The sequence below is a fragment of the Pseudomonas frederiksbergensis genome, assembly GCF_003732665.1.
Classification (GTDB): Bacteria; Pseudomonadota; Gammaproteobacteria; order Pseudomonadales; family Pseudomonadaceae; genus Aquipseudomonas; species Aquipseudomonas frederiksbergensis_G.
In genome coordinates, this window is the sequence record NZ_MOBP01000007.1 from 1 (window position 1) to 81,274 (window position 81,274).

At 59.5% G+C, this 81,274-nt stretch carries 58 protein-coding genes; 29 read left to right on the top strand and 29 right to left on the bottom strand.

Annotation, left to right across the window (positions count from 1 at the left end; translation table 11 throughout):
* Window positions 1–96: 96 nt before the first annotated feature.
* On the bottom strand, window positions 97–1,395 hold the full coding sequence (locus BK665_RS13850; protein WP_123406345.1) for a mechanosensitive ion channel family protein: 1,299 nt from the start codon (window positions 1,393–1,395) through the stop codon (window positions 97–99).
* Window positions 1,396–1,588: 193 nt separating this feature from the next.
* On the opposite strand from BK665_RS13850, the gene BK665_RS13855 reads away from it, so the two are divergent.
* A complete protein-coding gene (locus BK665_RS13855) occupies window positions 1,589–2,935 on the top strand; it encodes a DEAD/DEAH box helicase (protein WP_123406347.1) in 1,347 nt (448 codons plus the stop codon).
* A gap of 62 nt (window positions 2,936–2,997) precedes the next feature.
* Here the strand turns inward: BK665_RS13855 and BK665_RS13860 are convergent, their stop codons facing one another.
* From BK665_RS13860 to BK665_RS13870, 3 genes are all read right to left on the bottom strand, one after another.
* Entirely contained in the window at window positions 2,998–3,597 is a 600-nt protein-coding gene (locus BK665_RS13860) for a hypothetical protein (RefSeq protein WP_123406349.1), read from the bottom strand.
* A gap of 12 nt (window positions 3,598–3,609) precedes the next feature.
* Complete coding sequence (locus BK665_RS13865) at window positions 3,610–4,194, bottom strand: papain-like cysteine protease family protein (protein ID WP_123406351.1); 585 nt, start codon at window positions 4,192–4,194, stop codon at window positions 3,610–3,612.
* 252 nt (window positions 4,195–4,446) lie between these two features.
* A complete protein-coding gene (locus tag BK665_RS13870; RefSeq protein WP_123406353.1) occupies window positions 4,447–4,722 on the bottom strand; it encodes a hypothetical protein in 276 nt (91 codons plus the stop codon).
* A 222-nt stretch (window positions 4,723–4,944) separates the two neighbouring features.
* On the opposite strand from BK665_RS13870, the gene BK665_RS13875 reads away from it, so the two are divergent.
* The 10 genes from BK665_RS13875 (at window position 4,945) to BK665_RS13925 (ending at window position 26,329) form a co-directional block, all read left to right on the top strand.
* A complete protein-coding gene (locus BK665_RS13875) occupies window positions 4,945–6,651 on the top strand; it encodes a ShlB/FhaC/HecB family hemolysin secretion/activation protein (RefSeq protein ID WP_123406355.1) in 1,707 nt (568 codons plus the stop codon).
* A gap of 24 nt (window positions 6,652–6,675) precedes the next feature.
* Window positions 6,676–21,543 carry a hemagglutinin repeat-containing protein gene (locus BK665_RS13880; RefSeq protein WP_123406357.1) on the top strand — a complete coding sequence of 4,956 codons (14,868 nt, stop codon included), beginning with the start codon at window positions 6,676–6,678 and terminating at the stop codon, window positions 21,541–21,543.
* Between the two features lie 2 nt (window positions 21,544–21,545).
* Window positions 21,546–22,010 carry a hypothetical protein gene (locus BK665_RS13885; protein WP_123406360.1) on the top strand — a complete coding sequence of 155 codons (465 nt, stop codon included), beginning with the start codon at window positions 21,546–21,548 and terminating at the stop codon, window positions 22,008–22,010.
* A gap of 361 nt (window positions 22,011–22,371) precedes the next feature.
* Window positions 22,372–22,683: a hypothetical protein gene (locus BK665_RS13890; RefSeq protein WP_123406362.1), complete on the top strand. Its 312-nt coding sequence runs from the start codon at window positions 22,372–22,374 to the stop codon at window positions 22,681–22,683.
* Between the two features lie 122 nt (window positions 22,684–22,805).
* The gene (locus tag BK665_RS13895; protein ID WP_446033151.1) at window positions 22,806–23,138 is read left to right on the top strand and encodes a TreTu family toxin; all 333 of its coding nucleotides are present in this window, start codon (window positions 22,806–22,808) and stop codon (window positions 23,136–23,138) included.
* An 8-nt stretch (window positions 23,139–23,146) separates the two neighbouring features.
* Window positions 23,147–23,434, top strand: coding sequence for a hypothetical protein (locus tag BK665_RS13900; RefSeq protein WP_123406366.1), 288 nt, complete (start codon window positions 23,147–23,149; stop codon window positions 23,432–23,434).
* Window positions 23,435–23,675: 241 nt separating this feature from the next.
* Window positions 23,676–24,008, top strand: coding sequence for a hypothetical protein (locus tag BK665_RS34285; protein ID WP_148053223.1), 333 nt, complete (start codon window positions 23,676–23,678; stop codon window positions 24,006–24,008).
* On the top strand, window positions 24,005–24,571 hold the full coding sequence (locus BK665_RS13910) for a hypothetical protein (RefSeq protein ID WP_148053224.1): 567 nt from the start codon (window positions 24,005–24,007) through the stop codon (window positions 24,569–24,571). Before BK665_RS34285 ends, BK665_RS13910 begins: the two co-directional genes overlap by 4 nt.
* Before the next feature lie 540 nt (window positions 24,572–25,111).
* On the top strand, window positions 25,112–25,657 hold the full coding sequence (locus BK665_RS13920) for an immunity 42 family protein (RefSeq protein ID WP_123406374.1): 546 nt from the start codon (window positions 25,112–25,114) through the stop codon (window positions 25,655–25,657).
* A 111-nt stretch (window positions 25,658–25,768) separates the two neighbouring features.
* The gene (locus BK665_RS13925; protein ID WP_123406377.1) at window positions 25,769–26,329 is read left to right on the top strand and encodes a hypothetical protein; all 561 of its coding nucleotides are present in this window, start codon (window positions 25,769–25,771) and stop codon (window positions 26,327–26,329) included.
* 60 nt (window positions 26,330–26,389) lie between these two features.
* On the opposite strand, the gene BK665_RS13930 is transcribed toward BK665_RS13925, so the two are convergent.
* On the bottom strand, window positions 26,390–26,662 hold the full coding sequence (locus BK665_RS13930; protein ID WP_123406379.1) for a hypothetical protein: 273 nt from the start codon (window positions 26,660–26,662) through the stop codon (window positions 26,390–26,392).
* Window positions 26,663–27,155: 493 nt separating this feature from the next.
* Here BK665_RS13930 and BK665_RS13935 point away from each other — a divergent pair, with 493 nt between their 5' ends.
* The gene (locus tag BK665_RS13935; RefSeq protein ID WP_123406381.1) at window positions 27,156–28,061 is read left to right on the top strand and encodes a LysR family transcriptional regulator; all 906 of its coding nucleotides are present in this window, start codon (window positions 27,156–27,158) and stop codon (window positions 28,059–28,061) included.
* 107 nt (window positions 28,062–28,168) lie between these two features.
* On the opposite strand, the gene BK665_RS13945 is transcribed toward BK665_RS13935, so the two are convergent.
* Window positions 28,169–28,903, bottom strand: coding sequence for a DUF899 domain-containing protein (locus BK665_RS13945; RefSeq protein ID WP_123406383.1), 735 nt, complete (start codon window positions 28,901–28,903; stop codon window positions 28,169–28,171).
* Between the two features lie 175 nt (window positions 28,904–29,078).
* On the opposite strand from BK665_RS13945, the gene BK665_RS13950 reads away from it, so the two are divergent.
* Window positions 29,079–29,468, top strand: coding sequence for a transcriptional regulator (locus tag BK665_RS13950; RefSeq protein ID WP_123406384.1), 390 nt, complete (start codon window positions 29,079–29,081; stop codon window positions 29,466–29,468).
* A 124-nt stretch (window positions 29,469–29,592) separates the two neighbouring features.
* On the opposite strand, the gene BK665_RS13955 is transcribed toward BK665_RS13950, so the two are convergent.
* The 3 genes from BK665_RS13955 to BK665_RS13965 all read right to left on the bottom strand — a co-directional run bounded on the left by BK665_RS13955 (window position 29,593) and on the right by BK665_RS13965 (window position 31,657).
* The gene (locus BK665_RS13955) at window positions 29,593–30,462 is read right to left on the bottom strand and encodes a DUF6279 family lipoprotein (protein WP_123406386.1); all 870 of its coding nucleotides are present in this window, start codon (window positions 30,460–30,462) and stop codon (window positions 29,593–29,595) included.
* A 79-nt stretch (window positions 30,463–30,541) separates the two neighbouring features.
* On the bottom strand, window positions 30,542–31,261 hold the full coding sequence (locus BK665_RS13960; RefSeq protein WP_123406388.1) for a TorF family putative porin: 720 nt from the start codon (window positions 31,259–31,261) through the stop codon (window positions 30,542–30,544).
* Between the two features lie 207 nt (window positions 31,262–31,468).
* Window positions 31,469–31,657, bottom strand: coding sequence for a PFL_1563 family small protein (locus BK665_RS13965; RefSeq protein ID WP_017337097.1), 189 nt, complete (start codon window positions 31,655–31,657; stop codon window positions 31,469–31,471).
* A gap of 351 nt (window positions 31,658–32,008) precedes the next feature.
* On the opposite strand from BK665_RS13965, the gene BK665_RS13970 reads away from it, so the two are divergent.
* The 4 genes from BK665_RS13970 to BK665_RS13990 all read left to right on the top strand — a co-directional run bounded on the left by BK665_RS13970 (window position 32,009) and on the right by BK665_RS13990 (window position 36,281).
* The gene (locus BK665_RS13970; protein ID WP_123406390.1) at window positions 32,009–32,845 is read left to right on the top strand and encodes a CvfB family protein; all 837 of its coding nucleotides are present in this window, start codon (window positions 32,009–32,011) and stop codon (window positions 32,843–32,845) included.
* Window positions 32,846–32,891: 46 nt separating this feature from the next.
* A complete protein-coding gene (locus tag BK665_RS13975; RefSeq protein WP_123406392.1) occupies window positions 32,892–33,284 on the top strand; it encodes a DUF2177 family protein in 393 nt (130 codons plus the stop codon).
* 363 nt (window positions 33,285–33,647) lie between these two features.
* On the top strand, window positions 33,648–35,090 hold the full coding sequence (locus BK665_RS13980; RefSeq protein WP_123406394.1) for an NCS1 family nucleobase:cation symporter-1: 1,443 nt from the start codon (window positions 33,648–33,650) through the stop codon (window positions 35,088–35,090).
* A 258-nt stretch (window positions 35,091–35,348) separates the two neighbouring features.
* A complete protein-coding gene (locus tag BK665_RS13990) occupies window positions 35,349–36,281 on the top strand; it encodes a DMT family transporter (protein ID WP_123406398.1) in 933 nt (310 codons plus the stop codon).
* Here BK665_RS13990 and BK665_RS13995 read toward each other — a convergent pair.
* The gene (locus BK665_RS13995; RefSeq protein WP_123406400.1) at window positions 36,226–37,404 is read right to left on the bottom strand and encodes an MFS transporter; all 1,179 of its coding nucleotides are present in this window, start codon (window positions 37,402–37,404) and stop codon (window positions 36,226–36,228) included. The two genes, BK665_RS13990 and BK665_RS13995, sit on opposite strands and share 56 nt — an antisense overlap.
* Before the next feature lie 103 nt (window positions 37,405–37,507).
* Between BK665_RS13995 and ptrR the strand changes: the two genes are divergently transcribed.
* Window positions 37,508–38,401, top strand: a complete 894-nt coding sequence (gene ptrR, locus BK665_RS14000; RefSeq protein ID WP_123406402.1) for a putrescine utilization regulator PtrR — start codon at window positions 37,508–37,510, stop codon at window positions 38,399–38,401.
* A gap of 138 nt (window positions 38,402–38,539) precedes the next feature.
* Complete coding sequence (locus BK665_RS34805) at window positions 38,540–38,668, top strand: PA1414 family protein (RefSeq protein ID WP_003184145.1); 129 nt, start codon at window positions 38,540–38,542, stop codon at window positions 38,666–38,668.
* Window positions 38,669–38,878: 210 nt separating this feature from the next.
* Here BK665_RS34805 and BK665_RS14005 read toward each other — a convergent pair whose 3' ends face one another.
* From BK665_RS14005 to speB, 6 genes are all read right to left on the bottom strand, one after another.
* On the bottom strand, window positions 38,879–39,130 hold the full coding sequence (locus BK665_RS14005; protein WP_123406404.1) for an acyl carrier protein: 252 nt from the start codon (window positions 39,128–39,130) through the stop codon (window positions 38,879–38,881).
* Between the two features lie 54 nt (window positions 39,131–39,184).
* On the bottom strand, window positions 39,185–39,910 hold the full coding sequence (locus tag BK665_RS14010) for an MBL fold metallo-hydrolase (RefSeq protein ID WP_123406406.1): 726 nt from the start codon (window positions 39,908–39,910) through the stop codon (window positions 39,185–39,187).
* Window positions 39,911–39,995: 85 nt separating this feature from the next.
* Window positions 39,996–41,375, bottom strand: coding sequence for a sodium:solute symporter family protein (locus tag BK665_RS14015; RefSeq protein WP_123406407.1), 1,380 nt, complete (start codon window positions 41,373–41,375; stop codon window positions 39,996–39,998).
* Between the two features lie 163 nt (window positions 41,376–41,538).
* Window positions 41,539–43,056: a purine-cytosine permease family protein gene (locus BK665_RS14020; protein WP_123406409.1), complete on the bottom strand. Its 1,518-nt coding sequence runs from the start codon at window positions 43,054–43,056 to the stop codon at window positions 41,539–41,541.
* 54 nt (window positions 43,057–43,110) lie between these two features.
* Window positions 43,111–43,518 carry a YybH family protein gene (locus BK665_RS14025; protein WP_123406411.1) on the bottom strand — a complete coding sequence of 136 codons (408 nt, stop codon included), beginning with the start codon at window positions 43,516–43,518 and terminating at the stop codon, window positions 43,111–43,113.
* A gap of 9 nt (window positions 43,519–43,527) precedes the next feature.
* Window positions 43,528–44,478: an agmatinase gene (gene speB, locus BK665_RS14030; RefSeq protein ID WP_123406413.1), complete on the bottom strand. Its 951-nt coding sequence runs from the start codon at window positions 44,476–44,478 to the stop codon at window positions 43,528–43,530.
* Window positions 44,479–44,807: 329 nt separating this feature from the next.
* Here speB and BK665_RS14040 point away from each other — a divergent pair, with 329 nt between their 5' ends.
* Together BK665_RS14040 and BK665_RS14045 are read left to right on the top strand one after the other, a co-directional pair.
* Window positions 44,808–45,701 carry a LysR family transcriptional regulator gene (locus BK665_RS14040; RefSeq protein WP_008013540.1) on the top strand — a complete coding sequence of 298 codons (894 nt, stop codon included), beginning with the start codon at window positions 44,808–44,810 and terminating at the stop codon, window positions 45,699–45,701.
* A 4-nt stretch (window positions 45,702–45,705) separates the two neighbouring features.
* Window positions 45,706–46,302: a tRNA-uridine aminocarboxypropyltransferase gene (locus BK665_RS14045; protein WP_123406415.1), complete on the top strand. Its 597-nt coding sequence runs from the start codon at window positions 45,706–45,708 to the stop codon at window positions 46,300–46,302.
* Window positions 46,303–46,422: 120 nt separating this feature from the next.
* Here the strand turns inward: BK665_RS14045 and BK665_RS14050 are convergent, their stop codons facing one another.
* The 3 genes from BK665_RS14050 to BK665_RS14060 all read right to left on the bottom strand — a co-directional run bounded on the left by BK665_RS14050 (window position 46,423) and on the right by BK665_RS14060 (window position 51,447).
* Window positions 46,423–47,790: an HlyD family type I secretion periplasmic adaptor subunit gene (locus tag BK665_RS14050; protein WP_123406416.1), complete on the bottom strand. Its 1,368-nt coding sequence runs from the start codon at window positions 47,788–47,790 to the stop codon at window positions 46,423–46,425.
* A 9-nt stretch (window positions 47,791–47,799) separates the two neighbouring features.
* The gene (locus BK665_RS14055; RefSeq protein ID WP_123406418.1) at window positions 47,800–49,959 is read right to left on the bottom strand and encodes a type I secretion system permease/ATPase; all 2,160 of its coding nucleotides are present in this window, start codon (window positions 49,957–49,959) and stop codon (window positions 47,800–47,802) included.
* A 129-nt stretch (window positions 49,960–50,088) separates the two neighbouring features.
* Complete coding sequence (locus tag BK665_RS14060; protein ID WP_123406420.1) at window positions 50,089–51,447, bottom strand: TolC family outer membrane protein; 1,359 nt, start codon at window positions 51,445–51,447, stop codon at window positions 50,089–50,091.
* Between the two features lie 591 nt (window positions 51,448–52,038).
* On the opposite strand from BK665_RS14060, the gene BK665_RS14070 reads away from it, so the two are divergent.
* Entirely contained in the window at window positions 52,039–61,389 is a 9,351-nt protein-coding gene (locus BK665_RS14070) for a retention module-containing protein (protein WP_123406424.1), read from the top strand.
* A gap of 874 nt (window positions 61,390–62,263) precedes the next feature.
* Here BK665_RS14070 and lapD read toward each other — a convergent pair.
* The 4 genes from lapD to BK665_RS14105 all read right to left on the bottom strand — a co-directional run bounded on the left by lapD (window position 62,264) and on the right by BK665_RS14105 (window position 66,097).
* Entirely contained in the window at window positions 62,264–64,204 is a 1,941-nt protein-coding gene (gene lapD, locus BK665_RS14090; RefSeq protein WP_123406428.1) for a cyclic di-GMP receptor LapD, read from the bottom strand.
* A 21-nt stretch (window positions 64,205–64,225) separates the two neighbouring features.
* The gene (gene lapG, locus BK665_RS14095) at window positions 64,226–64,930 is read right to left on the bottom strand and encodes a cysteine protease LapG (protein ID WP_123406430.1); all 705 of its coding nucleotides are present in this window, start codon (window positions 64,928–64,930) and stop codon (window positions 64,226–64,228) included.
* A gap of 173 nt (window positions 64,931–65,103) precedes the next feature.
* A complete protein-coding gene (locus BK665_RS14100) occupies window positions 65,104–65,499 on the bottom strand; it encodes a YbaN family protein (protein ID WP_123406432.1) in 396 nt (131 codons plus the stop codon).
* 10 nt (window positions 65,500–65,509) lie between these two features.
* Complete coding sequence (locus BK665_RS14105) at window positions 65,510–66,097, bottom strand: UPF0149 family protein (RefSeq protein WP_030130067.1); 588 nt, start codon at window positions 66,095–66,097, stop codon at window positions 65,510–65,512.
* 391 nt (window positions 66,098–66,488) lie between these two features.
* Here BK665_RS14105 and recQ point away from each other — a divergent pair, with 391 nt between their 5' ends.
* The 3 genes from recQ to BK665_RS14120 all read left to right on the top strand — a co-directional run bounded on the left by recQ (window position 66,489) and on the right by BK665_RS14120 (window position 71,050).
* Window positions 66,489–68,615, top strand: a complete 2,127-nt coding sequence (gene recQ / locus BK665_RS14110) for a DNA helicase RecQ (RefSeq protein ID WP_054049185.1) — start codon at window positions 66,489–66,491, stop codon at window positions 68,613–68,615.
* Between the two features lie 119 nt (window positions 68,616–68,734).
* A complete protein-coding gene (locus BK665_RS14115) occupies window positions 68,735–69,169 on the top strand; it encodes a MarR family transcriptional regulator (RefSeq protein WP_123406434.1) in 435 nt (144 codons plus the stop codon).
* Between the two features lie 129 nt (window positions 69,170–69,298).
* Entirely contained in the window at window positions 69,299–71,050 is a 1,752-nt protein-coding gene (locus BK665_RS14120) for a motility hub landmark protein FimV (protein WP_123406436.1), read from the top strand.
* 129 nt (window positions 71,051–71,179) lie between these two features.
* On the opposite strand, the gene BK665_RS14125 is transcribed toward BK665_RS14120, so the two are convergent.
* Window positions 71,180–73,369, bottom strand: coding sequence for a patatin-like phospholipase family protein (locus tag BK665_RS14125; protein WP_123406438.1), 2,190 nt, complete (start codon window positions 73,367–73,369; stop codon window positions 71,180–71,182).
* A gap of 72 nt (window positions 73,370–73,441) precedes the next feature.
* Between BK665_RS14125 and BK665_RS14130 the strand changes: the two genes are divergently transcribed.
* Window positions 73,442–73,729 (top strand): Rdx family protein, encoded by a 288-nt coding sequence (locus tag BK665_RS14130; protein ID WP_054049193.1) that lies wholly within the window; start codon window positions 73,442–73,444, stop codon window positions 73,727–73,729.
* Here BK665_RS14130 and BK665_RS14135 read toward each other — a convergent pair.
* Together BK665_RS14135 and BK665_RS14140 are read right to left on the bottom strand one after the other, a co-directional pair.
* Window positions 73,723–74,613 carry a DMT family transporter gene (locus BK665_RS14135; RefSeq protein ID WP_123406441.1) on the bottom strand — a complete coding sequence of 297 codons (891 nt, stop codon included), beginning with the start codon at window positions 74,611–74,613 and terminating at the stop codon, window positions 73,723–73,725. The genes BK665_RS14130 and BK665_RS14135 overlap by 7 nt on opposite strands.
* Window positions 74,614–74,838: 225 nt before the next feature.
* Window positions 74,839–75,603: a helix-turn-helix transcriptional regulator gene (locus BK665_RS14140; protein WP_123406442.1), complete on the bottom strand. Its 765-nt coding sequence runs from the start codon at window positions 75,601–75,603 to the stop codon at window positions 74,839–74,841.
* 127 nt (window positions 75,604–75,730) lie between these two features.
* On the opposite strand from BK665_RS14140, the gene BK665_RS14145 reads away from it, so the two are divergent.
* Window positions 75,731–76,546 carry a UDP-2,3-diacylglucosamine diphosphatase gene (locus BK665_RS14145; RefSeq protein WP_095051704.1) on the top strand — a complete coding sequence of 272 codons (816 nt, stop codon included), beginning with the start codon at window positions 75,731–75,733 and terminating at the stop codon, window positions 76,544–76,546.
* A gap of 131 nt (window positions 76,547–76,677) precedes the next feature.
* Here the strand turns inward: BK665_RS14145 and BK665_RS14150 are convergent, their stop codons facing one another.
* Both BK665_RS14150 and BK665_RS14155 read right to left on the bottom strand, forming a co-directional pair.
* Entirely contained in the window at window positions 76,678–77,268 is a 591-nt protein-coding gene (locus tag BK665_RS14150) for an HD domain-containing protein (RefSeq protein WP_123406445.1), read from the bottom strand.
* A gap of 97 nt (window positions 77,269–77,365) precedes the next feature.
* Entirely contained in the window at window positions 77,366–77,677 is a 312-nt protein-coding gene (locus tag BK665_RS14155) for an Mpo1-like protein (protein ID WP_123406447.1), read from the bottom strand.
* Between the two features lie 160 nt (window positions 77,678–77,837).
* Here BK665_RS14155 and BK665_RS14160 point away from each other — a divergent pair, with 160 nt between their 5' ends.
* Window positions 77,838–78,899, top strand: a complete 1,062-nt coding sequence (locus tag BK665_RS14160; protein WP_221179252.1) for an AraC family transcriptional regulator — start codon at window positions 77,838–77,840, stop codon at window positions 78,897–78,899.
* Here the strand turns inward: BK665_RS14160 and BK665_RS14165 are convergent.
* Window positions 78,856–80,310, bottom strand: coding sequence for a TrkH family potassium uptake protein (locus BK665_RS14165; protein WP_123406450.1), 1,455 nt, complete (start codon window positions 80,308–80,310; stop codon window positions 78,856–78,858). The two genes, BK665_RS14160 and BK665_RS14165, sit on opposite strands and share 44 nt — an antisense overlap.
* 121 nt (window positions 80,311–80,431) lie before the next feature.
* Between BK665_RS14165 and BK665_RS14170 the strand changes: the two genes are divergently transcribed.
* The gene (locus tag BK665_RS14170; protein WP_123406452.1) at window positions 80,432–80,998 is read left to right on the top strand and encodes a nitroreductase family protein; all 567 of its coding nucleotides are present in this window, start codon (window positions 80,432–80,434) and stop codon (window positions 80,996–80,998) included.
* Window positions 80,999–81,274 lie beyond the last annotated feature (276 nt).

An 81,274-nucleotide genomic window follows, 5' to 3' on the forward strand; every position in this document is an offset into this window, starting at 1 on the left:
AGGCTTGCCCGCGAAGGCGGAGTGTCATTCAACATTAATGTCGACTGACACTCCGCCTTCGCGGGCAAGCCTCGCTCCTACAGGGGATTTGTGGGGTTACATGATGTGTTTTTCTGGCTCAGGAATGTGGCTCGCGCCGAGCACCGCCGGAAACAACCCCGAGCGCAAGTCCCCGCCACTCGGCTGCTGATACAGGCTCAAGCCAAATTCCGGCAGCACCGCCAGCAGGTAATCGAAAATATCGCCCTGGATCCGCTCGTAATCGGCCCACGCGGTGGTGCGGGTGAAGCAGTAGATTTCCAGCGGGATGCCCTGGGCGGTGGTCTGCATCTGGCGGACCATGCAGGTCATGTTCGGCTGGATCTCCGGGTGGCTTTTCAGATAGGCCAATGCATAGGCGCGGAAGGTGCCGATGTTGGTCATGCGCCGGCGGTTGGCCGACATCGCCGCGACGTTGCCCTGGGCTTCATTCCAGGCCTTGAGTTCGGCCTGCTTGCGGCCGATGTAGTCGGTCAGCAGGTGCACTTGGGCCAGTTTCGCCTCTTCGTCATCGCGCACAAAGCGCACGCCGCTGGCGTCGATGAACAGGCTGCGCTTGATCCGGCGTCCACCGGATTGCTGCATGCCACGCCAGTTCTTGAACGACTCGGACATCAGGCGCCAGGTTGGGATCGACACGATCGTCTTGTCGAAATTCTGCACCTTGACCGTGTGCAGGGTGATGTCCACCACGTCACCGTCGGCGCCGACTTGCGGCATTTCGATCCAGTCACCGACCCGCAGCATGTCGTTGCTGGTGAGTTGCACACTGGCGACGAACGACAGCAGCGTGTCCTTGTAGACCAACAGAATCACCGCCGACATGGCACCAAGACCCGACAGCAGCAACAGCGGCGAGCGGTCGATCAACGTGGCGACGATGATGATCGTGCCCAGCACGTACAAGACCATTTTCGTCAGTTGCACGTAGCCTTTGATCGAGCGCGTGCGGGCGTGTTCGGTGCGGGCGTAGATGTCCAGCAGGGCACTGAGCAGGGCGCTGGCTGCCAATAGAAGGAACAGAATGGTGAATGACAGCGCGACGTTGCCGAGGAAGATTCGGCTGGTTTTGCTCAGTTCCGGCACCAGGTACAGGCCGAACTGGATCACCAGCGACGGTGTCATTTGCGCCAGCCGATGGAAGACCTTGTTGTGCCGCAAGTCGTTGACCCAGTGCAGCGCCGGTTGGCGGCCGAGCATTTTGGTCGCGTGCAGAATGAGGTAGCGCGCCACTCGTCCGAGGACCAGCGCCACGACTAATAGCAGGATCAGCGCCAGGCTGGAATGCAGGAGCGGGTGCTGGTCGAGGGCGCCCCAAAGGTCTTGGGCATTGAGCCAGAGCTGTTTGATATCCATGGGCGAAAACGATTCTTCTGTAGGTTGCGTCGGGGCGATTAGAGCATTTAAGACGCTGCGGATGACGTTTGGAGACATTTCAGGCAACAAAAAAGCCACTGTTTACTGTCGTTTGCATAAAGAAACTCGGCCTCGGCGCTCGAAACCGTTACCCTATGCAGCTGTTTTTTTGTATTTCTTCGAGGTAGCACCCGTGTTTTCCCAATTCGCCCTGCACGAACGCCTGCTCAAAGCCGTGGCCGAGCTTAAATTTGTCGAGCCAACGCCTGTGCAAGCAGCGGCTATTCCGCTGGCGCTCCAAGGGCGTGACCTGCGGGTGACTGCGCAAACCGGCAGCGGCAAAACCGCTGCTTTCGTTTTGCCGATCCTCAACCGTCTGATCGGCCCGGCCAAAGTCCGCGTCAGCATCAAGACCCTGATCCTGCTGCCAACCCGCGAGTTGGCCCAGCAGACCATCAAGGAAGTCGAGCGCTTCGCCCAGTACACGTTCATCAAGTCCGGCCTGATCACTGGCGGTGAAGACTTCAAGGTCCAGGCCGCCATGCTGCGCAAGGTGCCGGACATCCTGATCGGTACGCCGGGCCGGATGATCGAGCAACTGAACGCCGGCAACCTCGACTTGAAAGAAGTCGAAGTGCTGGTGCTCGACGAAGCCGACCGCATGCTCGATATGGGTTTTGCCGAAGACGTGCAGCGTCTGGTGGCAGAGTGCACCAACCGCCAGCAGACCATGCTGTTCTCCGCCACCACCGGTGGTTCGGGCTTGCGCGACATGGTGGCCAAGGTCCTGAACAACCCCGAGCACTTGCAGCTCAACAACGTCAGCGACCTGAACGCGACCACCCGTCAGCAGATCATCACCGCTGACCACAACCAGCACAAAGAACAGATCGTGAACTGGCTGCTGGCCAACGAGACCTACCAGAAGGCCATCGTGTTCACCAACACCCGGGCCATGGCCGACCGTATCTACGGCCGTCTGGTGGCGCAGGAATACAAAGCGTTCGTGCTGCACGGTGACAAGGACCAGAAGGACCGCAAACTGGCGATCGACCGCCTGAAGCAGGGCGGCGTGAAAATCCTCGTGGCCACCGACGTTGCCGCTCGCGGCCTCGACGTGGAAGGCCTGGACCTGGTGATCAACTTCGACATGCCACGCAGCGGCGACGAATACGTGCACCGTATCGGTCGTACCGGGCGTGCCGGCAACGATGGCCTGGCCATCTCGCTGATCTGCCACGGCGACTGGAACCTGATGTCGAGCGTCGAGCGCTACCTCAAGCAGAGCTTCGAGCGTCGCACCATCAAGGAAGTCAAAGGCACCTACGGCGGACCGAAAAAGGTCAAGGCCTCGGGCAAAGCCGTTGGCGTGAAGAAGAAAAAAGTCGACGCCAAAGGCGACAAGAAGAAAACCGGCGCCAAGGCACCGACCAAACGCAAAATCGCCAACCGCCCGAAGACCGACGCCCTGTCGCTGGTCAGCAAGGACGGCATGGCGCCGCTCAAGCGCCGCAAGCCGGAAGCGCCGGCTGCTGAATAAAGCCGTGTAGCGACCAATAAAAAACCCGGACAGTGTCCGGGTTTTTTTATGTCCAGGGTTTGTCAGCTCCCCAACAGCCCACTGGTGTCCGCATCAAAGCGTTGCTTGGCCTGATTCGCCGCCGGTTTCAGCAACGCGAGTAGTGCCGCTTCGCTGTACACCTGAGTCACCGCCAATTCCTTGGGAGTCGGCTCAATCGGGATCAGCACGTCTTCACCGTCGGCATGCAGCCAGATTGCGACCAGGTGAATGGCCGAGACAAACAGCACCCGCAGTTCCGCGGTTTTACCCTGCAATTGCGGCGACTGTTCCGCCAGTTTCAGCGCCCCGACCGTCGCGGCGGCCATGGCCCCGTGGTTCAGCGAGGAGAACTCGACATGACCACGGACGTCGGCCAGTTGCGCATCGGCAATCGTCACGCCATCGGAAAACACCAGGTAATGCCAATCGCCGAGCTTGGCGTCCTTCAGGCCTTTGCCCTGGCTCACGTCCTCCAGACTGAGCGAGTAACCGCGATAGGCTTCGCTGAGGCTGATCTTGTTGGCCGTGGCGTTGGCAAATTGCCGATTAATGCCGAAGCCCTGGGTTTGCAGCGCGGCTTGCAGGGCCGGGCGCAAGGTCTGTACGCCGTTGGAAGGCGCCTTTGGATAAGTCAGTTGCATGATGTCGCCCTCCTAGTTTTTCACGGTGAAATAAGTGTTGGTCCAGTTGCCGCCGCCGTTGTACGAACCGGGGAACGAGTTCAACGCGCGGGTCGAGTAACCGTAGATGGAATCCGCGATCAACACGTAGTTGCCGTTGGTGCCATAGATCGCCAGGAAGTGCGCACCGCCGCCGTACCAGGCGCAACGCAGGCAGACCGGTCGGCCCATGTTGATCTGGTTCTGGATGGCCGACATCTGCAGCGAACCCTGATTCATGCCGTTGAAACTGCGGGTGATGCGCAGGGCGGTATCCAGGTAGCCATACACGTTGCACGGCCCCGGCTGATTGCAGCAGTTGCGGTCCAGCGCAGCAGTGGCCACACCGCATTGGGTCCAGGACCCGGTGCCGTAATAGTTGCCGACCGAGGCGGAAGCCGCTGCCCAGCACCAGTTGGTCTGGGTTTGTTTCTGCATTGTGAAGTTGAGGCTGGCGGCGGCCAATGCGTTGACCTGTGCCGAGGCTTCGATCTCGACCAAGTGAGGGTCAAGCAGATGACTTGCCAGGCACCTTGGCAGTGTTTCGCCGGTGAATTGCGTTGCTTCAGTGGTTAACATTTTTCAATCCTCCATGAGTGAAAACTAGCGTCCAGCTAGTAGGTGTGTAGCGGTGTTGCCGAGCGATCGGCGTATGCGTTTTGCCATGTTTGATGGCCGCTTCGATCCGGGCTCGAGGTAACCTTAGGTGTGGATATGCGTTTGTGCAAATAATTAAATGCACTAATGCAAACTCCAGGTCGAAAGGTCACAACCTTCGGCGGCTTCTAAAGATGCAGGCGTGCCGAAGGCTGCGGTCCTTTGATCTTGCCCTTAACCCTCAGCCTTCTTATCCGCCGCGTCCAACTCCTTCAACCGCTGATCAATCAACTGGCACTTGTCTGGCAAATCCGCGCTGGCCGTGCCCAGATCCATCTTCTGCAACTCATCGTTGATCTCCTTGGCCTTCTTCGGATTCTGCTCGGTGAGCTTGGCCACTTCCTTGGCCAATTGCTCGCGCTTGAAGGTGGCTTCTTCAGGTGTGCAAGCCCACGCGGGGAGGGCGCAGGCGAGGGTGGCGGCGAGGGTCAGTTTCAGCAGGGTTTTCATGAGTCAGGCCTCGGTTTCCGTGTCGAGCGGTTAATCGGTTGAGACTGTGTAGGGATGAAAGTTCACCCGGTGTGACCAAGGCCAAATTCTTGAGCCACTGCTGTAGACACTACCGTTCGTCGACTTTTTATCGCGGAGATAGCCATTAATTGACGTCAGAATAGTGGCTATATAGTATCGCGCCACTATTGTGCTATCACCTTCCAATTCAAGGGAATGAACATGTACCCACCCGCCCTCGTGGCGAGGTTGTGCCTGGCTTTGCTGTGCCTTTCTCCGCTAAATCCTGCTTACGCTGCCCCCACTCCTGGTGATACCGACCTGATCCGTGAACGCCAGGATCGGCTCATCGACGAGCAACGCCGTCGGCTCGAAGAGCTCAAGGACTTGCCGGGCAAGGAAGCCAAGCCAACGCCGCCGCAGACCCCCGTTGATACCCGTTGCTTCGCGATCAAGGACATCGAACTCAGCGGCGCGGACAGTCTCTCTGAAGGCGAGAAAGCGCGACTGCTCAAGCCGTTTATCGACCAGTGCCTGGGCGTCACGCAGCTCAACGAACTGCTTAAGGTCATCACCGACCATTACCTGGAAAAAGGCCTGGTCACCAGCCGTGCCTACTTGCCGCAGCAGGACTTGTCCACCGGGCACCTGAAGGTGTTGGTGGTCGAGGGCAAGCTGGAAGGGTTGAAAGGCGCCGATGGCAGCAAGCTGTCGGATCGTGAGTTGGCCATGGCATTTCCGGGTAAGGCTGGGGAGTTGGTCAACCTGCGGGAAATCGAGCAAATGGTCGATCAGTTGAACCGCTTGCCGTCGAATCAGGCGCAGATGGAATTGTCCCCGGGCAAGAACGTTGGTGGCAGTGAAGTGTTGGTCAAGAACACCCCGCAAACGCCCTGGCGTGCTGGCTTGTCCCGCAGCAACGAAGGCCAGCGCAGCACCGGCGAGCAGCAGTGGGGCACCACGTTTGATTGGGATAGCCCACTGGGTTTGGCGGATCAGTTGAATCTGCGCGGCGGTCACGATGCGATGACCGATCACCAGCACACGTCGAACAACGCGATGCTCAACTACAACCTGCCCTGGGGTTGGTGGAACTTCACCTACACCTACAGCCAGAGCGAATACCGCTCGCAGGCGCAATCCAACGGCTTCGATTTCAAGCAGACCGGCGACAGCGAAAACCATCAGTTGCGCGTCGAGCGGGTGATCCATCGCGATGCCGTGAGCAAGACCTCCCTCAGCACCGGTCTGTCGCACCTGCGCACCAACAACTTCATCGAAGACAGCAAGCTGGCGCTGAGCAGCAATCGCATCAGCGAAGCGCAATTGGGTTTCAACCACGGTCGGCGGATCGGTGGTGCGTTCGTCAACCTTGACCTGGGTATGCAGCAAGGCATCGGCCTGCTGGACGCCCAGGGCAACGGGCATCCGGGCCCCGGCGAGCCAGACGCACGCTACCGCAAATACACCGCCACCGTGAGTTACCTGCAACCGTTCAAGGTGTGGGGCGAGTCGTTCAGTTTCAGCAGCCTGATGACCGGCCAGCACAGCGAAGATGTGCTGTTCAGCCCGCAACGCACCAGCCTCGGCGGGCAATCGTCGATTCGTGGTTACAAGGATCAATCCTTGTCCGGCGACAGCGGCGGCTATTGGCGCAATGAGCTGCGCTGGAGCCGTCCGGTCAGCCTCGAATGGCTGCGCCCGGTGTTCGCCGAATACGGCACCAGCCTCGGTTACGACCAGGGCGTGATCAGCGCCAATCGCTACAACGGCGATCAGCACGGGCGTTTGTCCAGCAACTCGGTGGAGCTGTTCGCCCGTGGCCAGCACCTGGCCGCCAGCGTGACGTTTGCCCATTCCCTGGAACGCCCGGATGCACTGAGCGAGCGCGAAGCGCCGATCTATTTCCGCCTGGATTTCTTTCTTTAATTACGCCTTTTCGAGACCTCCGACATGGACGTTCGCCAATACGCCTTCCTCGCGCGCCAGCCTTCTGCGGTCGTGAAAACCCGCGAGCACTTCTGGGGCATGCCCAAGCGCGGGTTGGCGTTCCTGCTGGCCAACGTCATGTTCTGGCAGCCGATGTGGGCCCAGGCCGAAGGGATTGTGGTGGCCAACCCGGCGACCGGTCTGGGGCAGGCCGGCAACGGTGTGCCGATCGTCAACATCGCCACGCCTAACGGCACTGGCCTGTCGCATAACCAGTTCCACGACTACAACGTCGGCACCCAGGGTGTGATCCTCAACAACGTCAATGCTCAGACCGGCACGACGCAATTGGGCGGGATCATTGTTGGTAACCCCAACCTGATCAACCGGGCTGCGGCGCAAACCATTCTCAACGAAGTGGTCGGCGGGAGCCCGAGCCAGTTGCGCGGCTACACCGAAGTGGCGGGGCAGTCGGCCCGCGTGATCGTCGCCAACCCGTATGGCATCAGTTGCAACGGTTGCGGCTTCATCAACACCCCGCGCGTCACTCTGACCACCGGCAAGCCAGTGCTGGATGGTGCAGGTCGGCTGGAGCGCTTTCAGGTCGATCAGGGCAGCGTCTCCATCGATGGCGCCGGGCTTAACGCCAACAACGTCGACCGCTTCGAAATCATCACCCGCAGCGCGAAGATCAACGCCCAGATCCAGGCCAACAACCTGACCATCGTCGCCGGTCGCAACGACGTCAACGCTGACAACCTCAGCGCCACCGCCCGCGCCGACGACGGCAGCGTCAAACCGGAACTGGCGATCGACTCTTCAGCCTTGGGCGGCATGTACGCCGGGGCGATCAAACTGGTCGGAACCGAGGCCGGGGTCGGGGTCAAACTGGCCGGCAACATGGCGGCCAGCGGTGGCGATATTCAGCTCGACGTCAACGGTCAACTGAGCATGGCCCAGACCGCCGCCAGCGGCGCGGTCAATGTGAATGCCGCCAGCCTCAACGCCACCGGGCCGGTGTATGCCGGCACCCGCGTTGCGGTCACCACCTCGGGTGATCTCAACGTTCAACAGAACCTCGCGGCACGGGATGGCATCAGCCTTTCCAGCGGCGGGCAGATGAGCAATCAGGCGCTGATCGAAGCCGGCGTCAACGCCGATAACAGCCGCAACACCACGGGCGATATCAGTGTCACGGCACAGAACCTCAACAACACCGGCAGCCTGATCGCCAGCCGTAATCTGTCGATCAATACGACACAGACCCTGACCAACCAGGGCGGCACATTGAACGGCCAGAGCGGCGCACAAATTACCGCCGCAACCTTGGATAACCGCCAGAAAGGTCGGGTGCTGAGCCAGGGCAATCTAGCCGTCACCGCCAATCAGTTGTTGAACGCCCAGGGTGGCTTGATCACCAGTGTCGGCAATCTCGATGTCAATGCCGGGAGCCTGATCAACAGCGGCGGCGAGCTGTCCAGTTCGGCCGTCAGCACGCTGCGGGTCGCGTCGCTGGATAACGTAGCGGGTTTGATTGGTGCCGGGCAGAGCCTGAGCATCAGCGCCAGTGGCCTGTTGAACAACCAGGGTGGGCGCGTGCTGGCCCAGCGCGATTTGCAGATCAGCGCCGGTGCGCTGGATAACAGCCAGCAAGGTTCGGTGGTCAGCCAGGGCACATTGGGCCTGAACGTGGCGGGCACGCTGGACAACCGTCAGCAAGGCAAAGTGCTCAGTGCAGGCGCGCTCACCGCGCAAATTGCCGGGCAACTGCTCAATCAGGCCGGGCTGTTCAATGCGGGCGGCGACCTGCTCCTGACCGCGCCAACGCTGGATAACCGCAACGGTGAAATCTCCACCCTGGGCAATCTGACGTTGAACGGCAGCCAGGCGGACAACAGCGGCAACGGCCGACTGTTGGCGAACGGCGACGTAACTCTGACCCTCGATACCCTGAAGAATCAGCTCAAGGGTGTGATCTCCGGGCAGCGCGACGTGCAACTCAACGCCACGCAACTGGACAACAGCGGCGCCGGCAGCGTGTACGCCAAGCGCAATCTCGGCCTGACCCTGGCCAATCAACTGAACAACACCCAAGGCACGTTGCGCGGCGACGGCACCCTCACCGTGCGCAGCGGCAGCCTGGGCAACAATGGCGGCAATGTTTCCAGCCTCGGCAACTTGACCGTCAACAGTGACGGCGCCATTGCCAATCAGGGCGGTGCGTTGCTCACCGACGCCGGCCTGACGCTGACCAGCGGCAGCCTGGACAACAGCCAGCAAGGTCGCATCGCCGGTAAAGGCGTGGTGCTCAAGACAGGTGCTTTTGCCAACCAACAGGGCGGCCGACTGACGAGTACCGGCACCCTTCAGCTCACCGCCAGTCAAGTGGACAACAGCCTCGCCGGGCGTATCGCCAGCGCCATGGCATTGACCGCGACCGTTACCGGTCTCGACCAGCATGCTGGCGGTCAATTGTTCAGCAACACGGATGTCAGCCTGGACCTGAGCCACGGTCACCTGAATAACCGTGGCGGTCTGATCACCGCCCCGGGCCAGTTGCTGTTGAAAAACCTCAACACCGTCGACAACACGGGCGGTGAAATCTCCAGCGCCCATGCTTTCACGCTGGCCGCGCAAAACCTCGACAACACCGATGGCAAACTGGTCAGCGGTCAAGCGCTGACGGTACGCATCGATCAGGCGCTGGCCAACGTCCGGGGTTTGATCTCCGGCACCGGCGTGGATCTGCGCGCTGCCAGCCTCGACAACACCGACGCCAGCCTCAGCAGCGATGCCGATCTGAACCTGCAAGTGAGTGGCGCACTGCTTAATCAGAACGGCGAGTTGACCAGCGCCGGCAACAGCACGATCAACGCCATGAGCCTGGGCAACGCCGGCGGCCAGGTGATGGCCGACAAGCGCCTGAGCCTGGCCATCAGCGGCGCCGTGGATAATCAGGCCGGTACGCTGGGGGCTGGACAAGGCTTGAGCCTCAACGCCGGGAGCCTCGATAACCGTCAGGCCGGCAGTCTGGTGACTGACGGCAACCTCGACGTTTCCCTCGCCGGGTTGCTGGACAACCAGGGCGGCGGCAGCGTGCAGGCCAAAGGCTTGATGAACATCCAGAGCCAGAGCCTGGACAACCGCGGTGGTCGTCTTTCGGGTCTGAATCTGCTGACCCTGCGCACGACCACGGCGGACAACCGTGGCGGCGTCATTCGCGCCGACAAGGACCTGCAACTCTTCGTCGATCAGCTGGACAACCGCCAGCAAGGGTTACTCAGCAGCAAGGCCGGCATCGGTTTTACCGGCCAGCGCCTGGATAACCAGGGCGGCTTGCTCAGCGCCGTGGGCCTGGTGCAACTGCAAGCCGGCGTGGTGCTCAACAACACCGGGCGCATCGCCAGCCAGAGCGACCTGATCGCCAACATCGACGCATTCACCCAGCAAGATGGCGAGCTGGTTGCCCAGGGTACTTTGACCCTCACCGGTACGTCGCTGGATAACAGCCACGGCGGTTTGGTAGCGGCTACAAAAGCGCTGAAACTCAATGTCGGCAATATCGACAACCGTGCTGGCGAGATCTCCAGCCAGGTCGATATCGGCATCAACGGCCAGCAACTGGACAACAGTGACGGCGGCAAAGTACTGGCCGGCACCGCATTGGGCCTGGCTGTCGCACACCTGATCAATCAAAACAAAGGCCTGCTGTTCGGCAACACACTGCGTCTCGACGGCACCCGCCTGGACAATGCCGGTGGCACGATTGCCGGGCAGAATGACCTCGCCGTCAACCTGACCGGCGATCTCGACAACAGTGCCGGCCTGCTCAGTAGCGAAGGCACCCTGACGGTCAACGCCGCCAGCCTGAACAACGCGCAAGGCAGCCTGTCCAGCGCGACCGCGCTTAACGTTGTCACCACGGGCGCGCTGAATAACCAGGGCGGTTCGATCACCACGAATACCGGGCTGACCCTTAACAGCGCCAGCTTCGATAACCGCAACAAAGGTTTGCTGTCCGGCAAAGGTGCGACCCGTGTCACCACCGGTGATTTCGACAACAGTCACGGCGGGCGCCTGACCAGTGCCAACACCCTCGACCTGACCGCTGGCCAAGTCACCAACCAGGACACTGGCCGCATTGCCAGTGCCATGGCGTTGACCGCTGCGGTCAACGGCCTCGATCAACAGGGCGGCGAGCTGTTCAGCAACACGTCAGTAAGCCTCGACCTGAACCACGGCCAGTTGAATAACCAGGGTGGCTTGATCAATTCCCCCGGCGCGTTGTTGCTGAAAAACCTCAACGGCGTCGCCAACCAGAACGGCGAAATCTCCAGCGCCCAAGCGTTCACCCTCGATGCGCGCACGCTCGACAACAGCGGCGGCAAGCTGCTCAGCAATCAGGCCCTGACCCTGCGCCTGGCGCAGGCGATGACCAACATCAAGGGCATCATTTCCGCCGCCGCGCTGGATGCCCACAGCGCCAGCCTGGACAACACCGACGGCATGCTCAGCAGCCGCGACAGCCTGAATCTGGTCGTCGACAACGCCTTCAGCAACCACAACGGTACGTTGATCGCCGACGGCAATTTGCTCCTCAGCGCCGCGACGACGGACAACAGTCTCGGCCAGATCGCCGGCAAAAAAGACATCACGGCCAACATCGGCAACTTGCAACAACAGGGCGGGCAACTGGTCGCCCAAGGCAATCTGAGCCTGACCGGCAATAGCCTGGACAACCGCTTGAATGGCCTGGTCGGCGCGACGGGCGCACTGGACATCAAGGTTGGCAGCATCGACAACCGGGGTGGCGAGCTCTCCACTCAAGGCGACTTGAGCCTGGTCGGCCAACAACTGGACAACAGTGACAGCGGCAGAATCCTTGCCCAAAACACCCTGGCGCTGACGGTCGATCAAATCCTCAATCGCACCAAAGGTCGGCTCTCGGGCAAGACCGGTCTGAACGTCACGGGCACCGCACTGGATAACACCAGCGGCATCTTGCGCAGCGAGCAGAACATCGACGTTGGCCTGGTCGGTACGCTGGAGAACAGCCTCGGTCTGTTCAGCAGTGAAGGCACACAAAACGTTCGCGTGGGTCTGCTGTTCAACGCCGGTGGCAGCTTGTCCAGCGGGGGCGATTTAAGCATCACCAGCGTCGGCACGATCAGCAACCAGGGTGGGCGACTGGTCACCGATGCCAACCTCAACCTGCAGAGCGGCAGCCTCGATAACCGGCTGCAAGGCACCATCAGCGGCATGGGCGCTGTCAGCGTCATCACCGGTGCATTTGACAACAGCCATACCGGCAAACTGAACAGCGGCAGCACCCTGAACCTGAAAGCAGGCGCCGTCACCAACCAGGATATGGGCCAGATCGGCAGCACCGGCGCCTTGACGGCAAACGTCAGCAGCCTGGATCAGCAGGGTGGTCGGTTGTTCAGTAATGCCAGCCTCAATCTGGACCTCAATAGTGGCCTGTTGAACAACCAGGGCGGTGTGATCAATGCACCGATTCTGGTGCTGAAAAACCTGACGGATGTCCTCAACCAGAACGGCGAAATTTCCAGCGCTCAAGCCTTCACCCTGGCAGCAAACAACCTCGACAACAGCAACAGCGGCAAGCTGCTGAGTAATCAGAGCATCACCCTGCGAATCGCTCAGGCGCTGAATAACGTCAAGGGCGTCATCGCCGCCGCCAGCCTCGACGCCAACGCCAGCACGCTGGATAACAGTGGCGGCACCCTCAACAGCCGTGGCGACCTCAAGCTGGGCGTCAATGGTTTGTTGACCAACAAAAGCGACGGCCTGATCAATGCGACACAGGCGTTGAACATCGACTCTGCCAATCTCGATAACCACAACGGTCAGATACTCGGCGGCACAGCGCTGACGATCAACACGACAGCGCTGGACAACAGCGCCAATGGCCTGATCAAGAGCAGCCTGGGTGCTTTGAGCCTGAGCGCCAATAGCCTGGATTCGAGCAATGGTGGCGAGGTATCGGCCAAAGGTGCTATCGACCTGAAGCTGAATGCATTGACCCAGAACGGCGGCCGCTTGTTGAGCGATGCCGGTATCACGCTTGATTTGAACGGCGGTGATCTGAGCAACAACAACGGCTTGATCACCACCCAAGGGCCACTGACCATCAGTCGCTTGCGTGACCTGAACAACCGCGTCGGCGAAGTCTCCAGCAACCAGAGCTTTACCCTGGCCGGGCGCACCTTCGATAACAGCGGTGGCAAGCTGATCAGCAGCAATTTGCTGAGCCTGAACGCCGGCAATCTGCTCAACCAGAACGGTTTGCTCTCCGGCTGGCAGGGCCTGGATGTCAACGCTGGCAGCCTCGATAACCGTAACAACGGCACGCTCTCGAGCAAAAGTGGCAACCTCGGCGTGACCTTGAGCGGTGACCTGCTCAACAGCGGCGCCGGGGCACTGGTCAGCCTGAAAAACCTCAGCGTCAACGCCGCAAACCTGGATAACAGTAACGGTGGTGTTCTTTCCACCGGTGGCGCTCAAACCCTGACCCTCAGCGGTCTGCTGAACAACGCCCAGGGCGGTTTGATCGACAGCGGCGCAACCCTGGCGATGCAGGCCATCACGTTGGGTAACGCGGGTGGCTCCCTCAGCGCTCAGCAGGACCTGAGCGTCACCGGCACCACCCTGGACAACACCGGTGGCAACCTGGTCGGCAACGGGGCCGTGACCCTCGACTTGCTCGGTGCGCTGACCAACACCAACGGCAAACTGGCCAGCGCCGGACCGTTGCGGGTGCAGCATGTCACCCAGATCAATAACCAGGGCGGCCAACTGGCGAGCCAGGGCTTGATGACACTGCTGACCGGCGGCCTGGACAACCGCAATCGCGGCACCGTCGCGGCCAATGATCTGCTGACCATCACCACCCCGGGCGCCGTGCAGAACAGCGCCGACGGCTTGATCTACAGCCAGAATGGCGATCTGAACATCCAGGCCGCCAGCCTCGCCAACGCCAAGGGCACCCTGCAAAGCCAAGGTGCGCTGACCCTCACCACTGGCGGCGACGTCGATAACCAGAGTGGCTGGATCATCGCCAAGGCCGGCGACCTGACCCTCAACGCTGGCAACGTCGACAACCGTGGCGGCGTGCTCTCCAGCCTGCAAGCGGCGTTCAACGCACACCTGACCGGTGTGCTGAAAAACGGCTATGACCTGAACAACAACCGCCAGGGTGGCGTCACCCAGGCCCAACGCCTGAACCTGACTGCACTGGGCGGCATCGACAACTACGGTGGGCGCATCTCGGCGCAAAACGGCGATGCGATCATCTCCACCGCTAACTTCGATAACCGCAATGGCGGCCTGTATGCCAAGGGCAAGATCAACGTCACCGGCAACAACTTTGATAACAGTGGCGACAACGATGGCCAGATCGCCGGTCAGCAAATCGACCTCAACCTGAGCGGCGCGCTGAACAACCGCCTGGGCATCATCGAAAGTGACAGCACCCTGGCGATCAAGGCTGCCAGCCTCGACAACCAGACCGGCCAACTGCGCGCCCTGAGCACCAGCGGCAAAACCAACTTCCAGATTGGCGGCCTGTTCGACAACCGCAACGGCACCCTGGAAACCGCCAACGCGGACCTGACCCTCGGCGCCGGCAATTTCCTCAACGCTGGCGGCAGTCTGTTGCACGTCGGCACCGGCACCTTCGACATCTCCACCCCCAACGTCATCAACGCCGGCGGCACCCTCGTCACCCGTGGCGGCCTGACCATCAGCACCGACACCTGGAACAACACCGGCGTGATCCAGGCCGGGCGCCTGACCGTCAACGTCAACAACCTGAGCCAGTCCGCCAGCGGCCAACTACTGGCTTCCGACAGCTTCACCGGCAATGGCGTCAACTGGTACAACGAAGGCCTGATTGCCAGTGATGGCAGCTTGAATGTGGGTCTGAGCGCCCATTACTGGGGGCCGGGCCGCATCAGCAGCCAGGGCAACCTGGGACTGAGTGCCGGGCAAGTCAGCCTTGATAAAGTGACTTCCAGCATCGCTGGCGGTGGCAACACCACGATCAACGCCAGCGGCGCGCTGGACAGTATCGGTCGGTTGACGTCTGCCGGGAATCTGACGGTCAACACCGCCACCATCAACAACTACGGCACCATTGGCGCGGGTAACGACCTGACCCTCACGACCGGCGCGTTGGTCAACAATAACGGGCTCATCACCAGCGGCGGCGACATGCGCCTGCTGGCGTCAAGCTTTACCAACTATTACGGCCAGGTCTACGGCCTGAGCAACGTGCTCATTGGCCGTGACCCAGGCACCGGCAAAGCCGACCTGGTGGATAACCGCTCCGGCGACATCTACAGCGCTCAAAACCTGACCATCAATGCCCTGACCGTGAACAACGTGCGGGACATTCTGCAATTCACCCAGCAAGAGAAAAGCTCCGTGGTCATCACGGAACTCGACTGCAATTTGATTCCGATTGCCGGGTGCGACTTCCGCAGTGGCGGACGGCGTAACGGGCTCTGGGAAATTGCCGAGACCGATCGCCTCAAAGTCAACGCGAGCAGTGCCGCCTCGAGTTTCACCAGTGGCGGCGATACGCTGATCAACGCCCAGGTCCTGAACAACACCAGTAGCACCATTGCGGCCACTGGCAACATGACGATCAACGCTGGAACGATCAACAACACCGGCCTGCAAGAGCAGGAGATCGTCACCACGCGCACCTACTGGAACTACGTCACGCAGATCTTTGGCGTCATACCGGCAGCCGCGGCATTCAATCAGAAGAACAGTCCGTCTCCTTCGGCCACCGTCGAAGCTGACCTGAGTTATTTCATCAGCCTGTTGGGCGGCGGCATCATCCAGCAGCCGAAAACCACCGTGAAAAGCGCCGGCAGTTCCTACGACGCCGTGATCCAGGCGGGTGGCAACGTCCTGCTCAACGCCGCACAGACGATCAACAACAGCGTGGTGCGTCCGTACTACGCCTACGTGGCGGCGGGTCATAGCAAAACTGACACCGGCGTGGGCAGTGGCTACTCGACGCCGATCTATATCAACTCGCAACTCCCGCCCAACCTGGCCCAGCAGCAGGTCAACCCGCTGGCGCTTCCCGGCTTCAGCTTGCCTACCGGCCAAAACGGCTTGTTCCGTCTGAGCGGGCAGGGCGGCAGCGGTACTCAGGCTTCTTCGGGTAATGCCCCTGCGCAAAACTGGACCTTCGGTGGCGCCAGTCTGGCGCTGACGCAACGCGACCAGGCTGTGCCGGATGTTCAGGCCCGTACCATTCAGTTGGGGAATGTCACTCAGGTTTCAGCGACCGATCTTAAGTTGGCCGTTGACGCCCGCCAGGGCGCGGGTATCGACGCTAGTGCGTCGGCCATCAACGTCACTGCACCCTCCAGCACCGGCAGCTTCAACGTACCGGGGCACACCTCCGGCGCGCCCGCTACCACGGTTGTCGGCGGTGTAACCGGATCGAACCTGGCCGGCCAACCGGCGGTTGTTGGCGCACTGCCGGCCTCTCAACCACCGTTGGGCACTGCAAATCCATCGCCCGTCCCGACGCAAATCACCTCGGCCGTAGCCCAGGCCATTACCCGCGTTCAAGGTTTGCCGAGCAACAGCGGTCAGTCCAATCCGCAAAAATATCTGATCGAAACCAACCCGGTCCTGACCGATCTCAAACAGTTCATGAGCTCGGATTATCTGCTGTCCAACCTCGGTTACGACCCGGACAACAGCGCCAAGCGACTGGGCGATGGCCTCTATGAACAGCGCCTGATCCAGCAAGCGGTCGTGGCGAAAACCGGTCAGCGTTTCATCGACGGCCAGACCTCCGATGAGGCCTTGTTCAAGTACCTGATGAACAACGCCGTCGCGAGCAAGACGGAGCTCAACCTGTCCCTGGGTGTCAGCCTGACCTCCGAACAAGTCGCGGCGCTGACCCACGATATTGTCTGGATGGAAAACGCCGTGGTGAACGGCGAGCAAGTACTGGTGCCGGTGCTGTACCTGGCCAGCGCCAACAATCGCCTGGCTGCCAACGGCGCGCTGATCCAGGGCAACGACGTAACCCTGATCGCCGGCCAGGACTTGAACAACGCCGGCACCTTGCGCGCCAGCAACAACCTGTCGGCCACCGCCAGCAACGACCTGGTCAACAGCGGTCTGGTAGAGGCCGGCAATCGCCTCGACCTGCTGGCGGGCAACAACCTAGTCAACAAGGCCGGCGGCATTATCGCCGGCCGTGACGTCACACTCACCGCCACCCGCGGCGACGTGATCAACGAACGCAGCGTCACCACCCATGAAAGTGGTACGGGCAACATCAGCGAGCGCACTGACTTCGTCAACAGCGCCGCCCGCGTTGAAGCAGCGAATAACCTGACCATCAAGGCCGGACAAGACTTCAACAACACCGGTGGTGTGCTGAAAAGTGGCGCCGACACCACGATCAATGCCGGTCGAGACGTCAACCTCGTTTCCGCCGAACAGGTCATCAACGGCGAGCGCGGACTGCACCACAACGAAACCGTCACCCAGTACGGCTCAACCGTCGATGCGGGCCAGAGCCTGACCGTCAACGCCGGTCGTGACATCACCGCTATCGCCAGTCAGATCGATGCCAAGCGCGATGTGAGCATGAGTGCGATTGGTGATTTGACGTTGTCTTCGGCGGCCGATGAACAGCATGCCTATGGGGCGAACAAGAAGTTTGTAAGTCAGGAGGATCATGTTCAGCAGGTGTCTACGACGGTTAATGCGGGGGGCAACATTACCCTCAGTGCCGGCAAGGACCTGGACCTGATCGCGAGTAGGGTGAGTGCTGGGGATGAGGCTTACCTGTTTGCTGGCGATAACGTCAACATGCAGACGGCGGACAACGTCGATTATTCCTATTACACGAAAACCAAGAAGGGCTCATTCGGCAAGAAAAAATCGACGATGACCGAGACCGAATCGGATGTCTCCGTCAGCTCGAGTGTGTCGGCTACGAACAAACTGGTCATCTCCGCTGGCGAGGATTTCAACGCCACCGGTGCCAAGCTGACGAGTGATGGAACGTTGCTCGCGACTGCAGGTGGCGACATCAATCTCAATGCCGCCGAAGACTACGCCAGTCAGGCCAGCGCCTCGTCCAAGAAGGGTTGGACCTCCAGCAAGTCCAGCAGCTCGGAAATCACCCAGACCCGTTTGAACAGTACTGAACTGGTCGCCAAAAACATCGAACTGAAAGCCGATAACGACATCTCGCTGACGGCTGCTGCATTGCGTGCTGAAGAAGCGGTGAAGATCACTGCCGGTAATGACGTGCTGATCGGTGCCGACCAGGAAACGCAAACCTCTTCCCAGTCGAAAAGCTCCAGCAAGGGCGGTGTGACGGTCACGGGCTGGCTGTCCTCCACGCAAAAATCGCAGCAAGGGCAATCCACCTCCACCCAAAGCATCGGCAGTGATATCAGCGGCAACAGCATTCAGATCAAGAGTGGCCGCGATACAACCGTTGAAGGCAGCACACTGGTGGCGGACAAAGACATCGGCATCAATGCCGGTCGTAACCTGGAGATCACCAGTGCGGAAAACACTGAAACCTCCAGCTCCAAATCCGGCAGCAAGAAAATCGGTGAAATAGGTACTTCCTGGTGGCAGGGCGCGACAGGGATTCTCAAAACCAAAGAAGCCGATGAATACACGTCCACCCGCCAGTCGGGCAGCCAGATCGCATCGTTGGGCGGCAATATCAGCCTGACGGCGGGTGATCACTACACCCAGACGGCCAGTCAATTGGTCGCGCCTAAGGGTGATATCGACATCACCGCCAAGCATGTCGATATCGAAGCCGGTTTCGACACCATGGAGTCCAGCAAAACCGCCAGTACCAGTCGTACGGCGATCGGCGGCACGGTGAGCATTCCGCTGCTTGATGCCTTGCGTGGCATTCAGCAGATGGGCGAAGCGGCGCAGAAAACCAGTGACGACAGGATGGTCGCGTTGGCTGCGGTGAATGCGGCGATGAGTGCCAATCAGGCTTTGGACGCGGGTCAGGCATTGATGAAAGATCCGACAACCGGGATCAAGATCAGCGTCAATCTCAGTGACAGCCGCAGTCATAGCGAAAGCAGTCAAAGCGGCCGCAACGTGGTGGGCAGTGATGTAGTGGCTGGCGGTAATGTAAAAGTCGTTGCCACCGGTGATGGCGCTAACAGTGATATCAACGTTGTCGGAAGTCGCATCGAGGGCGGTGGCGATGTCAGTCTCAAGGCTGACGGTGAGATTAATCTGCTCTCAGCGCAAAACACCGCGCATCAGGAAAGCACCAATGGCAATTCTGGTTGGAATGCCGGGATTGGGTTCAGCTTCGGCGGTTCGCAAAACGGCTTTACCCTGGACTTGGCGGCGAATGCCGGGCGCGGCATGGCTGATGGCGACGACGTCACCCAGACCAACACGTATATCAAGGGTGGCAACAGCGTCAAACTTGAGAGTGGTGGCGACACCAACATCAAGGGCGCAGTCGTCTCCGCTGACCAGGTGAAGGTCAACGTAGGCGGCGATCTGAACATCGAGAGCCTGCAGGACACTAGCACCTACACCTCCAAACAAGAAAGCGCGAACGTCGGTGTCAGTATCTGTGTTCCACCGTTCTGTGTCGGTGCGAGCACTATCAGTGGCGGCGTCGCTTCGCAACATATGCAGAGTGATTACGCCAGTGTCAGCGAACAATCGGGGATCAAGGCTGGTAACGGAGGCTTCCAGGTCGAAGTCGCCGGTAATACCGACCTCAAGGGCGCAGTCATCGCCAGCACCGATAAAGCAGTTGCTGATGGCAAAAACACCCTGAGCACCGGCACCCTGACCAGCTCCGACATCAAGAACAAGGCTGAGTACGACGCCACCAGCGTCAACTTGAGCGGCGGCTATGGCGGTGACATCGGTCTTGATGCCAAAGGCAATGCCAGCGCGACAGCTAATCCAAATGGACCCAAGGCACCGAGTAACGGCGGGGTAAGCGTTAACACTCCGGTCGTGCTGTACGCCGGAGGCAGCTCCAGCAGCACCACCCACAGCGGTATCAGCGGTGCAGCGGTCACCATCACCAATACAGTCAAACAACAGGAGTTGACGGGACAGACGGCAGAACAGGCCGTTGCGTCTATCAATACTGATGTTTCCAGCGATCGTGACGGTAGCAACAAACTCAAGCCGATCTTCGATGCGCAAGAAATTGGTGTGGACTTCGAGATCGTTGGCAAGTTTGTGCAGAACGTTTCCCAGTACATCGATAGTCGTGCACGGGAAATTGATCAGAAGAAAGGTCAGGCCGAGGCGGAAAAGGCGGCATCGAATGATACGACCTTGTCTGAAACAGATCGGATAGAGCACCTCGAGAATTATCAGGCGCTCAATCAAGAGATCAAGGCAATCGGCGAAAACTGGGGGGCAGGAGGCACCTACCGGCAAATCGCGACAGCCCTGGTTGCAGGTATCAGCGGCAACGTGGCCGGCAGCGGCGCCCAGTTCGCGCAAAACATGGTGGTCAACTACGTCCAGCAACAGGGCTCGGCGTATATCGGCGAACTGGTGAAAAAGGGTTTGAAGGAAGGCAGCCCTGAACACGCAGCGTTGCATGCGATTCTCGGCTGTGCCGGCGCTGCTGCCAGTAATCAGAGTTGCTCGGCTGGTGCTTTGGGTGGTTCTGCCGCCAGTGTATTGGCAGGGCTGTTTGCAGATTCCGACCCGAACGAAACCGCTGTAGAGCGTGAAGCCAAACGCAACATCATCACCAGCCTGGTGACCGGTATTGCGGCCATGAGTAACCCTAACGGTGCGGCTACCGCGAACAATGCGGCCACGGCGAATGTGGATAACAACTGGTTGGCGACACAGCAGTACGTTCAGGCGAAAAAAGAGATTGATGCCGAACCCAATGTCCTCAAAAAACTGGCAATCGCTGGAAAGTGGCAGATCACCTCATTGCGGCAGGATTTGCTGACGGGCTCGGGTGTTCTGAAAGGATTCACTGACGGCATGGCAGGCGCAGGTTTAGGCACTTTGGATAGCGCCGTTACGCTCTTGACCGACCCGGCGCAGAGCTGGGAGGCCGTTAAAGAATTTGCGGGTTCCGATGAGGCCCAGGCGCTGTTGGGTGAAAAAGTAGCTGCTGCGTTCAAGTCCCAAATTGATCAGATTGGTACGGCTGTAGTCGAGGGGGGCGATGACAACGCAGAGAATCTCGGTAGGCAAATGGGCCAAGCGGTGGCGCTGGTTGTACAACTGATGATTGGCGGAGGAAGCAGCTCAGCAAGCAGCGCACTTACGCTCTCGCGAATGGGGATCGATGTCTCCGTCAACACCGTCAAGAAAATCGGTGCATCGGTTGATATTAACGCTGTGAAAACTCAGATCAGCAAGCTCCAAGGCGTCCTGCGGGATACGGATGTGCCGGTGATTGAACCGCCGGTCGTTCCGCCGAAAGTGGACGTCCCCCCTACGAAGGTGCCTGACATCCCAGTTGGGACAGGTAAAACTGGTACGGTTTGGGACTCGATCAAATCGGAGGGGCCGCTACACCCTGGTTCGGTGATTCCTCAATCTTTTGAATTTAGTCTTGATAGTGGCGAAAAAATATGGGTTGACGGTAATGCTACAAAACACATTGCTGAGTATGCGGCCTATAAAGCGGAAAATTACACGCCTGAGGCTGTACGATTGGCAAGCCAAGTACAGCTTAGTAGCCTTAAGGCTGCGGTAGAAGCTGCAGCTAATGCTGGGCTGAAGTATCGGGAAGTGATTAATGTTGACGGATGGGAGCTGATGTTTGCTCCTGCTAAAACTGCTGATCAGTTTCCAGCCCTATATCATGCCGTCTACAAGTCGAGGTGAAAATGTTAAAGGTCGTCAGTGTCAAAGAGCCCTCCTCGACGAGGATTGAGTTTGGTGAGTATGTGCTGCTTAATGTGGAATTTGATAACGAAAGGCTCCCTCCAGCTCCATTTTATTGGAGAACTGGGGATTTTGTCGGCTCATTGGTAGAGGTTGGAATCAATCGAAAAAGTGGCGCCGTGGCAAAGGTTGGGCTTATTGCTTATGGAGAACCAAAATCGCTCTTCAGTGAATCTAAATACTGGGGAGGTGTTTCCATCGCTGGTATTCCGATATTGAATGTTGATGGCTGGCCCATTGATAGATATAAAGACGAGGTTGGTTATTTTACTGTGGAAGAGAGTGAGCTGTGTTTTGTACTGTTGTTTTCACCTGATAATGCCGTTCAGTCTGTGTATGAATCATTTGGTGTTAGATTTGGTGTTAATTCAAACTATGATCTGGTTTGGATTGCTGTAAAAAAGTAATCTGTTAGTGTGAAAAAGGGGGTGGGTTTATTTGTTTGGTCGATGTGCTGGTCAGGAAATGAATCGGTCCCTTTTTTTTGAGACGCTAAAGTCCATTGGGTGACTGAGAAGGCTTATATGGCGTTTTATATAGAGGAAAAGGGGGCGGATTTATTTGTTTGACTTAGGCCAGTCGAAAAATAAATCTGTCCCATTTTTTGGAAGGAAAGCACTTCATTATTGTTGATAGTGTTCAGTCTGTTGATGACGTAAATTACTATATGACACGAGACCTGTATGTCGGGCCAAGAGGTGTTCAGCAAGGGTGGTTAGATGGCGCAATGTCAACAGGCGTTAATGCCGTTGTGATAGGGGAGGGATAATGAATGTCGGTGATATTGTTGAGCTAGAGGGCTGGCTGGTTATTATTGATTATAAGCTTTTCCTCATGCCAGAGAACTATTCAGAAAGTTATGAAGATGGTGAAAAAATTGAGATGTCTAACCCTGAAATAATGTTTTCTGTGATGGATGAAATCCTTCCCTTGGGCGGAGGAAAGAGCTTTATATTTCATAAGTCTAAGGTTTTAGGGGGCTTGATAGAGCTTTCGCCGATGAAGATTAAGCCAACAGCTTTATCTGTAGAGGAGAGAGGGCGTGGTTTTATTTCTATAGATATTGAGGGTGATGTTTAAAAACATAAAGCTCGGTACGAGGATTTCCTAAAGAAGAGACAGAATGTTAAGTCCGGTGACTGGCTAGATTACTTGTAGATGCAAAAAGGAGAAAAGGGGACGAGAAAAGGGGACGGATTTATTTGTTTGATGGGGTTGCAACTACTCGTGTCGGACGGTGGATGTCACCCAACGAGTTATCTCAGATGCAGAATAGTGGTAACGTAGTTCAAGGCAGCGGCGGGCAAACCTTTATTTCTATCAATGGCTCTTTGGATTTCAAGGGGGCGGCGCCGAAAGGTTCTGTTTACGTTGAGTTCGATGTTCCCGCGAATAGTTTGTTACAAGGAGGTAAAGAGGGGTGGTTCAAAATGATCGGTCCTGATGCCATGAGTTCGCAGCAATTTTTGCTTAATAAGCAAGGTGGCGTGCAGCTTCCCGGTGTGAAAAATATACGTATTGTAGATGGTAAGTGAGGCTGGTTATGAACATTAAATATTTTGATGAAAGTATTAAGCCTTTGATGAAAGGATATTCTTTCAAGTATGCAGCGTTTTTAGAAGGCGATTTCGGTGATCTTGAAAGGGTTGAGTTTGAAGGTGATAACAAAGTAGGAGGAGTGGAGTTCTGGTCCAAGGGATGGGTCGGGGCTGATGTTTATGATTGTGTATTGGATGAGCAGATTTTTAATGTTTTGCTTTCTCCTGAAGAATCGGGATTGGCTGAGGGGATGCTCTTTAAGATGTTAGAAAGTCTAGGCTTAAAGATCTAACGCTATTCTGTGTGAATGGGGTTGTAATGTTGGGGGGGTAGATAGCTACTCTCTTGTTTATTTGAAAGAAAAGAAAGAAAAGGGGACGAAAGAAAAGGGGACAGATTTATTTGTTTTGCTTAGGTCAGTCAGAAAATAAATCCGTCCCCTTTTTTCTCTTAGGCTTAAACTTGCAATTGAGGCGGGTATTCCGCGATCCTTGGATCAAGTTTGGGGGGCGTCACTGGATGATCTTGTACAAATGTACAAGATGGATGGTGCGAAAACTATGCCTAAACCTCCTAGTCCAGGTAGCTCAGGAAATGCTCAAGTATTTACGGTGGAAGGGCATCCTTTAATTAAAGAAGTGCAGTTTAGTCCTGCAAGTGATGTGTCCACTCATGGCGGTCAGTATTATAAATTTACCTTTGCGGATGGTACCAAAGTGAAAGTCATTGATCCTCTGAACTACAAGGTACAATATAAAGCTAATCCTGCCGGCGTATTTGAAGCGAACCTTGAAAAAAATACAGTGTTTTATAATGCGGCAGGCCAAGGTCTGACTTATAAAAACGATATGTGGATGCTGAAATGAGTAACTTTAGTTGGAATGCGCCTATAGTTCCTGGTATGACGTTGGCTGGTATCAAGTTAGGCTCTGATCTTGAAGATTTTAAGGCTTTGATCAAGGTGTATTGTGTTGATTTTGTAAGTGGTCTCTACAAGTTTCCAGAGGCGCCGCTGTTTTTGCTTGCAGTTAATGAGCAGCAGGATCGAATATATTTTAAGTTTACTGTTGCTGACGTTGCCCTTACTGGATGGTACAGCCAGTTTCCCGAGTCGAAGCTGGTTTCATCTGAGACAAGAGCATTGGTAGTTGGATTTTTAGATAAAAAAGTATCTAGTGTTTCTGTCTGGATGTTTGATTACTTCGATGTGTTGGGGGATAAAAAACTCACATATTCATATCAAGGCTGTTTGGCGGACGGTACTCGACTGGGTTCGAGAATGGATGTGGCCGCTTCTTTCTATGATCTGGTTTATGATGAGGCGGAAGAGTGGTTTTATGAGAAGTCTGGTGGAGTAATCCTCGGTGGAGGGGGGGGGGACTTGGAGGACTTTGAGGATCAAGAAGTAGCTATGATCATGGTTATTTGAGGAAAAGGGGACGGATTTATTTGTTTGACTTAGGCCAGTCGAAAAATAAATCTGTCCAATTTTTTGGAAGGAAAGCACTTCATTATTGTTGATAGTGTTCAGTCGGTTGATGACATAAATTACTATATGACACGAGACCCGTATGTCGGGCCAAGAGGTGTTCAGCAAGGGTGGTTAGATGGCGCAATGTCAACAGGCGTTAATGCCATTGTGATAGGGAAGGGATAATGAATGTCGGCGATATTGTTGAGCTGAAAGAAAAGGGGACGGATTTATTTGTTTGGCTTAGGTCAGTCGGAAAATAAATCCGTCCCCTTTTTTCCATTTTTTCCCCTAGATTTGTTTGGTACATCGGTTTCAGGTGGAAAAAAACGATACGCAAAGGATGAAGATGGAAACGTCCATCAGTTTACCGATGCGAATGATGGCACTTGGCATTGGGCAGGAAGCACTGGCGACGAGAGAGCACATCTTAATAAGGCGATGTTCCGCAAAGTGTTAAGGATGCGTTAGGAATAAAAGGCAGTTGGAGATAATTAAATGATTTTTGGTGACCCGATAAATTTTGCCATCTTGATGAAATACATTCCTCAGTGGAACCAGAACGGCAGTTACAAAAATGGAATGTTTCACTTTATTATTGATTCAGCAATTTTTCCTGAGGTGGCGGGCGTTGCTACGTTAGGAGGTGATGTTAAATGTGTGAAGTCAGATAACGCCTTGGTTAAGCCAGTTGATGACTCGAAATTGTTTCATATGGATGCCAAGAACGCATTCCTGTTGATGCTGGAAGGTATGTTGCCTGCCAGATTGGGCGTTGAGGTTGATGAAGGTTTTGTTGAAGATTATAGGTTTCACGCCTCATCAAATAATTTGGAAGAGTTTGGGTGTTTTGTTTTTGCTGTGGGTTATAAAAATAAAATACGAATACTAGGGGCTAATCTGAACTGTCTTCGTAGTGAGGGTGATTCGATAGCTGGTCTCGAATTGGTTAAGGTCTCTGAAGTGATAGTTGATAAAGAACAAATCGCAGAGATAATTTCTGATGTGGTTAAGGAGTATGAGTCGGCGCGAGAGATCTGGTGAGTAGTAGCAAGGAAAGATGCAGAGTTATTTGCTGGGTTAAGCGATAGCCAAAAGAAAACTGTCCGTTCTCGTTTTCTACACTCGACGTACACTTAATAAGGACATCAAGACATGAAAAGATCCGCATTAATAGCACTGGCCCTGATCCTCACACTACCCGCCTGCCACTCCAACGTCAGGGACTCCTCTCCCAGCCTGCTGAAAGACGGCATTCAACTGCGCCAAAATTCAGTAGCTGTTGATGCACAGCACGCCAAGGTCATCATGAAAGCGTCGGGCTACACCTTTCCAGTCGAGTTTTCGGTCCGCCGTGCAGCCGATACTGACCAAAGAATGGAAGTGCTGGGGACCGTGGTGGATTCGGGCCAGGGCAAGGTGTTCGGCTGGATTGCCAAACTTAACGAAGTGGCCAACAGCGCCACGGTTAAACGCTTCCCGCAGTTGGAAGTACAGGCCGATGCCGATAAGCCTTTTGAGGTGTCGGGGTATTCGAATGGCAGGGGTGCTGGCGGCAATTATCGTTGCGGTCCATTGAAGAGCACCTTTACGCCAGAACGAAGCAAGGTCTATTTGGTGGAGTTCCAGTTTGTGGGGGAGGGCTGTGAGCAGCATGTTTACGACGTGACCCTGCCTGAGCAGCGTGTTCCCGTGACGAGTGTACCTGCCGCGTAGAAGGGCTTTTCTATTGTTCATGACATAAAACGGGCGACCCAAAGGGCCGCCCGTTTTCATTCACCCCGCAACCTGCGCCCGCAACCGCCGACCAATCACGTCCATCAAATCACAGCCATCACGCAACGGTATGACCAGCAGTTTGGAAAAGTCCGACAGAACCACCGTGTCGCAACCAATCTCGGCGCGATAGGCGATGTTTTCCAACACCTGCGTGACCGTGCGAATACGGTAATCCGCCATGGCTTGCAGCACGTCGAGTGGTGCTTCGGTGTCGATAAGCAGGGAGGCCGGGATCAAGTCAATTCCGGTGAGAGGCATGTATCGATTCATTTGAAGATCTCTGTTTGATTAGCCAATGCCGTCACTCTGTCGTCGCCAAACGAGAGGGTGGCAGCTGTACGCAGGTTGGCGAACCGGTACAGAGAAACCGGCAGATCCGAAGATCTCCCGCGCACAGCCGCCATAAAATAGCAGCTTTGCGGGTGCGTTGGCGCCTGCAATTAAGCTGATAGCCTTCGCATTCTCTGTAATCAGGTCGCCAAACCTGAATCGCCATATGGGCGACGGGCGGACTATAAGCTTCATCGATCGGGCCATGCAAGGCACCAGTTTCCGAGGTTAGCGTAGGAATTTTAGCGACATCGTCACCGAACGCACCATGACCTCCCAGGACAACAACGTCTCTGGCCAGCAACACACCGACTACGCCAACAACTCCGCCCGCATCGAAGCCCCGAGGTCAGATGTCTGTACGAACATTGACGGACGCATTGCTTTGATAATGCGTTAGTATCGGCCCAACTTATTAAGGAACCCATACATAATGCGAGGCAGTGAATACGCCCAGCTTCGGGCCTTTGTCGCGGTGGTCGAGCATGGCAGTTTCGTGCGGGCGGCGGCTCATTTGGGCATGTCGGCGTCAGCGCTGAGCCAGACCATCCGTCAGCTGGAAGAGCGTCTGGATGTGCGCCTGCTCAACCGCACCACCCGCAGCGTGTCGCCCAGCGATGCCGGCGCGCGGCTGCTGCTGCGCCTGCAACCGGCGCTGAACGAGGTGGACGCGGCTCTGGCCGGGGTCACGCAAACGCCGGGTACGCCCAGCGGCCGACTGCGCATCAATGCACCACGGGTGGCGGCGATTCACTACCTGGCGCCGCTGATTGGTCCGTTCCTCAATACGTATCCCGGCGTGAGCCTCGACATCGTGACCGATGAGCGTCTGGTGGACATGGTGGCGGGCGGTTTTGATGTGGGTATTCGGCTTGGTGAAAGCCTCGACCAGGACATGATCGCCGTGGAGTTGAGCGGGCATCTGGAAATGATGGTCGTGGCCTCACCGGCCTACATCGAGCAGTTCGGCACGCCGCATACGCCTCACGATTTGAGCGAGCATCAGTGCCTGTCTTATCGCTGGCCCACCGATGGAAGCCTTTATCGCTGGGAGTTCGAGCGTGCGGGCGAACGCCTTGCGATTTCGGTCAAAGGTCCGCTGGTGGTCACCGAACCGGAGATGCTCACCCGTGTGGCGCTTGAGGGTGCTGGCATTGCGTACCTGTTTGAGCATCAGGTTCGGGAGCACATCAGCGCTGGCCGGTTGGTCCATCTGTTGCAAGACTGGACACCGGCCTTTCCCGGTTTTTACCTTTATTACCCGAGTCAGCGGCAAATGGCCCCGGCGCTGCGGGCGTTTGTGGATTTTGTGAAGAAGCCGATGCCACCAGATTCTTGATCCCGAATGTGGGAGTGGGCTTGCTCGCGAAAGCAGTGTGTCAGATAACAAAAATGTTGAATGTCAGTCCGCTTTCGCGAGCAAGCCCGCTCCCACAGGGGGGGCGTTTATCCTCCGTGGCAGCAACTGGAGGATGCTTTGTCGTCGTATTTGTCGTGGTGCTTCACCCACTCCATGATTTCCTCTTCGTTGCGGCCCTTGGGCGTCAGGTCGAGGTAGTTGTAGGCGCCGACCAGCAGGTCCAGGCCCCGTTCATAGCTGGAGTAGGTGTGGAAGATGTCGCCGGCTTCGTTGCGATAAAACACGCTGAGGCCGGGCATTTCTTCCTCGGTCCAGTCAGATTTTTCGTAGTTGTAGGTAGCCGTTCCGGCCGCGACATCTTCGGCTCGGGCGGAGACGCCAAAGTCGTAGTTGAAATCGCAACCTTCTGACGACACCCAATCGAATTTCCAGCCCATGCGCCGCTTAAAGGCCTGGAATTCGGCGAACGGTGCGTGGGAAACCGCCACCACCGCCACGTCGTGGTGGGCCAGGTGCAGGTTGGCGCCGTCGATGTGGTCGGACAGGAATGAGCAACCGGTGCAGCCTGCGTCCCAGCCTTTGGCGAACATGAAGTGATAGATGATCAACTGGCTGTTGTCGCCGAACAGGTCGGCCAGTTTCAGTTCGCCGTTTAGGCCCTGGAAGTGGTAGTCCTTGTCGATCTTCACCCAAGGCAGGGCGCGGCGTTCGGCGCTGAGTTTGTCGCGTTCTTTGGTGAAGGCTTTTTCGTGGGCCAGGTGTTGCTTGCGGGCGGCGAGCCATTCTTCTCGCGATACGACGGGATGATTCTGAATGTTCATCGGGTTTTCTCCTGCAGGATGCTGGGAGTTGGCTTACACAGCCTAGTCGTTCGGCCTGTGGGAGTTTCGACATACCACCGGTCAGCGCCGTTCAAAAACCCGGCTGAACGGCTGCCCGCGCCGCCGGTCACAACCTATGAAGGCCATCACACACTCTGGCTTGGAGGTTGAAAGGATGACGACTTATAACTGGGATTTGATTGAACGCTTGCTGCACGAAGTGCAGAACGGTGACGTCAGCTATACGCCACGAGCCTATGCCGAGCAGTACGCGGCAGAGAAAGCGACGGAAGGCGAGCCGACTGAAAACCTGGACCATTTGAAAGCGGTGGCCGGCGAGTACGAAAAATTACTACTGGCGCGCGGCTATATAAAGCCACGACCTGAAGAGCAGGGTGGGTCTGGCTCAAACTACATTTTGACCCCGCGGGGCTCGAGTTTATTGAGCCTGATCGACAGCAGCATTCCGGGTAACAACCACCCGCGCCAGGTGCTGGATGAGCAGCAGGATGCGCTGGATGAAGTGACGTTTGATGAAGTGGCGTCGAAGGCGCAGATCGCCTGATAACACCCCATAACCAATGTGGGAGCGGGCTTGCTCGCGAAGGCGTCGTTTCAGTCAGCATGAATATCGACTGACACGACGCCTTCGCGAGCAAGCCCGCTCCCACACTGGATTTGCGTTGGGTCTAACTCTGCTTCGCTGCTTTAAGGCATTTCAAATCATTGAAATCCTTCCTCACCCCATCAATCTTCTTCAACAACCGCTCCCGCTGAGCCGGCGTGCTTTCTGCCATCAAATCCACCAGCAACCCCCGGGCCTGGGCTTCGGTGTTGGCGTAGGCCTGGCGGTAATCCGCTGTCCATAAACTCTCGCGATTGACCAGAAGCGTCTCGATGCGCTGTGGGAATTCTGCACCTTGGCGCTGCGCCACGGCCGCGCTGAATTGCTTCTGCCAATGCACGCGGTTGGCGATCCATTGCTGATTCTGGTCACCCAGGGCGTTCGACCAAGCCATGACGCGTTGCTGCTGCGTCGGGCTGAGCGGTCCGAGCCAGTCATTCAGGCGTTTGCTCATGCGCTCGGCACGGTCCTTGATTTGCTGATCGAGGGACGGCTTGAGGTAGTCCTCCTGGCGTTTGCGTTGGTCCTTGGCGAAGGCATCGTTCATCTCCGCCACTTGCTGGTCATTCAGCCCCTGCAACAATTCGATGGCCGACGGGGTGATTTCCCTGGCGGTCTGGGCGATGGCTTGCTTGGCTTCCTGGGTGCGGGCCTTGAGCGCTTCGTCGGTCACCTGATTGGTTTCAACCATGGCTTGCAGCCGGTCGAGCCAGTCCAGGTAACCCGGCAATTGGGTGGTGCAATGCCAGCTCAGGTGTTCCTTGAGGCGCTCGTTGAACCAGCCTTTTTGCTCGCCGTTCATGTCCAGGTAGTCGCTGAGCGTCCAGGGAATGATCACGTCGAGGTTGCGATAGGCGAGCCCCATGCGACTGCATGCGCCGAGGGCCAGGGTGATGGTGAGGAGGACGGCAAGGCGTTTAAACCAGCGCGACATGGGCGAGTCCTTGCGAATGCGTGGCTGCTTTGAAGGTGTCTCTATGTGAACGCAAGATAAGCCCGGCAGTTCAAGCCGATCAATAGAAGGCGCGTTCGGCCTTGAGCGTCACCAGCCCATCGCACTGTGTGTTGTGCCCGGAGTAGGCGGAGCAGTCGCTGCCGCTGAGGTTGGAGTCGCTGTAGATCAGGTCCAGGTCGACGCCCATGAAGGCTCGGGACAGTTGCAGCGACCAGTCGGTGAAACTGCCAACCATGCCACCGTCGACGGACACCGGGGCGTTGAGCTGGTGGGTGGTGTATTTCATGCTGATCCCAATGCCGAACGGCTGATTACCGCCGAGGTCGGCGAACACCGTGCTGTTCTGCTTATCCGGGTCGTTGCTGAAGGCAGCGCCGAAACGGCTGCCGAGAAAGGTCAGGCCACCGAACAGCTCCTGGCTGTCGAGGGTGTCCACTTTCGGGTAGCTGTAATGGATCATGCCGACTTCGTAGCCGAGGGTTTTATCGAAGGGTTGTTTGAAGCCCATGTAGGAATCGATTTCGAGGTTGGTGCCCGGGTTCAGCCCTGCGCTCGGTGACCATTGGCCGACGTAGAAGCCGCTGTCGTGACTCAGGTCGAGACCGCCGTGGAATGAGCCGGTGCTGGCGGGCTTGACCAGCCCTTGGGCCATGCTGCGGCTGGGGGTGGTGCCGAGTTTGAGGTCGAAGTCGCCCAATTCGCGCTGGAAGATTTGCGCGTTGGCACTTGAGCACGACAGGAGGAGGGCGCCGAGCAATAGATAGGAGGGTTTGAGCATGCGTCACTCCATGACAGCGAGGAAGCAGGAACCGAAATCTGCTGAAACGCTTAATCTAGACGTGTGCAAGCATACCGGCGAATGCGCGGCATTGAGGGCCGTTCGTCGATTTCTGAAATATTGATGGGTTTTGCGGGGTGTGGCGGGGAGGTTCCAGTCCAAGCGCTTCGAAGTTCAAAGCGCTTAAGGACCAGTTAAAGCAGGGTATTACTTTTTGCCGAGCGTGATTTGCTTCGACGGGCCGAATGTCTGGCCGCTGACGCCTTTGGCAATTTGCTGGATCTCGCCACCGGACTTGAGGAACGCAGCAATCTGGTTGTTGATCGATTCGCTGGTTTCAACGGCTGGAGCTGGCTTTGCTTTGCTGTTGGATGCTTTTACACGCATGGCGGCCATTAACCTGTAGAAAATTAACTTGGCCAGGCATCGTACAGGAAATACTTGACAATTGCTTGGTAAATATCCCCTGAAATAAACGAGGCCACTACTCGATAATTCACAAGTTATTGTTCGAATTATCCGGCTAAGCTGCTGTTTTAAATAAGAACATAGGTGGGTGAAAAGTCCGTTTTGCGACGCCGGATGCTGGCCAGGGCTGGCGAAACGGTCAGACGAGCGGCGAGAAACCTGTCGGCCAGCCCAGGAAAATTAAGGCCGCCGGAGGATTTTCTTGCTCCACCGGGCTGGCTGGCGAACGCGGCTCGCAAAACCGGGTAGAATGCCGCCCACGCAATGAGGGTATTGGAAATGGCTTTAGTCGGGCGCTACAACAGTTTGCAAGTGGTTAAACACACTAACTTCGGTTTATATCTGGACGGTGGCGCGGATGGTGAAATCCTTCTGCCGAATCGTTATATCCCTAAAGATATTCCCAGCGAAGATGAAGATTGGCTCAACGTTTTTGTTTATCTGGACAGCGATGACAAACTCATCGCAACTACCGAAACGCCGAAAGTTCAGGTCGGTGAGTTCGCCAGTTTGAAAGTCGTTGAAGTCAACAGCATCGGCGTGTTCCTGGATTGGGGTCTGCCGAAGGATCTGTTGCTGCCGTACTCCGAAGAAAAACGCCAGATGACCGCCGGCGAGTATGTGGTGGTGCACGTCTACCTCGACAAGCACACCCGCCGCATCACCGCCACGGCGCGTCTGGACCGTTACCTGGACAAAACCCCGTCCAACTACACCCCGGGCCAGGAAGTTGATTTGCTGGTGGCCGAAGCGACCGACATGGGCTTCAAGGCGATCATCAACAACAAGCACTGGGGCTTGATCCACAAGAACGAAATCTTCAAGTTCATGCGCGCCGGTAAAGAAGAGAAGGGCTTTATCAAAGAAGTCCGTACCGACGGCAAGATCAGCCTGAGCCTGCAACCGGTCGGTGAAGAAGCCGCCACCAGCCTGAATTCGAAGATCCTCGCCAAGTTGCGTGATAACAACGGCACCCTGCCGATCAGCGACAAGAGCGATCCGACTCTGATCAGCAGCATGTTCGGCGTCAGCAAAGGCAACTTCAAGAAGGCCATCGGCGCGTTGTACAAGAACGGTCAGATCGTCATTCATGCTGATCGCATTGAACTAAGCTGACCACGCGCCGGCCCCATGTAGGTCGATGACATGGGGTTGGACTGCAATGAAAAAAGCTCTGTTTGCCTACGCCGGCACCTTGCTGGCGTTTCTGGTGCTCGACGGCCTGTGGCTCGGCGTGTTGATGGCGCCGACCTACCGCGCACTGCTCGGTTCCCTGATGCTCGATCAACCGCTGCTGGCCCCGGCAGCGGTGTTCTATCTCCTTTATGTCTTCGGTTGTGTGGTGTTCGTGGTGTTGCCGGCACTGAGCTGGCGACGGGCTGCGTGGCTGGGGGCGTTGTTGGGGTTGGTGGCTTACGGGACGTATGACCTGAGCAACTGGGCGACGTTGAAAGGGTGGTCGGCGGAGTTGGCGGTGATGGATATGGTGTGGGGCATGTTTGCGACCAGTGTGGCTTGCACTGTTGGGCATTGGGTTATGCGTAGGGTGCGGTGAGTTGAGTTGTCTGTGATGACGCCTTCGCGAGCAAGCCCGCTCCCACAGGGGATTTGTGGGGGATGAAGATCTTCGGCAAACGCAAATTCCTGTGGGAGCGGGCTTGCTCGCGAATTGACTGCGCAGCAGTCACCCAATCCAGTTGTATACAGAAAGCCCTGCACTGTTTGCAGGCGCAGATGCCCTGTTCGTGGGCAATTTCCCTCTCGTAATGACTTCAGCGCTCAGGCCTGTTCGCGGCTGAAGGTCCGATCTGCCACACCTTTTCCCCGCATGGCACGCATTCTGCGTAGCAACTCGTATACAAACGATGCCGGCTCCCGTACGCAGTGTGAGGGGCCGGTACTGACGAGGAGCCCCGCGATGACCGAGCAAGTGCCCAACGGCTACAGCCCCCGCCTGTATAACCAGGACCTGGGGCCGCTGCCGCAGAAATGGAATTGGTACAACATCTTCGCTTTCTGGATGAGCGACGTGCACAGCGTCGGCGGTTATGTGTTCGCCGCCAGTCTATTCGCCCTCGGTCTGGCGAGTTGGCAGGTGTTGATCGCCTTGCTCGGTGGGATCTGCATTGTGCAGTTGATCGCCAACCTGGTCGCCAAACCGAGCCAGCAAGCGGCGGTGCCGTACCCGGTGATCTGCCGATTGGCGTTCGGGGTGTTCGGGGCGAATATTCCTGCGGTCATTCGCGGCCTTATCGCGGTGGCCTGGTACGGAATTCAGACGTACCTGGCGTCGAGTGCGCTGATCATCGTGGTGTTGCGGTTTTTTCCTACGGTGGCGGCCTACGCCGAACCGCACTTTGCCGGTTTGTCCTACTTGGGATGGTTCGGTTTCCTCAGCCTGTGGTTCGTTCAGGCGCTGGTGTTCTGGACGGGCATGGAGTCGATCCGCCGCTTTATCGATTGGGCCGGCCCCGTGGTCTACGGCGTGATGTTCATGCTCGCGGGCTGGATCGTCTGGCAGGCCGGCTGGAGCAACATCAGCTTCACCCTCGCGGAAAAATCGCTGTCCGGTTGGGAAGCTTTCGGACAAGTGATCGTCGCGACGGCGCTAGTGGTGTCGTACTTTTCCGGGCCGACCTTGAATTTCGGCGATTTCAGTCGCTACTGCCGGAGCATGGCGGACGTGCGTCGCGGAAACTTCTGGGGCCTGCCGGTAAATTTTCTGGCGTTCTCCCTGGTGACCGTGGTGATCGTCTCCGGCACTTTGCCGGTGTTCGGTGAAATGCTCCACGACCCGATTGCCACCGTGGCCCGCATCGACAACAGCGTGGCGGTGCTGCTCGGTGCCTTCGCCTTTGTCACCGCGACCATCGGCATCAACATCGTCGCCAACTTCGTGTCCCCGGCGTTCGACTTCGCCAACGTCGCCCCCAGCAAAATCAGCTGGCGTGCCGGCGGTATGATCGCGGCGGTGGCGTCGATCTTCATCACCCCGTGGAACCTGTTCAACAACCCCGAAGTGATTCATTACACCCTCGACATACTCGCGGCGTTTATCGGTCCGTTGTTCGGGATTTTGCTGGTGGATTACTACCTGATCAAAAAGCAGCAGATCGATGTGGATGCGCTGTTCAATGACGGGCCGAGCGGGAAGTATTACTACAGCGGCGGGGTCAACTGGACGGCGGTCAAGGCGTTGATTCCTGCAACGCTGATGGGCGTGGCGATCACCTTCACCCCGGTGCTGCAACCGATGGCCAATTTCGCCTGGTTCACCGGTTGTTTCCTTGGTGGCGCGATTTACTTTGTTTTGGCCTGGCGTGAGCAAGCTCATCAATCGGCAGTGGCCGCCACCGCCTGATATCGCATTCCTACTGTGGGAGCGGGCTTGCTCGCGAAGACGGTGTGTCAGGCAACAGCTATATCGACTGACGCACCGCTTTCGCGAGCAAGCCCGCTCCCACAGGGATTTATCTTTAACCGGCGTATCTCTGGCAGGCGGCATTTTCTGGCCAACTGGTTAATAATCGACAGCATAATTTTTCGCCCCGGCCTTGAGCCGGGGCTTTGCTTTTTACTGTCGAGTCCCTGCCATGGATTGTGTTGTCGAGGTGTTCCGGTGAGCGCCACCCGGCGTAGCGCCGATGGGTTTGCCCTGCAAGTGATGCTGGGGCTGTGCCTGATCTGGGGTGTTCAGCAAGTCATGATCAAGTGGGCGGCGCCGGATATTGCGCCGGTCATGCAAGCCGCCGGGCGGTCGGGTATTTCTGCGTTGCTTGTAGGACTTCTCATCTGCTGGAAGGGTGGTTGGGATCAGGTCAGTCATACGTGGCGCGGTGGACTACTCGCCGGTGCGCTGTTTGGCCTGGAGTTCTTCTTCATTTCCGAAGGTTTGCAACTGACCACCGCAGCGCACATGTCAGTGTTCCTCTACACCGCGCCGATCTTCACCGCACTGGGCGTGCATTGGCTGTTGCCCAGTGAGCGTTTAAGGCCGGTGCAATGGCTGGGGATTTTTCTCGCGTTTGTCGGGATCGCTATCGCGTTTGCCGGCGGTGTGTCCTGGGATAACCTCGACCATCGCATGTTGATGGGCGATGCGTTGGGCGTACTGGCCGGCGCCTCGTGGGGTGCGACGACAGTGGTGGTGCGCGCCTCGCGTCTGTCGGAAGCGCCGGTGACCCTGACGTTGTTCTATCAGTTGATCGTCGGGTTCGTCGGCCTGTTGCTGATCGCGATGCTCAGCGGTCAGGTCACCCACGTCAGCCTGACCACCGTGGCGGTGGCCAGCGTGCTGTTCCAGGGCTTGGTGGTGTCGTTCTTCAGTTACCTGACCTGGTTCTGGTTGTTGCGCCGTTATCTGGCCGCGAATCTGGCGGTGTTTTCGTTCATGACGCCGCTGTTCGGCGTCACCTTCGGCGTGGTGCTGTTGGGTGAAGACCTGAGCCTCAACTTCGTGATCGGCGCGGTGCTGGTGCTGCTTGGCATCACCTTTGTCAGCGCTGAGCAGTGGGTGCGCCGTCGTTTGCGCAAAGCCCTCGGCCAGCCGTGAGCGGGCGCAGCAGCAAGCCGCCGGCGATCAGCAAACCGCTTGCGGCAAATACCAGCGCGGGTTGCAGGCCACCACTGAAATGGCTGCTCAATGCCGCCAGCAATGGCCCGGCAAGCTGACCCACGGCGAAGCACGCGGTCAGCAGCCCGGCGTTGCGTTGGGTGGCGTGGGGCGCCAGTTCCCGGGAGCGTTGCATCACCAATTGCATGCAGGCCAGGAATGGCGTGCCGCACAGGATCACGCCCAGCGCCAGGCCCGGGCCGCTGCCCAGCAAGCAGGCGAAGACCCCGGCGGCTTGCAGCCACAAGGTCGCGATCAGCCAATGGCGCGTGGCATTCGGGGTGTGTCGACGCAAACTCACCAGTAGCACACCGATAGCGGCTGCGAGGCCGAAGCACGGCCAGAACAAGTCCGCCATCCATTGCCCATGGAACTGTGCATTGGCCATTTGCGACAGGAACGTGGCCGGGATGATGTAACCCAAACCGTACAAGGCATAGATCAGCCCTAAACGGCCGATGCCCTGGTTGCCTGAAGAATTAACGGTCGGCGTTGCAACCGATGTCGTGGGTTGTGGCAGGAACGGCAGAATCCCCAGCAACATCACCAGCGCGACGCCCGCATAGATCAGCCACAAAGTCGCCGAACTTTGCCCCAACAGGTGTGAGACCAGGGCCAACATCCCCGTCAGAAAAATCCCCAATCCCGGTCCGGCAAAGACCAGCGCCCCCAGTCGTGGCCGACCGGCCGCTGCCGCCAATGGCTGGCTCAATGCAGTGATCATCACCAACACCCAGGCGCTGGCCACACCAGTGCCGAAACGCAGCAGCAAATGGGACCAGAAGCCGTTGGCCCAGAACGATGCCAGGGTCAGCAACACGCAGAGCCACAACCCACCCAACAGGCGCAGGCGTACATGGTGGTGGCGCCGGGCGAACATGGCGTCCACCGCGCCGACGAAGTAGCCAAAGTAGTTGGCCGCCGCAATCAGACCAGCGGCAGTCAGGTCGATCTGACCTTCGCTGAGCAGGTGCGGCAGTTGCGGCGTCAGGGCGAAACGCCCGATGCCCATGGCCATCATCAAGGCGATAAAGCTGGCGGTTAAGCGAATCAGAGGGGACATGGCCTGAATTCCGACAGAGGATCAATGACCGTCAGGCTAGGACTGATTGACTTTCTTTAAAAATGAATAATAGTGAGTAACTTGTTCTGATAAGGAGAAAGGTGTGGAATTCAGCCAATTGCGGATTTTCCAGGCCGTTGCGCAAGAGGGTTCCATCACTCGCGCGGCCGAACGCCTGCACCGGGTGCCGTCGAACCTGTCGACCCGGCTTAAACAACTGGAAGAGCAACTGGGCGTCGAACTTTTCCTGCGCGAGCGTCAGCGTTTGCAACTCTCGCCTGCGGGAAAAGTCCTGCTGGACTACACCGCCAAGCTGTTTGCCCTGCACGACGAAGCCAGCGCGGCGGTGCAGGGTGGGCAACCGGCGGGGGACTTCGTGCTCGGCACCATGTACAGCACGGCCGCCATTCATCTTCCAGGGCTGTTGGCGAACTATCACCGCACGTATCCGGCAGTGAACCTGCAAGTGCAGTCCGGCCCCAGTGGCGAATTGCTGGAAGGTCTGCTTACCGGGCGACTCGATGCGGCGCTGGTGGACGGTCCGCTGGAACTGGCGGGACTCGACGGCGTGCCGCTGTGCGACGAACGGTTGGTGCTGATCAGCGAGGCTGATCACCCGCCGATCCTTAGCGCGCTGGATGTGCAAGGGCGCTCGGTGTTCACCTTTCGCCAGGGTTGTTCCTACCGGATGCGCCTGGAAGCCTGGTTCGCCCATTACCACGCGGCCATGGGCCGGGCGATGGAGATCGAGTCATATCCGGGGATGCTCGCCTGCGTCATCGCCGGCTCTGGGGTGGCGCTGATGTCGGAGTCGATGCTCGCCAGCCTGCCGGGCCGCGAAAGCGTGGCGGTGCACCCGTTGGCCGAGCCGTTTGCCAGCGCCACCACTTGGCTGATGTGGCGCAAAGGCATGCTCGGGGCGAATTTGAACGCTTGGCTGGAGCAACAACAATTGGCTTTCCCAGCGGCGTCCAGCCCTGCCCTGGCGACAGCTTGAACTATTGGTCAGTTATTTGGATCAATTCAGTAACAGATCATTGCGATCTTGGGCGAGCATTGCTTGGCACTTCGGACTATTATCAGTGCGAAGTGGCTACAGAATTGCGCCACTCGGCACTACCCTGAAGGGGGCACCATGAAAGAGAAAATCCAAAACTGGCTGCACGACCTGGGTGTCGCACTCGGTTTGATCGAACCGCCTCTGCAACCTGTGCCAATCCGCACTGACGACGAACAGCGTCGACGCCAGCCGCGCCGCCGGTAAGTTGCAGACAGTGCCTATGGCGAACGGGCTTGCCTGTGGCGAGGGGGCTTGCCCCCGTTCGACTGCGCAGCAGTCGTAAATCACATGACGCGGTCCGTCTGATACAACCGGGGTGAATGGTTTCGGGGCCGCTTCGCAGCCCAACGGGGGCAAGCCCCCTCGCCACAAAAGCCTCCCTGCCATAGATATCGGTGTGTTTGGCAGGCATTCTCAATCCCGTCCAATCCTCACCAAAAACCGACTCAAATCCTCCGCCGTCCTGGCGTCCTTGAGCATCCGGTCTTCCTCCGCCGTAAACGCCGTCAACCCCAACTCATCTTCCAGATGGAAGATCAACTCCTCTATATCTTCTTTATCCAAGCCCAACTGCGCCAGGCTGGCGTTGTCGTCGAAGTCATCCTGACGTTCCAGCAGGCGGCTGATAAAGCGGTGCACGGCAGCACGAACGGCGGCTCTTTTCATGGTCGTTCTTCGAGGGCGTTATTGTTGTTGTCCCTGGGCTGAGTACAGCAGGCTTCAGCCGTGGCAGCGCTGCCACTCGTCAATCATCGTGCGCAAATGTTCCCCGGAAAAACTGCCGAAATGCCCGCCATGCACGGTGCGGATCGGTAGCGCGTGCAAGCGTTGCAAGCTGCGGGCGTAGTCGTCGAGGTTGGAGTGGTAGGCGTCTTCGATCAGCGGCCCGTCGTAGATGATGTCGCCGCTGAACAGGGTTTCAGTCGCCGCTTCATACAGGCTGATGCCACCTGGCGAATGCCCCGGCGTGTGCAGCACTTGCAGGACGCGATCACCCAGGTCCAGCACATCGCCTTCCTCAATAAGACCCGTGGCCGGCGCGGCTTTGACCCGGTATTCGGCATAGCACAACGGGCAGTCCGGGTGCGCCTCGAACATCTCGTCACCGACAAACGCCGTGCTCAAGGTGTTCTCGCCGTCCGGCGAGGCGAGGATCTGCGCTTCGGCCGGATGTACCAGTCGTTCGGGGAATTCGTGATGCCCGGCGATGTGGTCAAAATGGCAATGACTCGCCACCGCCACCAACGGTCGCTCGGTGATCCACGGCAGTTGCTCGCGCAGGCTCACCAGCCCCGAGCCGCTGTCCAGCAGCAAGTCCTTGTCGCGGCCCTGGATGTGCCAGAGGTTGCAGCGGTAGAAGGGGCGGATGTAAGGCTCGTGAATCAGGCGAATGCCGTCGGCCAGGGTTTTGACCTCAAACCACTGATCGCGAGAAACAATCTTCATCAAAGGTTTTCTCCAGACGAAAAAAAACGGGTGTGGCAACCGACGCCACACCCGTCGAAGAAAGCATCAGTTCTTTATAGAAAGCTTAGGCCGCGCTGGCGAGTACCGCCGGGCGACGGGACAACAGGCTGACCAGCACAAAGCTCACCAGACCCACACCCAGGCTGTAGTAGATCGGGGTGTTGGCATCCAGGCCATCCTTGAACATGAACACCAGCGCCGTGGCGAAGCCCATACCCATGCTGGCGATAGCGCCGGCGGTGGTTGCGCGTTTCCAGAAAATCGCGCCCATCAGCGGGATCAGCATGCCGCCCACCAACAGGTTGTAGGCCAAGGTCAGGGCGCTGATCACGTCGTTCACGATCAGGGCGATGCCGAGTACGACGATGCCGGTGAACAGGGTGAACAGGCGGTTGATACGCAGGCTCGACTGTTTACCGCCACGCAGTTTCGGCAGCAGGTCTTCGGTCAGGGTGGTGGCAGCGGCGAGCAGGCCGGCGCTGGCGGTGGACATCATCGCGGCCAGTGCCGCAGCGATCACCAGGCCACGGATACCGTCCGGCAGGGACAGCTTAACGATGGCGGCGAAGGCGTTGTTGACGTTGTCCAGATCCGGGATCAGCACGTGAGCGGCCATGCCGATCAGGGCGCAGGCCAGGCCGTAGAGGATGCAGTAGAAACCGGCAAACGTACCGGCGTACTGCGCGACTTTGGCGGACTTGACGGTGAACACACGTTGCCAGATGTCCTGGCCGATCAGGATCCCGAAGAAGTAGATCATGAAGTAGGTGATGATCGTGTCCCAACCGATGGTGGTGAAGCTGAAGGCAGTCGCCGGCAGTTTCAGCACCAACTCGTCCCAACCACCGACGCGGTACAGGCAGATTGGCAACAGGATGAACATCAGGCCCACGGTCTTGATCACGAACTGGACGATGTCGGTCAGGGTCAGCGACCACATGCCGCCGATGGCCGAGTAGATCACCACCACGCCACCGCCGAGCAGCACCGAAATCCAGAACGGCAGGCCGAACAGCACTTGCAGCACGGTGCCGATGGCCAGGATCGAGGTCACGCCGATCATCAGCGCGTACGCCAGCATGATCACCGCGCTCGCCGAGCGGGCCATCGGGTTGTAGCGTTTCTCCAGGACCTGGGTAACGGTGTAAATCTTGAGTTTCAGCAGCGGTTTGGCGAGGAACAGGTTCAGCGCCACGATCCCGCAACCCAGTGCGGCGCACAGCCAGAAACCGGAAATACCATGGACGTAGCCCAGGCGCACGGTGCCGACGGTGGATGCGCCGCCCAGCACGGTGGCGGCCATGGTGCCCATGTACAGGCTCGGGCCCAGGTTACGACCGGCGACCAAAAAGTCTTCGTTGGTCTTGGCTTTGCGCATGCCGTAATAGCCGAGTATCAGCATCGCGGCGGCGTAGATGAGTACGACGAATAAATCCAATGCCATGATGGCGTGTCTCCGATTGTCTTTTTTATGGTGAAACAAAGGTGTTCAGTGGTGCTGCTCTCTGTGGGAGCGGGCTTGCTCGCGAATGCGGTCTTTCAGTCACATCGATGTTGGATGTGCCGCCGTCTTCGCGAGCAAGTCCGCTCCCACAGTTGAATCGGTGTCAGGCGGGCTGACGGAGTTCAGGCTTTGCGACGGTATTGGCGCCGCGGCTGCGCGCATCCTGCGGCCCAAACACTTCCCGTGGTTCCGGGAACAGGCTCAGCAGCGCGAAGTACACCAGCGAGGCCAGGCCCAGGGTCACTGGCAGGCTGATATCGATGCCGCCGGCCAGGTTGCCCAGCACACCCACGAACTGCCCCGGCAGGTTCACAAAGCACAAACCCACCAGTGCACTCGGAATCCAGGCACCCAGGCCACGCCAGTTCCAGCCGTGGGTGAACCAGTAGCGGCCACCTTTTTCGCCACGGGTGAACACTTGCAGGTCATCCGGGCAGTAGAAGCCGCGACGCACCACCAGGCCGATGATCATGATCACCATCCATGGCGTGGTGCAGGTGATGATCAGTACGGCGAAGGTCGACACGCTCTGCACCAGGTTCGCCGCAAAGCGCCCGATAAAGATGAAGGCAATCGACATCACGCCAATCAGCAACGTCGCCTTGACCCGCGACAGCACCCGAGGGAACACGCTGGACATGTCGAGCCCGGTGCCATACAGCGAGGTGGTGCCGGTGGACATGCCGCCGATCACCGCAATCAGGCACACCGGCAGGAAGAACCAGCTCGGAGACACCGCCAGCAGACCGCCGACATAATTGTTGGCCGCGATGTAGTCCGGTGCCTTGATCGCCACGATGGTCGCGGTGGCCAGGCCGAACAGGAACGGGATGAAGGTCGCGATCTGCGAGATCACCACCGCCGCCATGATCCGGCCTTTTGGCGTTTCGCGAGGGATGTAGCGTGACCAGTCACCGAGGAACGCGCCGAAGGAAATCGGGTTGCTCATGGCCACCAGCGCAGCGCCGATGAACGCGGCCCAGAAGCCTGGTTGACCCATGCTCACGGTGCCCGCGTAGTTCACATCGAAAGGCCCGGCGAAAGCGAAGATGCCCAGCAGGAACAGCAGGCTGGCGCTCCACACCGCGATCTTGTTGACCCACAGCAGGAAGCGGAAACCGTAGATGCACACGGTCAGCACCAGGATCGCGAACAGACCGTAAGCCAGGCCCAAAGTCAGGTCGGTTTCCGGCAGGCCGATCAGGCGTTTTGCCCCACCAATCAACGCATCCCCCGAACTCCACACACTGAGCGAGAAGAAGGCGATGGCGGTCAGCAGCGACAGGAACGAACCGACGATCCGCCCGTGCACGCCGAAGTGCGCACCGGAAGACACGGCGTTGTTGGTGCCATTGATCGGGCCGAACAGGCCCATCGGCGCGAGGATCAGCGAACCCAGCAACACCCCCAGCACAATCGCCCAGACACCGGCCTGGAACGACAGGCCGAACAGCACCGGGAAACTGCCGAGCACGGCGGTGGCAAAGGTATTGGAACCGCCGAAGATCATCCGGAACAAGTCCGTCGGGCCTGCGGTACGTTCGCTGTCCGGGATCTGTTCGACCCCATAGGTTTCAATTTGCGTAAGGCTTTGGTCTTTGTCTTTGTTGTTGTTATTCATGATCAGCTCCGATCATAAAGGCGCGCTCATCGTGTGTGAGCGTCACCTGTTTGGCTAAGGGGGTGGCAGCCCTTCCGGCATTGCGGACAAATGTTCGTGACAGGCCAGCCATAGGCCTTGTTGTTCTTTGCGAAAGACGATGGTCTCGCGCTCCTGGCTGAAGTGTTGCTCCCCTTGCATGCGCAGCTCGGTGGCCACGTCATGGATGAAAATCGCCACGTCACCCTGCAGGCTGACGAAGGCGTTGCTTGAAGTGCACGACAGCACTTCGAAGCCATCCTCGGCACGCCAGGTGTCCCACAACGCCTGATAGGCATCGCGCGACAGCAGCGGCTGTTCGAGGGTGTAGAACACGAAGCTGGCATCGGCGCTGAAGGCGCCGAAGTAGGCTTCGCGATCATTACGGGCAAAAGCGCTCACCAGATCGGCGGCGGCTTTCAAAACCTGATCGCGTTCGTTCATGACCACTCCTCAGCGGTGCGCCACGCCCGGCAGTACGCAGAGCATTTCGTACAGCAGGTTGGCGGCCAGCAGCGAGGTATTACCGGTGGTGTCATAAGCGGGCGAGACTTCTACCAGATCGCAGCCGACCAGGTCGAGGCCTTGGCAGCCTCGCACGATTTCAATCGCCTGAATGGTCGTCAGACCACCGATTTCCGGGGTGCCGGTGCCAGGCGCCCAGGCCGGGTCGATGCCGTCGATGTCGAAACTCAGGTACACCGGACCGCCACCGACTTTCTCGCGAACTTCGGCCATCAGCGGTGCCAGGGATTTGTGCCAGCACTCTTCGGCCTGGACCACACGGAAGCCTTGTTTACGGCTCCAGTTGAAGTCTTCGGCGGTGTAGCCCTGGGCGCGCAGGCCAATCTGCACGACGCGGTCCGGGTCCAGAAGACCTTCTTCGACGGCGCGACGGAAGGTGGTGCCGTGGGCGATTTTCTCGCCAAACATGTGATCGTTCACATCGGCGTGGGCGTCGATGTGCACCAGGCCGACCTTGCCGTGCTTTTTATGAATGGCACGCAGGATCGGCAGGGTGATGGTGTGGTCGCCGCCCAGGGTCAGGGGGATCACGTCGTGTTCGAGGATGTCGTGGTACGACTCTTCGATGATCCGCACGGCGTCGAGCAGGTTGAACGTGTTGATCGCCACGTCGCCGATGTCGGCAACCGACAGCGAATCGAACGGTGCAGCGCCGGTGGCCATGTTGTACGGGCGGATCATTACCGATTCAGCGCGGATTTCGCGAGGTCCGAAGCGGGTGCCGGGGCGCAGGGAGGTGCCGATGTCCAGCGGCACGCCAATGAAGGCAGCGTCCAGGCCGGCAGCGGTGGTCAAGTGGGGGAGTCGCATCATGGTGGCGATGCCGCCGAAGCGCGGCATTTCGTTGCCGCCCAGTGGTTGGTGAAGAATCTTGTCCACGGGTAAGGCCTCATCGTCGTTGTTTTATTTATGTCGGCGCGCCGTTCACGGGAGAGACGGGCACCGCTGTGGGCCGATCATGCGAAATGTAGTGGCGGGGAAGAATCGCTACGGGCAAATACTTAGTTCAGATTTTTCTAAACTAATGGCGAGGACGACGATAGACTTCCTGCCATCTGCAATCCCTGTGGGAGCGGGCTTGCTCGCGAAAGCGTCGTATCAGTCGATATTAATGTTGCCTGACACACCGCTTTCGCGAGCAAGCCCGCTCCCACAGGGATTGTGTTTTCACAGAAGCACCGCGCGCATCCTTGTGATCGGAGAACCCAATGGCCAACGCTTTACCCGACCTGAAACTATTGCGCATTTTCGTCAGCGTGGTGCGCCATCAGGGGTTCGCCAACGCCCAGCAAGAGCTCAACCTCTCGACCTCGGCGATCAGCACCTACATGAGCCAGCTCGAAGCGGCGCTCGGCCTGGTGCTGTGCCATCGCGGTCGTGGCGGGTTCAGCCTGACCAGCAAGGGCGAGTTGTTCCATCAGGAAACCCTGCGGCTATTGGCTGAACTGGAAGGGTTCGAACAATACGCAGCGGCGCTGAAGGGCGAGTTGCGCGGCACCTTGAACCTCGGGGTCATTGACTCCACCGTCAGCGACAAAGCCTTGCCCTTCGCCGAAGCCATCGGCGCCTACAGCCAGGAGCACCCGGCGGTGCATTTGCATTTGTCGGTGATGAGCCCCTACGAACTGCAACTCGGCGTGCAGGACAACCGCCTCGACCTTGCCATCGGCGCGTTCTCCACGCGCATGAGCGGGCTGGTGTACATGCCGCTGTACCGCGAACAGCACTGGCTGTATTGCAGCAGCCGCCATCCGCTGTTCACCGAACGGCGCATTCCCGAGCAAGTCATTACTCAGCAACGCATGGTCGGTCGCGGCTACTGGAGCCAGGCGGAATTGGCGCGTCACGGTTTCAAACACAGCGCCGCCACCGTGGAAAGTATGGAAGCGCAGCTGATTCTGGTGCTGTCCGGCGCCTACATCGGCTACCTGCCGGAGCACTACGCCCAGGCCTGGGCCGACAAGGGCGATCTGCGGGTGTTGCTGCCGGCGACTTTCGGTTATCAGGCACCATTCTCGATGATCGTGCGTCGTGGCCGCAGTCGTGAACCGCTGATCCAGACTTTCCGTGATTTGCTCAAAGCACAGCTCAACCAGGCCTGAGAACATGTCCAGAATCCAATGCCCCCGCTGCCTGCGCCCGCAAACCCATTGCCTGTGCCCACTGATCCCGAGCCTCGACAGCCGCACCCGAGTGTTGCTGTTGCAGCATCCCAGCGAAGTGAACCATGCGCTGAACACGGCGCGGCTGGCCGCGTTGGGATTGAAGAATGCCGAGTTGATCGTGGGCGAGGTGTTTGAGGATTTGCCGGCGCTGTTGAACCAACCGGGTTATCAGGCGCGACTGTTGTTTCCGGCCGACGAGGCGCAGTCGTTGCAGGCTTACAGCGCGTCCGATGAGCCGCTGCTGCTGGTAGTGCCGGACGGCACCTGGCGCAAGGCACGCAAGATGCTGCACCTCAATCCGTTGCTGGCGGCGTTGCCTCGGGTGACGTTGGCTGACGGCGGCGTGTCGCGGTATCGGTTGCGCAAGGCACCGGGGCCGGGGGCATTGTCAACGGTGGAGGCGATTGTGCAGGCGTTGCAAACGCTCGAAGCGCCCACATCGTTCGAACCGCTGTTGAAACCGTTCGAGGCGTTGATCGAGGGGCAGATTGCGGCGATGGGGGAGGAGGTTTTTCAGCGTAATCATGGGCTGAAATAGTCGTTGCCAGTTAGGGCCTCTTCGCGAGCAAGCCCGCTCCCACAGGGGGAATGCATTCCAGTGTGGGAGCGGGCTTGCTCGCGAAAGCGGTAGAACAATCACCAAAAATCTCAGCCAAAACTAGCGTTCGCGCATCGCCTCAGTCCGCGCCTTGAGCACGGGTTTGAGCAGGTAATCCAGCACACTTTTCTCCCCGGTAATAATGTCCACCGTCGCCACCATCCCCGGAATGATCAGCAACGGTTTCACATCCCCGCCCAAGTGGTTTTTATCGGTCCGCACCTGAATCAGGTAAAAGCTGTTGCCCTTGTCATCAGTAATAGTGTCGGCCCCGATCAACTCCAGCTTGGCACTCAGCCCACCATAGATCGTGTAGTCATAGGCACTGAACTTGACCATGGCTTTCTGGCCGGGGTGCAGGAACGCTACGTCCTGTGGCCGGACTTTGGCTTCGATCAGCAGGTTGTCTTCCAGCGGCACGATTTCCACCATGTCGCTGCCCGGCTGGACCACGCCGCCGATGGTGTTGACCTTCAACACCTTGATGATCCCGTGCACCGGCGACACCACCGTGGTGCGGGTCACGCGGTCGTCAATGGCGATGCTGGACGCGGTGATTTTCGACAGGTCGGTGCGTTTTTCATTCAACTCCTTGGCCGCGTCGGAGCGGAAGGATTGTTCCGATTCGTCAATCTTGCTTTTGATTTCGTTGATCGCCGATTCCGCTCGGGGAATGGCCAGGGTCGTGGCATTCAGCGAACCACGAATCTCCACCGCGCTACGTTTCAAACGGAGGATTTCCACCGGCGACACCGCCCCGGTGCCCACCAGCGGCGCGGACATGTTCATCTCTTGTTGCAGCAACGCCAGGCTGGAACTGAATTGCCCCTGTTTCGAGCGGAATTCCGCCAGTTCCTGGGTTTTTTGCCGAAGTTGTTCACTCAACGTGCGTTGTTCACTGGCCAGTCGCCGTTGCCGTTGTTCATACAGCGAGCGTTCGTCCTCGGCCACTTGCGGCGCCTTGGCGATCACTTCATCCGAGAGCTTGAACGGCCGCCCCTCGGCCTCGGCGGACAAACGCTCGACCTTCGCGGTCAACGAGTAACGATCCGCCTCGCTCTCACCCTTGTTCGACAGAAACCGCGTGTCGTCCAGGCGCAGCAGGGTGTCGCCCTTGTTCACCATTTGCCCTTCACGCACGAAAATCTCGGAGACGATGCCGCCCTCCAGGTTCTGGATCACCTGGACCTTGCTCGACGGAATCGCCTTGCCTTCGCCCATGGTGACTTCCTGCAACACCGCGAACTTGGCCCAGACCAGCGCCGAAATAAGCAACCCCGCCGCCAGCCAAACGGTGATTCGCGACAGGCGCGGAGAATCCTGCAACGCAGCGCCGGCGGTTTCCGGCATGTATTCGCTTTCCGCACTTTTGCTGAAGCTGCCGAAGTAGCCGCGATCCTTTGAAACATCGGACGATGAGCGAGCCATGGGCAACTCCTAGACGGCCGCAGAGCCGACACGGCCCTTGCGCAGTGCATCGATGACCGCTTCTTTCGGACCGTCGGCGACGATCCGTCCGTTGTCCAGCACCACCAGTCGATCCACCAGGCTCAGCATCGAGGTACGGTGGGTGACCAGCAGCAGGGTTTTGCCCTGGACCCAGCTATGAAGTTTTTGCCGCAGGACGTCTTCGCTGCTGTTGTCCATGGCGCTGGTGGGTTCGTCGAGCAACATGATCGGCGGGTCCAGCAACAAGGCCCGGGCCAGCAACACTGCCTGACGCTGGCCACCAGAGAGCAGTTGCCCGCGTTCACCCACGGGGCGGTCGAAGCCTTGCGGATGTTGGCGCGCAAGATCGGTGACGCCGGTCAATTCCGCGACTTCGAGCATCCGTGAGTCGCTGACGTAACGGGCGCCGAGGGTCAGGTTGTCGCGCAGGCTGCCGGCCAGCAGCGGCAAGTCATGGGCGACGTAGCCGATCTGTTGCCGCAGGTCGGCGACGTCCAGTTGCCGCAGGTCCAGGCCATCGAGCAGCAACTGGCCTTCTTCCGGGGCGTAGAAGCCCATGACCAAACGGGCGAGGGTACTTTTGCCCGAACCGCTGCGGCCGATGATGCCGATGCGTTCACCGGGTTTGACACTGAAACTGATGTTCGACAGCGCCGGAGCGTTCTGGCCGTTGTAGTGGAAGGTCACGCCGCTGACGTCCATCGCCCCTTGCAGTTGTGTGCGTTCCAGCGGCCGTTGTTTGGGGTCACGTTCCTGGGGCAATGACATCAGCGCATCGGTGCTGCGCATGGTCAGTTGCGCTTGTTGGTAGCGGGTGATCAAACCGGCGATCTGGCCCAGCGGTGCGAGCACCCGGCTGCCGAGCATGTAGGTCGCCACCAGCGCGCCGACGCTGAGGTTGCCGGCGATGATGCTGTAGACCCCGGCAACAATGGTCGCCATGCCGGAGAATTGCTGGATGAACAGCGTGCCGTTGGTCGCCAGCGCCGAGAGGTTGCGCGCATGGCTGTCGAGGCGGGTGAGGGCGCCGTGGGTGCTTTCCCATTTGTGCTGGCGCTCGCTTTCGGCGCTGCACGCTTTCAGGGTTTCCAGGCCGCCGAGGGTTTCGATCAGCAGCGCCTGGCGTTCGGCACCGAGGCTAAGACTTTTTTGCACGGTGTCGCGCAAACGTACCTGGATCACCATCGCGAAAATGATCGTGATCGGGAACGCCAGCAGCGGAATCACCACCAGCCAGCCGCCGAGCAAACCGATCACCACCAGCATCAACACGGCGAACGGCAGGTCGATCAGGCTGGTCAGGGTCACGGCGGTGAGAAATTCCCGCAGGCCCTGGAAGTCGTGGATGCTTTGGGCGAAACCGCCAATGGTCGCCGGCCGGGCTTTCATCGCCATGCCGGTGATGCGTTCGAACAGGGTCGCGGACAGGATCACGTCGGTTTTCTTGCCGGCGGTGTCGAGCAAATGCGCGCGGACCACCCGCAGCACCAGTTCGAAACCGGTGCCGATCAGCAGGCCGATGGCCAATACCCACAGGGTCGAAACGGCCTGGTTCGGCACCACCCGGTCGTAGGTCTGCATCACGAACAGGGGCACCATCAGCCCCAGCAGGTTGATCAGGAAACTGGCGAGGATCGCGTCGCTGTATAGCCATTTCGACAGCTTCAGCGTGTCGCGAAACCACGCTTCGACCCGCGGCACGAGGGGGGAGCGCAGGTCTTCCAGTTCATGGCGCGGCCGGGCGAATAGCGCCTGGCCACTGTAATTGGCGGTCAGCTCTTCACGGCTGACCCATTGTTCCCCACCCTCGGCTTCGCTGGGCAGGATCAGTAACTGACCGTCATCGCCAAAACGCCGGAGCACGGCGGTGCGGCCGTCGTTGAGGATCAGCAGGACCGGCAGGTTGAGCGCGGAAATATCCGCCAGCTCCCGACGCAGCAAACGTGCCTGCAAACCCGCCCGGGCGGCTGCGCGGGGCAGCAGGTCCAGGCTCATGCGTTGCTTGTTCAGGGGCAGGCCGGCACTCAGGCTGGCGCGGCTGACCGCCGCGCCGTGGAGTTTGCAGAGGATCAGCAGACCGTCCAGAAGCGGGTCATCGAAGCTCAGGCGCGGATCGACCCCAGTATTGCCGGGTTCCATGCTGGTCAAATTGATCGCTCCTGTTGGCATAGGTAACAACACACCTCCCTGCGTAGGAGCTGCCGAAGGCTGCGATCTTTTGATCTTAAAAAAATCAAAATCAAAAGATCGCAGCCTGCGGCAGCTCCTACGCGGGGTTTATTTCAGTTCAGGCAAACGGGCTTCGTTTTTCACTTCCGAGGAAGCGATCGCGTCAGCAGGCAGCACCACCCGTTGTTTGCTCAGCAACTCACCCATGTTCGCCAGCACGCGGTACATCGAGTATTCCTCGGTGTAGCGCACTTCGGTGTAGCGGCGGTTGGCGTTGTAGAGCTCGTTTTCGCTGTCGAGCAAGTCGAGCAGGGTCCGTTGGCCGAGGCCGAACTGATCCTGGTAGGCCGCGCGCACGCGTTTGGTGGTTTCCGCGTATTCACGCGCCGTCGGGGTTTGTTTCTTGGCATTGACCATGGCGTTCCAGGCCAGGTGAATGTTTTCGTTGAGCTGGCGCAGGGCGTTGTTGCGGATGTCCATGGCCTGGTTGATCTGATGCGCATCGGAGGCCAGGCGCGCCTTGTCGCTGCCGCCGCGGAACAGGTTGTAGTTCATGATCACGCCCACGCGCCATTCGTTGTCGTGGCCTTCATCGCCCTGCACGTTGTTGTTCGCACCCACTGCGGCTTCGGCGTCGAAGCGAGGGTAGAACGGCGACTTGGCGACTTCGTACTGGCTCTCGGCCGATTGCACGTCGGCCTGGGCGGATTTCAGGTACGGGTTGTTTTCCACCATGCTCTGCTGGGCTTCCGGTAGGCTGGTGGGCAATTCGCCGCGGGTCGATGCCGGGGTTTCCAGTTCATCGGGGATACGCCCGACAACGCTGTAGAAGTTCGACTCGGCGTCAGCCAGATCCACTTCGGCGGTGTCCAGGTTGTTCTGCGCCAGTGCCCGGCGAGCGGTGGACTGATCGGAGTCGGCGTTGCTGCCGACACCGCGCTGGGTGCGCAGACCAATCTGATCGTTGACCCGCATGTGCGCTTGCAGGTTGTTCTTGGCCAGCGTCACCAGTTCACGGCGCTTGAGCACTTCGAGGTAGACCTCGATGGTGCGCAGGGCCAGATCCTGGGCGGTGCCCTGGGCGTAATAGGCCCGGGAGTTGGACACGCCTTTGGTGCGTTCGACCTCATTCGCGGTATTGAAGCCGTCGAACAGCATCTGCCGCAGACGCAGTTCCGACTGGGTGTAGTTGAGGATTTCGGTGTGGTGATTACCGAAAGCCCGGGTGTTGGTGTTATCGCTGTAGCCGCGCCCGTAAGCAGCGTTCAAATCTACCGATGGATAGAAGCCCCCTTTGGCGACTTTCACCTGTTCATCCGCTGAAAGGCGCGCGTCCACGCGCGATGCAAGTTCCGGGTGTGTTGCGATGGTGCTTTGGATCGCGTCGGTCAACGACATGGCCTGAGCCTGAGAAGTGCAGGCCATGGCCAGCAAAACCGCGCTGCAGAGGGGGGTTAAAAGGCGCATGGGTACTTCTCCCTGGGTTCCTGATGGTGCTTACTTGTCGTCAAATGTTTGACGCTATTTATAGGTAAAACCGTTTCACTCTTGTAACAACAGAGCTAAGAACATTCTGGGGAAAACCTAAGAACTATTTCTCATAAGGCTTATGTCAAAAAAAACTTATGCGCTCTGAAAAATCCAGCACATTGTTCAATCCGAAAGCCCTTGATTTGTGAGCCTTAGGGAGCTCCTGAGGGTTTTTAGGAAAGTTCCATCCACTTAGCGACATAGGGCGGAGAAGTGCTGGAGGGGAGGGAAGTGGGACGGTTTTAGAGCGACAGTTTTTTGTCGCTCTGGTGCTTCAGAACCGTTACGCATCGCTCGCAGGGAGGTTGTTCCTCAAGTGGAACCCGATGCCATTGATTGCAGAGGGTTTTATGCCGAGCCGGACAAATGGCCCGCGAACGACACGCTTGGCGAGAACGTCGCCAGGAATGCGCTTTACTTCGGTAAAACGCATTCCGGTAGACGATCCGCCAGGCAAGCCCGCTTTCGCCATAAGCATGTTCTTCGCACAACCAGGTGCCGACAGCGGTTGGCAGCGAGGAGATGCACATGGCTACGCTCATCGGAATCGTCAGTAAGGTTATTGGTCAGGTGTTCGCGGTCGCGGCCGACGGTACTCGACGCGTGTTGGTCGAAGGCGACCGGTTGTTTGCCGGCGATCAACTGGTCACCGGGGAAGAAGGCGCGGTGGCGGTGCATCTGCAAAATGGCCAGGAACTGACCCTGGGGCGTGGCAGTAGCCTGCAAATGACCTCGCAACTGCTCGCGCATCAGGCGCCCCACGTGGACACGCCTGAAGCGGTGACGCCGACTGAAGCTCAGTTGACCGACGTACAAAAACTCCAGCAAGCCATCGCGGCCGGCGCCGACCCGACCCAAACCGGTGAAGCCACTGCAGCGGGCCCGCAGGCGACAGGTGCCCCTGGTGGTGCCCTGGGTGGCGGTCACAATTTCGTGCTGCTGGAAGAAGTGGGCGGGCGGGTCGATCCGACCATCGGATTCCCGACTGCCGGTTTCGGCGGCATTCCCGAAATTCCTGAAGAACGGCACAACGCCGACGTGCAGCAGAACGACAACACCGTGGTCGTGCCACCGGTGAATAACATCGTCACCCTCGGCGGCCTCGACACCGCTGGCGGTGAGCTGACCCTCAACGAAGCCAATCTGCCCGACGGCTCGGCGGCCAATCCAGCGGCCCTGACGCAAAGCGGCACCTTCACCGTGACCGCGCCCGATGGCCTGCTGAGTCTCAACATCGGCGGCATCAACGTGATCAGCGGCGGCGCGGCCTCGGGCTTCCCGCAATCGATCACCACCCAACTCGGCAACACCCTGACCATCACCGGCTACAACCCGGCCACTGGCGTGGTGAGTTACAGCTACACCCTCAACGGCAACGACACCCATTCGGCCGGCGATGGCGCCAACAATCTCAGCGAACAATTCACCGTGGTCGCGGGTGATACCAATGGCGACACGGCCACCGGTTCACTGGACATCAACATCACCGACGACGTGCCCAAGGCTATCGATGACAACAACGGCACCGCGTCGGAAACCCTGCTGACGCTGACCGGCAACGTGCTGACCAACGATGTGCAAGGCGCGGATCGCGTGGCCGTTGGCCCAACCAGCGGTCCGATCACTCCCGGCACCTTCGTGGGAACTTACGGCACCTTGGTGCTCAACGCCAACGGCACCTACACCTACACGCTCAATACCAGCGATGCGGATTTCAAAGCGCTGCACGGCGGCGGCAATGGCACGGAAACGTTCGCCTACACCCTCACCGACGCTGATGGCGACTCCAGCACCGCCAACCTGGTGCTGCAAATCCACAACAACGATGACCCGGTGACGATTGGCGGGTTGAACGTTGAAGGCGGCGAACTCAGCGTCTTCGAGAAAAACCTCAGCCTCGGCAGCGCCCCTGACAGCACGCAGCTGACTCAAAACGGCACCTTCACCATCACCGCCCTCGATGGCGTGCAAACTTTGAGTGTGGGCGGCATCACCGTGGTTAGCGGTGGCGTGGCGTCCGGTTTCCCACAATCGATTGCGACCGGTTTGGGCAATACCCTGACCATCACAGGGTTCGATGCAACGACAGGCGTGGTCAGTTACAGCTACACGCTCAATGGCAACGACGCGCACCCAACCGCTGGCGGCGCGAACAATTTGCCTGAGCAATTTGCAGTGACGGTGGTCGACGACAACGGCACCACCGCCAACGGTTCGCTGGACGTCAATGTGATCGACGACGTGCCAAAAGCGGTGGACGACAGCAACGCAGGTACGGCCTCGGAAACCCTTCTGACGCTGAACGGCAACGTGCTGACCAACGACGTGCAAGGCGCCGACCGCGTAGCGACTGGCCCGGTTACGCCGGGTACTTTCGCCGGGACCTACGGCACACTCGTTCTGAACGCGAATGGCACCTACACCTACACGCTGAACACCAGCGACGCCGACTTCAAAGCACTGCACGGCGGCGGCAATGGCACCGAGAATTTCACTTACACCATTACCGATTCGGACGGCGACACCAGCACCGCCAACCTCGTCTTGCAGATTCACAACAACGACGACCCGGTGATCATCAATGGCCTGAACGTTGAAGGCGGCGAGCTGACGGTCTACGAGAAAAACCTCAGCCTCGGCAGCGCCCCTGACAGCACGCAACTGACTCAAAACGGCACCTTCACCATCACGGCTTTGGATGGTGTGCAGACCTTGAGCGTCGGTGGTATCACTGTGGTCAGCGGTGGCGTGGCCGCCGGTTTCCCACAATCGATTGCGACCGGTTTGGGCAATACCCTGACCATCACCGGATTCGATGCAACGACAGGCGTGGTCAGTTACAGCTACACGCTCAATGGCAACGACGCGCATCCAACTGCTGGCGGCGCGAACAATTTGCCTGAGCAATTCGCCGTGACCGTGGTCGATGACAACGGCACCACGGCCAACGGTTCGCTGGACGTCAACGTCATCGACGACGTGCCAAAAGCGGTGGACGACAGCAACGCTGGCACTGCGTCTGAAACCCTGCTGACGCTGAACGGCAACGTGCTGACCAACGACGTACAAGGCGCGGATCGCGTAGCGACCGGACCTGTAACCCCCGGCACTTTCGCCGGGACTTACGGCACTCTGGTGTTGAATGCCAACGGGACCTACACCTACACGCTCAATACCACTGATGCAGATTTCAAAGCCCTGCACGGCGGTGGCAACGGCACCGAAAACTTCACCTACACCATCACCGACTCGGATGGCGACACCAGCACCGCCAACCTTGTATTGCAAATTCACAACAACGATGACCCGGTCATCATCAATGGCTTGAACGTCGAGGGCGGCGAACTCACCGTCTTCGAGAAAAACCTGAGCTTGGGCAGTGCGCCGGATTCCACGGCGTTGACCCAAAACGGCACGTTCACCATCACCGCCCTCGATGGCGTGCAAACCCTCACTGTCGGCGGCATCACCGTCGTCAGCGGCGGTGTGGCCGCTGGTTTCCCACAATCAATTCCGACCGGTTTGGGCAATACCCTGACCATCACCGGTTTCGATGCCACCACCGGCGTGGTCAGTTACAGCTACACGTTGAACGGCAACGATGCGCATCCGACTGCGGGCGGCGCAAACAATCTGCCTGAGCAATTTGCGGTGACCGTAGTCGACGACAACGGCACCACGGCCAACGGCTCCCTGGACGTCAACGTCATCGACGATCTGCCAAAAGCGGTGGACGACAGCAATGCGAGCACAGCTTCTGAAACCCTGCTGACACTGAACGGCAACGTGCTGACCAACGACGTGCAAGGCGCGGATCGTGTGGCGACCGGACCTGTAACCCCCGGCACCTTCGCCGGCACCTACGGCACCTTGGTGTTGAATGCCAACGGGACCTACACCTACACGCTCAATACCACTGATGCAGATTTCAAAGCCTTGCACGGCGGCGGCAACGGCACCGAGAATTTCACCTACACCATCACCGACTCGGATGGCGACACCAGCACCGCCAACCTTGTATTGCAGATCCACAACAACGATGACCCGGTCATCATCAACGGCCTGAACGTCGAGGGCGGCGAACTTACTGTCTACGAGAAAAACCTCAGCCTCGGCAGCGCGCCCGACAGCACCCAACTGACCCAAAGCGGCACCTTCACCATTACCGCCCTCGATGGCGTGCAAACCCTCACTGTCGGCGGCATCACCGTTGTCAGCGGCGGTGTGGCCGCTGGTTTCCCACAATCCATCCCGACCGGTTTGGGCAATACCCTGACCATCACCGGTTTCGATGCCACCACCGGGGTCGTCAGCTACAGCTACACCCTCAACGGCAACGACGCGCACCCAACCGCCAATGGCGCGAACAATCTGCCTGAGCAGTTCGCCGTCACTGTGGTCGATGACAACGGCACCACCGCCAACGCCACGTTGGACGTCAACGTCATCGACGACCTGCCAAAAGCCGTGAACGACAGCAACGCCGGCACCGCCTCGGAAAGCCTGTTGACCCTCAACGGCAACGTACTGACCAACGACGTGCAAGGCGCGGATCGCGTGGCAACCGGACCTGTAACCCCCGGCACCTTCACCGGCACATACGGCACCCTGGTCCTCAACGCCAACGGCACCTACACCTACACCTTGAACACCAGCGACGCCGACTTCAAAAACCTGCACGGCAATGGCAACGGCACTGAAAACTTCACCTACACCCTCACCGATGCCGACGGCGATACCAGCACCGCGACCCTGGTGCTGCAAATCCACAACAACGACGACCCGGTGACCCTCAACGGCCTCGATGTCGTGGGCGGCGAGTTGACGGTCTACGAAAAAAACCTCAGCGACGGCACCAGCCCCAATACGCCAGCGCTGACCCAGAGCGGCACCTTCACCGTTACCGCGCTGGACGGTTTGCAAACCCTCGATGTGGGCGGCATTCATGTGGTGGTCGGTGGCGTGGCAGCCGGTTTCCCGCAATCGATCGTCACACCGCTGGGCAGTACGCTGACCGTCACCGGTTATAACGCGACCACGGGCGTTGTCAGTTACAGCTACACCCTGGTGGATCCTGAAACCCACCCAACCGCCAACGGTGCGAACAGCATCACTGAAAACTTCAACGTGGTGGCGACGGACACCGACGGCAGCACGGCCACCAATCAAATCAACGTTAATATCGTCGACGATTTGCCGACGGCCCACGCCGACAGCGCGTCGGTGGCCGAGGGCGCGACGGTGTCGGGCAACGTGCTGGATAACGACATCGGCGGTGCCGACGGCCCGGCGCTCACGGGCGCAGTGGTCGGTGTGCGCGCCGGCGGCGACACCTCGACCTCGGCCATCGGCGGCCTGGGCACTCAGATCAACGGCACCTACGGTTACCTGACCCTGGATGCCAACGGCAATGCGGTCTATCACAGCACGCCCAATGCGGTGAACGCACCGGGCGCCACCGATACCTTCGTCTACACCGTGCGCGATGCCGATGGCGATGAAAGCACCACCACCATCACCATCGACGTGTCGAATAGCTGCATCAAAGCGGTCAGCGACACCGACGTCACCGTCTACGAAAAAGCCCTGGATCTGACGAAGGATGGTCAGGACCTGGCAGCCGGCACCGTCGTCGGCAGCGACCCAAGCAGCACCGGCGAAACCGCCAGCGGCACTCTGGTCGGCTCGGTCACCGGGGCCATCGGCGCGATCACTTACACCCTGGTGGGCAGCGCCAATGGCGCCTATGGCCAGATTGTGCTCAACCCCAACGGCACGTACACCTACACCCTGACATCGCCTGCGAGCACCACGCCCCACGCCGATGATGGCGCTAACACGCTGACTGAAAGCTTCACCTACCAGGCCACCGACTCCCTGGGCAACATCAGCACCAGCACCATCGTCGTGCAGATCGTCGATGACGTGCCAAAAGCCGTCAACGACAGCAACGCGAGCGCAGCGTCGGAAACCGCGTTGACCCTTAACGGCAACGTCCTGACCAACGACATTCAGGGCGCGGACCAGGTCGCCACCGGGCCGAACGCCGGACCGGTCACCCCCGGCACCTTCACCGGCACCTACGGCACACTCGTGCTCAATGCCAATGGCACCTACACCTACACCTTGAACCCCAACGATGCAGACTTCAAAAACCTGCACGGCGGCGGCAATGGCACCGAAACATTCGCCTACACCATCACCGACTCGGACGGCGACACCAGCACCGCCAACCTGGTGCTGCAAATCCACAACAACGACGACCCGGTTGTCCTCAACGGCCTCAACGTCAATGGCGGCGAGCTGACTGTCTACGAGAAAAACCTCAGCGACGGCACCAGCCCTAACACGCCAGCCCTGACCCAGAGCGGCACCTTCACCGTCACCGCGCTGGACGGTTTGCAAACCCTCGATGTCGGCGGCATTCATGTGGTCGCCGGCGGCGTGGCCGCAGGCTTCCCGCAATCGGTGACCACGGCACTGGGCAGCACGTTCACCATCACCGGCTACAACGCCACCACCGGCGTAGTCAGCTACAGCTACACCCTGGTGGATAACGAAACCCATCCGACCGCCAACGGCGCCAATAGCATCACCGAGAACATCAACGTGGTAGCCACGGACGCCGACGGCAGCACCGCGTCGGGGCAGATCAACGTCAACATCGTCGATGACTTGCCAACCGCAGCGCCCAATACCGGCACCGTGGCCGAAGGCGCGACCGTCAACATCAGCGTGCTCGGCAACGACGTGCTCGGTGCCGATGGCGCGGCGGCGGGCGGGGCGGTGGTTGGCGTGCGGGCCGGCAGCAACACCGCGACCTCGGCGGTGGGCGGCTTGGGCACCAACATCAACGGCACCTACGGCTACCTGACCCTGGATGCGGCGGGCAATGCCGTGTACCACAGCAACCCGAACTCGGTGGGCGTGGCGGGGGCGACCGATACGTTCGTCTACACCGTGCGCGATTCCGATGGCGATGAAAGCACCACCACCATCACCATCAACGTCAACGACAGCGGCCTCAAAGCGGTGGTCGATCAGGACGTGACGGTCTTCGAAAAAGCCCTCGACCTGAGCAAGGATGGCCTCGACCTGGCACCCGGCACGGTCACCGGCAGCGACCCGACCAACACCGGCGAAACCGCTACCGGCACGCTGGTCGGTTCGGTCACCGGCGGCACCGGTCCGTTGACTTACAGCGTGGTCGGCAGCGCCACCGGGACCTACGGGCAAATCCTGATCAACCCGGACGGCAGCTACACCTACACCCTGACTTCGGCGCCAAAAACCTCGCCGAATGCCAATGACGGGGCGAACACCCTGAGCGAAAGTTTCACCTACAAAGCCACCGATGCCCTGGGCAACAGCACCACCAGCACCATCGTGGTCAACATCGTCGATGACGTGCCAAAAGCCGTGGCGTCGGACCGTTCGGTCACCGCAGTGGAAATCGATTCCAACCTGCTCCTGGTGATCGATGTCTCCGGCAGTATGGCCGATGCCTCCGGTGTGCCAGGCCTGTCGCGGATAGCCTTGGCGAAGCAGGCGATCAGCGCCTTGCTCGATAAGTACGATGACCTCGGCGACGTGCGAGTGCAGATCGTCACCTTCAGCAGCAGCGCCACCGACAAGACCACAGTCTGGGTCGATGTGGCCACCGCCAAGTCGATCATCGCCTCGCTCACCGCAGGCGGTGGCACCAACTACGACGCGGCGGTCGCGGCGGCGAAACTGGCGTTTGGCACGCCGGGGCAACTGACCGGGGCGCAGAATGTCGGGTACTTCTTCTCCGACGGCAAGCCCACTTCCGGCCAGGAAACCGGTACGGCGGATGAGGTCGCGTGGAAGGCCTTCCTCGACGCCAACGGCATCAAAAACTACGCGATCGGTCTGGGCAGTGGTGTCAGCAATGCCAACCTCAACCCATTGGCCTATGACGGCAGCACCCACACCGACACCAACGCGGTGGTGGTGACCGACCTCAACCAACTCAACTCGGTGCTCTCGGGTACGGTGCAGGGCGCGCCGGTGACCGGCACGCTGCTGGAGGGCGGCTCGTTCGGCGCCGATGGCGGTTTTATCAAAACCATCGTGGTCGACGGCACCACCTACACCTACGACCCGAAAGGCAACAGCAACCAGGGTTCGCTGACGTTCAGCGGCGGCACCAACCACGGCACTTTCAACACGGCCGATAACAGCATCAGCATCGCCACCAACAACAGCGGCACCCTGGTGATCAACCTCGATACCGGCGAATACACCTACACCTCGCAGAAAACCACGGCGGTGGTGATCACTGAAAACATCGGCTTCACCGTCAGCGACAACGACGGCGACCTGGCCAGCTCCACGCTGACCGTCAAAGTGATCCCGAACGCACCGCCGGTGGCCACCGATGACCACATCATCACCAACGTGCTGTCGAGCAACATCGTGGTGCCAGGTGAGTTGCTGCTGGCCAACGACACCGACGCCAATGGCGATCCGATGACGGCAACGCCGACCACGTTCAACACCGGTTGGGCGGCCAAGGGCGCGGACTTCACCGGCACCGGCGCGATCAGTTTCGCCGGCACCGGCAACACCGCCGCCAACCAGGCCCTGGCCGACGTGCGTAACGCGTTCGCCGCCAACACCGCAGCGATGACCGCCGTGCTGGTCATCAGCGGCTACCTCGGTGCCGTCACTACCGCCAACGCCAACGATGAAGACCTCATCACCGTCAAACTGAAACAGGGTGAAACCCTCAACCTGGACCACAACCTGGCGGCCGGTCACGTCACCCTGGAGTACTCGCTCAATGGCGGCGCGTTCGTGAGCATCGCCGATGGCGGGACCATCACCGCGACATCCGATGGCACCTACCAGATCCACGTCACCAACATCAGCAACACCAGCGGCAGCAACCCGACGGCGGCCGAGAACTACCAATTGACCATGACCGTCAACTACGCCGGGGCCCACGACCTCACCCCGGACTACCATGGCACCTACACCGCCAACGACAGCCATGGCGGCAGCGACACAGCGAACGTGACCATCAGCTATCAGGACGGCCACACCCTCACCGGCACCTCCGGCGATGATGTGTTGGTGGCGGGCACCGGCAACAACATCCTCAACGGCGGCGACGGCAACGACGTGCTCACCGCCGGTTCGGGCAACAACGAAATGCACGGCGGCGCCGGCAACGACTTGCTCTACAGCGGGCCGGGCAACGACCTGCTCGATGGCGGCACCGGTATCGACACCGTCAGCTACGCCCACGCCACGGCTGGCGTCACCGTCGACCTGAGCCTGCTCACCGCGCAAAACACCCTGGGCGCCGGCACCGACACCCTCACCGGAATCGAGAACCTGGTAGGTTCCAACTTCAACGACACCTTGACCGGAGACAATAACAACAACGTGATCAACGGCGGCCTGGGCAACGACACGCTCAATGGCGGCGGCGGCGACGACATCCTCATCGGCGGCCTGGGCAACAACACCCTGACCGGCGGTCCGGGGGCCGACACCTTCCAGTGGCTGGCCGGCAACAGCGGCCACGATGTGGTCACCGACTTCACCCCCGGCACCGACAAACTCGACCTGTCGCAACTGCTGCAAGGTGAAAACGGCACCACCGCCTCGCTGGATGACTACCTGCACTTCAAAGTCACCGGCAGCGGCGCCACCCTGGTCACCAGCATCGATGTCAGCGCCATGGCCGGCGCCACACCGACCCAGACCATCGACCTGGCCGGCGTCAACCTGGCCAGCCACTACGGCGTCACACCGGGAGCGGGCGGCGTAGTCGCGGGCGGCCACGACACGGCAACCATCATCACCGGCATGCTCAACGACCATTCGTTGAAGGTGGATACGGTTTGATGCGCTAGGGCTGGAACGACGAAACCCGCCATTCCCGTTGAAGGGGATGGCGGGTTTTTTTGTGGTCTGGCATTCAGTTATGCGGTGGCTGATGGAGCGCTTTCGCGAGCAGGCTCGCTCCCACATTGGTTCTGCGTCGAGCAGCAAATGCTGTGCACGCCACCATTCCCCCCTGTGGGAGCGAGCCTGCTCGCGAAGAGGCCAGCACATTCAACCTTGATGGTGACTGACACACCGCTTTCGCGAGCAAGCCCGCTCCCACAATTGAACTGCGTCTTACGCGACTGCTGTGCACGCCACCAATCTCCCCTGTGGGAGCGGGCTTGCTCGCGAAGAGGCCAGTACATTCAATCTTGATGGTGGCTGACACACCGCTTTCGCGAGCAAGCCCGCTCCCACAATTGAGCTGCGTCGTACGCGACTGCTGTGCACGCCACCAATCTCCCCTGTGGGAGCGGGCTTGCTCGCGAAGAGGCCAGTACATTCAATCTTGATGGTGACTGACACACCGCTTTCGCGAGCAAGCCCGCTCCCACAATTGAACTGCGTCTTACGCGACTGCTGTGCACGCCACCATTCCCCCTGTGGGAGCGGGCTTGCTCGCGAAGAGGCCAGCACATTCAACCTTGATGGTGACTGACACACCGCTTTCGCGAGCAAGCCCGCTCCCACAATTGAACTGCGTCGTACGCGACTGCTGTGCACGCCACCAATCTCCCCCTGTGGGAGCGGGCTTGCTCGCGAACAGGCCAGTACATTCAATCTTGATGGTGGCTGACACACCGCTTTCGCGAGCAAGCCCGCTCCCACAGGGGGTACGCGTAACACCATCCCCCTGTTCGCGAAGAACGATAACGCGGTGCCACTGGCGACATCACATCGGCTCCGGCGGCCCGATCAACCGGCCCATGACGCCAAACAACCCCAACGATTTGATCGCTTCCAACTCCCCTTGCGTTTCAACCATCTCCGCAATCAACGGCAAATCAATGCTGTTGGTCGCTCTGAAGATCGCCTCGATAAACAGCCGCTTATCCCGCCGCTCATCAATCCCCCGAATGTAACCCCCATCAATCTTCAAGTACGCCAACCCCAATTGCGTCAGGTTGCCGATCTGGCTAAAGCGCCCGCCAAAATGCTGCAATCCGATGCGATACCCCGTGCTGAGCAAGCTATGGCTCAGGCGCTGCAGTTCCTCGGGCGGTGGCAGTTGGCGTTCGTCGATTTCCAGGACCAGCAGCGGCGCCAGTTCCGGCAGGGAGTCGAGAGCCTGGAGGATTTGTTGCAACGAACCAGCTTCGCGCAGGGTGGTGCCGGACAGGCTCAGTGCCAGGGGCCAGCGGTTGGCGGCGAGGTAGTCGAGGGTGGCGTCGAGCATGGCCAGGTCGAAGCGGGCCGACCAGCCGAGGCGCTCGATCCAGGGCAGGAAGTGCCCGGCGGCGATCGCCTCGCCCTGCGGGTCGAGCAGGCGCGCGAGGACTTTGTGGTGCAGCACCTGGCTGGTGTCGGCGCATTGCACCACCGGTTGGAAATACAGCTGCAATTTGCCGTGGGTCAGGGCATCGTCGATCCAGTTGCGCCAGTCATGTTGGGTCTGGTTCGGCGCGGTGCTGGCGTGATCGAGATGCACCCATGGCCGCTCAGGATGATGTTGGGCCTGGGTCAAGGCTTGATCGAGGCGCAACAGCACGTCGCTGGCCGGCTCGCCCGGTTGGTAGGCGACGCTGCCCAGATGCGCCACGGGCATGCTGTCGCTGGCGCCGGTCAGGCGCAGGTTTTCCAGGGTGGCGCTGATCTCGGCGCACAGGCGCGCGGCATCCTTGTCGTCCAGGCCCGGGGTCAGCAGGCTGAACTCACCGCCGCGATTGCGTGCCGCCAGCCAGGTGCGCCGCTCCGGAACTTGGGTCAAGCGTTTGAGCAGCTCGGCGACGGCACCGATCAAGGCATCGGTGCGCTGGCCGCCCAGACGTTGATTGAGCCCCGCCAAGTCGTTGATCCGCAGCATCAGCAAGTAGCCGTTGCTGCTCTGTTCGCTGATCAGCAAGTGATCGGCCAGTTGCTCGTCCAGCAGGCGCCGGTTCGCCAGCCCGGTGAGACTGTCCTGATAAGAGTCGGCGCGCAGCTTTTCACTGCGCGCCGCCTCTTCGGCGAACAGCGCCTTGAGCTTCTCCACCATCTGATTCATGGCCAGCACCACCCGTTTCAGCTCAGGGGTGCGCGGCAGTTTTGGCAGGCTGAGGAATTCCCGTTTGCTGATGGCTTCGGCCTGCTTGACCATTTTGTCCAGGGGCCGCAATTGCCGGCGCAGCATCCAGCCGCCGAACATCGCGCTGAACACGCCGCACAACAGCAACCAGACCAGGCTGCCGAGGGTGCTGTCCCAGAGTTTGGCCAGGGCGAACTGCGGATTGCTCAACACCTCGACCCGGGCCACCTGCTCCCAGCCGCGCATGATCAACGCATCGCCGCCTTGGGGATGCAGGTTCACCAGACGGACGAACCAGCCGGGCACGCCCTCGATCCGCGCCGGGGCGTCACGTTCCACCAGCACCTGTTCAGTGGCAATGTCGACCACGCGGATGCTGTTGAAATAGCCGCTGTCGAAAATCGAGCTGACCATCAACTCAATCATCGCCGGGTCGTCGATTTGCGCGGTCAGCGACAGCCCCAGTGCCGTAGCGGCGTCTTGGGCGTGGGAGCGCAACTGGCTGAGCATCTGCTCGCGGGAGCTTTCCAGGCTGACAAAAAAACTGCCGCTGAACGCCACCAGCAGAAACAGGCAAATGGCGAGAAACAACTGTTTGCGCAGTGACATAAACGCTCCTTGCTCTGGCGGCTAGCCGTCGCCCACGGCGAACCCTTCGGCCTGCATCTTTTTCAACACGTCTTGCCAGCGCGACAGCTTTTTCGAATCGCTGCTGCGCTTGCCGCCATTGGCGCCCGGCAGGTACAGGCCTTCGGCGTTGAAGGCGTATACCGGCAACAGGTCTTTGCGTTGCGAGGCGGGGCGGATGTCGCCGATCAGGTTATCCAGCACCAGCGGATCGGCCGTGGGATTGCTGTAGAACGTCAGCACCATGTGCGCCTGGTTCTGGGTCAGGGCCTTGACGTAGGTGATGCGCAGTTTTTCGCTGGGCACCCCGAGCTGGCGCAGGCTGAAATATTTCGCCAGGGCATAGTCCTCGCAATCGCCGGCGCCCTTGATCAGGGATTCCTCTGGTGTGGCCCAGTAGTCGATTTGCTGCCAGATGCGGGTGTCGTCCTGAAAACTCAATTGCTGGTTAAAGAAGCGATTGACCGCGTTCAGTTGCTCGCGCTCTGGCTGGTTGCGTTCGCCTTGCAGCATTTGGTTCCAGGCCTCGATTCGCCCCTTGGCGGGGCCGAGGGGGCCGTAGCTTTTTTCGGCGGTTTGCAGGATTTGCCCGAAATCCCAGTCGGCGCCGACACTGCCCAACCCGGCCAGCAAAAATGCCGCCAGCAGCCAACCGCCGAACCGAAGTCGGAGCGCTGGCCATCCTGGACGACGCCGACTGCAAGACATGTCTGGCTGCTCGGGTGCAGATGCCTGGAGTTTAGGTGGTGTTTTGGGTGGGGGAGGGTTGATTGTTGGCGCAAAAAGCAAAAGATCGCAGCCTCCGGCAGCTCCTACAGGGTTTGGTGTATACCCTGTAGGAGCTGCCGCAGGCTGCGATCTTTACCGCAAACACTCAAGTCTCAAGTCTTGCGCAGCGTCTTCTGCCGAAGGATGTAAACGGTGACCAGAACCGCACTGGTCAACATAAATCCTCGCGCCCAAGGCAATGGCACCAGGTAGCAGGAGAACAGGATGCTCGCCCACATCAGGCCGATGGCGTAGACCTTACCCTTGAGCGGAATGCCGTTGCCGTCCAGGTAGTCGCGAATCCACGGCCCAAGCCGCGGATGCTCGACCAGCCACTGATAGAAACGCGGCGAACTGCGGGCGAAGCAGGCGGCCGCCAGCAGCAGGAACGGCGTGGTGGGCAATACCGGCAGGAAAATCCCGATCACCCCCAACGCTACGCTCAACCAGCCGATGGCCAGCAGCACGTAGCGCAACATCAGGGAGCGGTGGCCTATGGGTTTGTCCATAGGCAAGACCTTAGTGGTGACGTGGCTTGAGGATCGCCGGTTTTTCGTCGGGCGCCTGGCACAGCAGGTAGAGCGCGGTCAGGGCTTCCGGGATCTGCACGATCATGTCGTCCATCAGGTTGGCGTCCTTGGCGATGTCCTCGAACTCAGGCTGTTCGTCGAACAGACCGGAACCGACCATGATCGGCAGCAGCATTTCGCTGACTTCGTCTTCGGCGGTTTCGAACCAGGCCGCTTCGCGCAGGAACACGCCTTCCATGAAACCGATGCACCAGCCGCGCAGGTCGGAATCATCCGGTTCTTCGCCCAGATCCAGGTCGCACGGCAGCTCGAATTCTTCGTCGGACGCCAGTTGGCGGGCGATGTGAGCCTTGAGGGCCAGCAGGGTCGATTCGATCGCTTCACGCTCGGTGTCGTCGGCGTAATGCGGCTCTTCGGCGAAGAGGGCGTCGATCCATTCACGGTCTGGAACGCTTTCGGAACAGATCGACAGCGCGGTGAGGTAGCCGTGGGCGGCCACGTAGTCCAGCGCCTCGTCATGCAGTTCATCAGCGTCGAGGAAGACTTGCAGGCGGGTTAGTTGCTCAGCGAAGGACATTAAAAGCTACCTTGGGGAATTAAACAGATGCGGGAATTCTAGGCCTTCTTGAGCCCTCAGGCCAGCCGCGCGGGATATTTGCGCCTTATTCCCTGTGGGAGCGGGCTTGCTCGCGAAGGCGGCATTACATTCAACATCAATGTTGACTGAGCCACCGCTTTCGCGAGCAAGCCCGCTCCCACAGGGTTGGCCGGTGTTTGTCCTGATGTGTCTTATCAGCGGCACCCTTTGCCGGGAAGGGCTCGGGTATACTCCCGCGTTTTGTGATGCCCTGCTGGCGTCGCGGCTGAGATGTGAAGCGTCATGCAATGCGCACTTACGATTTGTCAGTGCAGCCTTCGTGGTTCTGAACCAGCCTTGCAGGGATGTTTCGGTGATTTTTGGAGTTTTTATGCTCGAACAGGCTCAACGCGTCCTCAAGGACATCTTCGGCTACGACAGTTTCCGTGGCCGCCAGGGTGCAATCATTGAGCGCGTGGCCAATGGCGGCGACGCTTTGGTATTGATGCCTACCGGTGGCGGCAAGTCCCTGTGCTTCCAGGTCCCGGCGCTGCTGCGCGAAGGCCTGGCGGTGGTGGTGTCGCCGCTGATCGCGTTGATGGACGACCAGGTCGCGACCCTCGAAGAACTGGGCGTGGCCGCCGCCGCACTGAACTCGACCCTGAGCGCCGAACAGCAGCGCGACTTGGCCGCCCGGATCAAGCGCGGCGAAGTGAAAATGCTCTACCTGGCGCCTGAGCGCCTGGTTCAGCCGCGCATGCTGGCCTTCCTGCAAAGCCTTGAAATTGCCCTGTTCGCCATCGACGAAGCGCACTGCGTATCCCAATGGGGCCACGACTTCCGCCGCGAATACCTGCAACTGGGCCAATTGGCGGAATTGTTCCCCAACGTTCCGCGCATCGCGTTGACCGCCACCGCCGACAAGCGCACCCGTGAAGAAATCGTCGATCGCCTGCATTTGCAGGATGCCGAGCGTTTCCTGTCGAGTTTCGACCGTCCCAACATCTTCTACCGCATCGTGCCCAAGGAGCAGCCGCGCAAGCAATTGCTGGCGTTCCTAGCCGAACGGCGCAGCGATGCGGGCATCGTTTACTGCCTGTCGCGCAAGAAAGTCGACGAAGTGGCGGTGTTCCTCAGCGAACAAGGCTTCCCGGCGTTGCCGTACCACGCCGGCCTGCCCAACGAAACCCGCGCCCACCACCAGAAGCGCTTCCTCAACGAGGAAGGCCTGATCATGGTCGCCACCGTGGCGTTCGGCATGGGCATCGACAAACCCAACGTGCGTTTCGTCGCTCACCTCGACTTGCCGAAATCCCTTGAGGCGTACTACCAGGAAACCGGTCGTGGCGGCCGTGATGGCTTGCCGGCGGATGCCTGGATGGCCTACGGCCTGCAAGATGTGGTGATGCTCAAGCAGATGCTGCAAAACTCCGAAGGCGACGAACGCCACAAGCGCCTGGAGCAGCACAAGCTCGATGCCATGCTCTCGCTCTGCGAAGAAACCCGCTGCCGCCGCCAGACCTTGCTGGCCTACTTCGATGAAGACATGCCCGAGCCCTGTGGCCACTGCGACAACTGCGTCGACGGCGTGCAGACCTGGGATGCCACCGAACCGGCCCGTCAGGCGCTTTCGGCAATCTATCGCACCGGCCAGCGCTATGGCGTCGGTCATTTGGTGGACGTATTGCTGGGCAAGGACAACGAAAAGGTGCGCAGCTTCGGCCATCAGCACCTGTCGGTCTACGGCGTCGGCAAGGCGATGGGGGAGAGCGAATGGCGCTCGCTGTTCCGCCAGCTTGTTGCCCGTGGCCTCGCGGACATCGATCTGGAAGGCTACGGCGGCCTGCGCCTGAGCGACACCTGCCGGCCGCTGCTCAAGGGTGAAGTGACCCTGGAGCTGCGCCGCGACCTCAAGCCGCAAACCACCGCCAAAAGCAGCAAGAGCCAGGCGAGCCAACTGGTGCGTGGCGAAGAGCGCGAACAGTGGGAAGCCCTGCGCGCCCTGCGACGCAAGCTCGCCGAAGAACACGGCGTGCCGCCTTACGTCATCTTTCCCGACTCGACCTTGCTCGAAATGCTGCGCAGCCAGCCGACTTCGTTGGCGGAAATGGCCACGGTCAGCGGCGTCGGCGCCCGCAAGCTGGAACGTTACGGCGAAGCCTTCCTCGAAGTGCTCGGCGGCCAGGTCGAGGCGCCGAAAGTGGTGGCTGACGTCCGTCACGAGCTGATCACCCTGGCCCGGGCCGGCATGACGCCGCTGCAGATTGCCGGTCAGTTGCAATGCTCGGAAAAGAACGTCTATACCATGCTCGCCGAAGCCATCGGCAAGCAGCAACTGTCACTGGAGCAGGCGCTGGATCTGCCAGAAGAGCTGATGGGCGAGATCCAGGATGCATTCCTCGACGGCGAAGGCGAGTTGCCGCCGGTGGCGGAGATTGCCGCGTTGTTTGCCGGTCGCGTGCCGGAAGGGGTTTTGTACTGCGTGCGTGCGGCGCTGCAATCTGAATTCGAGATTTAGGTGACCCACCGCATAGATGTAACGATTCAGTACAGAGCAAGCCTTGCCTATAGCGAAAGGTCATGCTTAGCTGACTAACAATTAGATTTTCTCTATTTCAGCCTAACCATGAGTTTTTTATGCCGTTAACCGATCAACACCGCTTTGGCATGCAATTGGCCCAGATGTCTCGTGGCTGGCGCGCCGAACTGGACCGCCGTCTCGCTGGCCTCGGCCTGTCCCAGGCGCGCTGGCTGGTGCTGCTGCACCTGGCGCGATTCGACGATGCGCCAACCCAGCGCGAACTGGCGCAGAGCGTCGGCGTCGAAGGGCCGACCCTGGCCCGACTGCTCGACAGCCTGGAAACCCAAGGCCTGGTGCAGCGTCAATCGGTGCTGGAAGACCGTCGGGCGAAGAAAATCGTCCTCTGTGCTCCTGCCCTGCCGTTGATCGAACAAATCGAAACCATTGCCACGCAACTGCGCCACGAGCTGTTTGAAGGCGTCGATGAGGCGGATTTGAAGGTTTGCATGCGTGTGCACGGTCATATCCTGGGCAACCTCGAAAAATCTTGAGGTAAAAGCACGCGCCGGATTTTTGAGATACCCCGTTGGGCAGACTATAAAGAACTACTAGGCAATATCGTGTTCGTACCGGATGTGCGAACGCGTACAGGTTGGTTCTGCTTAATCTAAGGGATGCTCATGCTCGAGAGTTGGCACGTGGTATTGCGGTATTGCACCCGACTGGTTCTGGTCGGCGGTGTGGTCACTTACTCGGCATTGGCACCGGCCCTCGGGTTAGGTGACATCACCGTGCATTCGGCGTTGAACCAGCCGTTCAGCGCCGACATCACCCTGGTGGATGCCACGGGGCTGGCGCAAAGCGATCTGTCGGTGAGCCTGGCGACGGCCGATGAGTTTGGCCGGGCAGGCGTCGAGCGGGTGTTTTTTCTCAACAATCTGAAATTCACCCCGATCCTGCGGGGCAACCGCGCGCTGATCCGAGTGACCTCCAGCAAACCGGTCAATGAACCGTTCCTGAACTTCCTGGTGCAGCTCAATCAACCCAACGGACGACTGCTGCGCGAATACACGGTACTGATCGATCCACCGGGTTCGCCGGGAATTGTCCCGGCCACTGACGAACCTTCGGCCAAGAGCCCGACCTCCGGGTTCCCGAGCGTAGAGCCAGCGGTTGCGCCAGCACAGGCCCCGCAAGGTAAATCCCCGGCGAAAACGCCTGCCCCCGCTGTTGCCCAGCCACCTGCCGCGCCGGTAAACGACGAAGTTGCCGAACAACTGGCCGCCAGCGTGCTGCAAAACCAGCAGCTGCAAAAAACCATCGATGAATTGAACGCCCGGCTCAAGACCCAGGACGGGCAAATCGCCGATGAGCGAAAGCAGGTCAGCGACTTGCAGACCCGAATGTCCGAAATCGCGCAGAAACCTGTGGTCGCGCCGGTGGCCGTGGCTCCTGCGCCGGTTGTGGTTGAAGCGCCTGAGGACAGCAACTGGCTGATGATTGCCGGGTTGCTGGCGTTGGTGCTGCTGGTGATAGTGGGCCTGTTTGTTCGCCGTCAGCGGCAACAGACGCTGACCGAACCGTTATCGATAGCCCGTGATGAACCCGTGCGGGATGTGTCGCCACAGCCCATCAGCGTTGCGCCGGCCCCCGTTCACCGTGAAGAAACTCCCGCCGGCGATGTACTGGAAGGCGTCGGCATCTACCTGGCTTATGGCCGCTTTTCCGAAGCCGCCGGCCTGTTGCGCGAGGCGTTGGCCAAGGAGCCACAGCGTACCGACCTGGCGCTGCAATTGTTGGAAGTGCTGGGCAAGCAAGGGGATGCTTCGGCCTATGATGCCCAGGAAAGCAGCTTGCGTAACGCCGGGTTTGACCCGCAGCAACTGGCGGACATCCGCGCTCGTTACCCGAAACTGGCCACTGTCGCACCGGTCGCAGTCGTTGCACCCGTCGCAGCGGCGGCGGTTGTGCTGCCCGAAGCGCCAGCCGGCGACGAATTCCAGTTGAACCTGGACGACCTGTCGATGGATTCCAATTGGGATCTGGTCAGCCCCTTCGCAGATTCGCCGCCAACGAACAAACCGTCGACTCAGCCGCCACCAGACGAACCGGCGTTCACCTCAAATCTGCACGTCATGCCCGATGTCTACGAAATGCCCCATGAGCCGACGCTGGGCGAACCCGAGCTGGAATGGGACGCCGTGCCCGACGTGGAACCGTTGGACGACAACTTCCTCGATGCCTTCAACGAGCCGGGCCCGGCGCTGGAACTTGAGCCCATGCCGGGTAGCGTTGGCAAACTGGAGCAGGCGCAGAACTGCATCGATGATGGTGATCTGGATAGCGCCATTGAGTTGCTGAATGAATTGCTCAAAGAGGGCGACGAGCCCCTGAAGCAAACCGCCCGAAATCTGCTGGCCGGTATCCGCTAACCCTGCCACCACCATCCAATTGTGGGAGCGGGCTTGCTCGCGAAGGCGTCGTATCAGTCAACATCACCGTTGCTGACGCTCCGCCTTCGCGAGCAAGCCCGCTCCCACAGTTGACCCGTGGTGCTCGCGCTAGAACGTTTGCCCCAAATTCAAATAAACCGCCTGTTCATCCGCATCGTTGAAGCCATAACTGAAGTTCAGTGGCCCCAGCGGCGTGTCGAAACCGATGAACACACTGGCGGCGTTGATGTAGCCGCTGTCGAACTCATTGTCGTTATTCCACGCCCGGCCCCGTTCCAGCGAGCCGCCGATGTACAGCGGGAAGTCCAGCGGCAGGTACGAGCGTGGCGTGAGGCGGCGGTAGTAAACGCCGCGCATCAGGCTGACGTTCTGCCCGGAAATCGCATCTTCGCGAAAGCCCGACAACTGTCGTGCGCCGCCGAGCAGGAAGCTTGAAGTAACGACGTTGGCGTCATCCAGCGTGCGGCCATAGCGCCCGCCGAGGATGAAGGTGTCGGGCCCGCTGCTCATGGCCTTGTCCAGTTTGAATTCCCATTGGCGGTAACGCTTGTCCGAGCCCAGCCCCGGTTCGAACTGACGGAACGCCAGGGCGATGTCCTTGCCTTCGTGGGGGAAGTAAACGTTGTCGAACGAATCGAACGAATACTTCAACTCGTAAAAACCTTCGTTGAAGCTTTCGCTCGGCAGATCCTGATCACCGATGCGCACGTCCGCCTTGCCCCAGGCCTCGCCGACGCCGAAGCGGATTTCGCCGCTGTTGCCGATCTGCCGCCCGACATTCAGGCCAAAGCCGTAGCGTTCGACGCGGTATTGGGCGATCGGATCGTTATCCAGCACGGCGTCGACGTTCTGCGCTTCAAACGCGGCGTAGGGCGCGATGAAGTAGCGCGAACCGACGTCCAGCGGCTGATAGAACTCGCTGTAGAGTTCCTGTTTGTCGCCGATCTGCGCCCGGGTCAGCCATTCCGCGCCGAGGCGGTTGATGCCGTTGACCCGGTAACTGGCGCCGAGGTTGAAAGCACTGTCGCCGCGCATATCGTCCGACAGGTTCAGGCCGACCCGCAGGTAATCGGTGCCGCTGCGTTTGCCCCGGGCGCTGATTACCAGGGTGTGATCATCGCCCTTGTGCACCACGCGGTATTGCACCTGCTCGAAATAATCGAGGCCGTACAGGGTGCCCATGTCGGTTTGCAGGCGACCCATGTCCAGCGGTTCGCCGACGTGTTGGCGAATGTAGTAGCGAATTACGTCGTCGCCGACTTTCGAGTCGTTTTCCACTTTGATCGCGGTGATGATCGGCGTGCGCTGGCTCGGTGCCCGGGCGGCGGTCAGCTCGGCGTCCAGGGGTTGCGCCGGTTTGAGTTGGGCCAGGCGTGGCGCGAGAATCCTGGTGGCGCGGTAACCGGCGTCGATCATCTCCTGGGCGCGGCCGAAATCGGTCACGCCGAAACTCGCCAGCGGTGGCTGGATCAGCACGTCGTCCTTGTGCAGGGCGGCGAGTTGTTCTTCGGAGTTGCGCCGGGTCATCAGGGTGATCGACTGGTTCAGTACATCGACCACAGTGGTCAGTTGTTTGCGATTGCGCAGCGGGGTGCCGATGTCGACCACGATGGCGATGTCGACGCCCATCTCCCGCGCCACGTCCAGCGGGATGTTGTCGGTCATGCCGCCGTCCACCAGCAGCCGACCACCGAGTTCGACCGGGGCGAACACCGCCGGGATCGACATGCTGGCGCGGATCACCTGGGGCAGGTGACCTTTGCGGAACACCACTTTTTCCCCGGTGGAAATGTCCGTGGCCACGGCGCGGAACGGGATCGGCAGTTTGTCGAAGTCCCGGGTGTCACTGGCGTGGGCCAGCAGGCTTTCCAGCAACAGGGCGAGGTTCTGGCCCTGGATCACCCCGAGCGGCAGGCCGAGGCTGCCGTCGTCGCGAAAGCTGAGTTTCTGTTTGACCAGGAAGTCCCGGTCATCCTGCTTGCGCCGGAACGGCACGTCTTCTCGCGGCGGGGCATCGGACAGGGCTTGTTGCCAGTCGATGTTCAACGCCAGTTTTTCCAGCTCATCGATTTTGTAACCCGAGGCGTACAGCCCGCCGACTACCGCGCCCATGCTGGTGCCGGCAATCGCATCGATCTTGATGCCTTGTTCCTCCAACGCCTTGAGCACGCCAATGTGCGCCAAGCCACGGGCGGCGCCGCCGGACAGCACCAGACCGATTTTCGGTCGGGGCGCATCGGTGGCTTGGACGATCAACGGGAAAAGGCAAAGCAACAGGCAACAGAATAAACGGCGCATCGTGAATCTCGGGGCAAGCGACAAAGGCGGCTATTATAGCGGCGCCCCTCTGGCTCAGGAGTTTCAGCGATCATGACCATGCAAAAACCGGAAATCGTCATCACTTACTGCACGCAATGCCAATGGCTGTTGCGCGCCGCCTGGCTGGCCCAGGAACTGCTCAGTACTTTTGGCGACGACCTGGGCAAGGTGTCCCTGGTGCCGGGCACGGGTGGGGTCTTTCATATCTTTTGTAACGAGGTGCAAATCTGGGAGCGCAAGGCCGACGGTGGTTTTCCCGAGGCCAAGGTGCTGAAGCAGCGGGTCCGGGATCAGATTGACCCGGACCGCGACCTCGGGCACAACGACCGCACTCAGTGAGAGGCGGCTTCGGCGGCCACGGCGTTCTTGCTGTTGCCGGATAACCGGCTGCTGACCACGATAGCGACGATGATCAACGCGCCGCCAAGCAGCATGCGCAGGGTCGGATTTTCATCGAACAGCAGCCAGGCAACGGTGATGCCGTAGACCGGTTCCAGGGCAAACACCACCGCCGCTGTCCGCGCCTTGATCACGGCGAGGCTGGCGACAAACAGGCTATGGGCCACGCCGGTGCAGAACACCCCGAGCAGGCCGATCCACAGCCAGTCGAGGGCGCGCACCTCGCTCAACTGCGGCGCCGCCACCGGCAGCAGGCACAGCGCGACTACCACGTTCTGGCATAGCGCCGCTTGCACCGCCGGGATGCGCCCGGAACTGGCCCGGTTGGTCAGGGACAGCAGGGCGAACAGCAAACCGGAACCCACCGCCCAGAGCAGGCCGACGGTTGCGCCGGTGCCCAGGTCGAAGGCGGGGGTGACGAGCACCAGGCCGACGCTGACCAGCACCACCAGCAGGATTTCATTGGCACGGATGCGCTCGCGGAAAATCAGCCCTTCGAGGATCACCGTAAACGCGGGGAAACTGGCGAAGCCCAGGGTCGCAATCGCCACCCCCGCGACTTTCACCGCGATGAAAAAACTCACCCAGTGCCCGGCCAGCAGCAAGCCGCTGAGCACCAGACGACGCCAGTCCACGGCTTCGAGTTTTTGCCAGCGAGTGCTGCTGGCGAACCGCGCAAAACACGCCAACGCTAGCACCGCGAACGCCGCACGGCCGAAAACAATGACCGCCGGGGAGGCGGCCGCGAGTTTGCCGAACACGCCGGTCAGGCCAAACATCAATGCGCCGATATGCAGGGCGCCGAGGGCGGTACGGGGAGTCATTGCAGTCCTTGATAAGCGAGTTGAGTCGGGCCATTGAACCGCGTAATGACTCGGCCTGTCTGTCGGCAGACTATCGACTTTTGTCGCCAGCCTATTTTCAGCCTGGCACTAAACCTGTGGCGAGGGAGCTTGCTCCCGTCAGGCTGCGAAGCGGCCTCAAAGAAGTGACTGCTGCGCAGTCCAGCGGGAGCAAGCTCCCTCGCCACAGGTTATTCATTGCTTGATCTATCTCGTACCGACATTCGCCTCGCGGCGCAATTTGCCGGGCGAGGCGCCAAACTCGCGCAACACCGCCGCCGCAAAGGCACTTTGTGAGCTGTAACCCACGCGGCTGGCAATCTCGCCAATCGGCCATGCCGTATCCCGCAACATGCCCACCGCCATGTGCAACCGCCGACTGCGGATGTAGTCCATCGGCGTCTGCCCGCATTCGGCCACGAACCGTGCGTGCAACCGGGCACTGGAAAGGTCGGCAATTCGCGCCAGGTCGGCCACTTGCAGCGGATAGGCGGCATGCTGGTCGATGTGCGCATTCAGAGCCGCATACGGCAGGCGTCGCCCGCCCATGACGTCCGGTTTGACATTGTTCAGGCTGGCCAGCAACAGCACCGCGCCTTGCTGAGCAATCAACGGATCGCTAACCGGACTGTTCGCCAGCCAACTGACCAACTGACTTTGCCCGGCATCCAGCGGCAGGCGCCCGGCGTTGTCGAGCAAGCGGCGGCTGGCGTCGGCGTGATCGCCCAGCGACTGGGCAATCCATTGTTCGCCAGGCACATCCAGCACCAGGCAGCGACTGCCATTGGGGCTGCCACATGCGTGGTGCATGCCGGACGGGACCACCACGAAACTCTGCTGGATCACCTGGCTGCCGCGCCCGTCGACTTCGAAGTCCAGCGCACCCGAGAGCCCGAACACCAGTTGCGCGTGGTCGTGGCTGTGGATGATCAGGTCGTCGGTGTATTGGCGCAGCGTGAGGAGCGGTCTCATCGCAGGTCTCCGGGCAAGATGCGGCCAGTCTACACCGGCCGAGTCGTGTCACAGGAATGACTCGCCACTGTCATGGGCAATTAACCCGACCGGCGCAAGCTTGTAAAAACATCGCAGAGGGTTGCCCATGACCAGCGCCGAGCTCGCCAAACCCAGCCGTAAACAACGTGTGCGCACGCTATGGATTTCCGATGTGCATCTGGGCACGAGGGATTGCCAGGCCGAGCACCTGTCGCAGTTTCTCAAGGGCTACCACGCTGACAAAGTCTATCTGGTCGGCGATATCATCGACGGCTGGAAACTGCGCAGCGGCATGTATTGGCCCCAGGCTCACACCAACGTGATCCGCCGTTTGCTGACCATGAGCAAGCGTGGCACCGAGGTGATCTACGTCACCGGCAACCACGACGAATTCCTGCGTCGTTACTCCAAGCTGATCCTGGGCAACATCCAGTTGGTGGACGAAGCGGTGCACGTGACCGCCGATGGCCGTCATCTGCTGGTGATCCACGGCGACCAGTTCGACGTCATCACCCGCTATCACCGTTGGCTGGCCTTCCTCGGCGACTCGGCCTACGAATTCACCCTGACCCTCAACCGCTGGCTCAATCACTGGCGCGCCCGTTATGGCTACGGCTATTGGTCGCTGTCGGCGTACCTCAAGCACAAAGTGAAAACCGCGGTCAGCTTTATCAGCGACTTCGAAGAAGCCATTGCCCACGAATGCGTGAAACGCGAGTTGCATGGCGTGGTGTGCGGGCACATTCACCATGCCGAAATCCGCAAGGTCGGCGGGGTGGATTACCTCAACTGCGGGGATTGGGTGGAGTCGTGCACGGCGCTGATCGAGCATTGGGACGGCTCGATCGAGTTGTATCGCCTGGCCGATGCCCAGGCGCGGGAAGCGGAGTTGAAAGCGGTGAAGGTCGCGGAGCCGGCGTAGTCGTCGATTTGCCACAAATCCCCTGTGGGAGCGGGCTTGCTCGCGAAAGCGGTGGGTCAGTCAACGAATGTTTTGTCTGACCCACCGCTTTCGCGAGCAAGCGCGCTCCCACATTGGGTTTCGGTGGGTGTTCAGGCCGGTGCGTGTTCTTCCATCGCTGCTTTGTAGATCGAGTTCTTCGGCTGGGCAAACAACCGTTCCATCATAGGTTCAAAGAAGCTCAACGGCAGGGTCTCATACGACGGATCAAACGCCGCCGCATCGTATTTGGCACAGAACTCAATGGTCGCCTGGTACTGCGGGTGTCCGCTGAATTGCTCGCGCAGGTGCCGATCCATCCCCAGGTGATGGAAGAAGTAATAGCCCTGGAAAATCCCGTGCTTTTCCACCATCCACAGATTCTCGGCGCTGACGAAGGGCTTGAGGATCGCTGCGGCGATGTCCGGGTGGTTGTAGGAGCCCAGGGTGTCGCCGATGTCGTGGAGCAGGGCGCAGACCACGTATTCCTCGTCGCGCCCATCACGAAAGGCACGGGTGGCGGTTTGCAGGGAGTGGGTCAGGCGATCCACCGGGAAGCCGCCAAAGTCACCCTCCAGCAACTTCAGGTGCGCCACAATCCGTGTCGGCAATTGTCGAGCGTAGGCACTGAAGTCTGCGGCGATGATCGCCCAGTCTTCCTGCGTGCCGTCCTGCATGTGGGTGAAGCGGGCATTGGCGTTCATCGGTGATCTTCTTGTTTTGGCAAAGTGATGGATTGAGTGTAGAAGTTGGATCCACGACCACACTGTCTGCACAGGACGCATTGCTGGCCCGGGAAGCCTAGAACGGCACGCGGCCCAGAATCATGTCGCGGTACATGACGAAATCGCCAAGCAGGCTGTAGAACGGATGCTGGAAGGTCGCGGGACGATTCTTCTCGAAGAAGAAATGCCCGACCCAGGCGAAGCTGTAACCGGCCAGGGGCAGGGCGATCAACAGCAGCCAGGCGCCTCTGCCGATGGTCAGGGCCAGGATGAAAATAACCAGGGTGGTGCCGATGAAGTGCAATCGTCGGCATGTACTGTTGCTGTGTTCGCTGAGGTAGTGCGGGTAGAACTCAGCGAAGCTATTGAAACGCTTGGTGTTTTCCACGACTGCGATCTCTGTGGTTATTGTTCTGATGGCAAGTTGTTCGGCGGGTAGCTTATTTGAGTCTAGAGTGATCATTGGCATCAGCCAGTGACAATAGGCGCCACTTTAGTATCCTTCGGTAATTGGCCGTAGCATGCGGCTCATCATGTAAGTACACGCCATGAGCGAACGAACGACTTCTGCAAGCTGGGCGATGGGGATTGTCAAAGCACTGGAGATGGACGGCCTGGATTGCCGGGTTCTGTTCAAGCAGCTAGGGCTCGACTACGCGGCACTGGATGATCCGGATGCGCGCTTCCCGCAAGACTCCATGACGCGGCTCTGGCAGCGCGCGGTCGAGCTGTCCGGTAACCCGGCCATCGGCCTGAACATGGGCAAAGTGGTGCGACCGGCATCCTTTCATGTGGCCGGCTACGCGCTGATGTCCAGCCAGACCCTGGCCGAAGGCTTTCAGCGGCTGGTGCGTTACCAGCGGATCATTGCCGAAAGTGCCGACCTGAGCTTCCGATTGCTGGACGAAGGTTACGCGTTGATCCTGACGGTCCACGGCGATCACCTGCCTCCGACCCGGCAAAGCGCCGAAGCCTCGTTGGCCTGTGCCCTGGCGCTGTGCGGCTGGCTGACCGGCCGCACCCTGCAACCGCGCAAAGTGCTGGTGCAGGGCGATGAACCCGCCGACCTTGAACCCTATAAACAAGCCTTCCATGCGCCGCTGGTGTTCAACGCGCCTTACGATGCGTTGATCTTCGAGCGCGCCGATATGGAAGCGCCGCTACCGACTGCCAACGAAGCCATGGCGCTATTGCATGACCGTTTTGCCGGCGAGTACCTGGCGCGGTTCTCGGAAAGCCGCGTGACCCACAAGGCCCGGCAGGTGCTATGCCGCTTGCTGCCCCAGGGCGAGCCGAAGCGCGATACCGTGGCGCAGACGTTGCACCTGTCGCAACGCACCTTGCAGCGCCGCTTGCAGGAAGAAGGCACGAGTTTCCAGACCTTGCTCGATGACACCCGCCGCGAATTGGCCGAGCAGTACCTGGCGCAACCAACCATGACCCTGTTGGAAATTGCCTACTTGTTGGGGTTTGCCGACCCGAGCAACTTCTTCCGCGCCTTCCGCCGTTGGTTCGATGCCACGCCCGGCGAGTACCGGGCGCGGCTGATGGATGCGCCGAAGCAGGTCAGTGACGCCAGAACGCCGGAATACACAGAACGAACACCGTAATAATCTCCAGTCGGCCCAGCAGCATGCCGAACGAGAGGATCCACTTGGCGGCGTCCGGCAGGGTGGCGAAGTTGCCCGCCGGGCCGATGGTTTCGCCCAGCCCCGGGCCGACGCCGGACACGGTACTGGCGGCGCCGGTCAGCGCGGTCATCCAGTCCACGCCCAGCAGCGACAACAGCAGCGCGATCACGCAGATAGTGATGGCGAAGAAGAAGGAAAAGGTCAGGATCGAGCGCACGATCTCTTCGTCGAGGCGGTGGCCGTTGTACTTCTGCTTGATCACCGCCCGAGGGTGAATCAACTGGTTAAGGTTAGCCTTGAGCAGGATATAGGCGACCTGGAAGCGGAAAATCTTGATCCCGCCGGCCGTCGAGCCCGAACAGCCGCCAACAAAGCCCAGATAAAAGAACAACATCAGCGAGAAATTGCCCCACAGGCTGTAGTCCCCCAACGCAAATCCTGTGGTGGTCACCACGGAGGTGACGTTCAACGCCACGTGTCGCAGGGCATCCAGCCAATGCAGGTTGGTGGTCCACCAGTACCAGGTGCCGAGCACCAGCCAGGTCACCAGTAACATCCCGAGTAAGCCTTGAACCTGTTGATCCTTGATCAGTGCTTTGCGATTACCACGCAACGTCGCCACGTACAGGGTGAACGGCAGGCTGCCAAGAATCATGATCACCACCGCGACCCAGTGCACCGCCGGTTGTTTCCAGTGGGCCAGGGATTCGTCGGAGGTGGAGAAACCGCCGGTGGAAATCGCCGACATCGCGTGATTGATCGCATCGAACAGGCTCATCCCGGCCCACCAGAACGCCAGACTGCCGACGATGGTGATGCCGACGTAGGCCGCCACGATCAGGCGCGCCACCATGTGCGAGCGGGGCATGACTTTTTCCGAGCGGTCCGACGACTCTGTCTGGAACAGGCGCATGCCGCCGATGCGCAACAGCGGCAGAATCGCCACCGCCATGCCGATAAACCCGATGCCGCCGAGCCAGTGCAGCAATGAGCGCCACATCAGGATGCCGGGGGACATCTTGTCCAGACCGCTGAGCACGGTGGAGCCGGTGGCGGTGATGCCGGACATGCTTTCGAAGAACGAGTCGGTGTAGCTGATGTGCTGGGTCAGCAGGAACGGCAACGCGGCGAAGATACACACCACCAGCCAACTGCTGACGGTCAGCAGGTACATGTCCCGTGGCCGCAGATGCACGTGTTCCGGGCGACCGGGGATCACCAGGGCGAGGCCGGCGACGAAGGTGATCATGCTGGCCCAGAGGAACGAGGGCAGGTCGCTGGTGCGATCGAAAATCACCAGGGTGGCCATGGGCACGACCATGGCGATGGCCAGGGTGATCAGGAAGATGCCGATGATGAAACCAATGATCCGTAAGGTCGGCAACGCCATGAAGTCCGCTCGGGCTGATAGTGGGAAGGGCGCCATTCTACCTGCGGGGTCTGCCATGTAAACCGACAGCCCGGAGCGCTTGGGGCTAGAATAGCTGCACATTTTTCTCTGGAGGTGGCCGATGCAGGCTCTCGACGCTTTGCTCAACCGTGTTTCCGTTCCACGACTGGTCGAACCGGCCCCGAGCGCCGAGCAGCGGGAAGTGCTGTTTGGCGCTGCGCTGCGTGCGCCGGACCACGGCCATTTGCAGCCGTGGCGCTTTTTGACCGTCGAAGGCACGGCCCGCGAGCAAATGGGTGAACTGCTGGCCGAAGCGGCGAAGTTGCAGGACAGCGAAGTCTCCGAAGCAGCGCTGGACAAGGCGCGCAACGGCCCGCTGCGGGCGCCGTTGGTGGTGGTGGTGATTGCCCGGTTGCAGGATCACGTCAAGTATCCGAAGTCCGAGCAATTGCTGGCGGCGGGGTGCGCGGCCCATGGGATTCTGCTGGCGGCCTATGCCCAAGGCATTGGTGCCGTGTGGCGTACCGGTGAACTGGCGTACTCGGCGCATGTGGCCAAAGGGTTGGGGTTGACGGACGGGGAAGAGGTGATTGCCTTCCTGTACCTCGGCGCGCCGCAGAAAGAGCCGCGGGTTGCCGAGAAAGTCGACCTCGCCGAGTTCGTTAGCGCCTGGCCCGGCAAATCCTGAACACCTGGATCAACTGTGGGAGCGGGCTTGCTCGCGAATGCGTCGTGTCAGTCAATGATGGGTCGACTGACACACCCTCTTCGCGAGCAAGCCCGCTCCCACAGGAGATTGAGGTCAAATGCAAATCCTGCGTTCGCCGAAGATCCAATGTGGGAGCGGGCTTGCTCGCGAATGCGGGTTCACTTTCAACAGAGATGTTGACTGACCCGACGCCTTCGCGATGTAGAAACGGGAACATCCTTTACAAACGAAACCGGGGACATCCTTTACGTTTTT

What these genes read in the sequence shown, in the direction of transcription:
- BK665_RS13850 (WP_123406345.1), bottom strand. Translation starts at nt 1,395, where the DNA reads ATGGATATCAAACAGCTCTGGCTCAATGCCCAAGACCTTTGGGGCGCC.
- BK665_RS13860 (WP_123406349.1), bottom strand. Translation starts at nt 3,597, where the DNA reads ATGCAACTGACTTATCCAAAGGCGCCTTCCAACGGCGTACAGACCTTG.
- BK665_RS13865 (WP_123406351.1), bottom strand. Translation starts at nt 4,194, where the DNA reads ATGTTAACCACTGAAGCAACGCAATTCACCGGCGAAACACTGCCAAGG.
- BK665_RS13870 (WP_123406353.1), bottom strand. Translation starts at nt 4,722, where the DNA reads ATGAAAACCCTGCTGAAACTGACCCTCGCCGCCACCCTCGCCTGCGCC.
- BK665_RS13875 (WP_123406355.1), top strand. Translation starts at nt 4,945, where the DNA reads ATGTACCCACCCGCCCTCGTGGCGAGGTTGTGCCTGGCTTTGCTGTGC.
- BK665_RS13880 (WP_123406357.1), top strand. Translation starts at nt 6,676, where the DNA reads ATGGACGTTCGCCAATACGCCTTCCTCGCGCGCCAGCCTTCTGCGGTC.
- BK665_RS13885 (WP_123406360.1), top strand. Translation starts at nt 21,546, where the DNA reads ATGTTAAAGGTCGTCAGTGTCAAAGAGCCCTCCTCGACGAGGATTGAG.
- BK665_RS13890 (WP_123406362.1), top strand. Translation starts at nt 22,372, where the DNA reads ATGAATGTCGGTGATATTGTTGAGCTAGAGGGCTGGCTGGTTATTATT.
- BK665_RS13900 (WP_123406366.1), top strand. Translation starts at nt 23,147, where the DNA reads ATGAACATTAAATATTTTGATGAAAGTATTAAGCCTTTGATGAAAGGA.
- BK665_RS34285 (WP_148053223.1), top strand. Translation starts at nt 23,676, where the DNA reads ATGTACAAGATGGATGGTGCGAAAACTATGCCTAAACCTCCTAGTCCA.
- BK665_RS13910 (WP_148053224.1), top strand. Translation starts at nt 24,005, where the DNA reads ATGAGTAACTTTAGTTGGAATGCGCCTATAGTTCCTGGTATGACGTTG.
- BK665_RS13920 (WP_123406374.1), top strand. Translation starts at nt 25,112, where the DNA reads ATGATTTTTGGTGACCCGATAAATTTTGCCATCTTGATGAAATACATT.
- BK665_RS13925 (WP_123406377.1), top strand. Translation starts at nt 25,769, where the DNA reads ATGAAAAGATCCGCATTAATAGCACTGGCCCTGATCCTCACACTACCC.
- BK665_RS13930 (WP_123406379.1), bottom strand. Translation starts at nt 26,662, where the DNA reads ATGAATCGATACATGCCTCTCACCGGAATTGACTTGATCCCGGCCTCC.
- BK665_RS13935 (WP_123406381.1), top strand. Translation starts at nt 27,156, where the DNA reads ATGCGAGGCAGTGAATACGCCCAGCTTCGGGCCTTTGTCGCGGTGGTC.
- BK665_RS13945 (WP_123406383.1), bottom strand. Translation starts at nt 28,903, where the DNA reads ATGAACATTCAGAATCATCCCGTCGTATCGCGAGAAGAATGGCTCGCC.
- BK665_RS13950 (WP_123406384.1), top strand. Translation starts at nt 29,079, where the DNA reads ATGACGACTTATAACTGGGATTTGATTGAACGCTTGCTGCACGAAGTG.
- BK665_RS13955 (WP_123406386.1), bottom strand. Translation starts at nt 30,462, where the DNA reads ATGTCGCGCTGGTTTAAACGCCTTGCCGTCCTCCTCACCATCACCCTG.
- BK665_RS13960 (WP_123406388.1), bottom strand. Translation starts at nt 31,261, where the DNA reads ATGCTCAAACCCTCCTATCTATTGCTCGGCGCCCTCCTCCTGTCGTGC.
- BK665_RS13965 (WP_017337097.1), bottom strand. Translation starts at nt 31,657, where the DNA reads ATGGCCGCCATGCGTGTAAAAGCATCCAACAGCAAAGCAAAGCCAGCT.
- BK665_RS13970 (WP_123406390.1), top strand. Translation starts at nt 32,009, where the DNA reads ATGGCTTTAGTCGGGCGCTACAACAGTTTGCAAGTGGTTAAACACACT.
- BK665_RS13975 (WP_123406392.1), top strand. Translation starts at nt 32,892, where the DNA reads ATGAAAAAAGCTCTGTTTGCCTACGCCGGCACCTTGCTGGCGTTTCTG.
- BK665_RS13980 (WP_123406394.1), top strand. Translation starts at nt 33,648, where the DNA reads ATGACCGAGCAAGTGCCCAACGGCTACAGCCCCCGCCTGTATAACCAG.
- BK665_RS13995 (WP_123406400.1), bottom strand. Translation starts at nt 37,404, where the DNA reads ATGTCCCCTCTGATTCGCTTAACCGCCAGCTTTATCGCCTTGATGATG.
- BK665_RS34805 (WP_003184145.1), top strand. Translation starts at nt 38,540, where the DNA reads ATGAAAGAGAAAATCCAAAACTGGCTGCACGACCTGGGTGTCGCACTC.
- BK665_RS14005 (WP_123406404.1), bottom strand. Translation starts at nt 39,130, where the DNA reads ATGAAAAGAGCCGCCGTTCGTGCTGCCGTGCACCGCTTTATCAGCCGC.
- BK665_RS14010 (WP_123406406.1), bottom strand. Translation starts at nt 39,910, where the DNA reads ATGAAGATTGTTTCTCGCGATCAGTGGTTTGAGGTCAAAACCCTGGCC.
- BK665_RS14015 (WP_123406407.1), bottom strand. Translation starts at nt 41,375, where the DNA reads ATGGCATTGGATTTATTCGTCGTACTCATCTACGCCGCCGCGATGCTG.
- BK665_RS14020 (WP_123406409.1), bottom strand. Translation starts at nt 43,056, where the DNA reads ATGAATAACAACAACAAAGACAAAGACCAAAGCCTTACGCAAATTGAA.
- BK665_RS14025 (WP_123406411.1), bottom strand. Translation starts at nt 43,518, where the DNA reads ATGAACGAACGCGATCAGGTTTTGAAAGCCGCCGCCGATCTGGTGAGC.
- BK665_RS14040 (WP_008013540.1), top strand. Translation starts at nt 44,808, where the DNA reads ATGGCCAACGCTTTACCCGACCTGAAACTATTGCGCATTTTCGTCAGC.
- BK665_RS14045 (WP_123406415.1), top strand. Translation starts at nt 45,706, where the DNA reads ATGTCCAGAATCCAATGCCCCCGCTGCCTGCGCCCGCAAACCCATTGC.
- BK665_RS14050 (WP_123406416.1), bottom strand. Translation starts at nt 47,790, where the DNA reads ATGGCTCGCTCATCGTCCGATGTTTCAAAGGATCGCGGCTACTTCGGC.
- BK665_RS14060 (WP_123406420.1), bottom strand. Translation starts at nt 51,447, where the DNA reads ATGCGCCTTTTAACCCCCCTCTGCAGCGCGGTTTTGCTGGCCATGGCC.
- BK665_RS14070 (WP_123406424.1), top strand. Translation starts at nt 52,039, where the DNA reads ATGGCTACGCTCATCGGAATCGTCAGTAAGGTTATTGGTCAGGTGTTC.
- lapD (WP_123406428.1), bottom strand. Translation starts at nt 64,204, where the DNA reads ATGTCACTGCGCAAACAGTTGTTTCTCGCCATTTGCCTGTTTCTGCTG.
- lapG (WP_123406430.1), bottom strand. Translation starts at nt 64,930, where the DNA reads ATGTCTTGCAGTCGGCGTCGTCCAGGATGGCCAGCGCTCCGACTTCGG.
- BK665_RS14100 (WP_123406432.1), bottom strand. Translation starts at nt 65,499, where the DNA reads ATGGACAAACCCATAGGCCACCGCTCCCTGATGTTGCGCTACGTGCTG.
- BK665_RS14105 (WP_030130067.1), bottom strand. Translation starts at nt 66,097, where the DNA reads ATGTCCTTCGCTGAGCAACTAACCCGCCTGCAAGTCTTCCTCGACGCT.
- recQ (WP_054049185.1), top strand. Translation starts at nt 66,489, where the DNA reads ATGCTCGAACAGGCTCAACGCGTCCTCAAGGACATCTTCGGCTACGAC.
- BK665_RS14115 (WP_123406434.1), top strand. Translation starts at nt 68,735, where the DNA reads ATGCCGTTAACCGATCAACACCGCTTTGGCATGCAATTGGCCCAGATG.
- BK665_RS14120 (WP_123406436.1), top strand. Translation starts at nt 69,299, where the DNA reads ATGCTCGAGAGTTGGCACGTGGTATTGCGGTATTGCACCCGACTGGTT.
- BK665_RS14125 (WP_123406438.1), bottom strand. Translation starts at nt 73,369, where the DNA reads ATGCGCCGTTTATTCTGTTGCCTGTTGCTTTGCCTTTTCCCGTTGATC.
- BK665_RS14130 (WP_054049193.1), top strand. Translation starts at nt 73,442, where the DNA reads ATGACCATGCAAAAACCGGAAATCGTCATCACTTACTGCACGCAATGC.
- BK665_RS14135 (WP_123406441.1), bottom strand. Translation starts at nt 74,613, where the DNA reads ATGACTCCCCGTACCGCCCTCGGCGCCCTGCATATCGGCGCATTGATG.
- BK665_RS14140 (WP_123406442.1), bottom strand. Translation starts at nt 75,603, where the DNA reads ATGAGACCGCTCCTCACGCTGCGCCAATACACCGACGACCTGATCATC.
- BK665_RS14145 (WP_095051704.1), top strand. Translation starts at nt 75,731, where the DNA reads ATGACCAGCGCCGAGCTCGCCAAACCCAGCCGTAAACAACGTGTGCGC.
- BK665_RS14150 (WP_123406445.1), bottom strand. Translation starts at nt 77,268, where the DNA reads ATGAACGCCAATGCCCGCTTCACCCACATGCAGGACGGCACGCAGGAA.
- BK665_RS14160 (WP_221179252.1), top strand. Translation starts at nt 77,838, where the DNA reads ATGAGCGAACGAACGACTTCTGCAAGCTGGGCGATGGGGATTGTCAAA.
- BK665_RS14165 (WP_123406450.1), bottom strand. Translation starts at nt 80,310, where the DNA reads ATGGCGTTGCCGACCTTACGGATCATTGGTTTCATCATCGGCATCTTC.
- BK665_RS14170 (WP_123406452.1), top strand. Translation starts at nt 80,432, where the DNA reads ATGCAGGCTCTCGACGCTTTGCTCAACCGTGTTTCCGTTCCACGACTG.